This window comes from Psychroserpens citreus (assembly GCF_055686305.1).
The window spans coordinates 2,949,188-3,064,530 of the sequence record NZ_CM145999.1 but is presented as its reverse complement, the minus strand read 5'-3'; the positions used below and the strand labels follow the sequence as shown (position 1 = coordinate 3,064,530).

At 33.3% G+C, this 115,343-nt stretch carries 101 protein-coding genes and 1 other RNA gene (2 of these 102 running past the window's edge); 44 read left to right on the top strand and 58 right to left on the bottom strand.

All coding sequences use genetic code 11. From position 1 onward, the window contains the following. The 3 genes in view from ACTU6T_RS13685 to ACTU6T_RS13675 are tightly spaced (at most 37 nt apart) and all read left to right on the top strand, a layout consistent with a single transcriptional unit that may run on beyond the window. Positions 1 to 435 carry the 3' portion of a hypothetical protein gene (locus ACTU6T_RS13685; RefSeq protein ID WP_460218758.1) on the top strand. Its footprint begins 129 nt before the window's first position, so the window shows 435 of its 564 coding nt (coding positions 130-564); its start codon lies off the left edge, out of view; its stop codon occupies positions 433 to 435. A 4-nt stretch (positions 436 to 439) separates the two neighbouring features. After that, positions 440 to 1,021 (top strand): MiaE family protein, encoded by a 582-nt coding sequence (locus ACTU6T_RS13680; RefSeq protein WP_460218757.1) that lies wholly within the window; start codon positions 440 to 442, stop codon positions 1,019 to 1,021. Positions 1,022 to 1,058: 37 nt separating this feature from the next. Continuing rightward, positions 1,059 to 2,177 (top strand): META domain-containing protein, encoded by a 1,119-nt coding sequence (locus ACTU6T_RS13675; protein WP_460218756.1) that lies wholly within the window; start codon positions 1,059 to 1,061, stop codon positions 2,175 to 2,177. 59 nt (positions 2,178 to 2,236) lie between these two features. Here the strand turns inward: ACTU6T_RS13675 and ACTU6T_RS13670 are convergent, their stop codons facing one another. From ACTU6T_RS13670 to ACTU6T_RS13655, 4 genes are all read right to left on the bottom strand, one after another. Next, entirely contained in the window at positions 2,237 to 2,767 is a 531-nt protein-coding gene (locus ACTU6T_RS13670; protein WP_460218755.1) for a porin family protein, read from the bottom strand. Between the two features lie 161 nt (positions 2,768 to 2,928). Beyond that, on the bottom strand, positions 2,929 to 3,834 hold the full coding sequence (locus tag ACTU6T_RS13665; RefSeq protein ID WP_460218754.1) for a Ppx/GppA phosphatase family protein: 906 nt from the start codon (positions 3,832 to 3,834) through the stop codon (positions 2,929 to 2,931). Between the two features lies 1 nt (position 3,835). Beyond that, positions 3,836 to 5,887: a polyphosphate kinase 1 gene (gene ppk1 / locus ACTU6T_RS13660; RefSeq protein WP_460218753.1), complete on the bottom strand. Its 2,052-nt coding sequence runs from the start codon at positions 5,885 to 5,887 to the stop codon at positions 3,836 to 3,838. Next, on the bottom strand, positions 5,888 to 6,373 hold the full coding sequence (locus tag ACTU6T_RS13655; protein WP_460218752.1) for a SixA phosphatase family protein: 486 nt from the start codon (positions 6,371 to 6,373) through the stop codon (positions 5,888 to 5,890). Between the two features lie 302 nt (positions 6,374 to 6,675). On the opposite strand from ACTU6T_RS13655, the gene ACTU6T_RS13650 reads away from it, so the two are divergent. The 4 genes from ACTU6T_RS13650 to ACTU6T_RS13635 are packed head-to-tail and all read left to right on the top strand — an operon-like array spanning position 6,676 to position 21,036. Further along, a complete protein-coding gene (locus ACTU6T_RS13650; protein WP_460218751.1) occupies positions 6,676 to 7,125 on the top strand; it encodes a hypothetical protein in 450 nt (149 codons plus the stop codon). Between the two features lie 34 nt (positions 7,126 to 7,159). After that, positions 7,160 to 18,160 carry an HYR-like domain-containing protein gene (locus tag ACTU6T_RS13645; protein WP_460218750.1) on the top strand — a complete coding sequence of 3,667 codons (11,001 nt, stop codon included), beginning with the start codon at positions 7,160 to 7,162 and terminating at the stop codon, positions 18,158 to 18,160. 12 nt (positions 18,161 to 18,172) lie between these two features. Continuing rightward, on the top strand, positions 18,173 to 19,090 hold the full coding sequence (locus ACTU6T_RS13640; RefSeq protein WP_460218749.1) for a PorP/SprF family type IX secretion system membrane protein: 918 nt from the start codon (positions 18,173 to 18,175) through the stop codon (positions 19,088 to 19,090). A 14-nt stretch (positions 19,091 to 19,104) separates the two neighbouring features. Beyond that, positions 19,105 to 21,036 carry an OmpA family protein gene (locus tag ACTU6T_RS13635; RefSeq protein ID WP_472534015.1) on the top strand — a complete coding sequence of 644 codons (1,932 nt, stop codon included), beginning with the start codon at positions 19,105 to 19,107 and terminating at the stop codon, positions 21,034 to 21,036. A gap of 60 nt (positions 21,037 to 21,096) precedes the next feature. Here the strand turns inward: ACTU6T_RS13635 and ACTU6T_RS13630 are convergent, their stop codons facing one another. From ACTU6T_RS13630 to pdxH, 3 genes are all read right to left on the bottom strand, one after another. After that, positions 21,097 to 21,519, bottom strand: coding sequence for a hypothetical protein (locus ACTU6T_RS13630; RefSeq protein WP_460218747.1), 423 nt, complete (start codon positions 21,517 to 21,519; stop codon positions 21,097 to 21,099). 95 nt (positions 21,520 to 21,614) lie between these two features. Then, positions 21,615 to 22,109: a CAP domain-containing protein gene (locus ACTU6T_RS13625; RefSeq protein ID WP_460218746.1), complete on the bottom strand. Its 495-nt coding sequence runs from the start codon at positions 22,107 to 22,109 to the stop codon at positions 21,615 to 21,617. A gap of 230 nt (positions 22,110 to 22,339) precedes the next feature. After that, positions 22,340 to 22,987: a pyridoxamine 5'-phosphate oxidase gene (gene pdxH, locus ACTU6T_RS13620; protein WP_460218745.1), complete on the bottom strand. Its 648-nt coding sequence runs from the start codon at positions 22,985 to 22,987 to the stop codon at positions 22,340 to 22,342. 83 nt (positions 22,988 to 23,070) lie between these two features. On the opposite strand from pdxH, the gene ACTU6T_RS13615 reads away from it, so the two are divergent. Together ACTU6T_RS13615 and ACTU6T_RS13610 are read left to right on the top strand one after the other, a co-directional pair. Next, the gene (locus tag ACTU6T_RS13615; protein WP_460218744.1) at positions 23,071 to 23,502 is read left to right on the top strand and encodes a hypothetical protein; all 432 of its coding nucleotides are present in this window, start codon (positions 23,071 to 23,073) and stop codon (positions 23,500 to 23,502) included. Between the two features lie 7 nt (positions 23,503 to 23,509). Continuing rightward, the gene (locus ACTU6T_RS13610) at positions 23,510 to 23,938 is read left to right on the top strand and encodes an SRPBCC family protein (RefSeq protein WP_460218743.1); all 429 of its coding nucleotides are present in this window, start codon (positions 23,510 to 23,512) and stop codon (positions 23,936 to 23,938) included. Between the two features lie 2 nt (positions 23,939 to 23,940). On the opposite strand, the gene ACTU6T_RS13605 is transcribed toward ACTU6T_RS13610, so the two are convergent. From ACTU6T_RS13605 to rpsA, 5 genes are all read right to left on the bottom strand, one after another. Beyond that, on the bottom strand, positions 23,941 to 24,846 hold the full coding sequence (locus ACTU6T_RS13605) for a ribonuclease Z (RefSeq protein WP_460218742.1): 906 nt from the start codon (positions 24,844 to 24,846) through the stop codon (positions 23,941 to 23,943). 6 nt (positions 24,847 to 24,852) lie between these two features. Further along, positions 24,853 to 25,185, bottom strand: coding sequence for a ribonuclease Z (locus ACTU6T_RS13600; RefSeq protein ID WP_460218741.1), 333 nt, complete (start codon positions 25,183 to 25,185; stop codon positions 24,853 to 24,855). Positions 25,186 to 25,189: 4 nt separating this feature from the next. Continuing rightward, positions 25,190 to 26,119 (bottom strand): aspartate carbamoyltransferase catalytic subunit, encoded by a 930-nt coding sequence (locus ACTU6T_RS13595; RefSeq protein ID WP_460218740.1) that lies wholly within the window; start codon positions 26,117 to 26,119, stop codon positions 25,190 to 25,192. Positions 26,120 to 26,124: 5 nt separating this feature from the next. Then, entirely contained in the window at positions 26,125 to 26,664 is a 540-nt protein-coding gene (pyrR, locus tag ACTU6T_RS13590) for a bifunctional pyr operon transcriptional regulator/uracil phosphoribosyltransferase PyrR (RefSeq protein ID WP_460218739.1), read from the bottom strand. A 124-nt stretch (positions 26,665 to 26,788) separates the two neighbouring features. After that, a complete protein-coding gene (rpsA, locus tag ACTU6T_RS13585) occupies positions 26,789 to 28,624 on the bottom strand; it encodes a 30S ribosomal protein S1 (RefSeq protein ID WP_460218738.1) in 1,836 nt (611 codons plus the stop codon). A gap of 288 nt (positions 28,625 to 28,912) precedes the next feature. Here rpsA and ACTU6T_RS13580 point away from each other — a divergent pair, with 288 nt between their 5' ends. After that, positions 28,913 to 29,290 carry a LysM peptidoglycan-binding domain-containing protein gene (locus tag ACTU6T_RS13580; RefSeq protein ID WP_460218737.1) on the top strand — a complete coding sequence of 126 codons (378 nt, stop codon included), beginning with the start codon at positions 28,913 to 28,915 and terminating at the stop codon, positions 29,288 to 29,290. 31 nt (positions 29,291 to 29,321) lie between these two features. On the opposite strand, the gene cmk is transcribed toward ACTU6T_RS13580, so the two are convergent. The 4 genes from cmk to lon all read right to left on the bottom strand — a co-directional run bounded on the left by cmk (position 29,322) and on the right by lon (position 34,356). Continuing rightward, entirely contained in the window at positions 29,322 to 30,035 is a 714-nt protein-coding gene (gene cmk, locus ACTU6T_RS13575) for a (d)CMP kinase (RefSeq protein WP_460218736.1), read from the bottom strand. Then, positions 30,032 to 31,054, bottom strand: a complete 1,023-nt coding sequence (gene porQ / locus ACTU6T_RS13570) for a type IX secretion system protein PorQ (RefSeq protein WP_460218735.1) — start codon at positions 31,052 to 31,054, stop codon at positions 30,032 to 30,034. The genes cmk and porQ overlap by 4 nt, the downstream gene beginning before the upstream one ends. Positions 31,055 to 31,127: 73 nt before the next feature. Beyond that, on the bottom strand, positions 31,128 to 31,919 hold the full coding sequence (locus ACTU6T_RS13565; protein WP_460218734.1) for a LysM peptidoglycan-binding domain-containing protein: 792 nt from the start codon (positions 31,917 to 31,919) through the stop codon (positions 31,128 to 31,130). Further along, positions 31,903 to 34,356: an endopeptidase La gene (gene lon / locus ACTU6T_RS13560; protein ID WP_460218733.1), complete on the bottom strand. Its 2,454-nt coding sequence runs from the start codon at positions 34,354 to 34,356 to the stop codon at positions 31,903 to 31,905. Before lon ends, ACTU6T_RS13565 begins: the two co-directional genes overlap by 17 nt. A gap of 229 nt (positions 34,357 to 34,585) precedes the next feature. On the opposite strand from lon, the gene ACTU6T_RS13555 reads away from it, so the two are divergent. From ACTU6T_RS13555 to ACTU6T_RS13540, 4 genes are read left to right on the top strand one after another with little or no spacing between them, the layout of a single operon-like run. Next, complete coding sequence (locus ACTU6T_RS13555; RefSeq protein WP_460218732.1) at positions 34,586 to 35,146, top strand: RNA polymerase sigma factor; 561 nt, start codon at positions 34,586 to 34,588, stop codon at positions 35,144 to 35,146. A 5-nt stretch (positions 35,147 to 35,151) separates the two neighbouring features. Further along, positions 35,152 to 35,718 (top strand): hypothetical protein, encoded by a 567-nt coding sequence (locus ACTU6T_RS13550; protein ID WP_460218731.1) that lies wholly within the window; start codon positions 35,152 to 35,154, stop codon positions 35,716 to 35,718. Next, positions 35,696 to 36,790, top strand: coding sequence for a hypothetical protein (locus tag ACTU6T_RS13545; protein WP_460218730.1), 1,095 nt, complete (start codon positions 35,696 to 35,698; stop codon positions 36,788 to 36,790). Before ACTU6T_RS13550 ends, ACTU6T_RS13545 begins: the two co-directional genes overlap by 23 nt. Before the next feature lie 26 nt (positions 36,791 to 36,816). Next, the gene (locus tag ACTU6T_RS13540; RefSeq protein ID WP_460218729.1) at positions 36,817 to 37,536 is read left to right on the top strand and encodes a head GIN domain-containing protein; all 720 of its coding nucleotides are present in this window, start codon (positions 36,817 to 36,819) and stop codon (positions 37,534 to 37,536) included. A gap of 67 nt (positions 37,537 to 37,603) precedes the next feature. On the opposite strand, the gene ACTU6T_RS13535 is transcribed toward ACTU6T_RS13540, so the two are convergent. The 7 genes from ACTU6T_RS13535 to ACTU6T_RS13505 form a co-directional block, all read right to left on the bottom strand. Then, entirely contained in the window at positions 37,604 to 38,335 is a 732-nt protein-coding gene (locus ACTU6T_RS13535) for a hypothetical protein (RefSeq protein ID WP_460218728.1), read from the bottom strand. Between the two features lie 35 nt (positions 38,336 to 38,370). After that, the gene (locus tag ACTU6T_RS13530) at positions 38,371 to 39,753 is read right to left on the bottom strand and encodes an MFS transporter (protein ID WP_460218727.1); all 1,383 of its coding nucleotides are present in this window, start codon (positions 39,751 to 39,753) and stop codon (positions 38,371 to 38,373) included. A 68-nt stretch (positions 39,754 to 39,821) separates the two neighbouring features. Beyond that, positions 39,822 to 40,652 carry a M48 family metallopeptidase gene (locus ACTU6T_RS13525; protein ID WP_460218726.1) on the bottom strand — a complete coding sequence of 277 codons (831 nt, stop codon included), beginning with the start codon at positions 40,650 to 40,652 and terminating at the stop codon, positions 39,822 to 39,824. A 94-nt stretch (positions 40,653 to 40,746) separates the two neighbouring features. Further along, positions 40,747 to 43,152, bottom strand: a complete 2,406-nt coding sequence (locus ACTU6T_RS13520) for a glycoside hydrolase family 31 protein (RefSeq protein WP_460218725.1) — start codon at positions 43,150 to 43,152, stop codon at positions 40,747 to 40,749. Between the two features lie 154 nt (positions 43,153 to 43,306). Then, positions 43,307 to 45,214 (bottom strand): 1,4-alpha-glucan branching protein GlgB, encoded by a 1,908-nt coding sequence (gene glgB / locus ACTU6T_RS13515; RefSeq protein WP_460218724.1) that lies wholly within the window; start codon positions 45,212 to 45,214, stop codon positions 43,307 to 43,309. 3 nt (positions 45,215 to 45,217) lie between these two features. After that, positions 45,218 to 46,849 (bottom strand): maltokinase N-terminal cap-like domain-containing protein, encoded by a 1,632-nt coding sequence (locus ACTU6T_RS13510; protein WP_460218723.1) that lies wholly within the window; start codon positions 46,847 to 46,849, stop codon positions 45,218 to 45,220. Position 46,850: 1 nt separating this feature from the next. Next, a complete protein-coding gene (locus ACTU6T_RS13505; RefSeq protein WP_460218722.1) occupies positions 46,851 to 48,788 on the bottom strand; it encodes an alpha-1,4-glucan--maltose-1-phosphate maltosyltransferase in 1,938 nt (645 codons plus the stop codon). 153 nt (positions 48,789 to 48,941) lie between these two features. Between ACTU6T_RS13505 and msrB the strand changes: the two genes are divergently transcribed. The 3 genes from msrB to lpdA all read left to right on the top strand — a co-directional run bounded on the left by msrB (position 48,942) and on the right by lpdA (position 51,513). After that, positions 48,942 to 49,424 (top strand): peptide-methionine (R)-S-oxide reductase MsrB, encoded by a 483-nt coding sequence (gene msrB / locus ACTU6T_RS13500; RefSeq protein ID WP_460218721.1) that lies wholly within the window; start codon positions 48,942 to 48,944, stop codon positions 49,422 to 49,424. A gap of 101 nt (positions 49,425 to 49,525) precedes the next feature. Further along, positions 49,526 to 50,080: a DUF1572 family protein gene (locus ACTU6T_RS13495; RefSeq protein ID WP_460218720.1), complete on the top strand. Its 555-nt coding sequence runs from the start codon at positions 49,526 to 49,528 to the stop codon at positions 50,078 to 50,080. A 56-nt stretch (positions 50,081 to 50,136) separates the two neighbouring features. Next, positions 50,137 to 51,513 (top strand): dihydrolipoyl dehydrogenase, encoded by a 1,377-nt coding sequence (gene lpdA, locus ACTU6T_RS13490; RefSeq protein ID WP_460218719.1) that lies wholly within the window; start codon positions 50,137 to 50,139, stop codon positions 51,511 to 51,513. A gap of 55 nt (positions 51,514 to 51,568) precedes the next feature. Here the strand turns inward: lpdA and ACTU6T_RS13485 are convergent, their stop codons facing one another. The 6 genes from ACTU6T_RS13485 to ACTU6T_RS13460 all read right to left on the bottom strand — a co-directional run bounded on the left by ACTU6T_RS13485 (position 51,569) and on the right by ACTU6T_RS13460 (position 54,958). Further along, positions 51,569 to 51,982, bottom strand: coding sequence for a hypothetical protein (locus ACTU6T_RS13485; RefSeq protein ID WP_460218718.1), 414 nt, complete (start codon positions 51,980 to 51,982; stop codon positions 51,569 to 51,571). A 50-nt stretch (positions 51,983 to 52,032) separates the two neighbouring features. Continuing rightward, a complete protein-coding gene (locus ACTU6T_RS13480; RefSeq protein ID WP_460218717.1) occupies positions 52,033 to 52,554 on the bottom strand; it encodes an outer membrane beta-barrel protein in 522 nt (173 codons plus the stop codon). Positions 52,555 to 52,694: 140 nt separating this feature from the next. Then, positions 52,695 to 53,171, bottom strand: a complete 477-nt coding sequence (locus tag ACTU6T_RS13475; protein ID WP_460218716.1) for a porin family protein — start codon at positions 53,169 to 53,171, stop codon at positions 52,695 to 52,697. Between the two features lie 19 nt (positions 53,172 to 53,190). Next, positions 53,191 to 53,610, bottom strand: a complete 420-nt coding sequence (gene aroQ / locus ACTU6T_RS13470; protein ID WP_460218715.1) for a type II 3-dehydroquinate dehydratase — start codon at positions 53,608 to 53,610, stop codon at positions 53,191 to 53,193. Between the two features lie 81 nt (positions 53,611 to 53,691). Next, positions 53,692 to 54,279, bottom strand: a complete 588-nt coding sequence (locus tag ACTU6T_RS13465; protein WP_460218714.1) for an outer membrane beta-barrel protein — start codon at positions 54,277 to 54,279, stop codon at positions 53,692 to 53,694. Positions 54,280 to 54,478: 199 nt separating this feature from the next. After that, complete coding sequence (locus tag ACTU6T_RS13460) at positions 54,479 to 54,958, bottom strand: outer membrane beta-barrel protein (protein ID WP_460218713.1); 480 nt, start codon at positions 54,956 to 54,958, stop codon at positions 54,479 to 54,481. Between the two features lie 250 nt (positions 54,959 to 55,208). On the opposite strand from ACTU6T_RS13460, the gene xerA reads away from it, so the two are divergent. After that, on the top strand, positions 55,209 to 56,117 hold the full coding sequence (gene xerA / locus ACTU6T_RS13455) for a site-specific tyrosine recombinase/integron integrase (protein ID WP_460218712.1): 909 nt from the start codon (positions 55,209 to 55,211) through the stop codon (positions 56,115 to 56,117). A gap of 71 nt (positions 56,118 to 56,188) precedes the next feature. Beyond that, positions 56,189 to 57,361, top strand: coding sequence for a sensor histidine kinase (locus ACTU6T_RS13450; protein WP_460218711.1), 1,173 nt, complete (start codon positions 56,189 to 56,191; stop codon positions 57,359 to 57,361). A 37-nt stretch (positions 57,362 to 57,398) separates the two neighbouring features. On the opposite strand, the gene rny is transcribed toward ACTU6T_RS13450, so the two are convergent. From rny to ACTU6T_RS13430, 4 genes are all read right to left on the bottom strand, one after another. Next, positions 57,399 to 58,976, bottom strand: coding sequence for a ribonuclease Y (gene rny / locus ACTU6T_RS13445; RefSeq protein ID WP_460218710.1), 1,578 nt, complete (start codon positions 58,974 to 58,976; stop codon positions 57,399 to 57,401). A gap of 56 nt (positions 58,977 to 59,032) precedes the next feature. Then, positions 59,033 to 59,151: non-coding RNA, 6S RNA (gene ssrS / locus ACTU6T_RS13440), on the bottom strand. A 56-nt stretch (positions 59,152 to 59,207) separates the two neighbouring features. After that, complete coding sequence (locus ACTU6T_RS13435; RefSeq protein WP_460218709.1) at positions 59,208 to 59,501, bottom strand: cell division protein ZapA; 294 nt, start codon at positions 59,499 to 59,501, stop codon at positions 59,208 to 59,210. A 15-nt stretch (positions 59,502 to 59,516) separates the two neighbouring features. After that, positions 59,517 to 59,807: a hypothetical protein gene (locus tag ACTU6T_RS13430; protein WP_460218708.1), complete on the bottom strand. Its 291-nt coding sequence runs from the start codon at positions 59,805 to 59,807 to the stop codon at positions 59,517 to 59,519. A 285-nt stretch (positions 59,808 to 60,092) separates the two neighbouring features. Here ACTU6T_RS13430 and ACTU6T_RS13425 point away from each other — a divergent pair, with 285 nt between their 5' ends. The 3 genes from ACTU6T_RS13425 to ACTU6T_RS13415 are packed head-to-tail and all read left to right on the top strand — an operon-like array spanning position 60,093 to position 64,925. Beyond that, entirely contained in the window at positions 60,093 to 61,778 is a 1,686-nt protein-coding gene (locus ACTU6T_RS13425; RefSeq protein ID WP_460218707.1) for a M23 family metallopeptidase, read from the top strand. A gap of 12 nt (positions 61,779 to 61,790) precedes the next feature. Beyond that, positions 61,791 to 64,271, top strand: coding sequence for a TonB-dependent receptor (locus tag ACTU6T_RS13420; protein ID WP_460218706.1), 2,481 nt, complete (start codon positions 61,791 to 61,793; stop codon positions 64,269 to 64,271). After that, positions 64,272 to 64,925 (top strand): hypothetical protein, encoded by a 654-nt coding sequence (locus tag ACTU6T_RS13415; protein ID WP_460218705.1) that lies wholly within the window; start codon positions 64,272 to 64,274, stop codon positions 64,923 to 64,925. A gap of 29 nt (positions 64,926 to 64,954) precedes the next feature. Here the strand turns inward: ACTU6T_RS13415 and ACTU6T_RS13410 are convergent, their stop codons facing one another. After that, positions 64,955 to 66,094: a cysteine desulfurase family protein gene (locus tag ACTU6T_RS13410; RefSeq protein ID WP_460218704.1), complete on the bottom strand. Its 1,140-nt coding sequence runs from the start codon at positions 66,092 to 66,094 to the stop codon at positions 64,955 to 64,957. A gap of 136 nt (positions 66,095 to 66,230) precedes the next feature. Here ACTU6T_RS13410 and ACTU6T_RS13405 point away from each other — a divergent pair, with 136 nt between their 5' ends. Continuing rightward, positions 66,231 to 67,157 (top strand): hypothetical protein, encoded by a 927-nt coding sequence (locus ACTU6T_RS13405; RefSeq protein ID WP_460218703.1) that lies wholly within the window; start codon positions 66,231 to 66,233, stop codon positions 67,155 to 67,157. Here ACTU6T_RS13405 and ACTU6T_RS13400 read toward each other — a convergent pair whose 3' ends face one another. Next, entirely contained in the window at positions 67,158 to 67,709 is a 552-nt protein-coding gene (locus tag ACTU6T_RS13400) for a Smr/MutS family protein (protein ID WP_460218702.1), read from the bottom strand. Continuing rightward, entirely contained in the window at positions 67,709 to 67,897 is a 189-nt protein-coding gene (locus ACTU6T_RS13395; protein ID WP_460218701.1) for a hypothetical protein, read from the bottom strand. Before ACTU6T_RS13395 ends, ACTU6T_RS13400 begins: the two co-directional genes overlap by 1 nt. Positions 67,898 to 68,043: 146 nt before the next feature. Here ACTU6T_RS13395 and ACTU6T_RS13390 point away from each other — a divergent pair, with 146 nt between their 5' ends. Genes ACTU6T_RS13390 through ACTU6T_RS13380 form a run of 3 tightly spaced genes read left to right on the top strand, consistent with a single transcriptional unit; the run spans position 68,044 to position 70,559 of the window. Further along, on the top strand, positions 68,044 to 69,870 hold the full coding sequence (locus ACTU6T_RS13390) for a T9SS type A sorting domain-containing protein (protein WP_460218700.1): 1,827 nt from the start codon (positions 68,044 to 68,046) through the stop codon (positions 69,868 to 69,870). A gap of 46 nt (positions 69,871 to 69,916) precedes the next feature. Next, positions 69,917 to 70,204 carry a DUF2752 domain-containing protein gene (locus tag ACTU6T_RS13385; RefSeq protein ID WP_460218699.1) on the top strand — a complete coding sequence of 96 codons (288 nt, stop codon included), beginning with the start codon at positions 69,917 to 69,919 and terminating at the stop codon, positions 70,202 to 70,204. A 10-nt stretch (positions 70,205 to 70,214) separates the two neighbouring features. Continuing rightward, positions 70,215 to 70,559, top strand: a complete 345-nt coding sequence (locus ACTU6T_RS13380; protein WP_460218698.1) for a CCC motif membrane protein — start codon at positions 70,215 to 70,217, stop codon at positions 70,557 to 70,559. A 76-nt stretch (positions 70,560 to 70,635) separates the two neighbouring features. On the opposite strand, the gene rocD is transcribed toward ACTU6T_RS13380, so the two are convergent. The 4 genes from rocD to ACTU6T_RS13360 form a co-directional block, all read right to left on the bottom strand. Next, positions 70,636 to 71,880, bottom strand: coding sequence for an ornithine--oxo-acid transaminase (gene rocD, locus ACTU6T_RS13375; protein ID WP_460218697.1), 1,245 nt, complete (start codon positions 71,878 to 71,880; stop codon positions 70,636 to 70,638). 141 nt (positions 71,881 to 72,021) lie between these two features. After that, positions 72,022 to 72,408, bottom strand: coding sequence for a DUF6768 family protein (locus tag ACTU6T_RS13370; protein WP_460218696.1), 387 nt, complete (start codon positions 72,406 to 72,408; stop codon positions 72,022 to 72,024). 43 nt (positions 72,409 to 72,451) lie between these two features. After that, positions 72,452 to 73,003, bottom strand: a complete 552-nt coding sequence (locus ACTU6T_RS13365; RefSeq protein WP_460218695.1) for an RNA polymerase sigma factor — start codon at positions 73,001 to 73,003, stop codon at positions 72,452 to 72,454. Further along, on the bottom strand, positions 73,000 to 73,512 hold the full coding sequence (locus ACTU6T_RS13360; RefSeq protein ID WP_460218694.1) for a hypothetical protein: 513 nt from the start codon (positions 73,510 to 73,512) through the stop codon (positions 73,000 to 73,002). Before ACTU6T_RS13360 ends, ACTU6T_RS13365 begins: the two co-directional genes overlap by 4 nt. 149 nt (positions 73,513 to 73,661) lie before the next feature. Here ACTU6T_RS13360 and rlmD point away from each other — a divergent pair, with 149 nt between their 5' ends. The 5 genes from rlmD (at position 73,662) to ACTU6T_RS13335 (ending at position 77,504) form a co-directional block, all read left to right on the top strand. Then, positions 73,662 to 75,074, top strand: a complete 1,413-nt coding sequence (gene rlmD / locus ACTU6T_RS13355) for a 23S rRNA (uracil(1939)-C(5))-methyltransferase RlmD (protein WP_460218693.1) — start codon at positions 73,662 to 73,664, stop codon at positions 75,072 to 75,074. Positions 75,075 to 75,088: 14 nt separating this feature from the next. Beyond that, positions 75,089 to 75,634: a DUF6452 family protein gene (locus tag ACTU6T_RS13350; RefSeq protein ID WP_460218692.1), complete on the top strand. Its 546-nt coding sequence runs from the start codon at positions 75,089 to 75,091 to the stop codon at positions 75,632 to 75,634. Next, positions 75,600 to 76,346, top strand: a complete 747-nt coding sequence (locus ACTU6T_RS13345) for a DUF6048 family protein (protein WP_460218691.1) — start codon at positions 75,600 to 75,602, stop codon at positions 76,344 to 76,346. Before ACTU6T_RS13350 ends, ACTU6T_RS13345 begins: the two co-directional genes overlap by 35 nt. Positions 76,347 to 76,360: 14 nt before the next feature. Continuing rightward, positions 76,361 to 76,834 carry a hypothetical protein gene (locus ACTU6T_RS13340; RefSeq protein ID WP_460218690.1) on the top strand — a complete coding sequence of 158 codons (474 nt, stop codon included), beginning with the start codon at positions 76,361 to 76,363 and terminating at the stop codon, positions 76,832 to 76,834. Positions 76,835 to 76,955: 121 nt separating this feature from the next. After that, entirely contained in the window at positions 76,956 to 77,504 is a 549-nt protein-coding gene (locus ACTU6T_RS13335; protein WP_460218689.1) for a DUF4136 domain-containing protein, read from the top strand. Here the strand turns inward: ACTU6T_RS13335 and ACTU6T_RS13330 are convergent. Continuing rightward, the gene (locus tag ACTU6T_RS13330; RefSeq protein WP_460218688.1) at positions 77,501 to 78,661 is read right to left on the bottom strand and encodes a THUMP domain-containing class I SAM-dependent RNA methyltransferase; all 1,161 of its coding nucleotides are present in this window, start codon (positions 78,659 to 78,661) and stop codon (positions 77,501 to 77,503) included. The genes ACTU6T_RS13335 and ACTU6T_RS13330 overlap by 4 nt on opposite strands. A 90-nt stretch (positions 78,662 to 78,751) precedes the next feature. Here ACTU6T_RS13330 and ACTU6T_RS13325 point away from each other — a divergent pair, with 90 nt between their 5' ends. The 4 genes from ACTU6T_RS13325 to ACTU6T_RS13310 are packed head-to-tail and all read left to right on the top strand — an operon-like array spanning position 78,752 to position 80,953. Then, positions 78,752 to 79,483: a class I SAM-dependent methyltransferase gene (locus ACTU6T_RS13325; RefSeq protein ID WP_460218687.1), complete on the top strand. Its 732-nt coding sequence runs from the start codon at positions 78,752 to 78,754 to the stop codon at positions 79,481 to 79,483. A gap of 29 nt (positions 79,484 to 79,512) precedes the next feature. Beyond that, complete coding sequence (locus tag ACTU6T_RS13320) at positions 79,513 to 80,187, top strand: ZIP family metal transporter (protein ID WP_460218686.1); 675 nt, start codon at positions 79,513 to 79,515, stop codon at positions 80,185 to 80,187. 1 nt (position 80,188) lies between these two features. Beyond that, entirely contained in the window at positions 80,189 to 80,617 is a 429-nt protein-coding gene (locus ACTU6T_RS13315) for a DUF4268 domain-containing protein (RefSeq protein WP_460218685.1), read from the top strand. Positions 80,618 to 80,674: 57 nt separating this feature from the next. Continuing rightward, a complete protein-coding gene (locus ACTU6T_RS13310; RefSeq protein WP_460218684.1) occupies positions 80,675 to 80,953 on the top strand; it encodes a hypothetical protein in 279 nt (92 codons plus the stop codon). Between the two features lie 2 nt (positions 80,954 to 80,955). On the opposite strand, the gene ACTU6T_RS13305 is transcribed toward ACTU6T_RS13310, so the two are convergent. The 5 genes from ACTU6T_RS13305 to ACTU6T_RS13285 form a co-directional block, all read right to left on the bottom strand. Next, entirely contained in the window at positions 80,956 to 82,023 is a 1,068-nt protein-coding gene (locus ACTU6T_RS13305) for a hypothetical protein (protein ID WP_460218683.1), read from the bottom strand. Beyond that, positions 81,957 to 82,583, bottom strand: a complete 627-nt coding sequence (trhA, locus tag ACTU6T_RS13300) for a PAQR family membrane homeostasis protein TrhA (protein WP_460218682.1) — start codon at positions 82,581 to 82,583, stop codon at positions 81,957 to 81,959. The genes ACTU6T_RS13305 and trhA overlap by 67 nt, the downstream gene beginning before the upstream one ends. Beyond that, complete coding sequence (locus ACTU6T_RS13295) at positions 82,583 to 83,272, bottom strand: DUF4294 domain-containing protein (protein ID WP_460218681.1); 690 nt, start codon at positions 83,270 to 83,272, stop codon at positions 82,583 to 82,585. The genes trhA and ACTU6T_RS13295 overlap by 1 nt, the downstream gene beginning before the upstream one ends. 173 nt (positions 83,273 to 83,445) lie before the next feature. Then, complete coding sequence (locus ACTU6T_RS13290; RefSeq protein WP_460218680.1) at positions 83,446 to 87,096, bottom strand: ABC transporter permease/M1 family aminopeptidase; 3,651 nt, start codon at positions 87,094 to 87,096, stop codon at positions 83,446 to 83,448. Positions 87,097 to 87,128: 32 nt separating this feature from the next. Then, entirely contained in the window at positions 87,129 to 88,016 is an 888-nt protein-coding gene (locus ACTU6T_RS13285) for an ABC transporter ATP-binding protein (RefSeq protein WP_460218679.1), read from the bottom strand. A gap of 138 nt (positions 88,017 to 88,154) precedes the next feature. Between ACTU6T_RS13285 and ACTU6T_RS13280 the strand changes: the two genes are divergently transcribed. The 7 genes from ACTU6T_RS13280 to ACTU6T_RS13250 all read left to right on the top strand — a co-directional run bounded on the left by ACTU6T_RS13280 (position 88,155) and on the right by ACTU6T_RS13250 (position 95,448). Then, positions 88,155 to 89,243 carry a M42 family metallopeptidase gene (locus ACTU6T_RS13280; RefSeq protein ID WP_460218678.1) on the top strand — a complete coding sequence of 363 codons (1,089 nt, stop codon included), beginning with the start codon at positions 88,155 to 88,157 and terminating at the stop codon, positions 89,241 to 89,243. A gap of 79 nt (positions 89,244 to 89,322) precedes the next feature. Next, positions 89,323 to 90,474: an aminotransferase class V-fold PLP-dependent enzyme gene (locus ACTU6T_RS13275; RefSeq protein ID WP_460218677.1), complete on the top strand. Its 1,152-nt coding sequence runs from the start codon at positions 89,323 to 89,325 to the stop codon at positions 90,472 to 90,474. Positions 90,475 to 90,483: 9 nt separating this feature from the next. After that, complete coding sequence (locus ACTU6T_RS13270) at positions 90,484 to 91,035, top strand: NUDIX hydrolase (protein WP_460218676.1); 552 nt, start codon at positions 90,484 to 90,486, stop codon at positions 91,033 to 91,035. A 25-nt stretch (positions 91,036 to 91,060) separates the two neighbouring features. Further along, complete coding sequence (locus ACTU6T_RS13265; protein ID WP_460220772.1) at positions 91,061 to 91,747, top strand: PrsW family intramembrane metalloprotease; 687 nt, start codon at positions 91,061 to 91,063, stop codon at positions 91,745 to 91,747. Between the two features lie 94 nt (positions 91,748 to 91,841). Next, positions 91,842 to 92,330, top strand: coding sequence for an acyl-CoA carboxylase biotin carboxyl carrier protein subunit (locus ACTU6T_RS13260; protein WP_460218675.1), 489 nt, complete (start codon positions 91,842 to 91,844; stop codon positions 92,328 to 92,330). Positions 92,331 to 92,365: 35 nt separating this feature from the next. After that, positions 92,366 to 93,805 (top strand): acetyl-CoA carboxylase biotin carboxylase subunit, encoded by a 1,440-nt coding sequence (locus ACTU6T_RS13255; protein WP_460218674.1) that lies wholly within the window; start codon positions 92,366 to 92,368, stop codon positions 93,803 to 93,805. Between the two features lie 101 nt (positions 93,806 to 93,906). After that, complete coding sequence (locus ACTU6T_RS13250) at positions 93,907 to 95,448, top strand: acyl-CoA carboxylase subunit beta (RefSeq protein WP_460218673.1); 1,542 nt, start codon at positions 93,907 to 93,909, stop codon at positions 95,446 to 95,448. On the opposite strand, the gene ACTU6T_RS13245 is transcribed toward ACTU6T_RS13250, so the two are convergent. From ACTU6T_RS13245 to ACTU6T_RS13235, 3 genes are all read right to left on the bottom strand, one after another. Further along, positions 95,449 to 96,537, bottom strand: a complete 1,089-nt coding sequence (locus tag ACTU6T_RS13245) for an amidohydrolase family protein (protein ID WP_460218672.1) — start codon at positions 96,535 to 96,537, stop codon at positions 95,449 to 95,451. Positions 96,538 to 96,615: 78 nt separating this feature from the next. Beyond that, complete coding sequence (locus ACTU6T_RS13240) at positions 96,616 to 97,146, bottom strand: GNAT family N-acetyltransferase (protein ID WP_460218671.1); 531 nt, start codon at positions 97,144 to 97,146, stop codon at positions 96,616 to 96,618. Positions 97,147 to 97,150: 4 nt separating this feature from the next. Next, positions 97,151 to 97,597 carry a DUF1572 family protein gene (locus ACTU6T_RS13235; RefSeq protein WP_460218670.1) on the bottom strand — a complete coding sequence of 149 codons (447 nt, stop codon included), beginning with the start codon at positions 97,595 to 97,597 and terminating at the stop codon, positions 97,151 to 97,153. Between the two features lie 72 nt (positions 97,598 to 97,669). On the opposite strand from ACTU6T_RS13235, the gene ACTU6T_RS13230 reads away from it, so the two are divergent. Continuing rightward, positions 97,670 to 98,875, top strand: coding sequence for a multidrug effflux MFS transporter (locus ACTU6T_RS13230; protein ID WP_460218669.1), 1,206 nt, complete (start codon positions 97,670 to 97,672; stop codon positions 98,873 to 98,875). On the opposite strand, the gene ACTU6T_RS13225 is transcribed toward ACTU6T_RS13230, so the two are convergent. From ACTU6T_RS13225 to ACTU6T_RS13190, 8 genes are all read right to left on the bottom strand, one after another. Beyond that, the gene (locus tag ACTU6T_RS13225) at positions 98,872 to 99,342 is read right to left on the bottom strand and encodes a phage tail protein (protein ID WP_460218668.1); all 471 of its coding nucleotides are present in this window, start codon (positions 99,340 to 99,342) and stop codon (positions 98,872 to 98,874) included. The two genes, ACTU6T_RS13230 and ACTU6T_RS13225, sit on opposite strands and share 4 nt — an antisense overlap. A gap of 121 nt (positions 99,343 to 99,463) precedes the next feature. Beyond that, a complete protein-coding gene (locus tag ACTU6T_RS13220; RefSeq protein WP_460218667.1) occupies positions 99,464 to 100,537 on the bottom strand; it encodes a proline iminopeptidase-family hydrolase in 1,074 nt (357 codons plus the stop codon). Positions 100,538 to 100,623: 86 nt separating this feature from the next. Further along, entirely contained in the window at positions 100,624 to 102,879 is a 2,256-nt protein-coding gene (locus ACTU6T_RS13215; protein ID WP_460218666.1) for a KAP family P-loop NTPase fold protein, read from the bottom strand. A 1-nt stretch (position 102,880) separates the two neighbouring features. Next, positions 102,881 to 108,184: a DUF7379 domain-containing protein gene (locus ACTU6T_RS13210; RefSeq protein ID WP_460218665.1), complete on the bottom strand. Its 5,304-nt coding sequence runs from the start codon at positions 108,182 to 108,184 to the stop codon at positions 102,881 to 102,883. A 198-nt stretch (positions 108,185 to 108,382) separates the two neighbouring features. Then, positions 108,383 to 110,290, bottom strand: a complete 1,908-nt coding sequence (gene acs, locus ACTU6T_RS13205; RefSeq protein ID WP_460218664.1) for an acetate--CoA ligase — start codon at positions 110,288 to 110,290, stop codon at positions 108,383 to 108,385. Between the two features lie 5 nt (positions 110,291 to 110,295). After that, positions 110,296 to 111,996, bottom strand: coding sequence for a sodium:solute symporter family protein (locus ACTU6T_RS13200; RefSeq protein ID WP_460220771.1), 1,701 nt, complete (start codon positions 111,994 to 111,996; stop codon positions 110,296 to 110,298). 19 nt (positions 111,997 to 112,015) lie between these two features. Next, positions 112,016 to 112,297 carry a DUF4212 domain-containing protein gene (locus tag ACTU6T_RS13195; protein ID WP_460218663.1) on the bottom strand — a complete coding sequence of 94 codons (282 nt, stop codon included), beginning with the start codon at positions 112,295 to 112,297 and terminating at the stop codon, positions 112,016 to 112,018. Continuing rightward, positions 112,284 to 113,663, bottom strand: coding sequence for an alanine/glycine:cation symporter family protein (locus ACTU6T_RS13190; protein ID WP_460218662.1), 1,380 nt, complete (start codon positions 113,661 to 113,663; stop codon positions 112,284 to 112,286). Before ACTU6T_RS13190 ends, ACTU6T_RS13195 begins: the two co-directional genes overlap by 14 nt. 89 nt (positions 113,664 to 113,752) lie before the next feature. Here ACTU6T_RS13190 and ACTU6T_RS13185 point away from each other — a divergent pair, with 89 nt between their 5' ends. Continuing rightward, positions 113,753 to 114,862: a heparan-alpha-glucosaminide N-acetyltransferase domain-containing protein gene (locus ACTU6T_RS13185; RefSeq protein WP_460218661.1), complete on the top strand. Its 1,110-nt coding sequence runs from the start codon at positions 113,753 to 113,755 to the stop codon at positions 114,860 to 114,862. Between the two features lie 129 nt (positions 114,863 to 114,991). On the opposite strand, the gene ACTU6T_RS13180 is transcribed toward ACTU6T_RS13185, so the two are convergent. Beyond that, positions 114,992 to 115,343 carry the 3' portion of a hypothetical protein gene (locus ACTU6T_RS13180; RefSeq protein WP_460218660.1) on the bottom strand. Its footprint extends 155 nt past the window's final position, so the window shows 352 of its 507 coding nt (coding positions 156-507); its start codon lies beyond the right edge, outside the window; its stop codon occupies positions 114,992 to 114,994.

Genomic DNA, 115,343 nt, shown 5'->3' with positions numbered 1-115,343 from the left:
AATATAAAATCTTATTTTCCAAAAGATTACATAGAAATAAAAACAGATTCAATAGTATCTCATACTTTTAAAGTTAACATTCGCAATTACACTTCTAATCATAAAGAAATCTTATTAAAAACATCTATAAAAAATCATCAGACTATTTCAGAATACCATCGTAGTTTTGAATCTGAGGTAATAGTATCAGTTAAAGATAAAATCATTTTTAAGCAGCTTATTTCCGCTGAAAAATTTAGAGATTTTGCACCTTCTTTATTTTGGAATACCGCAACACTAGAGCATGTTTGGGTGAATCAGTATAAATCGACTGCTGAAAAATTATCCTTAGGTATATCATTTATTAATCCAATTAATGACTCTTTCAAACTATATGAGATGCAAATTGATAGTCATGGAAATCAACGTTTAACACTAATTGAGGAACAAAGTTAATAGCATGTTAGGATTAAAACTACCAACAGATCCACGTTGGGTAAATATTGTTGAAAAAAACATAGAAGAAATTCTTACAGATCATGCCTATTGTGAGCAAAAAGCTGCCAGTACTGCTATTTCATTGATTGTAAGTTTTCCTGAATACACAGAGCTTGTAACAGAAATGACTGCTCTTGTTAAAGAAGAAATTAGTCACTTCAAAATGGTTCACGACCGTATCATTGCAAATGGTTGGGTGTTAGGACGCGATAGAAAAGATGATTATGTATTACAATTACTAAAATTCTTTCCCAAGGGAGGAAGTAGAACCGACCAACTCGTCCATAGATTACTATATGCAGCTTTAATAGAGGCAAGAAGTTGCGAGCGATTTAGGTTGTTATCTGAAGAATTAGAAGATAAAGAACTGGCTGCATTTTATAGAAATTTAATGGTAAGTGAAGCTAACCATTATACCATGTTCTTGGGTTTTGCAAGACAATATGGTAATAGAGAGGTTGTAGACAAAAAATGGCAAGAACTTCTTGATTTTGAAGCTAATATTATGAAAGACTTAGGAAAAAGTGAAACCATTCACGGATAATTTTCTTACATTGTATATAATTTCAAATCTATAGTCTATGAGATACCTCTACTCTATCATTCTACTTTTATTTACTTTCAATCTATCTAGCGCTCAAGAAGAATTACTTTTAGGGCAATGGTATGTAGATCATCTTGTTGTAGATAATATGCAGCACAACAACTATTACAATGAAGCCTATATTTTTGATGTTACATTTACTTCAAATATTGGTTCTTCAAACAGTTATTTATCCTATGAAGGCAAAGGATCATGTAATTCGTTCTCTGGTGATTATACAGTAGATGATTCTACAATAACAATACACAGTATGAACATAACATTAGTTGACTGTGTTCCTACACCTCGTGGACTCTATGAGCAAATGTACATCGATGTTTTAGGTGGAAATATAGCATTACCAAATACTCTTAATTATACTATCTCCAATGAAAACAATCAGGAGGTATTAACCGTCACAAATCCAAACACAGGAGATTATGTTGTTTATGGCAAAGTTCCTCGAGAAGCAATTTTAGTTCAAACGTGGTATTTATCACATATTGAAACACCTGGAAATCCTACTATTTATGTTCCTACAAATGAAGTGCCAACCTTAGTTCTAACTAATGATGTTGATCCGATTTCGTTTAGAAACTTAGCTGATGGTTATGGTGGAGAATGTAATAGTTTTTCTTCAGAATATGATTGGAGTCTTAACTCAAGTGGCGATTATATACAATTGATTGGATTTAGTCAAACCCTTGCAGATTGTGGAGCAACAGATTATGAAGACATTTATTTTGAAATACTTGGTAATATCACTAATAACTATTCAGCTTTTGAAATTTCTGAAGATGGCTCTACCTTAACCTTAACCGATTTGTTGGGTGCTCAGTTAATTTTTGGTGATGTTGCTTTATCTATTGATGAAAATAAGATAAGGTCAGAAATTAGCTTAAAAAAGAATCCAATAACAACTTCAATTGAGCTAAATACCACAAATGAATTACATAATGCCAAATTTGAAATCATTTCTATTCAAGGCCAAATTGTAAAATCGGGTAAGCTAAAGTCAAATAACATCTCTACAGATGAATTGAATTCTGGTTTATATTTCTTATCGATAAAGTCTGAAGGATTCATATCTAAAAACATCAAATTCATTAAAAAGTAAATAAAAAAAGCTTCAGTATAAACTGAAGCTTTTTTTATATTTTATTTTAACCTTTAGATTTAAATTTTAATTCCAAACCCAAATTGAAACGTTGTGTTTTGTGCTTCTAAACCTGCAACATCTTCATCTAATATATTACTTAACCCATAATGTACACGAGCGTCAATAAATAACTCATCGTTTATCATGTATTCAATACCTCCAATACCAGAGAACGTGAATGTTGAAAATGCATCTTGATCTTTCCAAGTTTTCAAACTTACCATTGGGCCAACGCCTAAAGTAAATTTTTCCCCAATTGCAAAACGAGCCATAATTGGCATTTGCAAATAATCTGCTCTTAAATCGTCAGCTTTAGCTCCTTCAGCAGAATATTGAAGCTCAAGATAAGTAGAAAAATTCTCAGTAATACCATAATCTAAAAATCCGCCAAAAGCAAATCCGTTTCTATGTTGGTTACTAAATGTAGCGTCTGGGTCAAAATCTAAATTAGAGATATTAACACCCGCTCTAACACCATAACTTACCTCTTGAGAAAAAGACAAGGTAGTAATGGAAAGGAATAAAAAGGTAAGTACTATTGATTTCATTTGCATAAATATTTAATTAAGGTTCTCTCAATACATGAGATTAATATCAAAATTATGCTAGTTCGTAGCAAAGATTTGAGGAGGCTAATATATAATGAAAATTAAAAAAACAAAACAAATATTGGCTATTACACCTAAAAAGACGCTAAACTGACTAATTATTAGAGGCTTATACTAGAAACAGTATTATAATAAACACTTTTAATAATTCCATCAGATAATCCTATTTTAGGCACATAAATATCTTTGGCGCCACTCCATTTCATAGCAGACAAGTATATTCTGGTTGCAGGAATAATTACATCTGCACGATCTTGATTAAGTTCAAGTTCTGTTATTCGCTCTTCATATGAATAGGTTCGTAATTTATTGTAATAAGAAGTTAAATAAAAATAAGTCAATGGTTTCCCCATTGATTTCCCAGAGATCTTAAATATTTTATTAATATTTCCACCAGAACCTATCAGTTCTATACGATCAAAGGGTTTTGTTTGTGTCTTAATCCAATCTTCGAGCTCCAGCCATGTTTCTTTATTTACAATATTATTTAGTAGCCTAACGGTTCCTATTTTAAATGATTTTGAAGCTTTTGTTTTTCCGAGGTGAATCACAGTAAATTCTGTGCTTCCTCCACCAACATCAACATACAAATACGTCTTATCTTCCTTCATATAGGAATGTAAATCTGTAGCTGCTATAATTGCTGCCTCCTCTTCACCATTAATAATATCAATATTGATATCTGCTTGTGTTGCAATTAACTCCACCATCTCCTTACCATTATTAGCCTCTCTCATAGCTGATGTAGCACAGGCTTTATAAGTTACTACCTTATGAGATTTCATTAATAGCTTAAACGCAGTCATTGTATCTAACATGCGTTTCTTGTTATCGTCGGAAATTTCACCATTTAAAAACACGTCAGCTCCAAGTCTGATAGGTACTCGAACAAGCGAAGTTTTTTTAAACTTTACAGGTTGTCCTTCTTGCTCAATAATACTTGAAATTAATAAACGTACAGCGTTAGATCCTATATCTATTGCTGCGTATTTTTTTATGGCTAACATATTAGGAATTCAATTGGTCTTTAAAATATTCGTAAAGAGCAAACTGTGCTCTTACCTTGGGCTTATCATTTTGGCGATAGGCATTGCTTTGAGTTTCATCAATGACTCTAGCTTTTACATTATCACTCCAGCAAATATCGAAAATATCTAGCAATTGTTGCTTAATATCCTCTTGATAGATTGGACAACTAACTTCTACTCTATTTTCAATATTGCGTGTCATCCAATCTGCAGAAGATATATATACTTTAGTATCATCATTATTACAAAACACATATAATCTAGTATGTTCTAAAAATTTATCAATAATACTAATGACTTCTATATTCTCACTCATTCCTTTTACACCAGGAATTAAGCAACAAATCCCACGCACTATCATTTGTATTTTTACTCCAGCACGACTAGCCTCATATAACTTGTCTATCATTTTATAGCTGGAAATACTATTTAATTTTAACTTAATAAATGCAGGTTTTCCTTGTCTTACATTTTCAATCTCCGTATCAATTAAAGCAAAAAGTTTAGACTTAGTATAATGAGGTGATGTAATGATATGCTTATAGCGGTGAATTCGATAATTAGTATCAAAGAAATTAAAGACTTTATTAATATCCTTTAATACCTTTTGATTGGATGTAAATAAAGTAAAATCTGTATAAATTTTAGCTGTAGATTCATTGAAATTACCAGTACTAATGAACCCGTAACGCTTTAAGTTATTATTTTCTTCTCGCTCTAAAACACAAATCTTACTATGAACTTTAAGTCCAGATACACCAAACAACAAGTTAACACCTTCATCCTGCATTTGTTCTGCGTAATCTATATTGGCTTGTTCATCAAATCGAGCTCTCAATTCTATTACAACTGTAACTTTTTTACCATTTTTAGCAGCATTTATTAATGAACTTGCTATGTGTGAGATTTGAGCTAATCTATAAATAGTAATTTTTATAGTCTTTACTTGAGGATCAAGAGCTGCTTCTCGCAAAAACTTTACAACATAAGAAAACGTCTGATAAGGCGTATGTAGCAAATAATCTTTATCTGATATTGTACTAAATATACTATGTTGTAAGCTAAGTCCTTTTACTTTTAAAGGATCTATTTTTTTATATAGTAAATCTTTACGGCCGAGACTTGGGAATCCCATATAATCTCTTCTATTGTGATATCTTCCACCAGGAATAACACTATCTTTAGAATCTATACCCATTTTGGACATTAAATACTCTAGTGTTTCTTTATCAATTTTTTTATCGTAAACAAATCGAACAGGATCACCTATTTGTCTGTCTTTTACACTATCTGATATTTTCTCAATAAAACTTTTACTTAAATCACTATCAAAATCTAACTCACCATCTCGAGTGATTTTAATCATATTCGCAGAAATTTTACTATAGCTAAAAATATTAAAAATATCATTTAGACAATATCTCAATAAGTCATCTAAAATCATAATAAAACACTTATCGCCTTTACTAGGTAAAACAACAAAGCGTTCCATGGATTTCGATATTTCGATCAATGCAAATTGATTTTTCTGATTATGCAATTCCATTTTTACAGCTAAGTATGCTGCACTATCTTGTAAATGAGGAAGTTCAACCATGTCATTTAAGATGATGGTAACCAAAGCAGGGCTCACTTGCTGAATAAAATAATTTTTTATGAATGCATGCTGTTCTTCATCAACCTGAGTTTCATCAATGATAAAGATGTTCTCGTTTTCCAGCTTGTTTTGAATGTCATTTAAAATATCTAGGCTTTTACTCTGCTGCTTAATCACAACTTGAGTGATAATATCTAATAAATCTGCAGCCTTAATACCCAATTGGCTTTTACCAGCTTTACCTGCTTCATCAATTCGTTTGACGGTTGCATAACGTACTTTGAAAAATTCATCAAGATTATTTGAAAATATTCCTAAAAACCGAAAACGTTCAATCAAAGGAACATTTTCATCTCTCGCTTCTTGCAAAACGCGTTCATTAAATTGAAGCCAGCTCAATTCTCTATTTATATAAGTGTTTTTATCTTTTGTCATTTATTTAAGATCTCTAGGAAAAATCATTAATTGTGTTACTCCTTTATTTAATTCTGTCCACGAATTTATTTCAAATTCAAGAACAACCAAGCCGCTTGTAGGCAAATTATCAATAAAAGTATCACCAAATATATTGCAAATCGACGTGAATGCATGATTATGACCAAAAATCATAACATTTTGATAATTTTCATTTAAATCTTTCAAAAATCGAATAACATTTTCCCCTCCGAAATCGTATAAATCTTCAATAATTTTCAGATTTCCAGTATTGAACCCCAAATTTTTAATAAAAATCTTACAGGTTGTCAAAGCTCTATTTGCAGGGCTAGAAAAAACAATATCTGGCATTAATAACTTGTTTTTAAAAGCTTTAGAAACGAGCATAGCATCGTTAAATCCTCGCTTTTTCAATGGTCTTTCTCTATCAGAAACATTATGTTTCCATGAGGATTTTGCGTGTCGTACTAGTATAATTCTTTTCATTTATATTCGATTAAATGCAATTTTTACCGATAAAATGTTGCATATTTCCGTTTTAACGAGTATTTTGCCCTCTTTAACATTTAAATTTGTCAAAGGTATTTGTTATCAGTTCATTTGTTTAGTTAAATTAATGTTTAATGACCCCAAATCAAAAATATATTAATATATCCATTTACCACACATTGGTTACCAATGTTCTTCCCTCAAAAAATTGGACATCTGATAAAGGTCAAAAGACTTAAAGCAGTTACAATTATTTTAAATTAAAATCGCTAAGCGAAGTTATAGTTAAATATATTACTATGAAAAAAATTACGACGATAATACTAGTTTGTGTTGCAACGCTATTTACGTATGGACAACAAACTCTTGAGTTAAAGGTAAAAAAGTCATCAGATGCACCAAATACAGCTTCTGAGCACTTATACCTTATAGAGGTTATTAACTCATCTGGTAAAGATCAAAAATTTACTATTGTTTCAGAAAACAAAGCTTGCGAAAACATTCAGCAATCAAAACAAGTACTTCTAAAAAATCAAGTATTAAATGCTCAAAACAATGGAACGTTTAACTCTGGAATTGTCGAAGGAAAAAGTTCAAAAGATTTTTATATTAAAGTTTCACGAAATTCAGACACTGCATTAGGAACATGGAATTGTATTGAAATTCGGGCTATTTCTAGTAATGCAAAAACAATCAGCAATACGCTCACTATAAAATCCCAAATCCCAGATCCAAAAAATTTCAACTAGTCTTATTGACTAGTTAATTAACAAACTGTTACTTATGAAAAATGCTATTAATCATAATACGTTAAAAAAAGCCTTTCTGGTATTTATTACCATGTTAGGTTGTTTTGTTAATGCTCAAGTTCTAGATCCATTTACTCCAAGGTTTAATCAAACCTTAAATGGAGACTACACTATGATCGCCAACAACATGTTGTCTAGAACTGCTACACAAAACTATAATGGTTCTGAAGGAAACCATAACTTTAGTAATAATGTCTATGTCGATATCGATGGTGTTTATGATGCCAATAACGATTCAGTTGATGACACTTTTAATTCGAGTAGTGCAAATTACACAAATCCTCAACCGCAATTAGCTTGTCTTACAACATATAGAGCCTATTTATATTGGGCAGCTGCAGATAGAGAGCCTACTACGGATCCAAATTCTGAAAATCAGCCTAACTGGAACTACAATGATATAATGCTAATGCTTCCAGGACAAACACAATATGCAACACTTACAGCTGATGATATCATTTATAGAGGTAGAAATTTTCATTTAAACAATGACCCATATATTTGCTTTAAAGACATTACAAGTTTAGTAGCTGGTCTAGATAATCCTTATGGAACATATCAAGTTGCAAATGTTGAAGCTAAAGTAGGATCACTAACTGGACATGGTGGTGGAAACATTGGTACTTCTGGTGGATGGCAAATAGTTTTCGTTTATGAAAGTCCAAAGCTATCTGCAAAAAACATTAGTATTTTTGACGGTTATGCCAATGTTACAAGTGCTGTTAATAATTTTGACATCACATTTGGTGGATTTCAAACTGTACCAACTGGTAATGTAAATGCAAATGTTCTTATTGGGTCGTTAGAAGGTGATCAAGATTTAAGTGGTGATCAATTACAAATTCTTGATACCTCAGGTGATTTTATGCCAATTAGTGCACCACAAAGAAATAGTAATAACTTCTTTAATAGTAGAATTACAATAGGCAATTCTAATTTCTTAGATAGAAATCCTGCCAGTCAAAACACATTAGGTTTTGATGCAGCAGTATTTAATCTTGATAATACAGGAAATTCACTTATTGGAAATAATCAAACGTCTGCTACATTAAGACTGGCTTCTAATCAAGAAACATACGGATTATACCTTGTTGGGCTTTCAGTTGATGTTTGGGCACCAGATTTAGATCCAATTGAAATTGTAATGGATTCTGGAGCGTCTCCAGCAAATCCTGGATCATCACTTGGATTTACATTTAATGTCATAAATAAAGGTAACGATAATGCAGTTAATTTATCTATTTCTTCTACGTTGCCTCCGCAAATTGGTGGTGTAAATATGGTGAATTTACCAGCTGGTGTAACGTACGATTATAATCCAGTAACCAACTTTTTAGAATTTTTTATTGAAGATGGATATACCGATGTTGGTGATCCTGCTTTAGAAATAGATTTTGATGTCGTAATTAAAGACGAATGTTATTTTTTAGAAGATAATTGTGATTTAACTTTTGACCTTCAGTTTACGGCTAATTATAATGGTATTCAAAACCCAAATGGTCAAAGTACATTGAGTTCTGCTGCCTTAGATGATTGTAACATTGGTAATAAACTTCCACTTATGGTTGAAATTAATCAACCTGTAGTTGCATGGGCTACTGCTCCTCAAGAGTTAGATCGAACTGTTGAATGTGATGATCCTTCGGCTTTAACTGCAGCTCAAAGCTTAGAGCCAGAAACTGATAAATGTGATTTTACGTATACTAAAACATCAGGTTCCTTAGTTGTTGACCCAAATTGTCCAACTAATGGATCTTATACAAATACTTGGACATTCACAGATGCCTGTGGTGTTACTATTCAAGAATATGTGCAAACAATTTATGTTGTAGATTCAACACCTCCAACATTGACAGTTCCAGATGATGAAACTGTACAGTGTACAGAAGGTACAGATCCATCAGAAACTGGTAATGCTACTGGTACAGATAACTGTGGAAATGTAACCATAACATTTTCTGATACCTCTGTTGCTGGTTGTGGAAACACTGAAATAATTACTAGAACTTGGACTGCAACTGACGATTGTGGAAATTCCACTTCTGATACTCAGACTATTACCGTTGTTGATACTACTGATCCAACTATAACAATTCCACCAAATAAAATTGTAGAATGTGGTGAAAGTACATCTCCTCCAAATACTGGAGAGGCAACGGCTACAGATACATGTGGAACTGTGACTATAGATTATTCAGATACTTCAGTTTCTGGATGTGGAAATACTGAAACTATTACAAGAACATGGACAGCTACGGATGACTGTGGTAATGTAGCAACTGCTGTACAAACCATTGAAGTAGTAGATACTGGAGTGCCAACGATAATTGTACCAGGGAACGAAACTGTAGAGTGTGGACAAAGTACTGACCCTTCCAACACTGGAAACGCTACAGGTTCTGATACCTGTGGAAATGTCACTATTTCATTCTCTGATGCTTCAGCTTCAGCTTGCGGAAATACCGAAACTATTACTAGAACTTGGACAGCTACAGACGACTGTGGTAATTCAGTATCTGATACACAAACAATTGCTGTTGTTGATACAACGCCACCAACTTTAACGCTACCTGCAGATGCAACTGTAGAATGTACCGAAAGTACTGACCCAGCTGATACTGGTAATGCTACTGCTACTGATACCTGTGGAAATGTCACTATTTCATTCTCTGATGCTTCAGCTTCTGCCTGCGGAAATACAGAGACTATTACTAGAACTTGGACAGCTACAGATGACTGTGGTAATTCAGTATCTGATACACAAACAATTGCTGTTGTTGATACAACGCCTCCAACTTTAACGCTACCTGCAGATGCAACTGTAGAATGTACCGAAAGTACTGACCCAGCTGATACTGGTAATGCTACTGCTACTGATACTTGTGGAAATGTCACTATTTCATTCTCTGATGCTTCAGCTTCAGCTTGCGGAAATACCGAAACTATTACTAGAACTTGGACAGCTACAGACGACTGTGGTAATTCAGTATCTGATACACAAACAATTGCTGTTGTTGATACAACGCCTCCAACTTTAACGCTACCTGCAGATGCAACTGTAGAATGTACCGAAAGTACTGACCCAGCTGATACTGGTAATGCTACTGCTACTGATACTTGTGGTACTGTGACTGTAACGTTCTCTGACGCATCAGTTTCTGCCTGCGGAAATACAGAGACTATTACTAGAACTTGGACAGCTACAGATGACTGTGGTAATTCAGTATCTGATACACAAACAATTGCTGTTGTTGATACAACGCCTCCAACTTTAACGCTACCTGCAGATGCAACTGTAGAATGTACCGAAAGTACTGACCCAGCTGATACTGGTAATGCTACTGCTACTGATACCTGTGGAAATGTCACTATTTCATTCTCTGATGCTTCAGCTTCAGCTTGCGGAAATACCGAAACTATTACTAGAACTTGGACAGCTACAGACGACTGTGGTAATTCAGTATCTGATACACAAACAATTGCTGTTGTTGATACAACGCCACCAACTTTAACGCTACCTGCAGATGCAACTGTAGAATGTACCGAAAGTACTGACCCAGCTGATACTGGTAATGCTACTGCTACTGATACCTGTGGAAATGTCACTATTTCATTCTCTGATGCTTCAGCTTCTGCCTGCGGAAATACAGAGACTATTACTAGAACTTGGACAGCTACAGATGACTGTGGTAATTCAGTATCTGATACACAAACAATTGCTGTTGTTGATACAACGCCTCCAACTTTAACGCTACCTGCAGATGCAACTGTAGAATGTACCGAAAGTACTGACCCAGCTGATACTGGTAATGCTACTGCTACTGATACTTGTGGAAATGTCACTATTTCATTCTCTGATGCTTCAGCTTCAGCTTGCGGAAATACCGAAACTATTACTAGAACTTGGACAGCTACAGACGACTGTGGTAATTCAGTATCTGATACACAAACAATTGCTGTTGTTGATACAACGCCTCCAACTTTAACGCTACCTGCAGATGCAACTGTAGAATGTACCGAAAGTACTGACCCAGCTGATACTGGTAATGCTACTGCTACTGATACTTGTGGTACTGTGACTGTAACGTTCTCTGACGCATCAGTTTCTGCCTGCGGAAATACAGAGACTATTACTAGAACTTGGACAGCTACAGATGACTGTGGTAATTCAGTATCTGATACACAAACAATTGCTGTTGTTGATACAACGCCTCCAAACCTTTTAGCATGTACTATAGAAAACACAGTGTTAGAATGTACTGATACTAATAATGAATCATTGGCTGATGCATGGAATGCTGCAAATATTGCTGCTCTAGAAGCTTGTGCTGCCGATGCTTGTGATACAGATTTTACTGGTCAAGTAACATCTGATTACGACTTTAATAACTTAAACACAACATGTGGGCCTTGTGGTACACTCAATGTAACTTACACAATTACGGATGATTGTGGGAATGAAACAACGCTTATCGCTACATTAACTTTTGATGATGGTACTATTCCTGATTTATCTAATTGTACAGTAACAGATACAACCATCGAATGTTCTGGTGATGACAATGAAACTTTAGCTAATGATTGGAATACTGCTAATATTACTGCACTTGAAAATTGTGCTGATGATTTAGGTATCACAGTAACTTCTGACTATGTATTTACTAATCTTGTATCTACTTGTGGGCAAGGTGGTACTATTGATGTGATCTATACCATTACTGATGATTGTGGTAATGCGACAACATTAAATGCAACTTTAACGCTTGAAGATTCAACGCCTCCTAATCTTGATAATTGCGCTGTAACTGATGCGACTATCGAATGTTCTGGTACCGATAACGAAACACTTGCTAACAACTGGAATACGGCAAACATTGCTGCTCTAGAAACTTGTGTGGCTGATACTTGTGATACAGACTTCACTGGTCAAGTTACTTCAAACTATACATTTACAAACCTTGTGTCTACTTGTGGGCAAGGTGGTACTATTGATGTGATCTATACTATTACTGATGATTGTGGTAATGAAACAACATTAAATGCAACTTTAACGCTTGAAGATTCAACGCCTCCTAATCTTGATAATTGCGCTGTAACTGATGCGACTATCGAATGTTCTGGTACCGATAACGAAACACTTGCTAACAACTGGAATGCGGCAAACATTGCTGCTCTAGAAACTTGTGTGGCTGATACTTGTGATACAGACTTCACTGGTCAAGTTACTTCAAACTATACATTTACAAACCTTGTGTCTACTTGTGGGCAAGGTGGTACTATTGATGTGATCTATACTATTACTGATGATTGTGGTAATGAAACAACATTAAATGCAACATTAACGCTTGAAGATTCAACGCCTCCTAGCCTTGATAATTGCGCTGTAACTGATGCGACTATCGAATGCTCTGGTACCGATAACGAAACACTTGCTAACGATTGGAATGCGGCAAACATTGCTGCACTAGAAACTTGTGCGGCTGATTCATGTGATACAGATTTCTCTGGTCAAGTTACTTCTAACTATGTATTTACTAATCTTGTGTCTACTTGTGGTCAAGGTGGTACTATTGATGTAATTTATACCATTACTGATGATTGTGGGAATGAAGCAACTTTAAATGCTACTTTAACTTTAGAAGATACTACAATACCTGATTTAACTGGATGCACAGTAGAAAACACAGTGTTAGAATGTACTGATACTAATAATGAATCATTGGCTGATGCATGGAATGCTGCAAATATTGCTGCTCTAGAAGCTTGTGCTGCCGATGCTTGTGATACAGATTTTACTGGTCAAGTAACATCTGATTACGACTTTAATAACTTAAACACAACATGTGGGCCTTGTGGTACACTCAATGTAACTTACACAATTACGGATGATTGTGGGAATGAAACAACGCTTATCGCTACATTAACTTTTGATGATGGTACTATTCCTGATTTATCTAATTGTACAGTAACAGATACAACCATCGAATGTTCTGGTGATGACAATGAAACTTTAGCTAATGATTGGAATACTGCTAATATTACTGCACTTGAAAATTGTGCTGATGATTTAGGTATCACAGTAACTTCTGACTATGTATTTACTAATCTTGTATCTACTTGTGGGCAAGGTGGTACTATTGATGTGATCTATACCATTACTGATGATTGTGGTAATGCGACAACATTAAATGCAACTTTAACGCTTGAAGATTCAACGCCTCCTAATCTTGATAATTGCGCTGTAACTGATGCGACTATCGAATGCTCTGGTACCGATAACGAAACACTTGCTAACAACTGGAATACGGCAAACATTGCTGCTCTAGAAACTTGTGTGGCTGATACTTGTGATACAGACTTCACTGGTCAAGTTACTTCAAACTATACATTTACAAACCTTGTGTCTACTTGTGGGCAAGGTGGTACTATTGATGTGATCTATACTATTACTGATGATTGTGGTAATGAAACAACATTAAATGCAACTTTAACGCTTGAAGATTCAACGCCTCCTAATCTTGATAATTGCGCTGTAACTGATGCGACTATCGAATGTTCTGGTACCGATAACGAAACACTTGCTAACAACTGGAATGCGGCAAACATTGCTGCTCTAGAAACTTGTGTGGCTGATACTTGTGATACAGACTTCACTGGTCAAGTTACTTCAAACTATACATTTACAAACCTTGTGTCTACTTGTGGGCAAGGTGGTACTATTGATGTGATCTATACTATTACTGATGATTGTGGTAATGAAACAACATTAAATGCAACATTAACGCTTGAAGATTCAACGCCTCCTAGCCTTGATAATTGCGCTGTAACTGATGCGACTATCGAATGCTCTGGTACCGATAACGAAACACTTGCTAACGATTGGAATGCGGCAAACATTGCTGCACTAGAAACTTGTGCGGCTGATTCATGTGATACAGATTTCTCTGGTCAAGTTACTTCTAACTATGTATTTACTAATCTTGTGTCTACTTGTGGTCAAGGTGGTACTATTGATGTAATTTATACCATTACTGATGATTGTGGGAATGAAGCAACTTTAAATGCTACTTTAACTTTAGAAGATACTACAATACCTGATTTAACTGGATGCACAGTAGAAAACACAGTGTTAGAATGTACTGATACTAATAATGAATCATTGGCTGATGCATGGAATGCTGCAAATATTGCTGCTCTAGAAGCTTGTGCTGCCGATGCTTGTGATACAGATTTTACTGGTCAAGTAACATCTGATTACGACTTTAATAACTTAAATACAACATGTGGGCCTTGCGGCAATCTTACAGTAAATTATACAATTACTGATGATTGTGGTAATGAAACAACGCTTTCTGCTACATTGTCATTTGATGATGGTACAATTCCTGATTTGTCGAATTGTACAGTCGAAGATACTACAATCGAATGCTTTGGAGATGAAAATGAAACATTAGCTAACGATTGGAACGACAACAATATCGTTGCACTTCAAAATTGTGCAGATGATATTGCAATAACGGTAACTTCAAATTATGACTTTACTAATTTAGTATCTACTTGTGGACAAGCTGGAACTATTAATGTTATATATACGGTTACTGATGATTGTGGGAATTCTGCAACTATCGATGCAACATTAACTATTGAAGATACTACACCTCCAACATTTACGGTTCCTGAAAGCATCTCTATAGAATGTGACCAAGATCCTAGTGATTTGTCATTAACTGGAGATGTAACCGATGAAACAGATTTATGTTCTGGTACTCTTGATGCTACATTTACAGATACTGTTGCTGATGGTGCTTGTGCAAACGAATCTGTTATTACAAGAACTTGGACATTAACTGACGATTGTGATAATACAACTACGCTTGTACAAACAATTACTGTTCAAGATACTACGGCTCCAACGTTTACGGCCCCGGAAAGTATTACTATTGAATGTGATGCTGACATAAATGATCTGTCTTTAACTGGTGATGTAACTGATGAAGCAGATAACTGTTCTACAGATCTTGATGCTACATTTACAGATACTCTTGCTGAAGGTGCTTGTGCAAACGAATCTGTTATTACAAGAACTTGGACATTAACTGACGATTGTGATAATACAACTACGCTTGTACAAACGATTACAGTTCAAGATACTACGGCTCCAACATTTACGGTTCCGGAAAGTATTACTATTGAATGTGATCAAGACCCTAGCGATCTATCTTTAACTGGTGATGTAACTGATGAAGCTGATAACTGTTCTACAGATCTTGACGCTACATTTACAGATACTGTTGCTGATGGTGCTTGTCCAAACGAATCTGTTATTACAAGAACTTGGACATTAACTGACGATTGTGATAATACAACTACGCTTGTACAAACAATTACAGTTGAAGATACTACGGCTCCAACATTTACGGTTCCGGAAAATATTACTATTGAATGTGATCAAGACCCTAGTGATCTATCTTTAACTGGTGATGTAACTGATGAAGCTGATAACTGTTCTACAGATCTTGACGCTACATTTACAGATACTGTTGCTGATGGTGCTTGTGCAAACGAATCTGTTATTACAAGAACTTGGACATTAACTGACGATTGTGATAATACAACTACGCTTGTACAAACGATTACAGTTCAAGATACTACGGCTCCAACATTTACGGTTCCGGAAAGTATTACTATTGAATGTGATCAAGACCCTAGCGATCTATCTTTAACTGGTGATGTAACTGATGAAGCTGATAACTGTTCTACAGATCTTGATGCTACATTTACAGATACTCTTGCTGATGGTGCTTGTGCAAACGAATCTGTTATTACAAGAACTTGGACATTAACTGACGATTGTGATAATACAACTACGCTTGTACAAACAATTACAGTTCAAGATACTACGGCTCCAACATTTACGGTTCCGGAAAGTATTACTATTGAATGTGATCAAGACCCTAGTGATCTATCTTTAACTGGTGATGTAACTGATGAAGCAGATAACTGTTCTACAGATCTTGATGCTACATTTACAGATACTCTTGCTGAAGGTGCTTGTGCAAACGAATCTGTTATTACAAGAACTTGGACATTAACTGACGATTGTGATAATACAACTACGCTTGTACAAACGATTACAGTTCAAGATACTACGGCTCCAACATTTACGGTTCCGGAAAGTATTACTATTGAATGTGATCAAGACCCTAGCGATCTATCTTTAACTGGTGATGTAACTGATGAAGCTGATAACTGTTCTACAGATCTTGATGCTACATTTACAGATACTCTTGCTGAAGGTGCTTGTGCAAACGAATCTGTTATTACAAGAACTTGGACATTAACTGACGATTGTGATAATACAACTACGCTTGTACAAACGATTACAGTTCAAGATACTACGGCTCCAACATTTACGGTTCCTGCAAATGTTACTCTAGAATGTGATGCTGACATAAATGATCTGTCTTTAACTGGAGATGTAACTGATGAAGCTGATAACTGTTCTACAGATCTTGACGCTACATTTACAGATACTGTTACTGATGGTGACTGTCCGAATGCATTTGTAATTTCAAGAACTTGGACTTTAACTGACGATTGTGATAATACAACAACATTAGTACAAACAATAACTGTTGATGATACAACTACACCTACATTTACTGTTCCAGCAGATATTACTATTGAATGTAGTGAAGATGCATCCGATTTATCATTAACAGGTGATGTGACTGATGAGGCAGATAATTGTTCTACTGGTTTAGACGCTACCTTTGAAGATGAAATTGCTGAAGGTGATTGTGCTAGCGAATCAATAATAACTCGAGTTTGGACTGTAACAGATGATTGTGGAAATGCAACTGCATTAGTACAAACCATTACAATTCAAGACACTACGGCACCAACATTTACGGTTCCTGAAAGTATTACAATTGAATGTAGCGAAGATCCAAACGACCTTACCATAACTGGTGACGTCACTGATGAAGCAGATAATTGCTCTACTGATTTAGAAGCAACATTTGTTGATACCATAACCGAAGGTGATTGTCCAAATGAATCTACAATAACTAGAACATGGACATTAACAGATGATTGTGAAAACACAACAACTCTTGTACAGACCATAAGTATTGTTGATACTACTGCTCCAACCTTAGTAGGTGAATTAGAGGAGATTATCAATATTGTTTGTAGTGATATTCCTGAAATTCCAGAACTAGTATTTGAAGATGCTTGCTCTACAAACATGACGGTTGAATTTAATGAAACTTCTACGTCAGATGGAACAGATTCAGATTATTCAATAATTAGAGATTGGTTTGTAAGTGATGAATGTGGTAACGAATCTATATTTACACAAACTATAAATGTTACTGTTCTAACAGAAGTTACTACAACAGAAGCCACATTATGTATTATTGAGGATGTTGATTTTGATCTTTTTGATTTATTAAGCGGAGATTATGATGCCGATGGTGTTTGGACTGTAACCTCTGGTAATGCTACATTAGATGGAAGTATTTTTAACCCATCAGAATTATTAGATTTTAATGGGGATTATACTGATGATCAATTAGGTGAATATGAGTTTACTTATACTTATGAAGGTGATTGTCCAGGCGTAGTGACTGTAACGATTACACTTGATGAGGAATGTGTTGTTTTCCCTTGTGGTGAAGACGATGTTATTATCTCAAAAGCAGTTACAGCTAACTTTGATGGCATCAACGAGTTCTTTACTATTACTGGTGTAGAAGATTGTGATTTCGTTTACGAATTACAAATTTTCAACCGTTGGGGAGCAAAAATTTATGACAACTCTAATTATCAAAATGATTGGAATGGAACATCATCTAGTGCTTCTATTGGTAACTCAGATTTTGTGCCAACGGGAACATATTATTACGTACTAAACTTAAAGAATAGTGGACTAAAACCTTTTACAGGCCCAATCTACGTTTCAACAAAATAAATCTTAACCTATATGAAATTAGTCAAGTTTAACATAATAGCATTTATACTATTCAGTAGCTGGATGGGTGTTGCACAGCAGCTTCCGCAGTTTACTCAGTATATGTACAATACGATTTCAATAAATCCAGCTTATGCCGGAAGTAGAGAAACACTAAGTGTTGTAGGTTTACATAGAAGTCAATGGGTTGGTCTCGAAGGAGGTCCACAAACTCAAACACTTTCTGTGCATGCACCAATGAGAAATGAGCGCGTAGGTCTTGGTGTATCTTTTATTAATGATGAATTGGGATATCAAAATTTTTCCTACCTATATGGTGATTTTTCATATACAATTCCAACAGGTGATAACAGTAAATTAGCGTTCGGTTTGAAGGCTGGTTTTACAAGTTATAGTTTGGATGCTGATTTTCAGCAATCACAAGCTAATGACCCAGTAATTTTCGGATTTGAAAATAGATGGAAACCGAATATAGGTACAGGTGTATATTGGCATAGTCAAAAATGGTATTTAGGGCTTTCTGCTCCAAGAATATTAAATACAGATTATACTGGCGATGCAGAATTTCAAGCCCTCGAGCGAATTAGTTACTATTTTACAGGTGGTTATGTATTTGAATTAAGTGAAAACACAAAACTAAAACCTGCAATGCTCTTAAAAGCAACAAATGGAGCACCGCTATCTTTTGATCTTACAGCCAACTTTTTATTTCATGAGAAATTTTGGGTAGGTGCTGGTTATAGAGTTAACGAACGAGCTGCTGCTATTGGTGGTATTGCCGATTTCCAAGTATCGAAACAATTGCGAATTGGATATGCCTATGAATATCCTATTTCGGACTTAAGACCTTATACAAGTGGTACGCATGAAGTATTACTGATGTTTGAAATATTTAAAAGCAAACGTATTAAATCACCTAGATACTTCTAAAAAACATGTCAATGATGAAATCAAAGTTTTTAATCTTAATATTTGCGCTTAGTAGCACAATTATGATAGCCCAAGAGAAACTTGCTGATAAGTTTTTTAGCAATTTTGGGTATGTAAAAGCCACTGAACTTTATGAAGAAGTTCTAAAAAAAGGCGATACGAGTTTACACGTCTTAACCCGATTAGGAGATTGTTATTATAACAATTCAAAATCAGAAAAAGCTGCATTTTGGTATGGTAAAGCCTTAGATAAATACGGTAAAGATAAAATCAATCCAGAGTATATCTATAAACATATTCAATCGTTACGCAGTTTAGGTCAGTATGAGAATGCCGATTCTTGGATGAAAACATTCATGGAGATTCAAAATAACGACTCACGAATTAAGGGATATAATCCTGAGAACATTGCGAAATATAACGAATTAGCTAGTTCTGAAAAGAACAAGGTTGTAAAAATTCAAAATTTACCCTTTAATACAAAATATTCAGATTTTGGATCTTACGTTCATAATGGGCAACTTTATTTTGCATCAGCTAGAAATACAGATGATAAAGATTTATATAGTTGGAATCAAGAACCATTCTTAGATATATACCAAATTGAAGTTGATAAAGATGTTGACACAGTAACTTATGGAACTCCTGATTTTATTACTGCTGAAAAAGTGAATTCAAATTTCCATGAAGCATCTGTAGCTATTACTAACGATGGAAAAACAATGTATTTCACAAGAGACAATGTAAGTAAGAGTAATAAAAAGGTAAAGTATGATAAAAAAGGTACTACCCATCTTAAATTATATAAAGCCACTCTTGTTGATGATCAATGGACAAATATTGTTGAATTGCCATTTAATGATGAGATATTCTCTACTGGACATCCAACCTTAAGTCCTGATAATAAACAATTATATTTTGTTTCTGATCGTGAAGGTGGTATTGGAGGTACAGATATTTATGTAGTAGATATTCAAGGCGGAAATAACTATTCAGAACCAAGAAACCTAGGAGAACAAATAAACACTGAAGGACGTGAAATGTTTCCGTTTATTGCAAAAGACAGTACGTTTTACTTTTCTTCGGATGGACATTTAAATTTAGGTTTGCTAGATATTTTTAAATCTAATATTCTTAAAGATGAGACCTCAGAACCAGAAAATTTAGGCGCGCCTTACAATAGTGGTTATGATGATTTTGCATATTTCAAGAATGTTTCAGAAGCTGAAAACGAACATACAGGTTACTTCTCCTCTAACCGTCCTAATGGTCAGGGTGGAGATGATATATATAGTTTTGATGCCTCTATTTGTGTTCAAATGATTAAAGGAATTGCCCGAGATTTAAATACAAGTGATGTTTTATCTGGTGTTACCGTAAAATTGATTAATGAAGTTGGTAAAGTCATTGCTGAAGTTGAAACTGATACAGAAGGAGCTTATGAGTTTACTGCAGATTGTAATTCGACATATACCGTTGTTGGTAATAAAGAAGATTACAAAGATGATCAAAAGAAAGTGACTACAGATAATGAGCATGAAAAAGAAACTGAAGCCGATTTATATTTAGAACCTTTAATTACAGATAGTCAAATTGTTATCAATCCTATATTCTTTGATTTTGATAAGTGGAACATCAGAACTGATGCTCAATATGAATTAGAAAATATTGTAGATGTAATGCGTGCCCACCCAACTATGATTATTAAAATTGAATCTCATACAGATAGTCGTGGACGTGATAAGTATAATGAAAAGTTATCTGATAGAAGAGCGAAATCTACTATGGAATATATTATTTCAAGAGGAATAGCACCAGAACGTATAGAAAGCGCCATTGGCTACGGAGAATACCAATTATTGAACAAATGTTCAAATGGTGTAAAATGTACCGAAGAAGAACATCAATTAAATAGACGTTCATACTTCTATATCTTAAAAGAGTAAATTATTACCCTCTATACTAAACTGAAAAAAGCAGATCATTTAAAATTGTATCTGCTTTTTTTATTTAAAATTGCCCTTATACATATAATACGACAACATAACGCTAATTATATAAGGAACTGTCAATATTAAAATAAAAATAGTACCATCATTTGTATAAAACCTAGTATTAGTTTCATAACTAAAATGCTCAAAAAGAATAATACCTAAATAAATTATAGGAAAGAAAAACCAAGAAATAATGCTATAAAGTTTAGAATTATGTATTACAGACTTTTGATGAAGCATAATTGGTAATGACAAAATCAGCATTATAAGAACATGCAACACAGTAAATAAGATTCCTAATTCTATTATTGCATCCTTACTTATAAAATCACTTATATAATTTCTATTACTAACAATAGAGAATAATATTCCAGATAAGCATACAAGAATAGAAGGATATAATACAGCAACTTTATAATATTTAAAAATTGACATCAAAATAGTTTTAAATGATGATATAAAAAAACCACAATTAAACTAATAATCGTGGCTTCAAAAATAATTATTTGCTATTAATCAATTTTTAGTCATTATCGTTTTATGAAAATATTGGTAAAATACCATCTCCCTTCTTCGTTTTGTTCGGCAGAAATATCAAAGTCAGTATAATCACCTTCAATATTTGCTCTATGGCCTTCACTATCCAACCAAGCATTTACAACAGACTGTGCAGAACTAAAAGCATAGGCTACATTCTCTGATACTTTTACAGCATCGGCATTATCTATTAAACTGTTTTTACGTTGAAAAAAATTATCATGACCAACATTATTTGACTCAACCATATAATCAGTATGCGTATAGGCAACCGCCTTTATTGTATTATGATTATTTAATGGTTGAAGTCCATTAGTAATTCTATGAGCATTAATAAGCTCTAAAATTTCAATTTCAATGGTTTTTGCAGCTGGAGGGACAGGTAAAGACATACTATCTATCGTCTCTTCAGGAAAGTCTTCAGTAGAACACGAAAACGTTAACAAAGCAACTAATGCCAATATCGGCAAGTATTTAGTAAGTTTCATAAGTAGGTATTTTACTTTTAAATAATTTAGACTTGGGGTCTTAAAAATTATTTCTGTTAATACAAATGATTATTCAAACTTGGGGATATTTAAATAATCGCTTATTTCTACCGACAATATACAGATTTATACGTTTTTTGACGTTTATAGACACAATATTTCGATAAAAAGTAAAATTTATAAAGTTTTTTCCTACTTTTTATGTAGTTCATCGATGTTTATAAAAAGGATTAAGGAGACAATCGATTTATTCTCCAATTATAATCATCATCCAATTGATAGCGTAATCTATCATGAAGTCTATTAGGACGACCTTGCCAAAATTCAATTTCAACAGGTTTAACAATAAAACCACCCCAAAATTCGGGACGTTGAATCTCTTTACCCTCATATTTTTGCTCTAAAATTTTGAGCCGTTCTTCTAAAATAGTTCTACTTTCTATAGGAGTACTTTGTTGAGACGCCAAAGCTCCTAATTGACTTCCTCTAGGGCGAGATTCAAAATAACCATCACTTAAGTTTTCAGCAATCTTCTCTGCCTCACCCTTAATAATGACCTGACGTTCGGCAGCTGGCCAAAAAAAAGATAAACACACATTGGGATTATTGAGTATGGCTTTACCTTTTTCACTTTCATAATTAGTATAAAAAATAAATCCTTCATAAGTAAACTTTTTGAGTAATACTACTCTACTCTTTGGAAAACCATCTAAACCTAAAGTACTTAGCGTCATTGCATTAGTTTCTCCTACATCAAAGTTATGATCCACTTCATGAAACCATTTTTGGAATACTTCCATGGGATTATCACTCACATTACTTTCTAGTAATTCTTGCTTTTCGTATGATTTTCTGTAATTGCCTAAGTCTGTATTCATTAGATTTAAATTATACTATTTATTGTGGCTTTTACTTTCTTAGCTCACATATTTGCTATAAATTTAAGCAATAATCCCCTCTAATGAAATTTGAAAACAGTAAATATTCTAAACAAATAGGATATAAAAAAGTCGTTTTTCCTTTTGGAAATCTATATATAACAAAGCATTTTGTGATTTCTGAACTGAATGAAGGCATTCATGTAGATTACTCTATAGCTAGTGAACTAATAGGAAAATTCTCTGAAGATATTAGAAAAGGTCTAAAAATTGGATACATTGCTAATAGGATGAACTCCTACTCTTTTGAGCCTCAATTATGGCTAGATTTTAATAATGAATATGACTTTTTAGTAGCCTCTGCAATTGTGTCTTATAATGATTTTAGCTATTTAAACTCGTCATTGGAAAAGCACTTCTTTCAAAAAAGTTTAAAGCGTTGCCACAGTTTGGATGAAGCTATTGAATGGATGTTGTCTCTAGATGAATTCCAAAAAGTGATTAAGCCTAAATAGAAGAATCATGAAGTTTAGTTGTGAAATTAATATTAATGCTCCATTACAAAAGGTGGTTGATATTTATAAAAATCCCAACAACTTAAAACATTTTCAAGATGGGTTTATTTCAAAAGAAGTAATATCGGGGCAAGAAGGTACAAAAGGCGCTATTTCAAAAATAATTTATGAAAAACTCGAATTAAAAGAAACCATATTAGTTAGTAATCTTCCTGAGGAATTCAAAGGATTGTATGAACACAAGCACATGATTAATACTATGAAAGTGACATTCAAGGCGCTTTCAGAACATCAAACTCTATATATTTCTGAAATTGAATACACTAAGTTTAATGGGCTTTTTATAAAACTAATTGCATTGCTCTTTCCAAGCATGTTTAAAAAGCAAGTCTATAAGTGGATGCAACAATTCAAGGCTTTTACTGAGGCGCAATAGATTTAAAATTCGAATACTTTACCGTCTTTAGCTAAATCCGCATTGGGGAATATAGGAGTCGCTTCTAATTTAAATTCTTCTATACTATCATAACGCGTAGAATAATGTCCTAAAATTAACTTCCCAACATTGGCTTTCTTAGCAATAGTTGCTGCTTGTTTGGCTGTAGAATGCTTAGTAGGTTTAGCCAAAGCTTCATTTTTTTCAAGAAAAGTAGATTCGTGATACAATACATTTGCATCTTTTATAATCGGAATAATAGACTCATTATAGGCAGTATCACTACAAAACGCATAACTCTTTGGGGGCTTAGGATCTAAGGTAACCGTTTCATTTTTGACAATATTCCCATTATTATCTGGAACATCTGCACCTTGTTTTAATTTTCTGAAATATGCCATGTCTATATCTGCATTCAACACAGCATTCATATCTAATTTACGATCACCAAGTTTTTCTTTAAAAAGAAATCCATTAGTATAAATTCGATGGTCCAAAGGGATAGTATGCACTTCAACCTTATCGTCCTCAAAAATTAATTCTGATGAATTAGATGATAGTTCATGAAAAATAAGTTGATAATTAGTCCATGATTCAGACAATTTCATCTGAAGTGTAATGACTTCTTTTAACCCTTTTGGTGCATAAATGTGTAGGTCTGCTTCACGGGTTAGTAAGCGAAAAGTTGAAATTAATCCAGCAAGTCCAAAGCAATGATCACCATGTAAGTGTGATATAAAAATATGTTTAATTCTACTAAACTTGACTTTATGTCGTCGCAATTCAACTTGAGTGCCTTCTCCACAATCAATTAAAAAATGATGATTATTTATCTCAAGAACTTGAGCTGTTGGGTTTGTATGAACTTGTGGCGTTGCACTATAACAACCAAGAATTGTTAATTTCATAGTATATTAAAAACCTAAATCACGTTCAATCTCTTCCATTTCAATAATATCATAGGCTTCCTGAATAGTTGGCACAACAATAATTTCATCTGGTATTTCATTAAGATTGGTTTTACTTGTAACAATTACAAACGAATGATTTGCATTTCGGTGTTTATTTGACAATTGTAAAAACTCAACAATATCTTGTAAGCTTACCTTATCGAGTGTTGTTAAGCAAACAATGATATTATCATTTTTAAAACGTTCATATAATATGTCAATTTTCTTTACAAGTTCGACTATAGATGCTTTTTCTTGCGTAATTATAGAAGTGTTGCCATTTTTATCAAAAATCATAAGTCTAATGTTTTATTTTAGATGCCAATAAATAAATAACTGCCATTCGTATTGCTACTCCATTTTGAACTTGGTCAAGAATAATAGCTTGATCAGAATCGGCCACATCACTCGTTATTTCCACACCACGATTAATTGGTCCAGGATGCATTATTGTAATCTCTTTATCTAAAGAATTTAAAATTAATTTATTTACACCATACTGTTGTGTGTATTCTCTCGTAGAAGGAAAATAACTAATATCCATGCGCTCATTTTGCACACGTAGCATATTAGCAACATCACACCAGTTAAGTGCTTTTCGCAAGTTAGTTTCAACTTTTACACCCAATTCATTAATGTATTTTGGAATTAAAGTTTTTGGTCCACAAACCATCACATTTGCGCCTTGCAATTGTAATGCATAAATGTTTGATAAGGCCACTCTACTATGCAAAATATCACCAACGATTACTACATTTTTCCCTTTAACATCACCCAAACGTTCACGTATAGAATAACTATCTAACAATGCTTGAGTAGGGTGTTCATGAGCTCCATCACCAGCATTGATAATACTGGCATCAATGTGTTGAGACAAAAACACACCTGCTCCAGGATTTGGATGCCTCATAACTACCATATCAACTTTCATAGATAAGATATTATTTACTGTATCTATAAGTGTTTCTCCCTTTTTCACTGAAGATTGTGATGCAGAAAAATTAATAACATCTGCTGATAAACGTTTCTCAGCGAGTTCAAAAGATAGTTTTGTACGAGTAGAATTTTCAAAAAATAAATTGGCGATGGTAATATCTCGAAGTGACGGTACTTTTTTGATAGGTCTATTAATCACTTCTTTGAAATGATCTGCAGTTTCAAAAATCAATTGAATATCTTTTTCATTCAGATATTTAATTCCTAATAAGTGATTCACACTTAATTCACTCATAATTATTAACTATTTATCAAATATACCGAGTCTTCACCTTCATTCTCTACCCAGTTCACTTTCACTTTCTCTTCATTAATTGCATCTACCTGACGTCCTCTATAATTAGGTTGTATAGGCAAATGCCTGCTAAACCGTCTATCAATCAAGGTTAGTAATTCTATTTCATTAGGTCTACCAAACGATTGTATTGCTGTTAATGCAGCTCTAATACTTCGACCTGTATATAAGACATCATCAATAAAGACAATGTTTTTATTCTCTACAATAAAATTAATGTCGGTTGTATTGGCTTCCAATATTTTTTCTCCTCTTCGGAAATCGTCTCTAAAAAAAGTAATGTCTAAATGTCCCAATTGTATGTTCTTAATCTTATAATCGGTTTTGAGCATTTCTGCTAAACGATTCGCTAGAAATTTACCTCTTGGTTGTAATCCAATAAGAACAGTATTCGAAAAATCGTTGTGATTTTCAATAAGTTGACAAGCCAATCGATGAAGAATGATGTTTACCTCTTTTGCATTAAGTAACACTTTTTGACTCATAGGGTTTCCAAACGTATTTGGTGGACAAAGTTAAGTTAAAAATTTAGGGTTTGCAATGCTTTTATACATCAATAAAAAAGCCTCTCAGAAATGAGAGGCTTTCAATATTTAAAATATCAAGGAATTATTTCTTCCCATCTAATTTATCTTTAAGCGCTTGTAAAGCTTCATTAGCATCACCTAAAGTTGGTTTTGCTTCTGCAGCTTGAGCTTCTTGCTTCTTCACAGCAGCTTTAACATTTGCCATTTCTTCTTCTTTGAAGATAGCTGTATGAGATGCTACAACTCTCTTGAATTCTTTATTAAATTCAATGATTTTAAAGTCGGTAGACTCACCTTTTTTAAGCTTGCTTCCATCCTCTTTCTCTAAGTGACGAGATGGTACAAATGCAACGATATCATCATTAAAGTTGATAGTAGCACCTTTGTCTACGATTTCAGCAATCTCAGCAGTATGTGTTGTTCCTAAAGCGAACTCAGTTTCATACTTATCCCAAGGATTATCTGTAGTTTGTTTGTGACCTAAAGATAATTTACGTCCTTCAACATCTAATTCTAATACTACAACTTCAAGTTTATCACCTACATTAGTAAACTCACTTGGATGCTTTATTTTCTTAGTCCAAGATAAATCTGAAATATAAATTAACCCATCAATACCTTCTTCTAATTCAACAAAAACACCAAAGTTTGTAAAGTTACGTACGATACCTGAATGCTTAGAACCAACAGGATATTTGTTTGTAATATCTGTCCATGGATCTGGCGTTAATTGCTTGATACCAAGTGACATTTTACGATCTTCTCTATCAAGAGTTAAGATTACTGCTTCGATTTCATCTCCTACAGATACAAAATCTTGAGCAGAACGTAAATGTGTTGACCAAGACATTTCACTAACGTGAACTAATCCTTCAACTCCTTCTTCAACCTCAACAAATGCACCATAATCAGCAATAACTACAACTTTTCCTTTTACTTTATCTCCTACCTTTACAGTTTCACCTAAAGCTTCCCAAGGATGTTTACTTAATTGTTTAAGACCTAATTGGATTCTTGACTTATCTTCATCGAAGTCTAAGATTACAACGTTTAGTTTCTGGTCTAATTCAACAATTTCATTAGGATGATTAATTCTAGACCATGATAAATCTGTGATATGAACTAATCCGTCAACACCTCCAAGATCAATAAATACACCATAAGATGTAATGTTTTTCACAACACCTTCTAATACTTGACCTTTTTCTAATTGACTAATAATTTCTTTTTTCTGTTCCTCAATATCAGCTTCGATAAGTGCTTTGTGAGAAACAACAATGTTTTTAAATTCGTGGTTAATTTTCACAACTTTAAATTCCATTGTTTTATTTACATACTGGTCGTAATCTCTAATTGGCTTAACATCAATTTGAGAACCTGGTAAGAAAGCTTCAATACCAAATACGTCAACGATCATACCTCCTTTAGTTCTACATTTAACGAAACCATTTACAATTTCACCAGTTTCATGTGCATTATTTACACGGTCCCATGCTTTGATTACACGAGCTTTTCTGTGAGATAATACTAATTGTCCTGTTGCATCTTCACGAACATCAATTAATACTTCTACTTTATCACCAACTTTTAAATCTGGATTGTAACGAAACTCGTTAAGAGAGATTACACCTTCAGACTTTGCATTGATATCAATGATAGCATCACGATCTGTAATATGAATTACTTCTCCTTCTACAACTTCATCATCTAAAGTGTCAACGAAATTTTCTGATACTAATTTTTCAAACTCTTCTAATTGTTTGTCATCAACTGGATCAATTCCTTCTTCGTAATTGTGCCAATTGAATTCTTTTAAGAATTTTTCTGGATTTGCCTGAGCCTCCGAAGTTTGAGGAGCCTCAACTTGTACAGCTTCAGTAGTTGCTACTTCAGCTTGTTTTGTTTCTTTTTCAGACATGTGCTGAATTAAAATTTGTATTCTGTATGTTTAGAAAGATTAATGCGATAACACACAGAAGCGTTATTGTTTGTTATAGTTTGTTCCTTTTATCTTTCTAAGTTTCGCTAAAAGGAGTGCAAAAATACACTTTATTTACTATAAAACAAAATAAAACAGTAATTGTCTAACCGATTGAATTTCAGAATAAAAAAATATAAAAATTTCGTGTAAAACGGTTTTCAATTTTGGCACATAAATTGGTATATTTACAATAGTATTAACACTAAATTAAAAACACAATTTATTATGGTTAGAGCAAAATACCAAAGTGTATTAGACCTAGGAGAAAAATTAAGCATCGAAAATGGAGATGTATCAGAAGACAATGGCGTATTAAAAGTTAAAGGAACAGCAAAAACACAATACGAAAAAAACTTGTTATGGGACGCAATTAAAGCAGCAGGTGGAGAAAATCCAGCAGACATAGTTGCAGATATTGAAGTAGCAGATACATCTGTCTATGCAAGACATACTGTACAAAGTGGTGAAACTTTAGGAAAAATTGCAAAGCATTATTTTGGAGATGCAATGAAGTATAAAGAAATTTTCGCTGCTAATTCTGATATTCTTAAAAATCCAGATCTAATTTATCCTGATCAAGAATTAATTATACCAAACTTATAAGATTGGTGTTCTTAAAAATTTAAAAAGCGGCTTAATGTCGCTTTTTTTTATGTTCAACAAGTTTGATTTTTTCCTTGGAAAGTTCTAAAACAACTTCAAATTGTTCATCTAGAGACATATTTGAATTATCAACTTTAATTGCATCTTCTGCCATTATTAATGGAGAATCTTTTCGTGTTGAATCGATGTGATCTCGAGTTTGTACATTATTGAGTACATCCTCATAACATATATCATCTCCTCTCTCTATGAGTTCATCATAACGTCGCTGTGCCCTTTTCTCAGCAGAAGCTGTCATAAACACTTTTAGCTCTGCTTCTGGAAACACAACAGTACCTATGTCACGACCGTCCATCACTACACCTTTGTCTTTACCAAAATTTTGTTGCTGTTTCACTAGTTGCTCTCTCACCTCCGAAACAGTAGCCACCTGACTTACAAATTGAGAAACGTCTAAAGTTCTAATGTCTTTTTCTACATTTTTATCATTTAGATATACCTCGGCAAAACCTACGTCTTCATTAAATTTAAAACTAATATGAATATTATCTAATTGCGAAATGAGTGCGTCAACATCAAAACAATCGGTTTCAATATAACCATGTTGCATAGCATATAGTGTCATTGCACGATACATTGCACCAGAGTCAACATATACATAACCGAGTGCTTTAGCAATACGTTTAGCGACAGTACTTTTTCCTGTGGATGAAAATCCATCAATAGCTATTGTAATTTTGGTCATTTTCTCAAATCAATTTGCAATCCAAAGAAATTAGCATTTGAAGCACCAGAATATCGAGCATGCGTATAGCTAAATCTCATTTTATTAAGTCTAATTCCGAGACCAACAGACAATCCTGAAAAATTTCTTTGATCTAAGATACGTAATTCTTCTGCTCTTCTAAAGTTATATCCCATTCTAATACTAAATCCACGCTCTGGGAATAATTCAGCAGCTATAATGGTATGTCTCAACAACTCATTAAAAAAATTCACTTCTTCCTGTGACTGATTTCCATCTAAGTCAGTTGTAGCTCTAGCAGGATTTGAAAATCCTATTGGCCAAGCCTGTAAATTTTCAAACGTTAGATGCCAACGCAGTGGCATATTTTCTAATGTTTGTGATAATCCTAAATTGACTTCTAAAGGGAGTTTTTCATTCAAGCCAGCATAGGTTGTAATTTGAGTTCCTAAGTTTCTAACAGTTAATGCTGCTCTAAAGTCTAGTTTTTCATTGATATACATAGCACCAAAATCAGCAGCAACACCAATAGAATTATATTGTTCTAATTTAGACGTAATCAATTTTAGGTTGGCACCTAAATAAAAATCGGTAAAAGGAATTTGATAAGCATATCCAGCTGATAATGCAGCTTCGTTACCTGTGAATGTTCCAGTAGGAACACCATTAAGATCATAACCATCAAAGCTTCCATAATTAATATAGGTCATTCCAATATGCAAGGTTTGCACATGTCTATCCCAAGTATATGCATAAGCAGCTGTTCCATAGCTAATACCACCAAGGTAACTCGAATAGTTTAGCGCTAATTGATTATCCATATCAGCATTGATTGTAGCTGGATTGAATAAACCGCCAGTGACATCATAATCATAATTGGTAATGACTTTACCACCAAGTGCTGCTTGCCTTGGAGAGGCTATAAGGTTGAGAAATTGATACGTGGATTCACCACCAACTTGGGCGTGAAAAGACGTTGTCATTAATAGACAAATAATCGTAATAATTCTCTTTGACATATAAGTTTGCAAAGTAACTAAATCTATCTTAAAACGAATGTATGTCTATTTTATTTTTTGAAAAGATTGAATTCTATTTTAGCAGAAGCTTTTGTCCTGGTACAATCAAATTACTAGTTAAACCATTCAGTGTTTTTAAAGCGCTAACTGAAGTATTATTTTTTCTTGCAATACTATAAAGTGTATCTCCCTTTGAAACTAACCAAACATCAGATTTGGCTGAATCTTCAAAGTTAGCAATACGCAAAGTTTGTCCCACTCTAATAAGAGTAGTTTCTAAATTATTAGCATATTTCAATTCATTTAAAGTTGTATTATATAACTTCGCCAGAGAGAACAATGTTTCTCCTTTTTGTACAATATGGAAATTTGTTGCACTCTTTGTGTAAGCTACATTATTTACCGAATGTGAATCTATAGTTGTGTCATAAACCATAGCTGTAGCTTTTTCTACTTTTTCAGGAGTTATAAGTATAACATCATTGGTAACATCTTCTTTTACCGTTTCAGTGTTCTTAGATAAATTTACACTTGTAGTTTGAGATGCTTTAGCATGTAAATTCTTGTAATATTGTACAAGAGTATCAGGCTTACTAGTTACAATAGCTTTTAGACTATCGCTTTTTTTAGAAACGTAAGTTTCTTTAATAAGATTTTCTTGGATTTCAGTTTTCTGCTTAGTAGAATCTTGAATTTTTCTCCAAGCGTCAGTATTTATTCTAATAATTTCTCCAGTCCTAACATTGAGTTTTGCTGGTTCACCATCAAGGATTACATCCTTATAAACTTCTGTTTGAGCAACAGCTCCCACACAAGAAGCTGCTACTACAAAAACAGTAACTATTAATCTAAAGTTTTTTAGCATTTTTTACTTTTTGAGTTGTTAATGCGAGTTTCAAGACATCACTCATGTCTTTCACATAATGAAAGGTCAACCCTTTTAAATATTCAGGTTTAATCTCATCAATATCCCGCTTATTATCTTCACAAAGTAATATCTCTTTAATTCTAGCCCTTTTGGCTGCAAGTATTTTTTCTTTGATACCTCCAACAGGCAAAACTTTGCCTCTTAAAGTAATCTCTCCAGTCATGGCTAAACTATTTTTGACCTTACGTTGTGTAAACAAAGATACTAAAGAAGTTAACATTGTCACACCTGCACTCGGACCATCTTTTGGAGTTGCACCTTCAGGCACATGAATATGGACATTATATTTCTCAAATATTTCAACATCTATACCAAATTCTTCGGCATTAGCTTTGATATATTCCATGGCTATTGTAGCCGACTCTTTCATTACTTTCCCTAAGTTACCGGTAATAGTTAAGTTACCTTTTCCTTTAGATAAGATCGATTCTATAAACAAAATATCGCCACCAACTCTAGTCCATGCTAGTCCAGTAACCACACCAGCTACGCTATTATTTTCATATTTGTCGCGCTCTAATCTCGGTGCTCCAAGAACATCAATCACATCCTCGTTAGTGACCTTAAGGTTATAGGTTTCTTCCATAGCAATATTTTTTGCAGCATGCCTTACCATTTTCGCAATTTGCTTTTCTAAACCACGTACACCTGATTCTCTAGTATAGCCTTCTACAATTTTTTCTAATTGAGGTTTCGCTATTTTTAGATGCTCCTCAGATAGGCCATGCTCTTTTAATTGCTTAGGCAATAAATGACGCTTACCAATCTCTACTTTTTCTTCAATGGTGTATCCAGTAACATTGATAATTTCCATACGGTCTCTCAATGCAGGTTGAATAGTATTTAAACTATTAGATGTTGCAATAAACATGACCTTAGATAAATCAAAGCCCATTTCTAAGAAATTATCATGAAACTCACTATTTTGCTCAGGGTCTAAAACTTCTAATAATGCAGATGATGGGTCCCCTTGATGTGAGTTTGATAACTTATCTATTTCATCCAAAACAAATACAGGGTTTGATGTACCAGCCTTTTTCAAATTTTGAATAATACGACCAGGCATGGCTCCAATATAAGTCTTACGATGACCTCTAATTTCTGCTTCATCTCGTAAACCACCTAATGACATACGCACATACTCTCTACCCAAAGCTTCAGCAATAGATTTTCCTAATGACGTTTTTCCAACACCTGGAGGTCCGTATAAACATAAAATTGGCGATTTCATATCATTGCGCAATTTTAACACTGCTAAATACTCTATAATACGTTTTTTAACGTCATCTAAACCGTAATGATCACGATCTAAGATTTTCATTGCGCGTTTTAAATCAAACTTATCTTCACTAAATTCATCCCACGGTAAATCTAAAAATAAGTCTAAATAATTACGCTGAATAGAATACTCGGCAACTTGCGGATTCATACGCTGCATTTTTGACAATTCTTTATCAAAATGTTCGGCAACTTTAGTATTCCATTGTTTGGTTTTTGCACGTTGGCGCATATCTTCTATTTCTTCTCCAGATGAGACACCACCGCCAAGTTCCTCTTGAATGGTTTTCATTTGTTGATGTAAGAAGTATTCACGCTGTTGTTGGTTCATATCACTCTGAACCTTAGATTGTATATCGTTTTTAAGCTCCAATTTTTGAAGCTCAACATTCATTAGTTTAAGGGTTGCTAATGCACGTTCTTTTAAGTCATTGATTTCTAATAATTCTTGCTTTTCTTTTACAGAAAGATTCATATTAGATGACACAAAATTTACAAGAAACGAATTACTCTCAATGTTTTTAATAGCGAAAGATGCTTCTGTAGGAATGCTTGGACTGTCTTTAATGATTTGCAAAGACATGTCTTTTATAGAATCAATGATTGCAGAAAACTCTTCATTATCTATCGCAGGTTTGGCCTCAGGAACATCTTTAACTGTAGCTGTTAAATACGGATCTTCAGAAACAACATCTTGAATTTCAAAGCGTTTCTTACCTTGAATTATAATCGTTGTATTACCATCAGGCATTTTTAAGACCTTCAAGATTCTAGCCACTGTTCCTTTTTTAAAGATATCCTTTGCTGTTGGATCTTCAACAACTTCATCCTTTTGAGATACAACACCAATAACTTTACTTCCGTTATTAGCATCTTTAATCAGTTTTATTGATTTATCACGTCCAGCCGTAATAGGAATAACAACACCAGGAAATAACACTGTATTTCGCAATGGTAAAATTGGAAGTGACTCTGGTAATACTTCATTATTTATTTCTGCTTCATCTTCAGGAGTCATTAAAGGAATTAATTCTGAATTTTCATCAAAATCCTGTAATGACAAACTGTCAAGCTTTATGAAATTAGACTTTGCCATATTATTTTTTTAGTCATTCTGTCATTAAAACGACAAAACTATAGGTTTATATTTGATTCAAAAAATATTCTACACACTGAAAAACAACAACTTAGCATGTAAAGGTAATTATATACCTTTATATAAATTCAATAGTTATGCCATTACCTTTTAGTATATCAAAAACTTTTTTATCTAAAAGTGTAACAAATAAAGAGACACTCCATCTCTATAATAAAGCATTTGTTTTTTGACACTAACCAATCAAAATATAGAGCAGTTATTACAGCTTTGTAAATCGGGCAACCAACACGCGCAAATGGAAGTCTACAATAGATATTACAAAGCAATGTATAACACAGCCCTCAGAATTGTAAAAGACAGTTTTGAAGCTGAGGACATTATGCAAGATTCATTTTTAACCGCTTTTACAAAGTTGGATAATCTTAAAGAGATTAAAACTTTTGGATCATGGTTAAAACGAATTGTAATAAACAACAGTATACATCACTACAAAAAAAGTAACAAATATCAAGATGTGCCTTTAGAAGATGTGATATATAAAGTTGAAAATGACTCAAGTATAACTGAAGATTATGAGTTTAAAAATCTAAAAGCAAAACAAGTTCTGGAGACTATGGGAATGCTTAAAGATAATTATAGAACGAGTTTAACGCTTCACTTAATCGAAGGTTATGATTATGATGAGATTTGTGAGATTATGAATATTTCTTCTGCGAATTGTAGGACTATGATCTCTCGTGCAAAAGATAGTTTACGAAAAAAATTGCAGCCTCTGGCTCAATATTAATACTTATGAAAAAAGATACTATTAACAAATTGTTCAATAACTTAGATGGTAATTTCGATACTGAAACACCAAATCTAGGACATGAAAATCGGTTTTTAGAAAAGCTTAAACAACACAACAATACTGTTGCACAGCATACCACTAAAACAAGTAATTATTGGAAACCGTTTCTGGCAGTTGCAGCCTCTATCGTATTATGCTTTAGTGTATTTACTGTGATGCAACAACAAGATTCTGAATTAATGGATTTGGCGAGTATATCTCCAGAATTATCTCAAACCCAATCCTTTTTTACTTCAGCAATTGAAGATGAATTAGCTGCTTTAGAAGCACAACGATCTCCAGAGACTGAAGAGATGATATATCGTGCTTTGAGATCAATTAAAACTCTTGAAAACGAATATCAAACCCTACAAATAGATTTAACTGAAAGCGGCAATGATAAACGTGTAATCTATGCGATGATTGCTAATTTCCAAAATCGAATAGACGTATTAAAAACCGTCTTAGAACATATTGAAGAAGTCAAAAATTTAAAAAATAACCAAAATGAAAACACAACTACTATATAAGCTATTATTTGCTTTTATCTTAATACCATCTCTTGCATTCGCTACAAGTCATGGTAAAATGAAAGGGAAGCACACCAAAGAAAAAACAATTAAAAAGGAGTTTGATGTAAGTACGAATGCAACACTCAAAGTAGATAACAGTTATGGCAATATTAACATAACAACCTACGAAGGTTCAACAATTTCATTTGAGGTTTATATTAAAGTTAATGGTAATGATTTAGACAAAGTACAAGACAAATTAAATGATATAAATGTTGAATTTGATGCCTCTAGCACAAATGTTTCGGCAAAAACACTCTTCAGTAAAAACAAATCAAATTCTTGGTGGAATTGGGGAAAAAACAACAAAGTGAATATGGAAATCAATTACATGATTAAAATGCCTATTACTAACAATGTTGATTTATCAAATGATTATGGAAGTATTGATTTAGATAAACTTGAAGGTCATGCAAAAATTAATTGTGACTATGGAAAAATTACAACTAAAGAGCTAATGGCAGATAACAACAAAATCACTTTTGATTATACAAATAACAGCTATTTTGAGTACATCGAAAGTGGAAGTATAAATGCTGATTATAGCGGTTATACTGTTGGAAAGACTAAAACCTTAGACATCAATGCCGATTATACGAAATCTGAAATTGAAGTAGCCGAAGACATCAACTATAACTGCGATTATGGGTCATTAAAAATCAAAAATGCAAATTCTATTACTGGCAATGGAGATTACCTAACACTAAGACTTGGTACCATATATAAAAGTGTGGGCATTAAGGCAGATTATGGATCTATAAAAATTGAAAATATGGCTGCTAATGCTAACGATATAGAAATCGAATCTGATTATAACGGCATAACAATTGGTTACGACCCAGCTTATAATTTCAATTTTGATATCGATTTAGAATATGCTTCTTTGAGAGATGCTGACAATTTTGAATTCACAACCAGACGCATCAAATCATCAGACAAGTATTACCAAGGTTACCATGGAAATCCAAATAGTGGAAATATGATTAGAATAAAATCTGAATACGGTAGCGTTACATTTAAAAGAAACTAAAAACAACATATACAAATAGAAACATCATGAAAAAGTCAACATTATTAATAGCAATAGCTTTATTAAGCTTTACTGTGTCGCAAGCACAATGGAAAAAAATAAAAGGTAATGGTAACATTACAAAAGAAAATAGATCAACGTCTGATTATGACACTGTAAAATGTGCAGGAAGCTTTGATTACATTTTAGTAGCAGGAACTGAGGGACAAATCACATTAGAAGGAGAATCAAATCTCTTACAATATGTTATAACAGAAGTTAAAGGAGGTAGCCTTATTATCAAAACTGAAAAAGGGAAGAATATTAGTCCGAGTAGAAATAAAACCATCAAAGTCACTATTCCGTTTAAAGATTTAGACAAGGTTTCTCTTTCTGGGTCTGGAGACTTATGGAATGAAGACACAATTACATCTAATGACTTAACAGTATCTTTATCTGGATCTGGTGATATTGTATTAGACATTCAAACTAAAAGTGTTTCAGGAAAGGTAACAGGATCTGGTGATGTAACTCTAAAAGGGTCAACAACAGATTTGAAAGCTGGTGTAACTGGTTCTGGGGATTTTCACGGATTTAATCTTCAAGCAACAAATACTGAAGTCTCTGTAACTGGATCAGGTGATGCTGCTGTAGTTTGCAATGGCGTATTAAAAGCTAGAGTTACCGGTTCAGGAGACATTGAGTATAGAGGTAATCCTACATCACGTGACACCAAAGTTTCAGGCTCAGGTAGTATTGATAACTAAATTAATTATCATATAAAAAAAGCCGCTAGTAAAACTCTAGTGGCTTTTTTTATAGTATTTAGTTAAATTATTCTTGCTTTGTATACACAAACGTTAAATCTTGAATAATAGTTACTGTAGCATCTTCACTAACAGATGTGAATCCTTCAGGGACAGTAAATGATAATTGATTACCTAATAATGTCCAATCTGTAGTTCCAAAATCATCTGTAATTGATACAGTATTATCAGTTTGAGTCCAAGTGATATCTGTATTTTCAATTTCATCTATACAGTCAATAGTAAAACTATATTCATCTGTAGTACCTATAACAAGTTCAACTGAAATATCTGCATAAGATGTGCTCATTACTAATCCTGTACCATTGCTTGAAAACACGATAGTTTCATTATTATAGCAATCCATTTCTTCAAGAAAATTGATGTTTTCGGTTCCATCATTATTTAAGTCGATAGGCTCCTCACCTATCCAAGCTGTTAATAACCATGTCCCTTCAATTCCACTAGCTTGTTGATTGTTATCACAATCCCCTAAAGCATCAACTGCAGCTTGAAGCGTACCATCTTCATCTCCACAAGCTTGAATTTGAGCTTGTAAAGCATTGCTATAAGCCGTACACAATTGGGTGTAAGTATCTGCATTTACAGACGCAAAATTAAGAGCTGCTTCGGCTGTATTTAATACTGCTTGTTCACAAGTGGTATTTCCTGTAACAAAGTCGCCTTCTAATGGTTCATCATCACATCCAACAAATGATAAAACAAATGAACAAACTAATAGTGTTAAGATCTTTTTCATAATAAAATAAAATGGGTTTGTACAAACATACTAATTTATTTGTTTTCCTTCGGAACGCGATAAAGCAAAATAATTCCAACCAAGAAGAAAATAAACAAGAATAGAATTGCATTTCTCATGCTTCCAGTAATCTGGTCTATTGTTGCAAAAATGACCATGCCGATAACGATACCTATTTTTTCAGCTACATCAAAAAAACTAAAATACGACGTTGTATCTTCTGTATCGGGTAAAAACTTAGAATAAGTTGAACGTGCCAATGATTGAATACCTCCCATTACAAGTCCGACAAGAGATGCTGCTATATAGAACTCTGTTGGTGTTTCCATAAAATAGGCATAAACACACAAGGCCATCCAGATACAATTAATGACAATGAGTGTTTTTATATTTCCGTATCTTGAAGATGCCGCAGACGTTAAATATGCACCAGCAATAGCAACTATTTGTATTACTAAAATACTAACAATTAATCCTAATGTTTTGGCATCTGCTCCACCCCAAGAAATCTCTTCTTCTCCAAAATAGACTGCAACCAACATAATAGTTTGAACTGCCATACTGAACACAAAAAAGGCAATTAAATAGCTTTTTAAGCGTAAGTTTTGTTGCATCTGTTTCCAAACTTGCTTGAGTTCTTTTAAACCATTAAAAACAACTGCCTTTGTGACTTTATGGCCACTTGATGCTCCTTTGGGAAGTACATAAAAGGAATACTGACTAAATAATATCCACCATAACCCTACTGTAACAAATGACACACGCATAGCTTTAAATGAAGCCTTATCTTTAGCTTCTTGCAAAGCTTCTGTAATTTGTAATTCTGTTCCTGTATCTAGTATATGTTCAGAAATACTAACATCAAAACCAAATAGGTTTGGATACATTACCATACCTAAATTTAAAAGCAATAGAATTACACTTCCAATATATCCTAAGGAAAAACCTTTAGCACTAATACTATCTTGCTGTTCAGGATAAGCAATATCTGGAAGATAAGAATTATAAAATACTAAACTACCCCAATACCCAATTAAACCCATAAAATAAAAGAGTAAGCTTAAATGAATATTTTCGAGACTAAAGAAATACAGTCCTATACAACCTGCTCCTCCTACATAGCAGAAAAACTTCATAAAGTTTTTCTTATTACCTACATAATCAGCAATACCAGATAGTATAGGAGATGTAAAGGCTACAACCAAGAATGTAAATGCTGTAACATAAGTAATTAAAGCTGTGCTTTTAAAAACCATACCAAACGCAGGAACCGTTTTTTCAACTTGTCCAATAAATAGTGCTGAATAAAATATTGGGAATATAGATGAGGCTATTGTAAGCGTGTAAACAGAATTGGCCCAATCGTAAAATGCCCAGGCATTAAGCAGTTTTTTATTTCCTTTTTCTAGGTGTTCCATAGTATCAATTAAAAAAGCTGCCCTTAGTTGGACAGCTTCTAAATTACTATAATTTTTAATTTTTACAATTAAAAGTTACCTAAAGGTCTAAAAGAATCGATACCAAATTTTTTAGCTTCTGCTTTAGCTTTAGGAGCCCAATTTTGTAAATTACTTATTCTTGTATCATTAGATGGGTGTGTACTCAAGAATTCAGGTGGCGCTTGTCCTCCACTGTTTGCTTTCATACGTTTCCATAATTCGGCAGCTTCATCTGGATTGTATCCTGCTATTGCCATAAGGTATAATCCTATTTCATCTGACTGAGTTTCATGACTTCTACTAAATGGCAGCATTACACCTACAGTACTTCCAATACCATACGCTTGGTTGAACAAGTTTCTTGATTTCTCATCTTTAATTGCAATATTTCCAGCTACAGCTCCAATTTGTTGCAACATTCCGGCACTCATACGTTGTTGACCATGGTTAGCTAATGCATGCGCTACTTCATGTCCCATAATTGCAGCAATACCTGTTTCATTTTGAGCAATAGGTAAAATCCCTGTATAAAATACAATCTTCCCTCCTGGCATACACCAAGCATTAACGGTTTTGTCATTAACAAGATTATACTCCCATTTGTAATCATCTAAATATCCTTGATGTCCATTAGCATTTAACCAACGTTCTGCGGCAACTGCAATGCGCTGACCAACACGTTTAATCATATCTGCATCTGCAGTTCCAGTGACCACTTTATTTTCAGTTAAAAACTGATCATATTGAGCAAATGCTGTTGGGAATAATTGTGCATTTGACACTAATGCCAATGTTTTGTTTCCAGTGAATGGATTTGTAGTACATGATAAAAACAGTGCAATGATACCGGTAGCTACAATTTTATTTTTAATACTCATAGTTAATAGTTTTTGTGTAAGCTAAATTTACAAAATGAATCTTTATAAATTCGACACAACTCATAATTATTTGTCACATTTTAGATTAATAAAATTATTTCCCTATAAGATGAAGCTCAGTAAACTCTTTATCTATAGTCATTATAGAGATTCCATTAGATTTTACATGCTCTACTGGAATTATAACATTATCTAACTGAATTTCTTTAATTTCAAATGGCAAACCATGAATTCTTAACTCAAATGTTTTATATTCTGCATCAAACTTACCTTGTTTATGCTGTTGAATTATCAGTTCGTTAGTCTTTCCAAGTAATTTGAATGTGCGATAACTATAGCGTCCTTTTGTATAATCATATCCATCATGTGCATCATCAAACAATTGAGAACGTTCTTTACCTAATTTAAAATAGGCATCTAAAATTACCGATTCAATCTTCTTTTCACCAACATACTGTTGTATCGGATATTTAGGAATAATAGCACCTTCTTTTACATAAATTGGCATACTATCGATATCTGCATCTACCCACATTTCCTTACCTCCAATTGTAAGTTCATCAGTCCAAAAATTGTACCAATTCCCTCGTGGCACATACATTCGACGTCCTTTAGCATTTGGTTCAAGAACAGGACATGCCAATATTTGATTACCAAACACAAACTCATCTGTTCTATAATGGGTATGCACATCTTCTTGGTCATATAACACCAATGATTTTAATAATGGGGTTCCATTTTCAACATAATTCCAAAATGCTGTGTATAGATAAGGTAATAATTCATAGCGAATTTCAATGAATTTACGTACAATATCTGTAACATCTGAATCAAAAGCCCAAGGCTCCTGATCGCCATGATCTCCCGAAGAGTGTACCCTAAAAAATGGGTGGAAAATTCCTAATTGTACCCAGCGTGTAAACAATTCTCCTTGCGGTTGCTCTGCAAAGCCTCCAATATCACTTCCTGCAAAGCTAAAACCCGACATAGCCATACGCTGTGCTTGTACATTGGCAATCCATAAATGTTCCCATGTTGCAACATTATCGCCTGTCCATGTTGAGGTATAACGCTGTGTTCCTGAATATGCTGCTCTGGTAATTACAAATGGTCTTTTAGGGTAAGCAAATTTTTTGAGACCTTGATAGGTAGCTCTAGCCATTTGCATTCCGTAAATATTATGAGCTTTTCTATGGCTACAAGGGTTTCCATCATAGTCATGACGAACATCATTAGGAAAAGTTTTATTTGGAACTTCCATAACTGCCGGTTCATTCATGTCATTCCAAACCCCTTTTACACCAATCTCTTCAATAAGTTCTTTAAATAATCCAGACCACCAATCGCGAACTTCTGGTCTCGTAAAATCTGGGAAATAACATTCGCCGGGCCAAACTTTACCTTTCATATAAGGTCCGTCTGCACGTTTACAGAAATAATCTTTATCTAAAGCTTCTTTAAACACAGAATATTCTTTATCAATTTTTATTCCTGGATCGATAATTACCACAGTTTTAAAGCCCTCTTCCGCTAATTCTTTCACCATACGTTTTGGCTCAGGGAAGTACTCTTTGCTCCAAGTGAAGCAGCGAAACCCTTCCATATAATCAATATCAAGATAAATGGCGTCACAAGGTATTTTTAAATCTCTAAACTTCGACGTAATTTCTTTTACCTTACTTTCTGGATAGTAACTCCATTTACATTGATGAAAGCCAAGAGCCCATAATGGCGGTAATACATGTGGTTTTCCTGTTAAATCTGAATAACTTTCAACCACTTCAGTCATTTCTGGACCGTAGATAAAATAATAGTTCATTTCACCACCTTGAGCCCAAAAACTAGTTACATTTCGTCGTTCATGTGCAAAATCAAAAAACGAACGAAATGAATTGTCAAAAAAGATACCATAAGCTCTATTATGATGTAAACCAGTATAAAATGGAATGGCCTTATATATGGGATCAGTATCCTTTCCGTAAGCATAAGAGTCTGTAACCCAATTCTCATAGCGTTTTCCCTTCAAGTTTAAATGATTAGGCTTATCTCCTAAACCAAAGTAACTTTCACCATCATTTGAAACCTTACTCATTTTCACAATATCACCACCAAACTCATAACTTTCTTCCCAATGAAAACCAATCTCATCTTGATTTATAATCAGGCCATCTGTAGCATCAAATAATTGTACTTTTAATGTATCCTTATCAATATGACATATCAATTTAGAGGTAGTGATTTTATAATGCATTTTTAAATCTTCTATCTCAAGTTTATTATAGCCTCGACTAGCATATTTGGTTATAGCATATGAAAAATCTTTTTCAAATTTTCCAGAGGTGGTATATCTAAAACGCAACACACTATCTCTAACAACGGTTAGCTGTAAAATCACATCATTTGCTGTCGTAAAATATAGGGTGTCTACATCTTTTTTGAAGTGTACTATTTTTGAAGGAAATAAATTCCCCTTAGATTCTAATTCGGTATTTACAATCATATACAGTTATTTGCAATATAGACGTAAAAAAAAGGAAAAAACAGGAGGTATAAAAGTATTACAAATAGTAATTACAATGAGTTGTTAACTACAACGATTTCGAACAATCACAATTATGAAAACTACAATATTGCTAAAGCTTTTTTACCAAATATTAAATGTATTTAAAGGCAACCATTCCTAACGGTGGTATAGTTACTTCTACAGAATAATCTCTAAATTGCCATGCGATCTTTTGAGAAGTTAATTCTTTGTTTTTAAACTCACCGCTTCCAAAATATTCTTTTTTGTCACTGTTAAAAACTTCTTTGAGTTTCCCATTCTTAGGAAGTCCAATACGATAATTCTCTCTTGCCATTGGCGTCATATTGCAAGCGACAATCACATTGTCTTTGGGTTTATCTCCTTTTCTGATATAGACTAAAACCGAATTTTCTGCATCGTTATAATCAATCCATTCAAAGCCTTCAGACGAAAATTGTTTTTCGTGCAAAGCGGGTTCTGTTTTATAAAACACATTCAAATCCATTATAAGTTGTTGGACACCTTTATGTGGCGCATATTGTAATAAATGCCAATCTAAACTTTCTTGAAAATTCCATTCCTCACTTTGCCCAAATTCACCTCCTTGAAACAACAGGTTTGTTCCAGGATGGGTAAACATATAACTATAAAGCAATCTTAAATTCGCAAATCGTTGCCATTCGTCACCTGGCATTCGTCCTAAAATAGAATGTTTTCCATAAACGACTTCATCATGACTCAAAGGCAACATAAAATTCTCTGTAAAGGCATAGGTCATTGAGAAAGTTAAATCATTTTGATGGTGCTTTCTATAAATAGGCTCTTTAGCAAAATACTGTAATGTATCGTGCATCCAACCCATCATCCATTTCATCCCAAATCCTAGACCACCTAAAAAAGTAGGCTTAGACACCATTGGAAATGATGTAGACTCCTCTGCAATCGTTTGCACATCTGGAAACATACTGTAAACGGCTTCATTCATTTCTCTTAGAAATGCCATAGCTTCAAGATTTTCTCGTCCACCATATATATTTGGCTCCCATTCTCCTTCATTTCTACTATAATCTAAAAACAACATCGAAGCAACAGCATCAACTCTTAAGCCATCGGCATGATATTGATCGAGCCAAAAAATAGCATTACTAATTAAAAAGGATTTCACCTCATTTCTTCCATAATTAAAAATAAGGCTTTTCCAATCTGGATGATACCCCTTTCGTCTATCTGGATGTTCATATAAATTAGACCCATCAAAAAATCCTAGTCCATGAGCATCTTCAGGAAAATGAGACGGCACCCAATCTAATATAATACCTATATCGTTTTGATGAAGTTTATCTACTAATAATTTAAACTCTTCTGGATAACCAAAACGTGATGATGGTGCAAAATACCCTGTTAATTGATATCCCCAACTTGGATCATATGGAAATTCCATTATCGGCATTAGCTCTACATGGGTAAAATTCATCTCTTTGACATAATTCACTAAATCATCAGCTAATTCAACATAAGACATAAACCGATTATCTTCAATCTGTTTTTTCCATGATCCTAAATGGACTTCATAGACAGAGAAAGGTGCATTTAAAGCGTTATGTTTATTGCGCTTTTTCATCCATTTGTCATCTTTCCAGTTATAAGGATCATCCCAAACAATAGAAGCCGTTTTTGGAGGATGTTCAGTACGACGCGCATAAGGATCTGCTTTTTCTGTCTTTATATCGCTGTTATGACTTTGTATTTTATATTTATAAGTACTGCCTTTTCCTACATTTGGAATAAAGCCTTCCCAGATACCACTTTCATCCCAACGTACATTCAGTTTATGTTCTCCTTCAATCCAATAATTAAAATCTCCAATGACCGAAACCATTTTTGCGCTTGGTGCCCAAACGGCAAAATAAGTACCATCCACACCATTAAGCGTCATGATATGAGATCCCATTTTCTCATATAGTTTGTAGTGCCTTCCCGATTTAAAAAGGTTGATATCAAAATCAGAAAAAAGGCTGTGTGCAATTACTTCTGCCATAAATTAATTATTAATAATGTTTGAAATTCCTTTTAAAGGAATCACCGCCCAACGCGGACGAGAATTTAGTTCATAGCCTAATTCATAGACTGCTTTTTCGAGCATCGCATATTTTAGTAAAAAAATGCGTTCCTGATTATACCCAATATTTAAATTTGCTTCTTGTATTTTCACAACATAAGTCCCTAAAAACAAGCCTTTAAGGTATTGATAAAGGATTTCGCCAGCTTCAAACAAATCAGATTGTTCATGCACATAAGACTCTATATTATTAAAGATCGTTGCATAGATGGCATAATGAAATGATCGAAACAAACCTGCGACATCTTTTAATGGAGGCTGTTTAACTTTACGGTCACGAATGGTACTTTCTGGCTCACCCTCAAAATCCAATATGTAAAAGTCATCATCTTTAACCAGAACTTGACCTAGATGGTAATCGCCATGTACACGAATGCGCTCTCCTTTTAATTTAGTCCAATCAAAATTGACAAAACGTTTACGTATCTCATTCTTTTTATCTAAAAATTCATTTGCTAATTCTAGTGCCAATCCGTCTAACTTATGAAGGCTATTTTCAATAGTATTTAATCGATTTTGAAATTGATAGAGCAAACGATTTTTTAGCCAAACCGTATAATCACCATTGAAATGTGTTGGTGTAAAGGCTGTATCTTCAAATTCACTTCCCAAAGCGATATGCATTTCTGCTGTACGCTGTGCAAGTTTTTGAATTTTAGTAAAAACATTAAGCCCTATCCAATCAATAATTTCTGGTGGTACATCTGTAATTTGTAAACGCCCAAAATCTTCTGTTTTTGGAAGTTTAGAAATAGTAATGTTTTTATATTCTAAATTGATAAATACTTTATGAAACTCTTTGAGCATATATTCCCAAGCATCACCTTGATTCTCTACCATTTCTTGCATTAAACCAATAGTAATGTTTGTATTCTCTTGATCTTTAATTTGTATACTTCCAAGATATGCTGGTGTGTTTTTAAAATCTTTTTTATCAGATAGGAAACGGCTCATCTCATAATCGGGATTGCGATCGGCATATATACGTCTAAAGAATTTTAGAACATAACTTTCATTATATATTATAGATGTATTACTCTGCTCCATACCCATGAATCTTGATGATTCATATTGACAATCCTTAAACAACTCACTTTTATGATAACTAACTCTTGTTTTATCTTTTGGAAGAGCAGTGAGTATACGTTCGAATACAACTTTCCTAAAGGCTTCAAGGTTTATAGCGTCTATTATAAACCCCTCTTGGTCTTGGATACTTATTGGTAAAATTCTATCATCTTTAGCAAAATTTTCATCAGACACAAAAGCAATAGGTAAAAAATAGTGTTGGTAAAAAGCTTCAGTAAAATTTACTTCTAAAATTAGTCCATAATACACTTCTCCATGCTGTTGTATTCTAAAATATTCAGCAAGTTCAATATATTTAAGTTTACTAGCTTTACCACCATACCATCGTTGTTTTACAATGTAATCTTCCAAAACATCAGATAAAAACACTTTGATAAACTCCTCATTCTCAAGAAGCGTTTCCCATGCATTATTAAAATTATAAGGCGGTTGCAATGTTGATGATATACTTTCTTTTTTAGCCATTTTACTTGTTAATCTTGAATATATGAAATGGAAGTGTTGGATGTAATTCTACAAAATTCCATTCATTATACCAGTTATAGCTACTACCAGTAATTAAATCTTCGACACTTAAGTGGTGCCCATGATTAATTCCTAAATCATGCAATGGCACTTGCAAATTCCCCTGTTGGGAATAGTACTGGTCTAAACTTATAATAATAAGCAACTCATTTGTTCGGTCTTGATTCCATTTATAAAATGCAATTAAATTATCATTCTGAACTTCGCAAAACTTAATATTATTAGTTTGTTGCAAGGCTTCATGTTGATGACGCAATGCATTTATTTTTGAAATTAACAATGTAAGCTTATTCTCCTTATTCCAATCATAATGCTTTATTTGAAATTTTTCAGACATATAATATTCCTCTTTTCCAGGAATAGCTTCATTAATCATTTGTTCAAACACTGGTCCGTAAATTCCAATACTTGAGCTTAGTGTTGCTGCTAAAGCATAACGCTGAAGATGTTTTGACTCATTAGCACCTTGTAAATGAAATGGGTTAATATCTGGAGTATTAGGCCAAAAATTTGGCTGCATATATTCTCGTTGATCAGATTGTGTTAATTCATTCATATACTCAATCAACTCCTGTTTATTATCTCTCCATGTAAAATAGGTATACGATTGTGAATAGCCCTCTTTTGCTAAACGTTGCATAACTTTTGGTTTAGTAAAGGCTTCAGCTAAAAATATCACATCAGGATGCTTTTTCTTAACTTCGGAAATAAGCCAGTTCCAAAAATAATAAGGCTTAGTATGTGGGTTATCTACTCTAAATACATTGATACCACAATCAATCCAAATGAGCATAGACTCTAAACATTCTTTCCATAGATTTTTATAGTCTTTAGTTTCCCAAAAAATAGGCAAAATATCTTGATATTTTTTTGGTGGGTTTTCTGCATATTGAACCGTTCCATCTGGACGCCATTTAAACCAATCTGGGTGCTCTTTTACCCAAGGGTGATCTGGCGCAGCCTGTAAGGCATAATCCATTGCGATTTCAATATTGAGTTTTTTAGCTTTTTTAATTAAACTCTTAAAATCATCAAAATTTCCCAATTGCGGATGTAAAGCTTTATGTCCTCCATGTTTTGAACCAATTCCCCAGGCAGAACCTACATCATCATCTTCGGCTTCTGTGGTATTATTTTTCCCTTTTCGATTCACCTCTCCAATAGGATGAACAGGTGGAAAATATAAAGTATCAAATCCCATTTCTGCAATTCTAGGGAGCAAACGCTCACAGTCTTTAAACGTACCATGCTGGCCTTCAACTTCTGACGATGACCGCGGAAAAAACTCATACCAAGTACTAAATCGTGCCTTTTTTCTATCGACATAAACCTTCAAAATTTCAGTTTCATTGGCTAAAAGCTTTTCTGGGTATTTCATAAAAATATGATGAAGTGCCTTACTTTTAGCATCTTGAACAGCGTCATCATATTTTGACTCATCTTTGAAATTATCAATGCAACGCTTTAAAAATACTTGTTCTTCTTTTGATGCTTTCTTTAATAAGGGTTTTAGAAGTTCTATTCCTTCAAGTAGTTCAGATTTAACGTGTTGATTATCATCAATCTTTCGTTCAATACCATGTTGCCAATTTAATGCATAATCGACCCAACCTTGCACTTTGTATGAATAGAAGCCTTGTTTTTTAACACTAAAAGAAGCTTTCCATTCATCATTTTCTGAATGATGCATTCGAGCTTCACTCCAAATTCGTTCTTTTTCATGCTTAAATAAAACAGAAGCAGCAATGACATCATGACCATCAACAAGTACATGTGCATCTATATTTACAATTTCATTTACAATTCGCTTGATGAAAAATTCTCCGCAGTTAATCTGTGGCGAAACTGCGTCAATAACTACCCGGTTTTGTCTCTGCATTTTATTGGTTAATTATGTATTAGAATGTGAAATTAATAAAATAACTGTCAACTCACACGAATCTCATATGATATTTGAATTTACAACGTTTGCGTAAGTTCTACTTTCCATTTTCGACTAAAAAAAACATCAAAAAAACCTTATTTTTATAAAATGAAAAAGATTATCACTCTACTTACAGTTGCATTGTTTTTTAGTTGCAATTCGTCAGCACAAAAAAAAGCTACCAAAGTGCAAAACGTTTACCCAGTAACCAAAACAAAAGCAGAATGGAAAGCACAATTAACACCAGAACAATATTATGTATTGAGAGAAGCTGGTACTGAACGGCCGTTTTCTAGTGAACTCAATAAAGAATATCGCAAAGGCACATTTCATTGTGCTGCTTGTAACACACCGTTATTTAAAAGCGAACATAAATTTGATTCAGGAACTGGGTGGCCAAGTTTCGATAGAGAGATTAAAGGTAACGTAGCCTATGGCACTGACAATAATTTGGGATACACTAGAGATGAAGAACATTGCGCTACATGTGGAGGGCATTTAGGTCATGTGTTTAATGATGGGCCACGACAAACTACGGGGAAACGCCATTGCATTAATGGTGTAGCGCTTAAGTTTGTTCCAGAAAACTAGAAGTTAACATACATTATAAATAGCGATATAACATCTAACTATAATATATTATACATTATTAGATGTTATATCGCTAATTTTATAGCACTAAATAAAACGTTATGGAAAATTCATATCTATCAAGTGCAATTAAACAGTTTGAGTATTATAAAAATCTTGGTGACAAAACTCTTAATCAACTATCCTTTGAAGAACTTAAACGTGAATTGGTAACCGACTCAAATTCTATCGCAATCATTGTCAAACATATTGTAGGTAATATGTTAAGTCGTTGGACTAATTTTTTAACCGAAGATGGTGAAAAGCCTTGGAGACATCGTGATAATGAATTTATAGATACATTTAAAAATAAAAACGACTTACAATCTCATTGGAATAAAGGTTGGGACTGCCTATTTGAAGCTATAACCCCTTTAAAGGAACATGACTTAGAACGTATTATTTATATCAGAAATCAAGGGCATACAGTAACTGAAGCTATTCATCGTCAACTTGCACATTATGCATATCACTTAGGACAAATTGTGTTTTTAGGAAAACTCATAAAAGGAAAAGAATGGATCTCCTTATCTATTCCTAAGGGAAAATCAGTGTCTTACAATACAGAAAAGTTTAGTAAAGAAAAAGGTCGTAGACATTTTACAGATGACCTTTAATATTACAATTTGGTTTTGTACCTTCGTATCCTTAAAAATTAGACAAAAATAAACACATGAGTAAATACGATATTATAGTACTTGGAAGTGGTCCTGGAGGCTACGTTACAGCAATTAGAGCGTCGCAATTAGGCTTTAAAACTGCTATTGTAGAAAAAGAAAATTTAGGCGGTGTTTGTTTAAATTGGGGATGTATCCCAACAAAAGCATTGCTTAAGTCTGCTCAAGTTTTTGAATATTTAAAGCATGCAGAAGATTACGGACTTAATGTCAAAGATGCTAGTCATGATTTTGATGCTGTTGTAAAGCGCAGTCGTGGCGTTGCTGATGGTATGAGTAAAGGTGTTCAGTTTTTAATGAAAAAGAATAAAATTGATGTCATAGAAGGTTTTGGAACACTCAAAACTGGTAAAAAAGTTGAGGTTGACGGAAAAGAATATAGTGCAGATCATATCATTATCGCAACTGGAGCTCGCTCTCGTGAATTACCAAGTTTACCTCAAGATGGAAAAAAAGTAATAGGATATAGACAAGCAATGACTTTAGAGAAACAACCAAAGAAAATGATTGTTGTTGGTTCTGGAGCTATTGGTGTTGAATTTGCTTACTTCTATAATTCGATGGGGACTGAAGTGACTATTGTAGAATATCTCCCAAATATTGTTCCAGTTGAAGATGAGGATGTATCTAAACAGTTAGAACGCTCTTTTAAGAAAAGTGGCATTAAAATTATGACGTCTTCTGAAGTTACAAATGTTGATACTTCTGGTAAAGGTGTTAAAGCTACTGTAAAAACCAAAAAAGGAGAAGAGATATTAGAGGCTGATGTAGTATTGTCTGCTGTTGGAATTAAATCAAATATTGAAAACATCGGATTAGAAGATGTAGGTATTGCCGTAGATCGTGATAAGATTCTAGTAAATGACTATTATCAAACTAATATCCCTGGATATTATGCGATTGGTGATGTTACTCCAGGTCAAGCTTTAGCTCATGTTGCTTCTGCTGAAGGTATTTTATGTGTAGAAAAAATTGCTGGACAGCATGTCGAAGCTTTAGACTACGGAAATGTGCCTGGCTGTACGTATTGTTCTCCTGAAATTGCAAGTGTTGGTTTAACTGAAAAACAAGCTAAAGATCAAGGTATTGATATTAAAGTTGGTAAATTCCCATTCTCAGCGTCTGGAAAAGCAAGTGCAGGTGGAAATAAAGATGGATTTGTAAAAGTAATCTTTGATGCTAAATATGGTGAATGGCTAGGATGCCATATGATTGGTGCTGGTGTAACTGATATGATTGCAGAAGCTGTCTTAGGCCGCAAACTTGAAACTACAGGTCATGAAGTACTAAAAGCAATTCACCCACATCCAACCATGAGTGAAGCAGTTATGGAAGCTGTTGCAGATGCCTATGATGAAGTCATTCACCTGTAATAAGTTTAAAAAAATTAAATTAAAATGCGATTCATTTTGAATCGCATTTTTTTTATTAAAACTTAAATCCTGACCGAATTGTAAAACTTGATGGTGAAAACGCTTTATAATTATATGGATTATCTGTATTTATAATTTGATAGTTAAAAAGACCTTGTATATAGGTATCATCATTAATTTCATACTGAATGCCAAAAGTGGCTGAAGCATCTATTTGATTAGTCATACTACCTTGAATTTCAAAAAAATCGATGGTCATACCTCCCAAAACACTTAAGTTATCTGTGATATCAACTTTAAGTAACACTGGAGTTTCTAATATTCTCTTACCATCAAATTGATATTCATATATCCCTAATGTAAGACCTTTAGTGCTCCCTAATCGCAAGCCTTGAAAACGCAATGACCACTTACTTAAATCTAATTCATTATTCGTTGCATCTTGTGAATATCCATAAAATGTTAACATCACTAATACAGTTAAGAAAGTGAACTTGAAATTATGAAAGACCACCATATTTAAAATTTATAGCCTATCCCAAGTCTAAAGCTGCTTCGTGTCCCAGATTCAAAAGCGCTAACTCGAACTTGATTTTCTGAAGCAAGACTATAACTACCTTCAAGAAAAAAATGATTTGAAAAATTGTATTGCACACCAATTTCTGCAGCTACTGAAAAGCTATTGGCAACATCATTATCATCAATTAGAAAATCTAACCTTGGGCCAAAAAACATATTGAATTTTTCGTTGAAATAATATTTCAACAACAAAGGAGCTTCAATAAATTCTGCTGTACTATATTCAGAATACCGCAATTCATACTGAATACCAAAGCGTTTAGATAATCGCGTTTCTGCAAATAAACTGCCCCATAAACCAATCTCATTTTTATCGTCGGAAATACTTAGCAACGACGTATAATTTAAGCCACCTTTGACTCCAAAAGTTGTTGGGTTACCTTTAAATGCATTTTCATCTTGTGCGAAAGATACTTGTGTAATTCCTATAATAAATAGGATAAATAGAAATGATTGTTTCATAATAATTGATTGTTTGATTAATTGGAAACAAATCTATTTCTCTTGAGTGTTAAATATTCACAACTAAATCACAATCAATTCCAAAGTTGAGGTTAATACTTTGTGAAAAGTCTTAATTTTTTTAGCAATTGAAAGTAATACTAAAAACGATAACCAGCTCCAAGAAATAATCCATTTGGAGAAATCACCTCAAACCCAAGTGTATACTTTATATGAATATCAAAGGTTTTAGACAAATGCAAAGCTGTACTAATATCACCTCTTACTTTAAATCTATTGGAAAAGAAGTCAAAAAAATAATTCAAACTAGGTCCTACTAGCACATCTAAGTTTTTAGCAACTTGATACTTTGCATAAATTGGAGCATTAATAAATCTGAAGTCACCTAGTCCAATGTATAATACTTCGGGTTGCAAAGCAAAGGCTTCATCAATATGAAACTCTGTAAACATACCACCATAATAACTAACTTGAGTTTTTGCTCTAGGTCCAAAATTTCCTTGCTCAACGTTGAAAAACGTAAAGTTTACTCCGCCTTTAATTCCAAAATCAATATTGGATTGTCCTTGAGACAAGAAAGTCATCAAAAAGATGATAATAAAAACTGATTGTCTCATGAGTATACTAGGCTCTTATTTAATTCATAAAACTTTGTAAGGCTAAATTATAACTCTGTAAGCCAAATCCCAATATAACACCTTTTGCATTTCCTGAAATATAGGATTGGTGTCTAAAGGACTCTCTACCAAAAGTATTAGAAATATGCACTTCTATAACTGGCGTTTCAATAGCTTTAACGGCATCACCTATACCAATAGATGTATGCGTATATGCTGCAGCATTTAAAATAATTCCATCATAACTATAGCCTACCTCTTGAATCTTATCTATAAGTTCTCCTTCTACATTAGATTGATAATATTCTAAATCAAAATCTTCATACGCATTGACTAAAGTTTCAAAATAATCTTCAAAGGAAACATTTCCGTAGATTGAAGTCTCACGTTTACCAAGCAAATTGATATTAGGACCATTAATAATGATGAGTTTTTTCATAGAGTAAATATATTAAAAAAAGGGTATAAAAAAAGCCGAAGCTATTTGCTTCGGCTTTACTAAAATTTTATGATTTGTAACTTAGAACTTATAAACAATACCTAAGTTAATATCTGTCAAATCTAAATTTAATGCAAATGTATTTGCTGCTTCAGCTCCATCAGTATCTTCCTTAGCGCTTGAATATGACAATGCTCCAATAGAAGCTCTTAATGCTAAACAGTCTGAAACAAAATAGTTAACACCTGGTGCAACAGCTATTGCAAATGAATTGATCTTAGTTTCATCTCCACCATTAGGCTCAAATTTAGTATTAGTATACGCCACTCCAGCACCTACTGTAAAAGAGAATTGTGAAGCTGGGGTAAAAAAGTAAGTTGCACCTAAACCAGCACCAAATGTAGATGATTTATCTTCACTAAAATCTTCACCAGAGGCAATGATTAAATTTGCTTCTAATGCAATGTTGTCACTAATAAAGTAACCAACAGCTGGCATAAAAGTAAATTCGTTTGATTTGAAATCAGCAACTTTAGTATTACTGAACCCAACAGTTCCAGAAGCATAAACATCGTCTTTTGCAAAACCTCCAGTAGTGTTATCATCTTGTGCATTTACATTTGTAAATCCGAAAACTGCTACTGCAGCCATAAGTAATAATTTTTTCATAATAATTAAGTTTAAAAAATTTGGTTTCTATTTTAAATTGGAGGGCAAATATATGTTTCGCCATTATACTAAACAAGAAAAAACACATAAATTTATGTGTTTCGTCGATAAAATCATGTATTTCAACGATTTAAAATAGTGTAAAGTGCAAAAAAAGAAGCACTTTGAAGTGCTTCTTTTTTTATTTTCTTACTTGTAATTAGAATCTATAACCAACTCCAATTGTAATTGTATTAACATCAACATCATCTAAATCTCTAACTACGCCAAGACCATAACGACCTTCTGCATAAAATTCTTCTGTAATGTTGTAACCAAGTCCGAAAGCTAAATCTAAACCAAACGCACCGTCATCAAAACCATCTTCTAAAATATAGTTTACTTGAGGGCCAGCTTGAATACTAAAATCTTCACTTACATTATACTTAGCCATTACTGGTACATAAAGAGAGCTTAAATCCGAAACAGAGCTATAAAGAACAGCAGGCTCTACGTCAAAATCTTCACTTACTTCAAATTGGTAACCCGCTCCAATGTAGAAACCGCTTTCCGAAACTGAAACACCAGCAAATTCAAACGATACTGAATTAAATCCAGCTTTTGCACTAAAGCCTTCTTGTGCAGTTACATTAGTTAATCCAAAAACTGCAACTGCAGCTAATAACATTAATTTTTTCATAATAAAAGTTTTAAAATTGATTAAGTCAAATTAAATACTTTTTTTTGAGATTATGAACATTTTTTCTCTACTTATTAACAATTTTATAAACACAACATCATAAACTACTGTTTATGAATAACTTAAAATTGAAACTTATTAACATAAAAACAAAAAATACGACATATGTCGTATGCAAAAATCACTATTCATACCGAATAATTATAGTATTTTTAGCTTTAAAACTTAAATATTTCTCTCTGTTCAAATTATGAAATGGCAAAACGCTCTAAACGATTTTAAATATTACCTCAAAATTGAGAGAGGGTTATCTTCTAATTCTATAACTAATTATGAATTAGATGTTGAGAAGCTTATTGATTACCTTGAGACACATAATCAAATAGTGTCTCCAATAGACATTGATTATGAACACATTCAATCCTTCATTTATAACGCTTCAAAATCACTCAACTCTAGGTCACAATCAAGACTCATTTCTGGTTTAAGAAGTTTTTTTAGTTATTTAGTTTTTGAAGATTACAGAAAAACAAATCCATTAGATCATATTGAATCTCCAAAAATTGGAAGGAAACTACCTGACACCTTAGCTATTGAAGAGATAGATGCATTAATTCAAGCCATTGACTTAGGAAAAGAATACAATGGAATTAGAATAGGTGAACGCAATAGAGCAATACTAGAAACACTTTATAGTTGTGGACTGCGAGTAAGCGAATTAATTAATTTAAAGATTTCTGATTTGTTTTTTGAAGAGGGATTTATCAAAGTTACCGGAAAAGGTGATAAACAACGTTTTGTTCCAATTGGTATTAATACTCAAAAATATATTCGAATTTGGAAAGCAGAAAGAGCACATATTGATGTGTTTTCAGAACACAAGGATATTTTATTTCTAAATAATAGAGGAAAACAGCTCACAAGGGCAATGATTTTTACTATAATTAAGAATCTAGCAAAAGCTATAAATCTTAATAAAACTATTTCTCCACATACCTTTCGCCACTCCTTTGCAACTCACCTACTTGAAAATGGTGCTGACCTTAGAGCAATTCAGCTTATGCTAGGTCATGAAAGTATCACTACCACAGAAATATATATGCATGTAGATCGTTCTCATTTAAAAGATATACTAACGGCTTATCACCCAAGAAAATAATATATAATTTGTAGGGTTCTAGTGACAAAAGAATAAAAAAAGGGTCATAAAATAAAAGTGCACCTATGAAAATGCCATGGAAAATTTTAAAAAACTACAAATCAAGTACTTACAATGATCTTGATAACAATAAACGTCTTGACGAACTAAAATGGCAAATCGCATTAGAAAATTCTCAAGTTGGAATTTGGGATTATAATGTAAAAACTGAAAAAGTATTTTACTCTAAAGAGTCGAAATTTATATTAGGTTATAAAGATCATGAATTAACCAATTCTGCGATGGAATGGAACAGACGCGTTCATCCAGATGATTTAGATGCATATTTCAAAGACTTTAACGATCATATCAATGGCCATTTAGACAACTACCGAAATGAACACCGTATTCTTTGTAAAGACGGTAATTATAAATGGATTCTTGATAAAGGCAAAGTAGTTGAACGAGATTCTAATGGCAATCCAACTAGAATTATTGGTACACATACAGATATTACATATAGAAAACAAAAAGATAATCAATCTGAAAAACATCTTCAGTTGATTACTAGCCAGAATAAACGACTTCATAATTTCACACATATAGTATCTCATAATCTAAAAACACATATTGGGAATTTCAAAAATATTCTAGAGTTTTATGAGGAAGCAAATTCTGAAGATGAAAAAACCGAACTCATCGATCATTTAAAGACGATTTCTGAAGCATTGACAACAACTATAGTTGATTTAGACGACATCATAAGTATTAAAGCCAAGTCTAATACTAAAGAGCTTAATGAACGTGTTAATATTTTTACCTGCGCCGAAAAGGTCATAGATAGTTTAGAAATTGATATTGCACATAATGAAATTGCTATTTATAATTCTATTAGAAAAGATGATTTTCTAACAGCCAATCGATCTTATCTTGAGAGCGTATTATACAATTTAATTTCCAATGCTATAAAATATAGAGCTGAAGATCGCAAAGCTAAGGTTATCCTTCAATCTGTTCACACTAAACATGAGCTAAAAATATTAATAGCCGATAATGGCATTGGCATTGATACTGATAAATTTAAAAATCAATTATTTGAGATGTATCAAACCTTTCATGGAACCAATAGAGAAGACTCTAGAGGCGTTGGACTCTACATTACCAAAACACAAGTAGAAGCAATTGGAGGCACTATAGGTATCGAAAGTAAACTCAATGAAGGCACTACATTTACGTTATCATTTAAAAAACGAAAAGCACTCTAATTAGAGTGCTTTTATAATTTTATTAGAAATTAGAATTTTATTTTGCAATATTCACTGCTCGGGTTTCCCTAATAACAGTCACTTTAACTTGCCCAGGGTAAGTCATATCGGTTTGGATTTTTTGTGAAATTTCAAAAGATAAATTTGCCGCTTGTTCATCAGACACCTTTTCACTTTCTACCATTACTCTTAATTCACGTCCAGCTTGTATAGCATAAGCCTTATTAACACCATTAAAACCAAAAGCTACATCCTCAAGATCTTTAAGACGCTGAATATAAGAATCTAGTACTTGACGTCGTGCTCCAGGTCGTGCTCCTGAAATAGCATCACAAACCTGAACGATTGGTGATAACAAAGTCGTCATTTCTATTTCGTCATGGTGCGCTCCTATAGCATTACATACTTCGGCTTTTTCACCGTGCTTTTCAGCCCATTGCATTCCTAGGATAGCATGAGGTGTTTCCATATCGGCTTCAGAGGATGGTACTTTTCCAATATCATGGAGTAAACCTGCACGCTTAGCTAATTTAGGGTTTAGTCCAAGTTCGGCAGCCATTACACCACAAAGTTTTGCGACTTCACGTGAATGCTGCAATAAATTTTGTCCGTAAGACGAACGGTATTTCATACGACCAACCATCTTAATAAGTTCAGGATGAAGACCATGTATTCCAAGATCAATAACAGTACGTTTACCAACTTCAGCTATTTCTTGCTCAATTTGTTTTTGCGTTTTTCTTACAATTTCTTCGATTCTGGCTGGATGAATTCGTCCATCAGTCACCAATTTATGCAGAGATAAGCGAGCTACTTCACGTCGTACAGAATCAAAACATGACAAGATTATAGCTTCTGGTGTATCATCAACAATAATTTCTACGCCAGTAGCAGCTTCAATAGCACGTATGTTTCTACCTTCACGTCCAATAATACGTCCTTTAACATCATCAGACTCGATGTTGAATACCGAAACACAGTTGTCAATAGCCTCCTCCGTACCAATACGTTGAATTGTATTAATGATAATTTTCTTTGCATCCTGCTGTGCCGTAAGTTTTGCTTCTTCCAAGGTATCCTGAATGTAACTCATAGCGTCGGTCTTCGCTTCTCCTTTTAAAGATTCAACCAACTGTGCTTTAGCGTCTTCAGCAGACAAACCTGAAATCACTTCTAGTTGTTTAATTTGGCTTTTATGCGCTTTGTCGAGTTCGTCTTTTTTCTTTTCTAAAAATTCTAGACGAAAATCATAATCCTTAATTTTACTATCTAAAGATTGATTAGCCTTTTTATTTTTTGATAATTCATTTGAAATTTGAGACTCTTTATCTCTTGTACGTTTTTCAGCCTCAGCCATTTTTTTATCACGAGATAAAATGACCTTTTCATGTTCGGCTTTAAGTTCAATAAATTTTTCTTTTGCCTGAAGAATCTTGTCCTTTTTAATTGATTCTCCTTCGCTTTTTGCAGCCTTTAAAATTGTATTAGCTTCGTTCTTAGCGTCTTTTATAAGTTTTGATGCATTATTTTTCTCTAATGTCTTTGCGATAATGTATCCGAGTACTATTCCTAGTACCACGCCTCCAACAATCATAAAAATTGTGTTCGTGTCCATATGTTTAGTTAGTGTTTATATATAAAAAAAGCCTACATCAGTTTTGGATTCTGTATAAACTCCTTAAAAACAAGTTTAGGGCTAACAAGCTGATCAAAAATCTGCCCAAGTACAATGTACTAGCAGCACGGTTTTACAACTTAAACTCACCCTTTTTAAAGAATTAACGTTGAGTTTATCAAAAAATAATAACTAATGTAGGCAGTAACCTATTGTTTATTTTAAAGAACGTTATGCGCTTATGTGCTCTTTAAGCAATTGATCTAAAGCATATAGCTTTTTTTCAACTTCTTCACTCACACTGGCTTTATCTATTGTTTTCTGTTCTACTTGAGAAGCAAACTGTAAAGCGCACATAGCTAAAACGTCTTGCTTATCTCTTACAGAATAGTTTTGCTCAAACTGATTTATCATGGCTTCAATCTTCTTTGCGGCTTTACGCAAACCCTCTTCTTGGCTCGGCGCAATAGTTAGAGGATATACTCTGTTTGCTATAGATAGCTTTATTTTAAGCTGTTCTGCCATTAAATGTCTTTTACATTATTCAGATAATTGCGCAATACAATGATCAATATCTCTAATTAATGTGTTTATTTTGAGCTTTGTTTCTCTGTTATTCTCGTCACTGCCCAGTAATGAATTTGCAACTTTGAGTGTTTCGTACTTTTCTACCCAAGAACTTATTTCTTCTTGTAGCTGAATGTTTTTCTGTTGCTGCATTGTTAATTCTTCAGAAATCTTTGCATTAGTATGTTTTAACACTTCAAGTTTGTGTAAAACTTTACTTATTTTATTCTCTAAAGAATCTACAACATCTTCAATTTTACTCATTTACAAATTTCAATACTGATGTAACAAAGTTAACATACTCACTGAAAAATAACAATTGTTTTTACATTAATTTTTAAATAAACAAGACTTCCTCAATGATAATCACATATAGCAAACTAGTTCGTGTTTTTCGTTATCTCGTTTTTCTAAGTTTTTGTTTGTTATTTATTCTTTTTTACTGATATTGACTTCTGAATTACAAATAACACATATATAGATTATTTTCTATATTGAATTAAAATCAATATTTTTACGTTAATAACCATAACGTAGTACATCATGAATATGAAATATTTTATTCTAGCCCTGCTTTTCACTATATTTAGCTTTGGCCAATCTCCTTACCCACAAGACTATTTTAGAAGCCCTCTTGATATTACTTTAGTTTTATCTGGAACTTTTGCCGAATTACGTTCAAATCATTTTCATTCTGGTTTAGACATCAAGACACAACAACGTACAGGCTTAAATGTTTATGCTGTAGCTCAAGGTTATGTAAGTAGAATAAAAGTGTCTCATTATGGTTACGGAAAAGCACTTTACATTACGCACCCAAATGGCTATGTAAGTGTGTATGCACATCTTAAAAAGTTCTCCCCTGAAATTGAGAAATATGTAAAAGCATGTCAATACGAAAAAGAAAGCTATGAGGTCGAAATGTTTCCCTCTGTCAATGAATTACCAGTTTCTTCAGGTGAAATTGTAGCACTTTCCGGAAATAGTGGTAGTTCTGGAGGCCCACATTTGCATTTTGAAATTCGCGATAATGAAGAACGTCCTATTAATCCTATGCTTTTTGGAATAGACATCAAAGATTCAAAGCGTCCATTTCTGTCTGCAGTATATGCATATCCAAAAAACAGAACCTCTCACGTAGACAACTCTAAACAACGAAAAGAACTTAGATTAATTCCTCATAAAAATGGGGATTATAGTACCGAACCTATAGAAGCACTCGGTAATATAGGGTTTGGAATCGTAAGTTATGACCAGCAGGATTTAGCCAATAATAAAAACGGATTGAGCAATATTCAATCCTTTTATAATGGCAACAAAAACTATGAAATGGATTTTAAACGGTTTAGTTTTGACGAAACAAGACATCTTAACCGTTACATCGATTTTGAAATATATAAAGAGAAGAAATCTAGAGTCCAAAAGCTCTTTGTTCAATCTGGCAATATCTTAAGCATGCTTAAAGATGTCGTTGATGATGGTTTTGTTAGAGTTGAAGATAGCACAAACAATGTATACAAAGTAAGATTGCGTGATTTTAAAGGTAACGAATCTTGGTTGTCAATTCCTATCAAAGGAAAACCTAAAAAAGAAGTGCTTGAAGCGCCAGAAGTTAAACCAAACACTTTTATTTTAGCTAATCAAGTTAATGAATTAGAAAAAGACAATGTAAAAGTCTATTTTCCAAAAAATGCGTTCTACGATGATTTTCACATAGATTTTAGTATAAGAAATGACACCTTAAAATTACACAGAGATGTCATTCCTCTTACCAAGAGTTATACCATTACTTATGATGTCTCTAATTATGCTGATGACGAAAAAGATAAATTATTTATTGCTAGTTTATACGGATTTTATCAAAAACCGAGTTATGTTAGGACAAAACGTCTTGGCAACGTATTATCAGCACGAACAAAATCACTAGGAACATTTACATTAGCTCGAGATACGGTAAGCCCGACAATTAAAGCAATAAACTTTAAAGAAGGACAATGGTTAAGTAAACAAAACTATTTGAAAGTGAAAATTGATGATGACTTGTCTGGTATAAGCAATTACAGAGCAACTATTAATGGACAATGGATTTTAATGGAGTACGATTATAAAAAAGACACGCTTACCTATGATTTTGAAGATGGAATAAGCACATCATCTGAAAATAATCTAAAAATAATAGTTACTGATAATGTTGGAAATAGTACTACATTTGAAACAACCTTTTATAGAAAATAAAAATACAACCTTTTGAAGCTAAACATTTCACTACTTATTGCCTTGATTGGCTTTTCCTTCTTTGGATCATCACAAAGTGCAACGATTAGAGGTGTCATATTAGATGACACTCAGTCACCTATTTCGGGTGTCAATATTAAAGCTGGAAACGACGGTACGACGTCTAATGCTAATGGGTTTTTTATTATTAAAATCCCTTCTGACACCGAAGTAACTCTTGAATTTACTCATATAGGTCATAAAAGCGTAACTGCAAAATTCAATTTAAAGAATGGACAAGAGATTGAATTCAATCCTGTAATGAGTATTGACATCGAACAAATTGCAACTGTTGTCATAAACACCAATACTCGACAAAAAGTGGATGGAGTCACCACCATTACTCCAGAAGTCTTAAGAACAATTAAAGGTGCTCAACCTGGTGTTGAGAATATTTTAAAAACACTTCCTGGTGTTAATATTTCTAATGAATTGAGTACCCAATACTCTGTTCGTGGAGGAAATTTTGATGAAAACCTTGTGTATGTTAACGAAATTGAAGTCTATCGTCCGTTTTTAATTCGCTCAGGGCAACAAGAGGGTTTGAGTTTTGTCAATACAGATTTAGTACAGAATGTTGATTTTTCAGCTGGAGGGTTTCAAGCTAAATATGGAGATAAGTTATCATCAGTATTAGATATTACCTATCGTAATCCTGTACGTTTTGGTGTTCGTGCCGATGCAAGTTTACTCGGCGGAAGTCTTGCTATAGAAACCGCAAGTAAAGATTCTAAATTTTCAGGAATTACAGGTTTGCGTTATAGAGACAATAGTTTATTAATTAATTCTCTAGAAACAGAAACCAATGTAAGACCTGTATTTGCTGATGCTCAAACCTATTTAACTTATAAGTTTTCCGATAAATTTCATTTAAATTTCCTCGGAAATGTTTCTCTTAACAAATACACGTTTAGACCAAAAAATAGACAAACCAATTTTGGAACTTTAGATGAACCTGTGGCTCTTTTGGTGTTTTATGACGGACAAGAAAAAGATCAATACCTTACCACTTTTGGGGCTTTTAAAGGCAACTACTTTGTAAATGATGACTTGACATTGAAACTCATTGCTTCAGCCTATCACACTACAGAAGAAGAATATTTTGATATTTTGGCTCAATACAGGTTAGGTGAGGTTAACAGTAATATTGGAGATGAAGATTTGGGAGAAGTCGAATTTTCTGAAGGCATTGGCTCTCAACTCACTCATGCTAGAAATGACCTAGACGCATTAATTTTTAATGTAGAGCATAAAGGAGATTATAAACTCGATGAAGAGAGTACTTTAGAATGGTCTGTAAAATATACACACGAAGATATTAGAGATCGCTTGGTTGAATGGGAAGTCATTGATAGTGCAGGTTTTTCTGTAAGACCTCCGATTTTTGATATTCCAAATAACCAACCTTACGAGCCTTTTGAGGGACCACTTGTTGCGTTTCAAAATGTAAGAGCTACTAATGCCGTTCAAATAGATAGATTACAAGCTTATGCACAATGGAGCAAACGAACCTCTTGGGCAAACAATGCAGAAGTATTTTATAATGCTGGTGTAAGAGTTCATAATTGGACTGTTAATAGTGAGGTTCCAAATCAAGATGATGTCTCCTCCTCTACTCAGACAGTGTTTAGTCCGAGAGCACAATTCGCCATAAAACCAGATTGGGAAAAAGACATGTTGTTCCGAATTGCTGGAGGTGTCTATTATCAACCGCCTTTCTATAGAGAGTTAAGAGATTCTTCAGGAGTTGTACAACCTGATGTTAAAGCTCAAAAGTCGTTTCATATTGTCCTCGGAAATGAATATAGTTTTAGACTATGGGATCGTCCATTCAAGCTCGTTTCCGAAGCGTATTATAAAAACTTATCTGATGTGAATCCATACACCCTAGAAAATGTTAGAATACGTTACAGAGCTAAAAATAATGCAACAGCCTATGCCTACGGTTTAGATTTACGTTTAAATGGCGAATTTGTTCCTGGCACTGAAAGTTGGTTTAGTTTTGGATATCTAAAAACTGAAGAAAATATTGATAATCGTGGATTTATTGCAAGACCTACCGATCAGCGCCTAAAATTTGGTGTGCTTTTTCAAGATTATGTGCCTAACATTCCAGATTTAAAAATGTATTTGAATTTGGTATATAACACTGGCGTTCCTGGTGGATCTCCAAGTTATGCCGATCCTTATGATTTCCAAACTAGGTTGCGAGATTATAGACGAGCTGACTTGGGAATATCATATGTTCTAGTTGATCCCAATAAGACTTATTCATCACGTTGGAAACAAAAATTAAAAGAACTTTCTGTTGGAGTTGAAATTTTTAACATGTTCAACGCTCAAAACACCATTACAAACACATGGGTAAGAGATGTGTATAGTAAACGACAGTTTGCCATCCCTAACTTTCTCACACCTCGAGTGTTTAATGTAAGAGTGTCTACACGCTTTTAGATGAAAACGATAGCTTATTTTATTTTTCTTCTTTCAAGTTACACTTGTTTTAGTCAAAATGAAACAAAGCCAGTATATTATTATGATGTTGATGGTCGAGAAATTTCAAAAGAAGCATATTCAAAAAAATCATCCAGATACAATTCTCTTGAGGAACGCTGTTTATCATTAGTTTTCGATAAAGACACAGCCTATATAGGTATTTTAAAAAAGCGCAAGAATCTAGGAAAGCTTACCAGTACACAATTAACTGCGCTTTTTTATAATATTAACAACAATAATACGCCTATAGAAAAATATAGTATTATTCAATACCATCCAGGAAGAGACAAATGTAATAATGGTCGCTTTAGGTCAAATGGTTTTGAGAACAACATATATGATAAACGATATTTAAAAAAACTAAAAACTCACTTTAATCACAAAGTGTTTTGGATTCATAAAAAAGACAACAGCATCAAGTTCAATAGAGTCAAATACATTGATTGGCAGGAAGATTACAATCAATACATTGAACATCTATTTTTCGAGTACCACTATTTATGTAATAGTTTTGTGATTATTGACAATACAACTGGAAACTTTATTTCTATTTTAGGAGAATCTGGAGGAAATACAGTAACTGAAATTGCACAAGAAATTAGCAAACTATAAATTAGCTTTAATCTTTCTATTGTGTATTACTATACAAACTCCTTTAAGACTTCTATCACATAATCTACTTCCTCTTTAGTATTATAGCGACTAAAAGAAAAACGCACAGAAGGTCGTTTTAAATGTTCGTCATCTAAAATTTCAGTAAGTACATGAGAACTTTGATTGCTTCCACTTTGACAAGCACTTCCTTTAGAGCAAGCTATGCCTTTTAAGTCGAGTTGAAATTGCAACATGCCTGCTTTTTCAGGTGCAATAGGCAAACAAACATTAACAACAGTATACGTGCTTTTTTCAAAGTCATCGCATAGTCCGTTAAAGGTTACATCAGAAAATGTCGCTTTTAACTGTTCTATAAAATACGCTTTGATACCTTGAATATGGGAACGTTCTTCTTCAAGATTTTCATAAGCCAAATGAAGCGCTTCATCCATTCCAACAATATTGTGAATAGACTCTGTTCCAGCTCGAAGACCTCGCTCCTGCTCACCTCCAAAAATTAAAGCTCTTAATCCACTATTTTTTCTTAAAAATGCAAAACCAACACCTTTAGGACCATGAAACTTATGTGCACTGGCAGCTAAATAGTCAATTGGAATGTTTTGTAAGTCAAGTTTATAATGTCCAACCGATTGAACTGTATCACTATGAAATAGCGCATTTTTAGACTGACATAATTCTGCAACACGTTTAATATCTAATTTATTTCCAATTTCATTATTAATATGCATGAGCGACACCAATTGTTTAGTGTCTAAACTCAATAAAGCTTCTAAGTGCTCCAAATCAACTTCACCAGTTCTACTCAAATTCACATATTGCACCTTGATATTATATTCAGCAACAAGTTGATCAATAGTATGCAAAATGGCGTGGTGCTCAATTTTAGAGGTAATAATTTCGGTAACACCTAAATCTCTAACTGCACTTCTAAGCACTAAATTATCAGCTTCAGTACCTCCAGAAGTAAATACAATTTCAGCAGCAGACACATTAAAATGAGATGCTATACGCTTTCTTGAATTTTCAATTAATGCTTTAGATTGTCTACCATAACCATGTGTAGAAGAAGCGTTTCCGAAGTTATTTTTCATAACAAGACTCATTCGGTCTATAACTTCATCACGAACAGGCGTAGTTGCGGCATTATCAAAATAAACTGTTTTCACTTTGCTAGATTTCTTAATTGCAAAGATGCAACTTTATTAGGGTTTTTAAAACTCTTTAAATACCTCATAAAAATAATTTGTTAAAGCAAGACGTTAAACAATCAAATCTTTTATTTTTGTTTTAAAATTGATATCAATGCGACAATTTATTTACATCTGTTTAATAGGACTTTTAGTCTTTTCTTGTGATGATGGTGATGTGTTTGAAGTAGACTTGACTTTTAATGAAGTTTTAGAGCGCTGTGGTGATGATGACAGTGATAGCTATGTTTTATTTGAAACAAAAACAAATCCAAACGAATCATTGAGCCTCACATTTCCTGTTAACGATATTACCAGAGCTATTTTTAATCCAGAATTTAGTGGTGATATAGTAACTCTAGGTATTAACGAATCTAATACAAGATTCAACTATCGTACTTACGATAATGATCCTGAAGATTTGTTTTGTCAAGCGATTCAAACTCCAGGTATTTCTATCACTAATGATTATGAGGCTTCTGCTGGTGCTGAAGCAGTATTTGTATCAACTTTTGAGGATGATGACAATGATGGAATCCCTTCAGAGTTTGAAGGCAGAGGTGCTCAAGCCGAAGATGGCACTTATCCTGATGCTATCGACACAGATGGTGATGGCTTAGCAAATTACATAGATGAAGATGATGACAATGACAATATATTAACTTCAGCTGAAAATCCTAATTATGATGATATTAATGGACTAACGAATGCATTAAATACGGATGGCGATGAATTTCCTAATTATTTAGACAATGATGATGATAACGATGGTGTTTTAACACGTAATGAAGACACAGACGACGAAGGCATTTCACCGCTTAATGATTTTGATGAGTCTGGCGGAGTCAATAACGTCCCAAGATATCTTGACGCCATGGCTACAGATGAATTTATTCAAACCGAATCGCTACAAACAGAGTACACAAGAATAGTCTCAGTCTTTGTTACCATTCTAAATCCTAGTATAGAAATATTAAGCACTGATGAAATCGTTTTAGGTACATATACAGTTCCAACGATAACTTTCCCTTTAGATAATTAATCAAGACTTAATATTCTGATAAATATACACTTCAGTAGCACCTAAACCATACTTTTGATAGTCTGCTGGATAAAATTTGACATTTTCATATCTTCCAAAAAGATACTCCAATTCAGTTTTTAAAACACCCTCACCTACACCATGAATAAATACAACTTTTTGAATACGCTTTTTTATAGCAAATTCTAACTTATACCTTGCAGTATCCAACTGTAAGTTAAGCATATCAAAATTACTCATATGTTTATTTGAAGTTGTGATCTGATGGATATGCAAATCAACTTCCATTGCAGGTAAACTTCGCTCTTTAGGCTTTACTTTTACAGATTTTCTCTTATGAGTTTGCTCTTTTTCGTTGATAACTGTTGAAGCGTTGGTATTAGAGAATACATTTACCTGTAGAGGTTTGGCTTTAATAACTTCAGATACAGAAAACTCCATTTCAAAACCATCATCAGTTTCAATACTTAAAGTCTCATTTGAAATTTTAGTGATAACACCAATAATATCCTCATCTAAGACAGAAACAATATCTCTAATTTTGAATTGCATTATAATTCACTATCATTTTCTTCTTGTTCATTTTTGCTCGGAATATTTCTTGAAATACTATAGATACCAAGCATTAAAAGTACAATTCCAACAATTAAAACATATTGGCTTTGGTTTTCTTGCGCTTGAGCATAAATTGCTATAGCTCCACCTATTAGGATAAATACATAACTAATTGATCTAGGCATAGGTAAGTTGATTATCGGTTATAATTTATATTCATCGAAAATACAATTTTATAAACTCATTAATACTAAGAAATATTATTTTTTATCTATATTTGGGTTTCCCTACACTTTTTAATCAAAATATTTAATTTTTAATACAAATGGTTATGATAAATCGTGTATTATTTCTGCTTTTTGCTTTACTCTCTATAAATGCATTTGCTCAACTTACCGTTAGAAATGCGTCTTATATTTTTGTTGACGGTTCTGGTTTTACAGATACTGTTGGAGTTGCTCCTCTTTTTGTTACAGACAATGTAAACTTAACTGAAGCTAATAGTCGTATTTATCTAAGAAACGAAGCACAACTAATCCAAGGCTCAGGTACAACAGGAAATTCAGGATTAGGAGTACTTAGTATTCAGCAAACTGGAACAGCTAACACTTATGCTTACAACTATTGGTGTTCTCCTATCGGAAATCACTCTGCTACATCTGGCAATGAAAGCTTCAGTGCCACATTAATAGATGACTCCACTGGTCTTATCACAAGTAATGATGCCGTTTTTATTGGTGGATACGATGGTACATCTTCACCTTTACAAATTCCTAGACGTTGGTTTTACTCTTTTGTTGTTTCCGATGAATATGCTGAATGGATTGATTTAGATGAAAACTCATCCATAGCACCTGGATTAGGATTTACTATGAAAGGTATTGAAGCTGGTGGACAACTTTATGATTTTAGAGGCAAGCCTAATAATGGAACAATAACCAACAGCATTGCTGCAGACCAATTTACCTTAATTGGTAACCCATATCCCTCAGCAATAGATGCTTTAGCCTTTATCCATGATGTAGACAACACAAACATTGATGTTGCTACTGCTCCATTTATACCAACCACAACTGGTGTTTTGTATTATTGGGAGCAACAACCTACAGATCACTTTACGGCAAATTATATTGGTGGCTATGCAACTTATACCATTTCATCTGGTGGTGTTGAATCTTTTACTCCAGCTACATTTTTTGCTTATGACTCGGCAGGAAATGAAATCCCATTACCTCCACCAGGAGCTACTGGAAGTAAAACTGCACAGCGTTATATTCCCGTTGGACAGGGATTTATGGTTGAAGGAAGTCCAAGCACAACTACGGGCTCGCTTGTATATATGAAAAATTCGCATCGTGTATTTGAAAAAGAATCTAGTGGAAATAGCTATTTCTTTAGAACTGATGGCACCACTGATTCAAATGTATCATCTGAAGACACCGTAGAATTTAACGAATATGGTTTAAATATTGTTCCAAATGATTTTAAACGATTTCGACTAAACATTCTTTTTAATCAAGATTTCACAAGACAATTGTTGCATAATTTTCATGATACTGCAAGCGACGGATTTGATTATGGTTTAGAAGCTCCAACATCAGATGATTCTAATACTGATGCCTCATGGCTTAGAGATAATGAAACATATAATATTCAGGCACTAAATTTTGATATAGAAAAAAGAATCCCAATACGCATAAAAGTTGAAAACCAACAGCCTTTGAAATTTAGTGTTTTTGATGTACAAAATTTCGACTCATCACAACCTATTTTTCTACATGATATTGAAGCGGATTTGTATATCAATTTGAGAAACCAAAATTACAGTATCAATATTCCTGCTGGTGTTTATGATGATCGTTTTGAAATCACTTTCGAATCTGAAGTCTTAAATACTGAAACTATCATAAATCGAGATTTAGAAATTTTCCAAAACACTACAACAGCAGAATTAACCATTCTAAACCCAAATGGAATTGACTTACAATCCATTTCTTTATTTGATAGTACTGGAAAGCGTGTTCTTGATGCTAATGATCTTAGTGTTCTGAATGAGTATCGCTATTCAACAAAAGATTTCAGTGATGGAGTATATATAGCTACAATTACTACTAATCGTAAACAAACAATTTCAAAAAAGGTAATTATCAAAAACTAATTTAATCTTAGTTCAATTTTATTATTTTTGGGGCAAAGACTAATTTATGATATCCCCAGAAGATTACATGTTGCCTTGTCTTAACAAAAAAATTTTTGGATTAGATTGTATGGGTTGTGGAATGCAACGATCCCTAGCTTTAATTCTCAATGGCGATTTTGTTGCAGCTTTTTACATGTATCCCGCAATCTATAGCCTAATCGCTTTATTAGGGGTTATCTTTATAAATTACTTTAAAAAATTTAAACATGCTTATAAAATTATCGTTATTTTGGCAGTCATAAACGTCATTTTAATACTAGGTAATTTCATTTACAAAACCTTTATCAACTAAAACACATCACATGGAACAAAATCAAACTCAAGAACAACTACAAAATTCAACGCTCATTTTAATATTAGGTATTCTATCTATAGTGACCTGCTGCTGTTATGGAGTCGTTGGTTTAGTTTTAGGTATCGTAACATTAATACTTGCAAAAAAAGCTACAGCAATTTATGCGGAGAATCCTGATTTATATTTAGGATTTCAAAATGTAAAAATTGGTAGAATCCTAGCTATTATAGGTCTAGTATTAAGCGCATTATATATGCTTTTTACTATTTGGGCAATTATGACATTTGGTTGGGAAGCCATGCAAGACCAAGAATTAATGCAAGAAAAAATGCGTGAAATGATGGGACAATAAAAACCAAATAATTCTTCATAAATAAAAAAACCTCAATATTTATTGAGGTTTTTTTATTTATACAACTTTAAAGTTTTTACACTTCAAATTGTTTTAAGGTCTTAATAATTATAGACACACAATCTAATAACTGCTCTTCGTCCATTACCAATGGTGGAGCGAAACGTATAATATTTCCGTGAGTTGGCTTTGCTAATAATCCATTATCACGTAATGCTAAACAAATATTCCATGCAGTATCGCTATCCTCGTCATCATTAATTACGATAGCATTGAGTAATCCTTTACCTCTAACAAGATTTACTATAGAACTAGTCTCAATATATTTGTTTAATTCACTTCTGAATAACACACCTAACTGATGAGCATTTTCAGCCAATTCTTCATCTCTAACCACTTCTAAAGCAGCAATAGCAACAGCTGCAGCAATTGGGTTTCCTCCAAACGTACTCCCATGATTTCCAGGTTTAATGACATTCATAATTGCATCATCGGCTAGCACAGCACTTACAGGATAAGCGCCTCCAGATAATGCTTTTCCAAGAATTAAAATATCTGGCTTTATATTTTCGTGATTTACAGCTAATAATTTTCCTGTTCTAGCAATACCAGTTTGAACTTCATCTGCAATAAACAACACATTATACTTTTCACACAATGCTTTAGCTTTAGCAAGATACCCTTCACTAGGCACATAAACCCCAGCCTCACCTTGAATAGGTTCAACTAAGAACCCAGCAATATTCTTATTATTAACTAAAGCTGCTTCTAACGCCTGAAGATTATCATATTCAATTTTGATAAATCCATCAGTATAAGGTCCAAAATTTTCCCTAGCCACAGGATCATTACTAAACGAAATTATTGTTGTTGTTCGTCCGTGAAAATTATTCTCACATACGATAATTTCAGCTTCATTTTCATTAATACCTTTGACTTCATAAGCCCATTTTCTACAGAGTTTTAAAGCTGTCTCAACAGCTTCAGCTCCTGTGTTCATTGGTAATAATTTGTCAAAATGAAAATACTCAGAAGCGAATTTCTCATATTTCCCAAGCATATCGTTATAAAATGCTCGTGATGTTAATGTCAAAGTTTGAGCTTGTTGTGTCATTGCATTGACAATTTTGGGGTGACAATGTCCTTGATTAACTGCCGAGTATGCAGATAGAAAATCGTAATACTTTTTTCCTTCTACATCCCAAACATACACACCTTCTCCTCTACTCAATACTACTGGTAACGGATGGTAATTATGTGCACCATACTTGTTTTCTAAATCGATCGCTTGTTGCGAAGTTAATTGGTCTAAAACTGCCATTTTAAAAATAATTTAATAAATGAATATACTATCCATTCCTTATCTACCTTTATCCTTTCGAAGATTACGAAAATTCAGCGTGGGAAAGAAATCATCCCTAGAGACTTGCAAAATAATGATTTTAAATTGTGAATTAAAATCTTATTCTGAAATTTTTCCAGATAACGATGATACTTGTAGTTCAAGACGTTTCATTTCTCTTAAGATGGCATTCTTGTCCATTTGCATCCAAGCAAAGACTTTTAACATGCTAACTCCTATTAAAAAGACCAAACTGCCCAACCCCCATTTCAATAACTCCTTTTGCTCGGTAGCATCAAAAAAGTTGATGACGCAATAAATAAATAATCCAAAGAATATTAATGTCATAATATTCATTAAAATGATAATCCATTTATTTTTCCCAGTAAATAGACCTCCTAACATTCCTAGAACACTCTGTTCTTCTAATTCATCATAAAACTTTGCTTCTTCCTGAGACAATGTCTCTTTTATCAATTGATCGATATCTTCCATATTTGTTTTCATATTTTTATGTATTACAGTTTCTATATTTCAGGAAACTTGATTTTTATTTACTTTTATTTTTTAATATTAATTTAAGCTTTTCTCTTGCATGAAATAATCTTGACTTTGTAGTTCCTACAGAAATTTCAAGCATTTTACTAATCTCTTTAAGTGAGTATTCTTGTGTATAAAACAACCTAACTACAAGTTGTTGATGCTCGGGCAAACCCTGTATCGCTTTCAAAAGTGCTTCTTTTAACTGCGAATTATCTTGAATGTTATCGTCAACAACAATATCCTGTTCTTGCTTTAACTCATTTTCCTTTAAACGCTGTCTGCGTTGTTTACGTAGCGCATCCATAGATTTTGAATACACAATTCGCAATGCCCAAGACCTGAAACTTGATGGTTTTTCTAAAGCATGTAACTTTTCAATGATTATTCTCCAACTTTCCTGCGCTATATCTTTAGATAAATCGACATCTTTAACCAACCAATAGGCTTTTTTACAAAATTCTAAATGCCATCGCTCTACAAGAGACGTAAGAGCTTTTTTATCTCCATTTTGAAAAGCTTGAATCAATTTAACATCAATATGTTGCTGGTTAGTGTTCAATTAAGCATGTTTATTTTAAAATATTGTCGTTTGTACGCTCCTCTCAAAACCCCAACCCACATACTGTATTTACGGCTTTTCTTATGGACAGTAAATTGATTCTCAACTACATCAAAAGCATCTTCAATCAATGCATCATGCAACCATCTAATAATGAATACCCAAAGAAGTGTCGCTTTTAAAGTTGTCGTAATCATATTGATTTCATGCACAATTTCGGTAGTGCTCTCAGAAGCTCTTCTAATGCATAATTGGTGTATCCCTTCAAATCCATCAGGTTTTGAAAACTGAAACCTAATATGTTGTCCTTCTACAAATTCTATTATAGTGTAACGAACACGTCCATGACCTCCTTTACTACCTATATGCAATCCCATTTTAAATCGCATAGCCGGCCAGTTGTCTTTTGGCCATATCTTATCTTCAGAAGTTGCTAAAGTTTGAAATAATTGTGACACCTCTGATAATGGCTGAGGAATTAATCGCTTATGAACATTAATAACTTTCATCGAGAGATATGTATTTGCTATTGGTTATATGATTAATGCATTATACTCTAAAGACGATGAAGAAAGCAAAAGGTTCATTTTATTTTGAAATTTTTAAAGATAATTCTATTTCCTCATAGTTTATTTATTACGATTATTATTTTTGCAGCATGGCAAGACGAAAAAATAAGAGACAAATTTTCGAGAACATAGAGGTTATTGATGCTGGTGCTAAAGGAAAAACTGTGGCTAAAGCTCCTGATGGACGCATAATTTTTTTACCAAACGCCGTGCCTGGTGATATCGTAGATGTACAAACTTTCAAAAAACGCAAAGCTTATTTTGAAGGGAAAGCTATAAAGTTCCATAATTTATCAAATAAGCGTACTACTCCAAAATGTGAGCATTTTGGCGTTTGTGGTGGCTGCAAGTGGCAGGATATGGGTTATAAATTTCAGTTAGAATACAAACAAAAGGAAGTCACTAATAATTTGGTTCGCCTTGGCCATTTAGAACTGCCTGAAGTTACTCCTATTCTTGGTTCTGCAGAACAGTACTTCTATCGGAACAAAATGGAATTTTCGTTTAGCGATAGCCGATGGCTAACCCTAGAGGAAATTCAATCTGATGAAGATTTAGGCGATAAAAACGCTTTAGGGTTTCATATACCAGGTATGTGGGATAAGATTCTAAATGTTAACAAATGTTGGTTGCAAGAAGCCCCTTCTAATGCTATTAGGAATGCAGTCAGAGACTTTTCAGTAGAACATGGTTTAGAATTTTTCAATACAAGAAATCAAACTGGTTTACTTCGTACAATGATGATTCGCACCTCTTCAACTGGAGATTTAATGGTGCTTATCCAGTTTTTTAAAGAGGATAAGGAGAAACGAGAATTATTACTTGACTTTATCGCGAGCACATTTCCGCAGATTACATCATTACAATATGTAATTAATACAAAAGCTAATGATACCATTTATGATCAGGACGTCATTTGTTATAAGGGTAAGGATCATATTTTTGAAGAGATGGAAGGTTTGCGTTTCAAGATTAATGCAAAATCGTTCTACCAAACTAATTCTGCTCAAGCATACGAATTATATAAAATCACACGTGATTTTGCTAATTTAAAAGGTGATGAATTGGTTTATGATCTATACACAGGCACTGGAACTATTGCTCAATTTATAGCAAAAAAAGCTAAACATGTAGTGGGCGTTGAAGCTGTTCCCGATGCCATAATCGCTGCAAAAGAGAATGCACAATTAAACGAGATTCATAACGTTGACTTTTATGTTGGCGATATGAAAAATGTGTTTAACACCCAATTTATTACAGAAAATGGACAACCTGATGTCATAATAACCGACCCTCCTCGTGATGGCATGCATAAAGACGTTGTTAATCAAATATTAAATATTGCGCCAAAAAAAATAGTTTACGTAAGTTGTAACAGTGCAACACAAGCAAGGGATTTAGCACTAATGAAAGACCTTTATAAGATTACTAAAACTCAAGCTGTAGATATGTTTCCACAAACACATCATGTCGAAAATGTTGTACTTTTAGAAAAACGATAATTAAAGCGATTAACTTGAAACGAATAATAATATTTTTCAGCCTAGCCTCACTAATTACACTTATTACTTGGAGTTGTGAGCGTGACGATATATGTGCTGAAACTACAGCAACAACACCTCAATTAATTATTAGGTTTTATGACATCAATGACCAAGATGAAACTAAGCAAGTACGACAATTAGAAATAAAAGGCCTTCAAGATGATGGAACTCCAATTGAAGGCGAACCAATTCTAAATAGAACAAATACAGATTCTATTGTATTACCATTGCGATTTCAAATGGAAGAGGAAACTACTACTCGTTTTCAACTAGAAAAAGATGCCGATTTTAACAATGATGATCCAGAAACAGAATCTAATATTGATATCATTTCTGTCACATACACACCAGAGTTTGTATATGTCTCAAGAGCTTGTGGCAACAAAAGTATTTTTAACTTCGGTACCACAGGTGGAATAACAAGAATAACAGATACTGACAATTGGATTGTAAATACCGAAATTTTAACTGAAACTATAGATAATGAAAACGAAGCACACATTATTATTTATCATTAGCATGATAATTGTGATGTTGCTTCCAATGACATCGCAATCTCAAGAAAACAACGAAACTTCATCAGACACACTTGTCTACAAGCAAAAATATGGCATTAGATTAGGTGCTGACATTGGTAAACTTATAAGGATGGCTGTAGATGAAGATTATACTGGATTTGAAATTATTGGAGATTATAGGCTTACTAAAAAATTATATCTCGCTGGTGAATTAGGAACTGAAGAACGACGCATAGCAAATGACTTCTTAGATATTACTGCAAAAGGAAGTTATTTTAAGGCTGGAATAGATTACAACACCTATACCAATTGGTTAGATATGCAAAATATGATTTATACTGGTTTTCGAATTGGCGTTAGCAGCTTTAGTCAAACCATAAACAGTTTTACAGTTTATAACACAAATCAATACTGGAATGAACCAGCTACTGAAACTCCTAATGAAGAGTTTAAAGGACTTTCTGGAATTTGGGCTGAACTTATAATTGGATTTAAAGCTGAACTCTTGCCCAACTTATATGGAGGTCTTAACGTGCAAATAAAATCGATGGTAAGCCAAGACCAACCTGTAGGTTATGAAAACTTATATGTACCTGGTTTTAATCGCACCTATGACAGTGGCCGTTTTGGCATTGGATTTGGATATACTGTATCATATTCGATTCCAATTTATAAAAAAGACAAAAAAGTTGTTATTGAAAACGAACAATAAAATAACGTAACGCCATGAAATTATTCTATTCAATTGTATTATTTATCCTCTTCCAAACTCAAACTCATGCCCAATATAAAAATGTATGGAAAGACGGAAAATTAACGTTCATAACAAAAACTGCTGTTGATAGTGAAGGTGATGAAAATGAAACCGATTATGATGCTGGAAACGATGATGTAGGTATTAATATAGAAATCATTGATTATGCAGATGAAAATGAAGCTTACCTCAGTAGCATTGAATATGCCTCTAGTATTGGATGTGAGGACATGCAAATAGAATTTAAATATAAAGGTGGAGCCTTCTTAGAAATACATCGAAGTTATTATTCGGTTTGTTACGATAACGAGGAAAAAGAATATATTATTAATGCAGTAATACAACGTGATGATATAGAAAAAATATATGATATTGCTTTTTATTGCTATACGATTTCCGTTGAGGAAGGCCTCGACGTTCTTAAATCAATTGAGTTTGTAGATTAAAAATCAATGACTTGCTCAAGTTTTTGAATTTGAAACAATTAATTTATAACTGACAAATATCATAGTAATTCTCTTAACTATTCAAGATTTTTATTAGACATTAATCAAATAAAGATCAATCATGAAAACGTATCAAATCCCCTATTTGTTTATCCTTCTTTTAATGTTTAACTGTGCTACAACATCGTCAGTCATTTTCGATTATGATATTGATGAAGACTTTAATCAGCATAATACATTTGTCATTTGCGAAGATGATTTAATTGCAAAAAACACCCGCTTCCCACAGCAAGACAATTCAAAAATAAGAGACTTGCTCTCAGAAGAAGTAACTTTAAAACTTGAATCATTCGGTTTACATGTAGACATGAATAATCCTGACTTACAGGCTGGTTTCAGGTTAGTCATAACAGAAGAAACAACTGATTTTCGTGATTGTACAGATGAAGGTGAATTTCTGTATTGGGAAAAATGCACTATAAAAACAATTAGCCACACCACCGAAACATTAATATTATATGTGTCAAACCTGAAAAAGAATCAAATCATTTGGCAAGCATCAATACCTTGTGACATGAATAAATCAAAATCTCGTTTAAAATCACATATTAATGAGCTTGTAAACACATTATATGAAACCTATCCAAATACGATTAAACCTATAGATTAGTCTTTCATATACTTACCCTTCTTACTGCCTTCATACATCACATATTTGACTAATCGAGATTCTAACTTAGCATTAAATAAGTGTATTTTTCGGGATGGACGCAACCCTACATGTTTTAAAGCATCCATATTAGAAGTAATAAACCACGCATCTGTTCCTGGATATCCTTGTTTTAAAGTATCACCAATCTCTTTGTAAAAGGTTTCCATATTAATATCTAGCCGTTCTCCATAAGGAGGATTAAATAACATATGTAATTTTTCTTGTCCCGCTTTCTGAGTCTTAAAAAAATCTTCATGTTGGATGGAAATAAAATCGTCTAAATGTGCATTCTTGATATTAGCTTTTGCTTTAGATACAGCGCTTGGCGATTTATCATATCCAATCATCTTATGATGAAAATCTCTGGTTTTTTTAAGCAATGATTCTTCAATCTTTTCAAATAAATCTACATCCCAATCTTCCCAACGTTCGAATGCAAACTCCTTTCGCATTAGATTTGGAGGAATATTGCAAGCAATCATAGCTGCTTCTACTAAAATAGTACCACTTCCACACATAGGGTCCATAAAATCCGATTGCCCATCCCAACCAGAGAGCATCACCAACCCTGCAGCTAAAACTTCATTGATAGGTGCAATATTTGTCGCTGTCTTATATCCTCGTTTATGCAACGATTCTCCAGAAGTATCTAAAGAAATCGTACATACTTGTCTGTCGATATGTACATTAATCTTTAAATCAGGAAATCTCAAATCAATATTTGGTCGTTGACCATCTGTTGCTCTAAATTTATCAACAATCGCATCTTTGGTTTTAAGAGCCACATACTTAGAATGTGTAAATACCTTGGAATGTACGGTTGCATCAATAGCAAGACTCCCTGTAGGTTTTATGTAGGTATTCCATGGCATTTTATAAACACGATCATACAAATCTTGTTCATTAACTACACGAAATGTTTTTATCGGTTTTAAGATTTTTATTGCAGTTCTCAAGCCCAAATTAGCCTTATACATAAAGCCTTTATCCCCAACAAAACTCACATTTCTTACTCCTTTCTTAACCTCCATTGCTCCTAACTGAATGAGTTCTCTTTCTAATAAATCTTCAAAACCATATAAGGTTTTTGCTACCATTTTATAATTATTCTCCATGTTGTACGACTAATAGGTTGCAAAAATAAAGTATTTTTGTGGCAACTAAACTATAATTCAACAAAGAGCTTATACCGAAGGAAAACGTATATGACTAAAGACACAACACAATGGTACACTTCATGGTTTGATACACCATTTTATCATATTTTGTATAAAGACAGAGATCACAATGAAGCACAGCTATTTATGGATAACCTCACCGAATATCTCAATATTCCAGAAGGTGGCAGTATCTTAGATTTGGCTTGTGGAAAAGGGAGACATTCTGTATATCTCAATAGTTTAGGTTATAATGTCACAGGAGTAGACCTCTCTGAAAACAGTATTGCGCATGCCAAGCAGTTTGAAAATGAAACCCTTCATTTTGATGTTCATGATATGTGCAAACCGTATTCGAAACAGTTTGATGCAGTATTTAACTTATTTACCAGCTTTGGCTATTTTGAAAATGAAGAAGCTAATCTTAAAACCATAAAAGCCATTAAATCTAATCTAAATACATATGGTTTTGGAGTCATTGATTTTATGAATAGTAATTTTGTAATAAATCATTTAGTTCCTGAAGACACCAAAACAGTCGAAGGTATTGAATTTCATTTAAAACGTTATCTCAAAGATGGATATATCATTAAAGATATTGCGTTTTCTATAGAAAATGAAGATTATCATTTTCAAGAGCGTGTTAAAGCTTTTACACTTGAAGATTTCAAAATACTTTTTGAAAAAGCTGGAGTATTTTTACTTGACGTTTTTGGCGACTATAAACTCAATAAATTTCACAAAGATACTTCAGAGCGATTAGTAATGATTATTAAATAACTAAATTGTTTAAACAGCAATTGTAATATATGAATTCGTACCTATTTCCCATTTTTGCAGTTATTATTGGTGTTATTATTGCACTTGTTGTTAAACAAAAACGCAATACATCTATAAAATTGCTGCTTTCATTTAGTGGTGCTTTTTTATTAGCCCTAACGCTTTTTGATTTGTTACCTGAAGTCTATGAACACCTCGAAGCAAAAACTACAGGTCTATTTATCATGTGTGGTATTTTGCTCCAAGTTATTTTAGAATTTTTTTCGAAAGGTGCTGAGCATGGTCATGTTCATATCCATAAAAGTGAAACTAATTTTCCGTGGTTACTCTTTTTAAGTTTATGCTTACATAGTTTTTTAGAAGGCTTTCCAATACATGAACATAATGATATGGTTTATGGAGTTTTAATACATAAAATTCCTATTGCGACTTTATTATCGGCATTTCTAATTCAATCTAGTTTTAGTAAAACTCAAATCATAAGTTTTTTAATTGTATTCGCCCTTATGACCCCTTTAGGCACTTATATTTCAAATGCAACGACAATACATCCAGACTATCTTAATCGAATTAATGCCATTGTAATTGGAATCTTTTTTCATATATCAACTACCATTTTATTTGAAACTGGAGAAGGTCATAAATTTAACTTATCCAAACTATTAGCCATCATACTTGGTGTAGGAATCGCATTTTTTATCTGATATGTTTTCAAAAGAAGAGAGTCGGCAACTCCGACAAGAATTCTGGACAAGTTTTGGAAAGTCATTTCCAAGAAAATGGATCCTTTACAACACCAAAATTAAAGGGTTTTCGTTTAAATTTCATTTTGACACTAAAATAGCATTAGTTGCTTTAGATTTAGAAGATGACTTAGAAAATAGAATCAAATATTGGGAAAAATTACAATCATTGGAGACTATTCTTAAAGAGGACTACCTATCAGAAGTAATTTATGAAGAAGAATATTATCTAGGTAACGGCAAAGAGATTTCAAGAATCTATTTACTTTTAGATAAAAAAGCATCCATTCATAACAAAAATACGTGGCAGGATGTGATGATATTTTTCAATGAAACTATGCACCAATTTGAAGCCTTTTTTGAAGAATATAGAGATATTTTAGACGCTTAACTATTTTTTGTAACATTTATAGGCTATAACAGACTAATACAATATAAGTATTTTAGCATGAATGGAAGTTTAAGTCAATTTAAGGCCACTCAAAGAAGAAGAGCCGATCGTCAAGAGAAAAATAACGGAAAATTCAATAAAAAGAATCTCAATTACAAAGATACTCTCATCAAACCTGAATATAACTTCCCTACATTAGACAGCAATGAATTGGAAGATCTTAAAATCAATATTAGAACTAAATTAAGAACCAAAAAAAGGAGAGATTTCATTGTTGTTTTGTCAACTTCTATTGTTTTAGCAACTCTTATCTATTTTTTTGTACTAAAAAAATAAGTTCAATCACATTTATCTACACTTTGCTTTAGCTTTTTAATCGCATGTTTTAAATTAATTTCTGTATCATAAAGCATCTCATAATAAGCGTTCTTTGTGAATACTTTACTTATGGCTTCGGTATAATGTAGTGGTAATAGACCTATCGACTTATAATTGGACTCTTCTTGATCATGGAAATAGTTAGAATATTTATAATATAAGACACCTTTATAAAGTTTATACTCAAAATTATAACTAATCATACCTATATAGTCGTTAGAATCATTAATGCGATATGGAAATTGCCATTGGCCTTTGATATAAGATGCTGATGAATAATCTGAAACCAACTTGGTCTCTTCAATTCCATATAGCATCAAGTCATCTATTAGGCATTGAAATACTTCTGCATCGTTCTTTGATGATTGTATAGACATAGAACCCATAGATTCTAAATTTCCGTTAACATCTGCTGAAAGGGTAACATTGTTAAGGAAATCACGTTCAGAATATTTATTAACTTCAGTAATATCAACTCTTGGGTCAACGATATAATACTTGTTTTTATAGCCAATCATACCGAAAGAAAAGTATTTAAACTTGGAATGATTTACAGTTCCGAAAACTCTTACGACACCTAATTCTTTATCAAATCGATTATAATCATCTAACAGCTCATACTCGACAGTATCAAAATTTAATTTAAAGGTTTGTGTTTTTGTGACCATTAGTGAAAATTTGGTCATAAAATCATTTTCTACAGTCGATTTATAATTTTCAGGTAACTCGAGATAAACTTGTTTCTCTTCCTCTTTTGTCCATTCTGAGGCATACATTTTTTTTAGATTTAACCATACTGCATCTTCAGGAATAATTAAAGACTTAAACAATGTTGCATCATTGGTTTCTACAGATTTCAGTATTGCATTACCTAAAGCCACATAGGGCTTCTCTTGAGTTAAGCCTGCATATGAGACAAATGAAATTACCGTAAAAAGCAGGAAAGATTTAAAGTTCATATCTAAATCACAAAGTAATAAATCATAAAAAAATGACATATTGCGCCTCCCAAAACGAAGAGATGCCATATGACATGATTGAACGGAATTTTTTCAATTGCATAAAAAATAATACCTATAGTATAGAATGCACCACCAGCAAATAGCAGATACAATCCATTAGTATTCATCCTTTCAGCTAAGGTAGAAAAATCAAAAACAATTAACCAGCCCATAATTAGGTATAGCAATGTAGAAAATATTTCAAATTTCCCTGTAAAAAATAGTTTAAGGACAACTCCAAATGCCGCAATTCCCCAAACTACCCAAAACAAGGTCCAACCCAAACTATCTGGGAGCATAATGAGTAATACTGGTGTATAGGTACCAGCAATGAGCAAATAAATACTTATATGATCTACAATTCTAAAATAATGCTTTCGCTTCTCCCCAGAAACAGCATGATAACATGTAGACGCTAAGAATAAAATGATAATTGACATTCCATAAATTACAACACTAAATAAGGCATACGGAATGTCCTTTTGCAAGAACATAATTAAAAGAGCCAGACCAACAACACCAAGAGCAACTCCTATTCCATGACTCCAGGCATTTAAACGTTCTTCTAATACAGATTGAATACGCATTAATTTTTGGTATCTACAGTTGCTTTATTTTTTAACCATTTGTCGGATAGATCATAATAATCAAATTCTACTGCAGGTTCCTGTCGAATCAATTGTCTATTTTGAAAAGCACGTTCTAAAATATCTTCGATTAGAAAATCTTCTTTAACATCGATAGGATTAAATTCGCGCTTAAGCGAAATATCAAAAAGATTGGCCGTACTATTAAACCAAAATGCTCTCCAACCATTACGCAATTCTTTAATAAGCTGAAATGTAGTTTTACCCGTTTGACGATGAATGAGTTTGACAAGAATCTGACCTTCTGTTTTTGTCAATTTTTTTAGTTCAGCCGAAAATTCGTCTTCAATATACTTTTGAATTTTCTTTGCATATTTTTTCTTTTTACGCTTGCTTTCTAAAGTAGCTAAACGTTCATTTAAACTAGTTAAACGTTCTGCTGCTAGTTTTGCATAAGGGTAGACTTTTAGTGTTTTTCGCTTAAGTATTAAATATTTTACCCGCTCTTCTCTACTTGAAAATTTCAGTTTATTGAGAAGCAAAACTTCATTTAAATCAATAGCAGTTTTTGGTATAGAGTCCCCTTCAACATAAATATATTGCACATGAGTAGTGTCTTGTTCTACAGGTTCTTTCTGAGCAAAAGCCAACATTGGTAAACATAGTATGAGATATATAATTGATTTCATATTTAGGATATATCCAAAATCATTCCAATAACACAGTTACTAAAATTCAAAATTAAGTATTTACTACTTTTAAAACCTTTATTTCGTGTTAATATTATCATTAGATTTCAATTTGAAAAATAAAAACCCACAAAGCATATCGTTTGTGGGTTTTCAAATAGAAAATACTATGCTTACAATTTCTGTCGATTATCATCAGACTGTGTATCAATCAACTTATTGTATGGATCTACTCCAACTTCGGTTGGCTTTTCATCAACAATAATAGAAATTGAATTATTTATCTCCGTAATTTTATGTTTTTTTAGATACAGTATACGTTCTTTTTTATCTCCATCATTATCGTCTTCTGTAAAAATCCCAATATCAATATAATCCTCCAATTTTACTGATAATATTGGCTTCTTTTTTCCTTCAGCTAAATAGGAAATAGAATCTCTTCCGTCTTCCGAATAGTAACGCTTTCCTTTTTCATCATTTCGATATTTACTCACATTAAATTTAATATCTACTTTATACTTACCATTATCCATTTCAGTATAAGAAGCGTCTTCTATACGATTATCATACAAGGTTATGGTTTCAAACATATCTTTTATCACATATTGCAAACTATCTGGGGTTACTGCTTTGATATGATTAACCATATCAATTGACGTAGTGTAAGGAGGCTCTTGAAATTTCACTTTTTCAACATAGGTTTTCAAAGCATTATTAAGAACTTCTTCTCCAATATAATCGCTCAAAGCATATAATACTAATGATCCTTTTTGATAGCGGATGTAACCTTGCCCATCATTATACATGAGCGCATTTTCACGCTTATTTTCAAAGGTTCTTGCTGTTAGATAATCATCTAAAGCTTTCTTCAAAAATTTGCGCATTTGAGACTTACCCAATTCTTTTTCAAGAACTTTAAGAGATACATATTCTGATAAACTTTCTGACAACATCGTAGCTCCTAATACATCTGCTCCAATAACCTGATGCGCCCACCATTGATGTGCGACTTCATGTACTGTAACAGCGTAGGTGTAATCTACACCACCTTCAGAACTATCATCAACATCGGCAATAAATCCGGCATCACCTGCAAAAGGAATCGTATTAGGAAAAGACTGTGCAAAGCTACCGCTAGGGAACTCAACAATACGCAATTGCTTATGTTGATACGGACTGAAATTCTCGCTATTATAATCTAATGAGGCTTTCATCCCAGCCATCATACGATCGAGGTTATATTCGTGCCCCTTATGATGGTAAATTTCTAAGTTAACGTCATTCCATTTATCTCTCTTAACTTCATATTCAGCAGAATTATAAGCATAGAAATTTAAAATCTTACTATCCATCTTATAGTGAAAATAACGTCTTCCATCTTCTACCCATTCTTTTTGTAGATACCCAGGAGCAATCGCAATTTGATCTTCACTAGTACTTACAGTTGTTTCAAAATCGATCCAATCACTATCTTTAGAAATATACGTATTTCCCAACGCTGAAGAATCTGATGGATGCGGTCTTAGTTCATTGGGAGGTAAATCGTATTTCTTACGCGTCTTATTATCCCTGAGTTCTCTACCTGGACTATAGCCTAAACTTGGAAATAATTGCATGTTATTGATAAAAGTTCCATTCTCTCGAATTGGAGAATTTCTAGTCAGTAAAGTATTAGGCTCATTTTTAACTGTAAACTTCAAAATTAATGAGTCTCCAGGCAACAAAGGTGCTTTCAGCTTATAAATATCAAATTCATATAAGGTATCCTCTAACACTAAAGCATTAGCCTTATCAAACACAAATGTACTTATGTAATCGTTATGATTGAGAAATAGACTATCAATAGCTTGGTTTGTTTTATTCACCATAAGATACTCACCTGAAGCCTCAAAATCCCTAGACTTTGGAAATAAATTAACATCAGCTTTAACAGCTACAATTCTAGGTTGTAACGCGTCTTCATATTTTTTATAAGTTTTCTCCCAATCAACACGTAATTTTTCGCGTTCTTTAGAAGAATATGCCTCATTTTCAATATTAGTTTCATGGAAAATTCTGAAACCCAAGGTTAGAAAAGCAATAAGTAAAACAGTACTTGTAACAATTACAGGCATTTTAAATCGAGATTTTGCGATTGACAAACGTTCCTTGAACGAATGCGGTAAACCTCGCACCCAAAACAATCCAGCAAGAACCATTAATATTAATCCAGCAAGAACCCAATAAAGTTTGTAAAGCACATAGCGCCCTAAAGAATCCCCATAACCATTCATGTCATTATAACCAAATCCAGGTCCTTCATTATATTTAAATAAATCTTGTTCAACACCTGCAAGGCTTAAAAATGGGATTCCTATCCAAATAACAAGTAATACAAATAATCCTAAGTACGGATTTCTGATAAGCGTATGCAAGCATAAAGCTAAAAACGCCCAAACCATATAATTTAATAAACGAAGTCCAAATAATTCCTTGATATACAATCCAAGTTCAATATCATAATAGCCTTTATATAATTGAAACAATATTCCAGCAAACATTGCGACTAAAAGCAATAATATTTGCATTTTAATTATTGCAATAAATTTTGACAAAAACAAGGTCCAATTTGGGATTGGAGTTGCATCTTCGATTTCATTCATTCGTCTTATCTTGCTCCTATTAACTAGCAATCCTGCATATAAAAAGGTGCAAATATTAATTGAAAAAGCAAAAGCGGTTGCACCTCTTAGCATTTTCCATGTCATCGGATAAGTACGTGTACCGAAAGGGTTACCGACATCGGCTATAATAATTAAAACGAAAATGAGTCCAAATAAAACAATGGCATAGAATGGAATATTTTTATAGATATAATTAAACTCTACATTAGAAATCTTCCATGAGGTTTTTAAATTTTGAAGAAACGAATAATCAAAATTAACTTTTGGCAGATTAATTCTGGTTATACCTCCAAAATTACTTTTTGTAACACGCTCTCCTTGCTTCTTTTTAAACCAAGAAAATGAAATTGCGTTTTGACTAAAAGAGAAAAACTTATAGACAAAACCAAAAATCAAACTCGCTACTCCTAGCCAGATCATACGATTATATAAAATCAACTCTTTAATTGGAATATGAAATTCATTCTGTTCAGAAATAGTCCAATATCTTGTATAATACTGAGTAGCTGCAGCACCATAAGGATCAACAAGAGCAGCTAAATAGCGATGTTCTGGATCTGATAAAAAACTTTCGGTTAAGCCTTGGACAAACAATAATATCAAGACAGTTATAAACCCTGCTGCGATACTTCTTGTAAAAGTCACAACGGCAAATACGATAGCTCCAAACAATAAAATATTAGGCAAAATAAATAACCAATATGCATCAAAATAGGATTTAAAATCAAATGAAGTAACCAAATCTGAATTAGTTCCAGGCATTCTAAATCCGATAAACATTCCAATGCCGATTGCTAAAACAATACACGTCACAATCACGATTGAACTAAAGAACTTCGCAAATAGATAATTAGCTTTTGTAAATGGATACGAATATAAAATGGTATGCATTTCACTCTTATAATCGCGATACACAGACACTCCTATAATTGATGGGAATAAGAAAAAAATTAAGATGGTTAAACCATTAAACAAATTACTAATTCCAAATGGTGAATTCACAATCCGAGATGAGCCTGTTGTAGCCGTAATACTATCAAATATACCAGCCGAAGTCGCAGCCATAAACAATGCCAATGCAAAGAAAATGGACATATAAATATAGAAAGCTGGTTTCTTAAACCAATGCTTCAATTCATGAAAAAATATAGTAGAAAACATAATGTACTTTTAAATGTGATTAGAGAATTAAATTAGCTTAATACAGGCTCATCCTGTTTTAAAGCTATAAAGTACACGTCATCCAATTGAGGTTCAACCTGAGTAAAATCTGAATCAGGCAACTCATCAGAAAAGACTCTAATATTTAACGAATTATCCTCATTATAATTTGAAGACAAGATGTTATATGTAACCTCATTAGCTTCTAAATCATCTCTATCAATAACCTTAGACCAAATCTTTCCTTTCAATTCTTCTCTAGCTTTTGATGGTGTAGAATGCTTTAAAATTCGTCCTCCATTCAATATGGCCATTTCGTTACACAATTCTTTGACATCTTCAACGATATGTGTCGAAAAAATCACAGTACAGTTGGTTCCAACTTCACGAAGCACATTTAAAAAACGGTGACGTTCTGCTGGATCTAATCCAGCTGTTGGCTCATCAACAATAATAAGTTTTGGGTTATTTAGAAGTAATTGTGCAATTCCAAAACGTTGTTTCATACCACCAGAATATCCAGCAACATGCTTCTTTCTAACATCATATAAATTAGTAATCTCCAATACTTCTTTAACCAAAGCTTGTCTATCAGATTTTGAACTTACACCTTTAAGCGTTGCGAAGTAATCTAATAGTGCTTCAGCTGACATCTTAGGATATACACCAAATGATTGTGGCAAATACCCCAAAATTTTTCTAAGCGCCATTTTATCTTCTAAAATATTGATATCTCCAAAGGTTATACTGCCAGAGTCTGGGCTTTGCAAAGTGGCTATGGTTCTCATAAGAGACGATTTTCCTGCACCATTTGGACCAAGTAATCCAAACATTCCTGTCCCTATTTCAAGACTTAAATTATCGATGGCTTTTACACCATTTTTATACGTTTTTGTTAAACCATTAATGACTAGCTTCATTATATATTAATTTAGATGATTAGGTTATTGTGGGTATTAGTGTAAAAATACTGCATTTTGTTACAAATTTTAGCGTGGTAAGATTTTAATACTGAAGAAATCCTTTTATTTTTACGGAAATTGAAACAATACATCTCTATGGCAAAAAAAAGTATACTTAATAAAAAATCATTAGATTTTCTTGAAAAATATCTAAACAACGCCGCTCCAACTGGTTATGAATGGAATGGGCAAAAAGTATGGATGGACTACCTAAAACCTTATGTTGATGAATTCATTACTGACACTTATGGAACAGCTGTTGGAGTCATTAATCCTAAAGCAAAATACAAAGTTGTAATCGAAGGACATGCTGATGAAATCTCTTGGTATGTTAATTATATTTCGGATAATGGATTAATTTATGTTATAAGAAATGGCGGAAGTGATCATCAAATTGCACCAAGTAAAATTGTAGATATTCACACAAAAAAAGGTATTATAAAAGGCGTTTTTGGATGGCCAGCTATTCACACTAGAAATAGAGCTAAAGAAGAGTCACCAAAACCAAATAACATATTTATAGATTGTGGTTGCTCTAATAAAGAAGAGGTTGAAAAGTTAGGGATTCATGTAGGCTGTGTCATAACTTATCCAGATACGTTTCATATTCTAAATAAGGATAAGTTTGTCTGTCGTGCTTTAGATAATAGAATGGGTGGATTTATGATTGCAGAAGTAGCACGTTTACTAAAAGAAAATAAAAAAACCTTACCGTTCGGATTATACGTCACCAACTCTGTACAAGAAGAAATTGGATTACGAGGTGCTCAGATGATTACAGAAACCATCAAACCTAATGTGGCCATTGTAACCGATGTTACCCATGATACAACTACACCAATGATCGACAAGAAAAAAGAAGGTCATTTAGAACTAGGAAAAGGTCCAGTGGTTGCCTATGCTCCTGCTGTACAACAAAAATTAAGAGATTTAATCACAGATACTGCGGAGTCTAAGAAAATTCCATTTCAAAGGTCTGCACTTTCTAGAGCCACTGGAACAGATACTGATGCCTTTGCTTACAGTAATGGAGGCGTTGCATCTGCTTTAATTTCATTACCACTGCGTTATATGCACACAACTGTGGAAATGGTACACCGTGAAGATGTGGAAAATGTAATTAGAATGATTTACGAAACATTACTCAAAATTAAGGATGGTGATACCTTTTCTTATTTTGATTAAATAATTTATTTATCTGTTCGAGAGCAATCAAAATTTATTTTAGATTTTGATTGTGCTCGGCATGATAAAATATAAAACAATGAAAGACCAAAAAGATGTATTCAGTATTCCTGAAAACGTGACCTATTTAAATATAGCTAGTCTCTCGCCTTCTTTTAAAGCTGTTGAACAAGCTGGTCTTGAGGCTGTACTTCAAAAAAGTAAGCCTTATACCATTCCAACATCAGATTTTTTTGATCCAGTAATAGAACTAAAATCTTTATTTGCAAAACTTATAGATACAGATGAATCTGAACGCATCGCAAGTATTCCTTCGGTATCGTATGGAATGGCTACAGTTGCTAACAATATAAAATTAAATTCAAGTGATGAAATTTTAGTTATAGAAGAACAGTTTCCAAGCAATATTTATGTTTGGAAGAAACTTGCTAAAAAATATAATGCTAAAATTATAACTATTGCTAGTCCAAACTTAACACATAATAATGGAAAGCAATGGAATAAACTTATTCTGGAGTCCATTAACTCGAATACTGCTATTGTTGCGTTAGGAAATATCCATTGGTCAAATGGCACCATTTTCAACTTAAAATCAATTAGAGAAAAATCTAGACAACACAATGCTTTACTCATTGTAGATGGTAGTCAAACGATTGGTGCCTATCCGTTTTCGATTAAAGACATTCAACCAGATGCATTAGTATGCGCAGGTTATAAATGGTTATTCGGTCCCTATGGCTGCGGCTACGCCTACTATGGTGATTTTTTTGATCATGGTGAGCCTATAGAAAACAATTGGGCAAATCGATTACACAGCGAAAAACTGTCAGATTTAACCAATTATCAGGACACATATAAACCCTTTGCCAACCGTTATACTGTTGGAGAAAGCGGAAGCTTTATATATGTCAAAATGCAAATAGAAGCCTTAAAACAAGTCATTGAGTGGACACCAAAAGCTATTCAAGACTATTGTCGTTCCATTTCAATTGAAGCTTCAGAAGAGCTTATGGCATTAGGATGTCTCATTGAGCACCCAGATTATAGAACACATCATTTGTTTGGCATAAAACTTCCGCAACAATTGAATATTAATGCTTTAAAAAGCGCACTCCTCAAAGCACATATATTTGTGTCATTTAGAGGTCAATACATTCGTGTTTCATGCCATTTATTTAATACAAAAGCCGACTTTAATGCTTTAGTGAAGTGTATAAAGTCAGTATTATAATGTTTAGTCATGGAGGAATATATTGACATTGTTGATGCAAATGGCCAACCAACAGGAATATCAGCACTTAAATCTGAAATTCACTCTAAAGGTCATTTACATAATACCGCTCATGTATGGTTTTATACTTCGGAAGGTTATATTCTATTGCAACAACGCGCAGCCACAAAGGTGATTTGCCCACTACTATGGGACGTCTCTGTTGCTGGTCATATTGATGCTGGTGAAACACCAGAACAAGCTGCTGTAAGAGAAGCAAAAGAAGAAATTGGTATAACTATTTCTGAGGCTCAACTAATCAAAATTGGAGTTTTTCCTTGCTTTCAATCCTATGACAATGGCATTATTGATAATGAATTTCACAATACATTCATCGCAGAAGTGAATGTAGCTATTATAGACCTAACTCCTCAAAAAGAAGAGGTAGAATCTTTAAAGTTTGTTGATATTACTGAATTTCAGCACCTCTTAAAATTTTCAGAAGAGAATATGCACTTTGTTCCAAGCAACAAAAGTTATTATGAATTTGTGTTGAATGCTATCAAATCAAAACTATCTTAATAATTTTCGTTATTTTTCATATATGATAAATTTACTCTTGTTAGCTGTAGCTCCTATTTTCATTATTATACTTTATGTTTATTTTAAAGATAAGTATGATAAAGAGCCAAAAGGACTATTATTAGCATGTTTTTTACTTGGAGCCATTGGTAGCATTATTATTACCACTATAATCTATGTTGGCTTTGATATTGTATTGCCCTTAAAAGATGAATTTAGTGTCCCACAACAATTCGTAAAAGCCTTTTTAGTTGTTGGCCTAACTGAAGAATTTAGTAAATATATTATTGTACGCTTTTTTGCACAGCCAAAAAAATCATTCGATGAACCCTTTGATGGCATCATGTATGCCGTAATGGTTTCTATGGGTTTTGCTGCTACAGAGAATGTACTTTATGTTTTAGAAGGTGGATATATCACTGGCATTCTTAGAGCCTTTACAGCAGTCCCTGCGCACGCAACCTTTGGTATTTTAATGGGTTATTATATGGGTAAAGCGAAATTTTCTAAAAATAGAATCAAGCTAAATCTTTTAGGACTCTTGCTTGCGATAATCTTCCACGGATTTTATGACTTTTTCTTATTTATAGATTTTATTCCAGGCATTTGGATTGGTGCTTTTGTTTCTCTAATTCTTGGCATTATTCTATCTCACAAAGCGATAAAGAAACATCAAGAAAACTCCAATTTCAAACCAGAAAACAACTTATAATTATTGTAATAATTTTTAATTATTTTGCAAGTAATTATGGTTTACGAAAACGTTATATTTCGTTACCTTTACACAAAATTTAAAACACGTTTCTATGAGTAAATCCTTCAAAGTAAATGTCAACTCATCATTTGATTTTGATATTACTGAAACAGAAATATCTCAACTAAATAGCATTCAAACTTCTGATTATAAATATCATATTCTACAAGAGAATACTTCCTATAAAACTGAAATTACTGATTCAGATTTTTACAAAAAAACATATGAAGTAAAAGTTAACAACAATATATATAAGACAAACATAAACAATACATTAGACTCATTAATAAAAGATATGGGATTTGAGGCTGGAAGCTCCAAAACGGTGAATAATGTAAAAGCTCCAATGCCTGGACTTATTCTAGAAGTTAACGTTGAAGAAGGTCAAGATATCAATGAAAATGACACCCTTTTAATCTTAGAAGCAATGAAAATGGAAAACGTTTTAACCTCCCCAAGAACTGGAGTTATAAAATCTATTTCAGTAGGAAAAGGCGATGCTGTTGAAAAAAACCAATTACTCATAGAATTTGAAGCCTAATACACTTTCATTTTCATAACAAGACTAACATTCATATGAAGAAAATATTAGTAGCAAATCGAGGAGAAATAGCTATTCGCGTAATGCGAACTGCAAAAAAAATGGGAATAAAAACTGTTGCAGTATACTCTTCCATAGATAGACACTCTCCACATGTAAAGTATGCAGATGAAGCTGTTCTCATTGGGGAGGCACCATCAAATCAATCCTATTTATTAGGTGACAAAATCATAGAGGTTGCCAAAAGTCTAAATGTAGATGGCATTCATCCAGGCTATGGGTTTTTAAGTGAAAATGCAGATTTCGCCGAACGTTGTGAGGCTAATAATATTATTTTTATTGGTCCGAAATCACATGCCATTCGGGTGATGGGAAGTAAATTAGCAGCCAAAGAAGCTGTAAAAGCATATGATATCCCAATGGTTCCTGGAACAGACAAAGCCATTACAGACATAGCTGAAGCGAAAACAATTGCCGCATCTATTGGCTTTCCTATTTTAATCAAGGCCTCAGCTGGAGGTGGTGGAAAAGGCATGCGTATAGTTGAAAAAGAATCAGAATTTGAATCTCAGATGGATCGAGCCATTAGCGAGGCTGTTAATGCCTTTGGAGACGGATCTGTATTTATTGAAAAATATGTGACTTCACCCAGACACATTGAAATTCAAGTTATGGCTGATACTCACGGCAATGTTATTCATTTGTTTGAACGTGAATGTAGTATTCAGCGTCGCCACCAAAAGGTAGTCGAAGAAGCACCTTCTAGTGTACTAACACCTGAGCGTCGTGCTGAAATGGGAGCAGCTGCTATAAGAGTAGCCAAAGCCTGTGATTATGTAGGCGCTGGAACTGTTGAGTTTTTACTTGATGATGAGCATAACTTCTATTTCTTAGAAATGAACACGCGATTACAAGTTGAGCATCCTGTTTCAGAAATCATAACAAACACCGATTTAGTTGAACTCCAAATTAGAGTAGCTCGTGGCGAAGTATTGCCATATTCACAAGAGAATATAAAAATTCATGGTCATGCTTTAGAATTACGTGTCTATGCCGAAGATCCATTAAATGACTTCCTGCCTAGCGTTGGAACTTTAGACACCTATAAATTACCTAAAGGTGATGGAATTAGAGTCGATAACGGATTTGAAGAAGGCATGGAAATCCCTATTTATTACGACCCAATGATCTCTAAATTAATCACTTATGGAAACACTAGAGACGAAGCCATATCATTAATGCTAAAAGCTATCGAAGAGTATCAAATTGAAGGCATACAAACTACACTCCCTTTTGGAACTTATGTATGTGAGCATGAGGCTTTCCAAAGCGGTAATTTTGACACACACTTTGTTAAGCGCTATTATTCTCCTGAAGCGTTAATTGATCAACAAAAAACTGAGGCAAAAATTGCAGCAATGATTGCTTTAAAACGTTATCTAGAAGAGCAAAAGTTATTACGTATTCCAAGTTAAATATGTAGACGCAATTAGGTTTCGACTGCGCTCAACCTGACAAAGCAATAACTTAAAAAATATCATATAAAGATTTCAAATTCTGTGATAAAATAAAACATATGGATTCAAAAATAAAAACCCTTAATGACAAACTTCAACTAGCCTATTTAGGTGGTGGACAAGCTAGAATTGACAAACAGCACCAAAAGAAAAAACTTACAGCAAGAGAACGTGTCATGTACTTTTTAGATGAAGGGTCATTTGAAGAAATTGGAGCTTTAGTAACACACCGTACTAAAGATTTCGGAATGGAACATCAGAAATTTTATGGCGATGGTGTAGTCACTGGTTACGGCACTGTAGACGGAAGACTTGTGTATATATTTGCGCAAGACTTTACAGTATTTGGAGGCTCTTTATCTGAAACCCATGCCGAGAAAATATGCAAAATAATGGATTTAGCTGTTAAGGTAGGAGCTCCTGTTATAGGTCTTAATGATTCTGGAGGTGCAAGAATTCAAGAGGGTGTACGCTCTTTAGGAGGTTATGCAGATATCTTTTATAGAAATGTACAGGCATCTGGAGTAATACCGCAAATTTCAGCGATCATGGGACCATGTGCTGGTGGCGCAGTATATTCTCCTGCGATGACTGATTTCACGATTATGGTTGAAGATACCAGCTATATGTTCGTTACAGGACCAAATGTAGTTAAAACAGTTACCAACGAAGAAGTTAGTAGTGAAGAATTAGGAGGTGCAAGTACACACTCAACCAAATCTGGCGTTGCGCACAAAACCTCTTCTAATGATGTGGAGTGTTTAGAAGATGTAAAATCACTTCTTAGCTATTTACCACAAAATAACACTGAAACTCCTGATCACTTACCTTACACATTGAGTGATGAAATTAGAGATAGTTTGTCGACTATTGTTCCTGATAATGCTAATAAACCCTACGACATGCACGAGGTTATTGAAGGTATTATTGATGAAGATACATTTTATGAAATTCATAAAGATCATGCAGAAAACATCATTGTTGGATTTGCGCGCTTAGGCGGACGAAGCATTGGTGTTATTGCAAATCAACCTATGTTTTTAGCTGGAGTACTTGATGTAAACAGTTCAAAGAAGGCAGCTCGTTTTGTTCGTTTTTGTGATTGTTTCAACATTCCATTATTAACATTAGAAGATGTTCCTGGCTTCCTGCCTGGGACCGATCAAGAATGGAATGGTATCATTGTTCATGGTGCAAAATTACTCTATGCATTTAGCGAAGCAACAGTGCCTAGAATTACTGTAATTACTCGGAAAGCTTATGGAGGCGCCTATGATGTGATGAATTCAAAGCATATTGGTAGTGATATGAATTTTGCTTGGCCAAGTGCAGAAATTGCAGTCATGGGAGCTAAAGGAGCTGCGGAAATTATCTTTAAAAAGGATATTAATGCTGCAGAAGATAAAGAAGCTAAGTGGAAAGAAAAAGAAGCTGAATACGCCGAACTCTTCGCAAATCCATATAGCGCAGCGGAACGTGGATTTATAGATGAAGTAATATTGCCAAAGCATACCAGACGAAAACTAATAAAAGCTTTTGCTATGTTAGAAGATAAACAGGTAGATAGACCAAAACGTAAGCATGGAAATATTCCGTTGTAATTAATCTGGAAATTTACTTTTATCTAAACCTGGAACTATACGCAAGGCATTTTTATAATATACCTTTTTAAGCACATCATCTGGTAAGTCTAGGCCATACATTGGCCAAAACGCATGGTATTTTTTATGGTACTTAAAATATTCATCGGCACTTTCTAAAACCCTGAAATAGGTGGGGAATTCATCTGGTTTCCAACTATCTTTTCCGAAGAGAATACGATCTTGATATTTAATAAAAAAAGCCTTTGCAAAACGTGGCTGTCGACCTAATTCTGCAATTATTGCTCCAATCCCAACATTCATATTTGGCATCTCATCAAGTAATTTACCAAGTTTATCTAAATCGTTAGCAAACCAGCCCATATGGGCATTAATAAATGTCGTATTGGGATTCGCTTTAAACATATTATGCTGTTCTTGGATAATTTGCTCCCAAGGCGCTGGATTATTTGGACCACGTTTACGACGCGGTCGTGTTTTTAATTCTAACCATCGCTCGTTGTCACCATCAAAATCATCCCAAAACGGTTTAGGATCTGCTGCATGAATTAATACTGGAATTCCTAATTCTCCGCAAGTTCTCCATATAGGATTTAACCTTGGATCATCAATCGCTAAACGTTTACCATCCACATCTTTATTACGCAAACCAAGACTTTTGTAAACTTTAAGTCCGCGAGCGCCATGCTTTACATCGGCTTTAAGTTGAGCTACCTTCTCTTCTATCCAGCCTTCTGCCCCTGCTCCTTCAAAATTAATATTGCAAAACACAACAAAACGGTTTGGAAAATTAGAGTCAATATTTGCCACAGATTTAATTAAATCATTTCCTGTACGGCCACTCAGATTAACCATAATAGCCATATTTAACGTGTCCATAGCAGCAACCACATCTGTTAAATCCTGAGTAGGCATTTGATATTGATGTCCGTGTACATCAATAAATGGGAACTTGGCTTTGTTAATAACCTGTCCCGGAACTACTAATGTTGATTTTGGATTATAATCCTCAAAAGACATGTCTTGAGAAAAGGAATTAAAAGACAAGCATAATGTAATAGTAGCAACAATGACGTATCTAATTTTCATAAAATTGGAATTATTAATTAAAGTTACACATCACCAACGGATTGTAGTAGTTATTTGGCAAGTGTTTAACAGAATAACTTAAAAAACGCGACCATAATAATTCAAGTCAACTATCTCACCTTTAGTAGTTCTATAGTCATTTCTAATGGTCCCTTCGAGTTCAAAACCATTCTTGAGAATTACAGCAACGCTTCCCTTGTTTCTTGTACTAGCACGACATAACAGTTTTATAAATTTATAGGTGTCTACAATATAATCGATAACCAAATTTGTTGCTTTTGTGGTCACTCCTTGACCTTCATGTTTAGAATCAATAAACGACCCTAATTCTGCTTTTGGAACATTCCAATCAATATTCTTAACATCTACCAAACCAACAAATGTATTGGTCCTAATATCTGTAATCATAAAAGGCAAATAGCTTTTCTCTTTGATACGCTTTTGAATTTCTTCACAATAGCTTATAGTATCTTCTAAGGTCAAAGTCTTAGATACGGTTCCAGCAAAAAAATCTTCTAATCTAGGTCTATTATAATCTATCAATTCAAAAAACATTTGCCCTTCATTTGGCTGTAAAAGTTGAATCTTATAATTATCAAAAGTGATCATAATATTAGTTATCTAATAAGCGTCTGTGATAATTTATTTGTCCTAGGTGATAAGACAAATGCATCGTTAAATGAATTAGAAAGTATTCGGTCGTCATAAAATCTTCGTCGGCACGTCGCTTGTACTCTTTTTGCAAATCATCTTCAGTTAAATCAGATAACACCGAAGTCACTACTAATATAGTCTCATCAATCTGTTTTAACATATCTACACGAGGTACATCTTTAAGTGAAAATTCTAAGTCACGTTGTCTAATATAACCTGAATTCCCTAAAGTAGCTCCTATAAAATGATTAAGATTCCCAACAAGATGCAAGCTTAAGTTTCCAGCAGAATTTGAAATATGCTCAGATACAAGCCACAATTTGGATTCATCAGAATAAGATGTCACCTCTTGCTTTAAAGCCTCTAAATCTCTAGTAAATAGCTTAATAAGTGTTTTTGTAAGCATTATGAATTTTATTATTAATTATTACAATACAAGTACCATAAAAATAGACAATAATTGGCTTATTTTTGCAAGATGCAAAACAAACCAAACTTTAAAATTGAATTTATTGTACTCATGGCATCATTGATGTCTATTGTAGCACTATCTATTGATGCCTTACTACCAGCATTACCCGAAATTGGAGAAGCATTACAGGTTTCAAATCCTAATGACAACCAATTATTAATTACCATGATTTTTTTGGGCTTAGGATTTGGACAATTAATCTTCGGGCCTTTATCTGATAGCTTTGGGAGAAAATTAATGGTCTATATTGGATTTACAGTATTTGTTATTGCTAGTATTATTTGTGTGACTACTAATAATTTTGAAGTGATGATTATTGGTCGTATTCTACAGGGTATTGGTCTCTCCTCTCCTAGAACTATTGCCATTGCAATGACTAGAGATACATATAGTGGAGATTTCATGGCAAAGATCTTGTCCATCATAGTCATGTTTTTTATTCTAGTACCAATTGTAGCTCCAACATTTGGTCAATTACTTTTAGATTTTTTTGATTGGAAAGCCATTTTTAATGCCAATCTAGTTATTGGGTTATTAATTGTATTATGGTTTTGGAAACGCCAACCAGAAACCTTAAACTCAAGTAATCGCATTAAATTTTCACCAAAAATTTTTATTACTGGCACCATAGAATTTATAAAATATCGAGAAGCTATTGCTTTTACTATAGTCTCAGGGTTTATTACGGGGTCATTTATGGTGTATCTAAGTACATCGCAACAAATATTTCAAGAGCAATATCAATTGGGAGAGCTCTTTCCTTATATTTTTGCAAGCACGGCACTTTCAGTAGGACTAGCAACCTTTTCTAATAGTCGTCTTGTAATACAGTTTGGCTCCTTTAATATTGCTTATTATGCAACAATAGCCTATGCCATTATTTCATTATTATATGTAATACTATTTTACTCAGGAAATAATCCTAGCGTCCATGTTTTAATAACTTTTTTCCTAGTTCAATTTTTCGCCGTTGGGTTTCTCTTCGGAAATTTAAGGTCATTAGCAATGGAGCCTTTAGGACATATTGCGGGAATTGGTGCAGCTATCAACGGATTTGTATCTACCGTTATGGCAGTACCTATTGCAAATTACATTGGAAGCTTTGTTAAAACCTCCGTTCTTCCATTATTTATTGGGTTTTCAGTATTTGGTATATTATCTCTTCTCGTGTTTATTATTGTAAAACAAAGACGTAAACTAATAACCGATTAACGAATATTTCTATTAGTGATTATTAATTGCTCATGAGCTATTTCTAAAGTATCTACAGCAACTTCGTTTCCATCAGATTTTAAATCGGTACTCGTTATTTTTGTTGGCCAAGCATTATTGAGTTGCCACTGCATAGTTACTTTTCCTTGCTCATCTAAAAGTTTAATAAGGACTGTGCGTCTCTTTATAGTATTCATAGTAATTTGTTTATGCCAATCCCAAAAAACATTGTCGTTTATAAAAACCCCACGTTTCATGGTTACGTTTCCATATTTAACAATACCTGGCATTTTTTCAGTTGTAAATTGAGGGCTGTTACTTTTTCTATATTCAATAATTTGATTTTCAACATCCATACCTGAAACTTCTTGAAACGCAACGCTTTTCATTTCAATTCCTAAATCGACTTCAAATCTAAATTTTGGCATTGGCCATGTTGCACCTTCTTTACTTCCATCATCTACCATAACTATAAGCTTTTAATTAATTATTATTTTAATCTCCAAACAGGGTTTGTTCAAGTTCATATTTAACATATCAATAATGTTATATCTACGTGATTTCATCAAATTTCCCGTAACACTTTTCTTAATTAACTCCAAAACTTCCATCATCGACATCTTTTATAAAATCAATCAAACCAGCAAAGAATACTTTCTGATCGTCAAACTGAGAAAGATGACTTCCGTTAGGACATAAAAGAAATCTCCCATTTTGGACTTCAGCAGCTATCCATTTCATATGCTCAGGATCCATGGTATCATGAGTGGCTCCAATAGTCAACGTTGGTATAGAAATCTCTTTGAGTCTGTCTTTTACATCCCAATTAAGCAAAGTTGCATTCCCTTTAATTCCAAATTCACTTGGTCCTTGCATCGTTACATATACATCTGGATTTAGATGTTTAAATGCTCTGTTTATTGGGTCGGGCCAATTGTTAGTAGCCATTCTAATTACATGCTTAGGGTAATAATTTTCAACAATTAAGCTCAAATACTCTTCATTAGAATAATCTTGAGCGTCTTCATAAGCAAGAATTTTTTCTAATACCTCTTTAGGCAATTTAGGAGCTAAAACTTCAGCTGAATACTTGTTATAATCATCAATTGAAGCTACCATATTAGAAATGATTAACCCTTTTAAATTTTCTTGATACTTTAGCGCATACTGCATGCCTAATATTCCTCCCCAAGATTGTCCATAGAGATAAAAATTATATTTGTTAAGCCCTAGAGCAATTCTTACCTGTTCTACCTCCTCAACAAAACGATCTAAGTCCCAAAGTGATATATCTTTAGGTTGATCACTGTAATAAGACCCTAATTGATCGTAATAGTAATATTCAATATTCTCTTGCGGAAAATAACCATCAAAACATTCATAGATTTCGTGAGTCATTCCTGGTCCTCCATGTAATAACAGGACTTTCATAGTAGGGTTATTACCCACACGTTTCGTCCATACATTAAACTGACCTTTAGGAGTTGTGATTGGGATTAATCGAATGCCTCCCAAAAATTGGTCATTTTCATTTGGCGTCAAATAGTTCTCAGTAGTTCTTTCAGTTGGTGAATCTTCAACATTAGCTTCAGTTTTAACTTCTGTTTGACAGCCAAAACTCAACACAAGAGTTATGATAATTGATAATTTAAAAATTTTCATTGGAATATGATTTAGACACTAAGTTATGGAAAATTAGGTATTAGTATTAAACAAGCATGGTTAGAATATTAACTAAGATAGCAATATCAGTTTTGTTGACCAGTAAAAGTTCTAACATCTTCTGTAGTTAACGTCCCTCCCTTTAAATTGTTCTCATCCTGAACTAATGTTTTCCAAAGCAAATCATTTATCATATCTTTTTTCCATTGAGCTTCATCAATAATATCTCCAGATATTAGATGCAAATTGTGCTCTACCCAATCTGTAAAAACTGGGTACTTATTTTGCAGAATTATCCACCTAAACAATTTATCTCTACTAAATGATTTTCTTTCGGCTACTAAAGTATTTCTATAGATATTATACTGATTAGCAAGTCGTTTAATTCCTCGTGGGTTAGTATCTAACAAATCGAAATGCGCTTGTAAGATGTGATTGACATCCTTATTATCCATATCTAATATTTCTAATGTAATATCTGTAGCTTCTCCATCTTTTAAATTATATTTTTTCTTAAACCCTTGAACAACAGAAGGCGATGTATAATCATCTGTTTTATAATCTCTCTGTATATCATCTATAATTTCTTGCCTTCGTTCTCTATCTATATGTTTTTCTGAATGGTTTTCCTTAGCATTGACTTGTAAAATATATTCCCAATAACTTTTTTTTATATCACCAGATATATTTGGAAGCCTCAATGACAATTGAAATGCTTTCTCTAAAAACAAATACCCAAGTTTTTGAGTTGGTTCTTTTACAACATCATTATAATTCTTATAGTGATTTTCAAAACACGTACTAATCCAATGCTTGTCTCCAGCAACTACATACAATACTTGTTTATCTCTAAAAAGCGTTTGAATTCCTTCTAAAAGCTCTACAGTAAATTTATCATTACAACGGTCTAAATCATCAATAAATACTGCTGTTTTAAATCCACATGCTTCAATATCTGATATCAAAGACTGAAAGTGCTTTTTAACTTTTTGCATTGGATCAGCTGCTTTTTCTAAAAACGTTTTTGCAGCCTCTGGTGAGGATATGAAAAAAGGTTTGCTAATGAAACTTGCCAATGTATAGAAAAGACCTATCACAGAACTAATGGCTACTATAGTATCAAAAATAGTTTTTAAACTCGCATTATTTTTTGAATCAGAAAAAAGCCCGAGTCGCATTAAAAAATTAAAGATTTCTGTTTGAAATAATAAAACGCAAATGGAAAACAAAATGACCAAAAAAATGATAATAACTCTCGAAAAACCACGATACTTAATTAATCGTCGCATTCGTTCTTTGCCCCATAAATATGGTTTTTTATGCAAAGGAAAGCTGCAAATAGATTGCCTATAAATTTGATCTAAAAATGGCCACCATGGTGGAGAAATATGCTGATTTTGCCAAGCATTAAAATGGATTACTTTCCAGGAATTGCTTTTTGAGTTTAAGTTCTTTTCTATTAGATTTAAAAATGTTGATTTCCCATCTCCCCAAGCTCCTTGCAAATGTACCATAAATGCAACATTTGACTTTTCCTGATCTTCTTTATTTATTTTAGTTTTAAATATTTGATTATTTAGAAGACGAGTTAAAGATTTTGCTATTGGCTCTCGATTTAAGCGATCAACATCTTCAACCAAATCTAAATGAAAAGGGATTTTATCTGAATTAACAGGCTCTTTTTTGGGTTCTGGCTTGGCTTTAGGTCTTTCTGGCTTTCTTTTTGAGAACAAATCATTAAATCCTTTTTTCTGAGGTTCGGTAAACATGTTTTCGATTGCACTCTCATAGGATGCTGATTCAGATTTCTGACCTTTAATAGCACTTTGCTCAATTGATGTATTAGTATCCGATTGCAAGGGCTCAAACTCTAATCTATTCGCTGTTTTCTCTTTTACAGGCTCGTAGTAAGGCCTTAAATCAATACGATACCGATTTGCCATATCAAGAATATCATTCTTATCGAATACATTTATTAAGATATATTTTGTGCTGGAAACATTATTATACTTTGATAGAAAAGATTTTCTAAAAGTTCTAGCAATATTATCATAAAAAACCGCAATATAAGTTATCTCTTGGCCTTTAAATTTGTTAATCAAAAACTGAAATTTTTGCTCAATATTTTCAAAATTCTCATCAACATCATTAAAGTTTGTCTCACTGTTTTCTGAAAAAACATCTATAAAATAAAGCTTCTCAGGATCTGCAAAGTCAACAAACTTAATCGAACCTCTATCTGGTCTATAGTTGCTGATTAAGTTTATACTATACTCTTTTTCTAATACAACCTTTATAAGGTTTTGATATTGCGGATAATCAAATTTAAGTTCTACTGCCATTTTAAATAATCAATTTCTGAATTTCTATCTTGATTTGCTCAAGTTGTTCTCGAATAACCTCATCTTCAATATATTCTAATAAGAAGTTAATTTGAATGATTTCATAATCAATGAATTTTGGGCTATATAACAACGAGAATACGTCTTCAAATTTTTCAATAATTTGCAACTCTATATCTGGCTTGAAATTGCTTTTCAATAGCATTAAACCATAACTGGCTTCGGCCATTCCTATTAACACTGAAATATCTAAATCTGTTTTATCATACTCTTCGAGTTCATTATAGAAATCTAACAGATAACTTTCTACATCTACAACATTTTCAAAAGCTTTACTTTTATTCATTCTATCTAAAAGCTTTCCTTGTCCCTGTAATTCCAGAATATGACCAATAAAAATTAAATTAGAAATTGCATCTAAGCAACTACCTTGATAGTGGTTAACAGAAGCCTTATAGGAATCTTCATAAAGGTCATAGGCTTTTTCTAAATATTTTACTTTATCAATTTTCTTATCAAAATAGGTAGATGCCAACTTGTATGCATTTGCAACAATGTTTAATCTGGTTGGATTTCTACCAATTAAAGTCAAGAATTCAATTTCTCTTAGGTCCTCTTCAATACTTTCACTTGTTAAATGATTGGTTTTTATAATGCAATATTGCTCTAGTGCTTCTATTGAAAAATTCCCACTTGTATAGAGAAATAAGTCTTTAAACTTTTGAAGTGCTATCTCGCTTTTACCAAGTTCATTATACACCAAGGCCTCTTTTTCTAAAACTTTGGCATCTAAAAGATTGGCTTCTTCGACCTTTACCATATAATCTTCAAGTTTTTTTATAGCCTTGTTCGTATTATATTTTCGATCTCTTATGCCAATCAATAAATTATCTAAATCTGTGTACACTTGTGACGGAATAATGTATTCCAAATCTTCCTTCATAGATTTTTTTCTGTTATTAAATCTATAATATTGATTTCCATAGCATTGATATGCTCCCCAGGTACTTGTTTTTTGGTGATTTTGATAACATGCAAGTCTGGCTTTTTGTACAGATGTTCCGAAGTCATAACCATCAAACATTCTTTCATAGAATACTTCAGAGAAGGTTTTTGCAGCGTCATCGTCAACTGCCCATCCAGAAATAATAATTGCCTTAACTCCCATTTCTATGAGTTGTGTTCCCACATTGGCTGCTAATAAATATCTATCTTTAGTATATCTTTCATCTTCGATTTTAATCGTTCCTGAATAACAACAATTAATAAATACAAATTCTGGCACGTAGCCCAATTGTTTTATCATTGCTGGATCAATACATATACCGCTTCCAATAGCAATTCCAACCTCATCATTTTCGATATCATAGAGACCATGTCCAGAGAAATGTAAAATCTTATATCGCCTATTAAACATTTCAGATAAAATAGATCTTGCATCACTATTTATTAATGAATAAGGTGAAAAACCATTATGATTTAGCTGATTAGACACCCATTCAGCTTCAGCTTTCGCTCCAGCTAATTGTGGTAAACTTTCACTTTGATAATTAGGATCACCTACAACAAAAGCATTGACATTATTAAGTTCTATCTGATCATAATTATCTGCATTTTCAATAACCAGTTGTCTAATAAAGCTTGAAGTTACAGATGCTGGAGTTTCATCAGTATCTGAATCATGAAGTAATTCCCATGGAATTTGAGCTGCCGCTTTATCTAATTTGATTACCATATTGGTTTGGTTTCTGAAGACATCTTTAAAGTCATTTGGAATTAACATTTCAAAAAGTGTCTTAGATAAGCGTTTATCCCAAAAGGATTGATAATGGTTTTCCTGTAACATAAATTGAATTTTATGCATCCCTATACCAACCTTCTCTTGTTCTACTCTAGCCAAACCATTGGAAGCAAAATATTTAAATCCATCAATTTGCTGTAAAGCCTTTAAATCGTTTTGTGTTTTGATGACGCTACTAATATGCAAATTATACCACCAATTGTATACATCGTCAATGAACATTCTTTTTTTCTTAGCTCCAGCTCGTGGAACTATTCCTTTGTTTAAATTAAAAGAAATGCGATTGTCATTTCCTTTTATTCTATTTAAACTAAAATATGCCTGGCTAGCAACCGATTCATAGTAGTTAACAATCTCTAAGTTTTGAATTGGTTTAAGTCCTTCACCTCGCTCATTAATGTAAGAATTAGCTGCAGATATCCCAAGTAATATCCCTTTTAGAGAGTCTTCAATTGGTAATTTTCCATAGCCAATACCTATTAATATAGCAGAAATACCATTTGCATAACGCTTAGCTTGAGGTAATGTATAATTATCCCTCATAAACATGGCATACTTCAATGTTGCCAGTTTAACAGTTTTAGCTAATAAGAATGTAGTGAGTTCATTGTTGTTTCCTAAGCCACAAACTATAGCGCCTTTAGGTTGTGTTTTTAAATTAAAAAACACTTCGCTCTCACCAATTTTACCTGGATAATAACCAATATCCATACGTTGTGACAAACGATTATTAAGATAGCCATCTAGTGCTTTTTCAGCACTTAATATCAAATCCATAAAAAAGTGTCCAACAATCACGGGGTAAGATGATACTTTTAAATCACCATTAACAACGGTAACGTTAATTCGTTCTGTTTCAATTTTTGAAGATTCTTCACAACCAAAAATTGAATTTAAAACACGATCTTCATCATAAAGTGGTTCGGCATATTCATACGATTCCCCTATAATTTCTCCACCTCTAGATTTAGGCTCATTAGTATTTAGTTTATTAGTACTTCCTGTTTTAATAATATCTTTAAGGCCTTCAAAAATATAAGCTTCATTAGCTAAATCTCCATGAGATGTATTGGTGTAATATAAGTTCTTACTACCTTTTAATTGTTTAGGAATTCCAGTTTGCCAAGTAACACTTCCATCTCCATTAGACGTCGTTTTATACACAAGTCTATCAAATTTTGAAAATAGTTTCTTTTTAAATGTATAATCAAATACTGTTTTATCTGCCTTACCACAGATATAGAAAATGTTTTTAAAAAGTGATTTGTCGTTTTCAATACGCTCCAAAAACTTAATGACATCATTTCTATAAGCATTGAATCCACTTAGTGCTTTCTTATTATTCTTGGTTGGTGGCATGTGTTTTAAATTAGATTCCTCATCTAATTTGTCCCAAAATTCGGCTTCCCAAAACTCTCTTTTTCCATTTGTTTCAATAGGAAGTAATTCAAAGACACCAGGATATTTCCAAAATATTTTTAATAAATCTTTTCTGTCATTTTTAAAATCAATTGCAGCTAGTTGTTTCACACGTTTGCTATGTCCAGTTAAAACTTCCATAATTAGATATGAACCCAGCCATGGTGTACCGAGCATCAAAAATTTATTATTATCATTTTTTAAAAATTTCTTCCAAGTATTAAATTGATGCATCATATAATGTCGAACGACTAAACCTCCCATGGAATGTGCAACTATATTAATATTGACATTTTCACTTAGTAAGGTATTTATTAAATCATCTAATTGCTTAACAGCATTTGTAAGAGATTTTCTCCAATCATACTCTAAGGTGATAACGTCATAGTCTGTGGCAAAGTAATTGGCAATTTTTAAATAGAATTTTTTGATAATTCCAGAAGCTTCTACAGAGCCAGAACTGATATTCAAATCTTTGGGAATAGCCCCTTTATTAAGGTTTCGCATATTTACCCACTGTTCTTCACCATTTGTTGAAAGACTAGATCCCATAATTCCTGGAATTATGATAACAACATCTCTTGTAACATTTTTAGGTTTCAACGAAAACCCATCCATAGAGAACAAATCTAAAACGACACCACGATCGCTATTTGAATACACTATCTTTTTATAATTTACAACAGGATTATCTTCGCTAGCTTTTAGTGCCTCAGATATTGCGTGCTGAGAACTGAGATTAGAGAAATACTTAAAATGATTAGTATTTCCTCCTTTAGACCTATATTCGAAAGCGCCATTTTTTCTTAGAAAACCATGAGACATTCGTTTAGTATCTACAACTAAGTCATTTGGTGCTCTATAAAATAAATTAGCTAGAATAACTTTTAAAGAATTAAAGTTGACTCCTGAAATGTCTGAATCACCAGAAATAACATACAAATCACTCATCACAAAAGTATCACCAGAATTCATCATTTTTTGAAAAAGTGATTCTGGCATCATACTATTTAAACCTGGAAGAACTTCAGGGTCTTCCTTTTGTGAGATTAGCTCTAAAAGAAATGATTTCACAACTCCATACATAGGATTACGAACACCAAAAGCAAGTGACACCGCATTTAATAGTAAGTTAAAAAAATGATCAATTCGTCTAGATAATATGGTTGTTCCACTCGCTGGCGCAGCAACTCTTATGATTTTTCCAATTTTTAATCGCTTTACTGTGGCGACTTCATTAATTTTTAACATCAAACCATAAGAGACCTTGTCCTCTTTTTTTAGAATATCTAGTTCATTTTCGCTAAAACCAATTTGAGATGTAAAATTTCTATAATCGCATTTTGCAAGAATATCAGCCACTAAGCCTCCTCTTGAATGACTAATAATATCTATGCTACAATCTTTTGGACAACTATTAAGAAAATCTAATGCATTTTGTAATGGACTTACGGCTAAGGTATGATGCTCTAAAGCAATGATATTATCACTATAACAATCTAAAATTTCTTGCCAACTATCGCTAGTTTTAATGTCACCAAAAGCATCAATGGTTGTAGATAAAGTACCATGTATAAAGAGAAGATATTTCTTATCAACCATTAGCTTAATTGGTGATAATTTAAATGCACTATCTATATGATATAATCCTGGATATTGCTGGGTTTTATTATCGTAAGTTTTAGCAATAGTACTAATTGCAACTTTCGCAACTGGTTTAGGTTTAAAGACACTGAACAATTTAACAATAGCTCTACTTATTAATCCTCGTGACACATCTTCGCTTGAAATTTGTGTTTCAAATAAATAATCACAGTTATTTATTGATCTTTTTTCAAGTGTATCCGGATCATAAATATCTTGCAAATCGTCAGGGTAGCCAATCCATTCTGTATCATCTGAGAATTGAATAGACAATATTTCATCATCTTCAATGTCAATGGTTATGGCTTTATTTTCAGATCTTGTCGAAGAGACTTCAAACACTCTTTTTAGCTCAAACTTTGATTGCAATGCTGGTGGTAAGATAACATCAGTATTATCAAGTTTTATTACATTTCCGTAAAGCTTTGCTTTTTTCATCATCCTATTTAATTTAAATGTTCCAATTAGTATAGAATATTAGGTAACAGAAATCTGCTGTTACTTTAAACAGTCTAATACTATATATTAATTAAATAGGGAGAAATTGGGTTTGAACAAACCTAGATAAAGATAGTGAATTTATTTTAAACAACACATTTAGAGTTATTTACACCAAAATAACTTATAAATAAAATCGAATTACAAGGAGTTATCTATAATATCCTTTACAACTTCTGGATTTAACAAGGTACTTATATCTCCTAAGTTACTCGCTTCGTTATGGGCAATTTTCCGAAGTATTCGCCTCATGATTTTACCGCTTCTCGTTTTTGGAAGTCCGTTTGTAAACTGAATTTTATCCAATTTAGCAATTGGTCCAATTTGCTCGGTAATAATCTGATTGATTTCTCGTCTTACATTGTCATGATTACGTCCTTCTCCTGAATCTTTAAGTGTGACATAACCATAAAGTGCATTTCCTTTAATATCATGTGGAAACCCAACAATTGCACTTTCTGCAACTGCAGGGTGTTCGTTAATCGCATCTTCAATAGGAGCTGTTCCTAGATTATGACCAGAAACAATAATGACATCATCAACACGACCTGTAATTCTATAATAGCCGACCTCGTCTCTTAATGCACCATCTCCTGTAAAGTACTTGTTCTCAAATGCCGAAAAATAGGTGTCTTTATAACGTTTGTGATTACCCCAAATAGTTCTAGCCATACTTGGCCATGGATATTTTATGCATAATCTTCCATCCACTTGATTTCCTTTAACCTCATTCCCTTTTTCATCCATTAAAGCTGGTTGAATTCCTGGAAACGGTAAAGTTGCATATGTTGGTTTTGTTGGTGTAGCAAACGGAATTGGTGTAATCATAATACCACCTGTTTCAGTTTGCCACCAAGTATCAACAATAGGTGCCTTTTTCTTTCCAACATTATCATCATACCAATGCCAAGCTTCTTCATTTATTGGTTCTCCAACGGTTCCCAAAACTTTTATAGAACTCAAATCGTGCCTTTCTAAATGATCAATTCCTTCTTTTGCTAATGCTCTAATTGCAGTAGGTGCAGTATAAAACTGTGTCACCTTATGCTTCTCAACAATATCCCAGAAGCGCCCAAAATCAGGATAACTTGGCACACCTTCAAACATTAAAGTTGTCGCTCCATTAGCTAATGGCCCATATACAATATAGCTATGACCAGTAATCCATCCAATATCTGCAGTACACCAATACACATCATCTTCGGTGTATTGAAATACATTTTTAAAGGTATAAGCACTATAAATCATATAGCCCGCTGTAGAGTGAACCATTCCTTTTGGCTGTCCAGTAGATCCAGAAGTATATAAAATAAATAATGGATCTTCAGCATCCATAACTTCAGGAGAAAAATCAGTGTAAGCCTCATCCAAAAGAGGTTGTAACCATTCATCACGTCCGTCTTTCATTTTTATTTCTGAATGAATTCGTTTTACAACTAATACATTGTCCACACAAGGGCAATTTTCTAAAGCATCATCAACAATTCCTTTGAGGTCAATTGTTTTAGCACCACGATAAGACCCATCACTAGTTATGACCATTTTACAGTCGGAATCATTTATTCTGGTAGCTAAAGCGTTTGCTGAAAAACCAGCAAATACAACGGAATGAATAGCACCAATTCTAGCACATGCCAATACAGAAATAGCCAGTTCAGGAATCATAGGAAGATAAATACAAACTCTATCACCTTTGTTAATGCCTTTATCTTTTAATACATTAGCAAACCTACAGACACGTTCATGTAATTGTTTATAAGAAATATGTTCAGCTGCTTCATCCGGACTGTTAGGCTCAAATAAAATTGCTGTTTTATCTCCTCTAGTATAAAGGTGTCTATCAATGCAATTTTCGGTAATATTAAGTTTAGCACCTTCAAACCATTTCACTTCAGGCTTAGTAAAATCCCAGCTAAGAACATTAGTCCATTTTTTACGCCACATAAAATGTTCTTCGGCAATTTCCTCCCAAAACAATTCTGGATTACGTACTGATTTTCTGTAGACCTGAAAATACTCTTCTAAGTGTTTTATATGATAATTACTCATAAATTTTAATGATTTATAGCATCTCCTGCTCCTAATGGTATTCTAATATCTTCAACAATAGTTTGCACGTCTTGAGGAGGTGCTTTTGTAAAGTTCATAACAATTATTGACACTATAAAATTAATTAACATGGCGATACTACCAAAACCTTCAGGGGAAATTCCAAACCACCATTCACTTTTATCTGGCAATACTTCATCAAACCACCCCAATTTATATTTCATCATGTACAGCAACATTACTATAATACCAACTACCATTCCAGCTACGGCACCTTCTTTATTCATTCGTTTATAAAAAATACCCAAGATTATAGCAGGAAAAAAGGAAGCTGCTGCTAACCCAAAAGCTAAAGCTACTACTGCAGCAACAAATCCTGGTGGATTTATTCCGAAATATCCAGCCACACATACTGCAGCAACTGCAGACAAACGAGCAGCTGTCAACTCTCCTTTCTCTGAGATTTTTGGATTGATTACTTTTTTAATTAAATCGTGAGATACCGATGACGAGATCACTAATAATAATCCAGCTGCTGTAGATAATGCTGCAGCTAATCCACCAGCAGCGACTAAAGCAATTACCCAATTTGGTAGTTTTGCAATCTCAGGATTTGCGAGTACCATTATGTCTCTATCAACCACCAATTCATTTTTATTTGCATCTGCTACATATTGAATTTTACCATCCTTATTTTTATCTGTATAGGTGATTAATCCCGTCGTTTCCCATTTTTTAAACCATTCTGGCACATCAGCATAAGATTGATTAGAAACAGTCTCGATCATATTCGTTCTTGCAAATACAGAAACGGCTGGTGCAGTACTATATAAAATCACAATAAGCAATAAAGCAATTCCGGCTGATTTCCGTGCATCTTTCACCTTTTTTACTGTAAAAAACCTAACAATTACATGAGGTAATCCAGCAGTACCAACCATTAAGGCTAAGGTAATTGCAAAGACATCAATTGTAGATTTAGTGCCTTCTGTATATTCTGAAAAACCAAGTTCAGTGCTTAAACCGTCAAGTTTATCTAGTAAATACATTCCAGAACCGTCGTTTAACTCACCTCCAAAACCCAATTGTGGTATCGGATTACCAGTCATTTGAATTGAAATAAAAATAGCTGGTACCATAAAAGCGAATATAAGTACACAATACTGAGCTACCTGCGTATATGTAATACCCTTCATTCCACCAAGCACAGCATAAAATAAGACAATGAGCATTCCTATTATAACACCAGTATTGATATCAACTTCCAAAAATCTTGAAAATACTATCCCAACCCCTCGCATTTGTCCTGCCACATAGGTAAACGAGACTAGTAAAGCACAAAGAACAGCAACGATACGTGCCGAATTAGAATAATAGCGATCACCTATAAAATCGGGTACAGTAAATTTCCCAAACTTTCTAAGATAAGGGGCTAATAGTAATGCTAGCAACACATAACCGCCTGTCCAACCCATCAAATATACTGCACCATCATATCCTGCAAAAGAAATAATTCCGGCCATAGAAATAAATGATGCTGCGCTCATCCAATCTGCGGCAGTAGCCATTCCGTTAGCTAAAGGTGATACGCCACCTCCAGCAACATAAAACTCTTTGGTTGAACCTGCTCTTGACCAAATAGCAATTCCTATGTATAAAGCGAAGGTAATTCCAACAAGAATGTACGTCCAGTTCTGAACATCCATAGCTAAAAACACTAATAATTTATTCATCAAAGCCATACTTTTTATCAAGTTTATTCATAAGTCTTACATAAACAAAAATTAGTATCACAAATACATACATAGCTCCTTGCTGAGCAAACCAAAAACCTAGTTTAAATCCGCCTAATCTAAATTCATTAAGCTCGTCTTTAAATACAATTCCAGCACCATAGGATACTATAGCCCATATTATTAATAAGATGCAAACGTACTTGATATTTTCTTTCCAGTAGGCTCTAGCATTAGCCTGTTTTTTTATAGTACTTTTCTTATTTTGATTCATTATCCTTTAAATTTTTAATATATCGATTTAACTCTTTTACCACTTTAGGAGCCAATAAAATAGTAGCTAACATGGTAGGTATAGCCATAAAAGCAAATATACCATCAATGAAATTAATCATGGTACTAAATGGTGTTGTTGCTGCCAAAATAATACTTAAAACATACAAGTAATTATAATAATGTTTCTTATCAGCACCTATGAGAAACGACATACATTTTGTTCCGTAATATGCATAAGAAAACAGTGATGAAATACTAAAGATAAAGACACATAGCATTAGTAAATATTGTCCATAAGGAATGGCATCTTGAAAGGCAGAAGCAGTTAAACTTACTCCATTATTTGATGTAGTTTCCCAAACTCCTGTAACCAAAATAGCCATAGCTGTGAGTGTACAAACAATTAAAGTATCAATTACAGGTCCAAGCATTGCCACTAGTCCCTCACGGACAGGTTCATCTGTTCTCGCAGCTCCATGAGCCATAGGTGCAGTTCCAATTCCAGCCTCATTAGAGAATGCACCTCGTTTAACACCTAATAACACTAAGGCACCAAGCATACCTCCAAAGACAGCATCTTTTTTAATATAATTGGCTTCAAAAGCATCTGTAAATATCATCATAAAATACTTTGGAACTTCAGTATAATTCAACCCCAGAATAATTAACACTAACATAAAATACAGTAACACCATAGTAGGTACCATTTTAGACGCTATTGCACTAATTCGTTTAAGTCCGCCAAGAATAACAATTGTAGTGATAATAACTAAAACTGCAGCAATAATTAAATTAGTATTAAAACTAACTTCAACACCATTTGGAATTAAAATAATGTCATTTATAGCTTGTTTTAATTGATTGACATTAACAACAGGCAAGGCTCCTAACATGCCAAAAACAGAAAACAATACTGCTAAAAAGGTCCAGTTCTTCCCTAACCCTTCCCTTATAAAATACATTGGCCCACCTTGCAATTTACCACGACTATCTTTTCCTCGATACATAATGGCTAAAGTCGAAGTAAAAAACTTAGTACTCATGCCAACAATGGCCGAGACCCACATCCAAAACATAGCTCCAGGACCTCCTGTTGAGATAGCTAAAGCTACACCTGCAATATTACCCATTCCAATCGTTGAAGACAATGCCGTAGTTAGGGCTTTAAAATGACTAATATCACCTGGATCATTAGGATCATCATATTTACCTCTTAAAATTTGAATAGCATGACGGAAAAAGCGAAATGGAAGAAACCGAGATATAACCAGCAAATATAATCCCCCACCAATTAGTAATACCAATAGTGGAATTCCCCAAGCCAAAGAGGAAAATTTTTCGGAAATCACATTAAGTTGGTCCATTGACATTTGCTAATTTGCCTTCTAAGATATTACTTTCAATTTATGCAGCCTGAAAAATTAAAAGTATATTTATGGGAAATCACTAATATTTGAAAACCAACCGCCTTTTTTTCATTGATGCAGTGCGCGCTTTTGCCATCTTAATGATGCTGCAAGGACATTTTATAGACACCTTGCTTAATCCAATATATCGTGACACATCAAATCTTGCCTATCAAATATGGCACTACTTTAGAGGTATCACAGCTCCAACATTTTTTAGTATATCTGGGCTTGTATTTTTATTTCTATTACTAAGAGCTAGAGATAAAGGCGAAGACTATTATAGAGTGAAAAAAGGAATCTATAGAGGCTTATTACTTATTGGTATTGGTTATTTATTAAGAATAGATTTTTTTGGATGGTTTCGAGGAGAATTTAACAGCTATTTTTTTGTCATTGATGTTCTACAATGCATTGGTGTATCTATTATCCTTTTAATAGGTTGTTATGTTTTACTTCGGAAACATCTAAAACTATTATCTGCAATGTTACTTTTTTTAGGGTGTCTTTGTTTTTTAAGCGAACCCATGTATCGTTCATTAGAGTTAAATCATATTCCGAAGATATTTGCAAATTACATGACTAAAAGTAATGGTTCTGTATTTACTATTTTACCTTGGTTTGGATATACTGCTTTTGGAGGTTTTCTGGCTACAGTATTTTTTTCTCATGCACATAGAAACCGCTTTCGATTCATCACAATTATTTCATTTTTTGTTTTTGGACTCTTACTCATTGATTGTTCGGGATGGATTTTAATGAAACTATACTATTGGTTTGATATACAAATTTTTAAGGAAGTTGCCTATTACAACTATCTTTTTCCTCGCTTCGGAAACGTGCTATTATTATTTGGTGTTTTTTATGCTGCTGAGCCCTATTTAAAAGGATCTCTTATTGGTAAAATCGGACAAAAGACCTTATCCATTTATGTGATACATTTTGTAATTATCTTTGGAAGTTTTACAGGGCTTGGACTAAAACATTTTTACTTAAAAGCTTTAAATCCAACTCAAGCCATATTAGGAGCTTTAATATTTATTGTGATTGTTTGTCTCATTTCGTTCTATTATGTGAAGACCAATGCTTTTATTTATAATTGTGTTCGAATGATTGTACGAACCATTAAAAACAAAAAAAACACCCATGAAAATTAATGTTATCATGTTGTAGCTCTCACATAATAATTTTATGATAATAAAAACAGAAAGCCGTTCCCTACAAACGGCTTTCTGTTTCAACACAACATCATTAGGCCGATATTATGTCTTTGACTAACTTAAGTTTTAATCGCCAATAGCTGGGTTAAAAGGTGCAAAAATGCCATCTGGATTTTCCAAAACTGTCCATACATGCAATTGCCACTGTCCAACCATTTCATTAAAATGCCATACATCTTGATCGCCTGTAAAACCTTCTGGCGGATTTCCAGGATTGTCAGGATTGTCAGGTATAATAGAATATTCGACAGCTACCATTTGCATAACACCATTACTATCTGGAACATATAAAATGATCTCGGGTTTATTAATTTCAAAAACACCATCTGCTAAGGCAGGATTTAAATAATGATGTCCCATATTGGGTACATAACCAGACACATCAATTCTCCCTTCATCTGTAGCTTGGTTAAAATCT

Coding starts and splice junctions, on each gene's coding strand:
- ACTU6T_RS13680 (WP_460218757.1), top strand. CDS start 440: ATGTTAGGATTAAAACTACCAACAGATCCACGTTGGGTAAATATTGTT.
- ACTU6T_RS13675 (WP_460218756.1), top strand. CDS start 1,059: ATGAGATACCTCTACTCTATCATTCTACTTTTATTTACTTTCAATCTA.
- ACTU6T_RS13670 (WP_460218755.1), bottom strand. CDS start 2,767: ATGAAATCAATAGTACTTACCTTTTTATTCCTTTCCATTACTACCTTG.
- ACTU6T_RS13665 (WP_460218754.1), bottom strand. CDS start 3,834: ATGTTAGCCATAAAAAAATACGCAGCAATAGATATAGGATCTAACGCT.
- ppk1 (WP_460218753.1), bottom strand. CDS start 5,887: ATGACAAAAGATAAAAACACTTATATAAATAGAGAATTGAGCTGGCTT.
- ACTU6T_RS13655 (WP_460218752.1), bottom strand. CDS start 6,373: ATGAAAAGAATTATACTAGTACGACACGCAAAATCCTCATGGAAACAT.
- ACTU6T_RS13650 (WP_460218751.1), top strand. CDS start 6,676: ATGAAAAAAATTACGACGATAATACTAGTTTGTGTTGCAACGCTATTT.
- ACTU6T_RS13645 (WP_460218750.1), top strand. CDS start 7,160: ATGAAAAATGCTATTAATCATAATACGTTAAAAAAAGCCTTTCTGGTA.
- ACTU6T_RS13640 (WP_460218749.1), top strand. CDS start 18,173: ATGAAATTAGTCAAGTTTAACATAATAGCATTTATACTATTCAGTAGC.
- ACTU6T_RS13635 (WP_472534015.1), top strand. CDS start 19,105: ATGAAATCAAAGTTTTTAATCTTAATATTTGCGCTTAGTAGCACAATT.
- ACTU6T_RS13630 (WP_460218747.1), bottom strand. CDS start 21,519: ATGTCAATTTTTAAATATTATAAAGTTGCTGTATTATATCCTTCTATT.
- ACTU6T_RS13625 (WP_460218746.1), bottom strand. CDS start 22,109: ATGAAACTTACTAAATACTTGCCGATATTGGCATTAGTTGCTTTGTTA.
- pdxH (WP_460218745.1), bottom strand. CDS start 22,987: ATGAATACAGACTTAGGCAATTACAGAAAATCATACGAAAAGCAAGAA.
- ACTU6T_RS13615 (WP_460218744.1), top strand. CDS start 23,071: ATGAAATTTGAAAACAGTAAATATTCTAAACAAATAGGATATAAAAAA.
- ACTU6T_RS13610 (WP_460218743.1), top strand. CDS start 23,510: ATGAAGTTTAGTTGTGAAATTAATATTAATGCTCCATTACAAAAGGTG.
- ACTU6T_RS13605 (WP_460218742.1), bottom strand. CDS start 24,846: ATGAAATTAACAATTCTTGGTTGTTATAGTGCAACGCCACAAGTTCAT.
- ACTU6T_RS13600 (WP_460218741.1), bottom strand. CDS start 25,185: ATGATTTTTGATAAAAATGGCAACACTTCTATAATTACGCAAGAAAAA.
- ACTU6T_RS13595 (WP_460218740.1), bottom strand. CDS start 26,119: ATGAGTGAATTAAGTGTGAATCACTTATTAGGAATTAAATATCTGAAT.
- pyrR (WP_460218739.1), bottom strand. CDS start 26,664: ATGAGTCAAAAAGTGTTACTTAATGCAAAAGAGGTAAACATCATTCTT.
- rpsA (WP_460218738.1), bottom strand. CDS start 28,624: ATGTCTGAAAAAGAAACAAAACAAGCTGAAGTAGCAACTACTGAAGCT.
- ACTU6T_RS13580 (WP_460218737.1), top strand. CDS start 28,913: ATGGTTAGAGCAAAATACCAAAGTGTATTAGACCTAGGAGAAAAATTA.
- cmk (WP_460218736.1), bottom strand. CDS start 30,035: ATGACCAAAATTACAATAGCTATTGATGGATTTTCATCCACAGGAAAA.
- porQ (WP_460218735.1), bottom strand. CDS start 31,054: ATGTCAAAGAGAATTATTACGATTATTTGTCTATTAATGACAACGTCT.
- ACTU6T_RS13565 (WP_460218734.1), bottom strand. CDS start 31,919: ATGCTAAAAAACTTTAGATTAATAGTTACTGTTTTTGTAGTAGCAGCT.
- lon (WP_460218733.1), bottom strand. CDS start 34,356: ATGGCAAAGTCTAATTTCATAAAGCTTGACAGTTTGTCATTACAGGAT.
- ACTU6T_RS13550 (WP_460218731.1), top strand. CDS start 35,152: ATGAAAAAAGATACTATTAACAAATTGTTCAATAACTTAGATGGTAAT.
- ACTU6T_RS13545 (WP_460218730.1), top strand. CDS start 35,696: ATGAAAACACAACTACTATATAAGCTATTATTTGCTTTTATCTTAATA.
- ACTU6T_RS13540 (WP_460218729.1), top strand. CDS start 36,817: ATGAAAAAGTCAACATTATTAATAGCAATAGCTTTATTAAGCTTTACT.
- ACTU6T_RS13535 (WP_460218728.1), bottom strand. CDS start 38,335: ATGAAAAAGATCTTAACACTATTAGTTTGTTCATTTGTTTTATCATTT.
- ACTU6T_RS13530 (WP_460218727.1), bottom strand. CDS start 39,753: ATGGAACACCTAGAAAAAGGAAATAAAAAACTGCTTAATGCCTGGGCA.
- ACTU6T_RS13525 (WP_460218726.1), bottom strand. CDS start 40,652: ATGAGTATTAAAAATAAAATTGTAGCTACCGGTATCATTGCACTGTTT.
- ACTU6T_RS13520 (WP_460218725.1), bottom strand. CDS start 43,152: ATGATTGTAAATACCGAATTAGAATCTAAGGGGAATTTATTTCCTTCA.
- glgB (WP_460218724.1), bottom strand. CDS start 45,214: ATGGCAGAAGTAATTGCACACAGCCTTTTTTCTGATTTTGATATCAAC.
- ACTU6T_RS13510 (WP_460218723.1), bottom strand. CDS start 46,849: ATGGCTAAAAAAGAAAGTATATCATCAACATTGCAACCGCCTTATAAT.
- ACTU6T_RS13505 (WP_460218722.1), bottom strand. CDS start 48,788: ATGCAGAGACAAAACCGGGTAGTTATTGACGCAGTTTCGCCACAGATT.
- msrB (WP_460218721.1), top strand. CDS start 48,942: ATGAAAAAGATTATCACTCTACTTACAGTTGCATTGTTTTTTAGTTGC.
- ACTU6T_RS13495 (WP_460218720.1), top strand. CDS start 49,526: ATGGAAAATTCATATCTATCAAGTGCAATTAAACAGTTTGAGTATTAT.
- lpdA (WP_460218719.1), top strand. CDS start 50,137: ATGAGTAAATACGATATTATAGTACTTGGAAGTGGTCCTGGAGGCTAC.
- ACTU6T_RS13485 (WP_460218718.1), bottom strand. CDS start 51,982: ATGTTAACATTTTATGGATATTCACAAGATGCAACGAATAATGAATTA.
- ACTU6T_RS13480 (WP_460218717.1), bottom strand. CDS start 52,554: ATGAAACAATCATTTCTATTTATCCTATTTATTATAGGAATTACACAA.
- ACTU6T_RS13475 (WP_460218716.1), bottom strand. CDS start 53,171: ATGAGACAATCAGTTTTTATTATCATCTTTTTGATGACTTTCTTGTCT.
- aroQ (WP_460218715.1), bottom strand. CDS start 53,610: ATGAAAAAACTCATCATTATTAATGGTCCTAATATCAATTTGCTTGGT.
- ACTU6T_RS13465 (WP_460218714.1), bottom strand. CDS start 54,279: ATGAAAAAATTATTACTTATGGCTGCAGTAGCAGTTTTCGGATTTACA.
- ACTU6T_RS13460 (WP_460218713.1), bottom strand. CDS start 54,958: ATGAAAAAATTAATGTTATTAGCTGCAGTTGCAGTTTTTGGATTAACT.
- xerA (WP_460218712.1), top strand. CDS start 55,209: ATGAAATGGCAAAACGCTCTAAACGATTTTAAATATTACCTCAAAATT.
- ACTU6T_RS13450 (WP_460218711.1), top strand. CDS start 56,189: ATGCCATGGAAAATTTTAAAAAACTACAAATCAAGTACTTACAATGAT.
- rny (WP_460218710.1), bottom strand. CDS start 58,976: ATGGACACGAACACAATTTTTATGATTGTTGGAGGCGTGGTACTAGGA.
- ACTU6T_RS13435 (WP_460218709.1), bottom strand. CDS start 59,501: ATGGCAGAACAGCTTAAAATAAAGCTATCTATAGCAAACAGAGTATAT.
- ACTU6T_RS13430 (WP_460218708.1), bottom strand. CDS start 59,807: ATGAGTAAAATTGAAGATGTTGTAGATTCTTTAGAGAATAAAATAAGT.
- ACTU6T_RS13425 (WP_460218707.1), top strand. CDS start 60,093: ATGAAATATTTTATTCTAGCCCTGCTTTTCACTATATTTAGCTTTGGC.
- ACTU6T_RS13415 (WP_460218705.1), top strand. CDS start 64,272: ATGAAAACGATAGCTTATTTTATTTTTCTTCTTTCAAGTTACACTTGT.
- ACTU6T_RS13405 (WP_460218703.1), top strand. CDS start 66,231: ATGCGACAATTTATTTACATCTGTTTAATAGGACTTTTAGTCTTTTCT.
- ACTU6T_RS13400 (WP_460218702.1), bottom strand. CDS start 67,709: ATGCAATTCAAAATTAGAGATATTGTTTCTGTCTTAGATGAGGATATT.
- ACTU6T_RS13395 (WP_460218701.1), bottom strand. CDS start 67,897: ATGCCTAGATCAATTAGTTATGTATTTATCCTAATAGGTGGAGCTATA.
- ACTU6T_RS13390 (WP_460218700.1), top strand. CDS start 68,044: ATGATAAATCGTGTATTATTTCTGCTTTTTGCTTTACTCTCTATAAAT.
- ACTU6T_RS13385 (WP_460218699.1), top strand. CDS start 69,917: ATGATATCCCCAGAAGATTACATGTTGCCTTGTCTTAACAAAAAAATT.
- ACTU6T_RS13380 (WP_460218698.1), top strand. CDS start 70,215: ATGGAACAAAATCAAACTCAAGAACAACTACAAAATTCAACGCTCATT.
- rocD (WP_460218697.1), bottom strand. CDS start 71,880: ATGGCAGTTTTAGACCAATTAACTTCGCAACAAGCGATCGATTTAGAA.
- ACTU6T_RS13370 (WP_460218696.1), bottom strand. CDS start 72,408: ATGAAAACAAATATGGAAGATATCGATCAATTGATAAAAGAGACATTG.
- ACTU6T_RS13360 (WP_460218694.1), bottom strand. CDS start 73,512: ATGAAAGTTATTAATGTTCATAAGCGATTAATTCCTCAGCCATTATCA.
- rlmD (WP_460218693.1), top strand. CDS start 73,662: ATGGCAAGACGAAAAAATAAGAGACAAATTTTCGAGAACATAGAGGTT.
- ACTU6T_RS13345 (WP_460218691.1), top strand. CDS start 75,600: ATGAAAACGAAGCACACATTATTATTTATCATTAGCATGATAATTGTG.
- ACTU6T_RS13340 (WP_460218690.1), top strand. CDS start 76,361: ATGAAATTATTCTATTCAATTGTATTATTTATCCTCTTCCAAACTCAA.
- ACTU6T_RS13335 (WP_460218689.1), top strand. CDS start 76,956: ATGAAAACGTATCAAATCCCCTATTTGTTTATCCTTCTTTTAATGTTT.
- ACTU6T_RS13330 (WP_460218688.1), bottom strand. CDS start 78,661: ATGGAGAATAATTATAAAATGGTAGCAAAAACCTTATATGGTTTTGAA.
- ACTU6T_RS13325 (WP_460218687.1), top strand. CDS start 78,752: ATGACTAAAGACACAACACAATGGTACACTTCATGGTTTGATACACCA.
- ACTU6T_RS13320 (WP_460218686.1), top strand. CDS start 79,513: ATGAATTCGTACCTATTTCCCATTTTTGCAGTTATTATTGGTGTTATT.
- ACTU6T_RS13315 (WP_460218685.1), top strand. CDS start 80,189: ATGTTTTCAAAAGAAGAGAGTCGGCAACTCCGACAAGAATTCTGGACA.
- ACTU6T_RS13310 (WP_460218684.1), top strand. CDS start 80,675: ATGAATGGAAGTTTAAGTCAATTTAAGGCCACTCAAAGAAGAAGAGCC.
- ACTU6T_RS13305 (WP_460218683.1), bottom strand. CDS start 82,023: ATGGCATCTCTTCGTTTTGGGAGGCGCAATATGTCATTTTTTTATGAT.
- trhA (WP_460218682.1), bottom strand. CDS start 82,583: ATGCGTATTCAATCTGTATTAGAAGAACGTTTAAATGCCTGGAGTCAT.
- ACTU6T_RS13295 (WP_460218681.1), bottom strand. CDS start 83,272: ATGAAATCAATTATATATCTCATACTATGTTTACCAATGTTGGCTTTT.
- ACTU6T_RS13290 (WP_460218680.1), bottom strand. CDS start 87,096: ATGTTTTCTACTATATTTTTTCATGAATTGAAGCATTGGTTTAAGAAA.
- ACTU6T_RS13285 (WP_460218679.1), bottom strand. CDS start 88,016: ATGAAGCTAGTCATTAATGGTTTAACAAAAACGTATAAAAATGGTGTA.
- ACTU6T_RS13280 (WP_460218678.1), top strand. CDS start 88,155: ATGGCAAAAAAAAGTATACTTAATAAAAAATCATTAGATTTTCTTGAA.
- ACTU6T_RS13275 (WP_460218677.1), top strand. CDS start 89,323: ATGAAAGACCAAAAAGATGTATTCAGTATTCCTGAAAACGTGACCTAT.
- ACTU6T_RS13270 (WP_460218676.1), top strand. CDS start 90,484: ATGGAGGAATATATTGACATTGTTGATGCAAATGGCCAACCAACAGGA.
- ACTU6T_RS13260 (WP_460218675.1), top strand. CDS start 91,842: ATGAGTAAATCCTTCAAAGTAAATGTCAACTCATCATTTGATTTTGAT.
- ACTU6T_RS13255 (WP_460218674.1), top strand. CDS start 92,366: ATGAAGAAAATATTAGTAGCAAATCGAGGAGAAATAGCTATTCGCGTA.
- ACTU6T_RS13250 (WP_460218673.1), top strand. CDS start 93,907: ATGGATTCAAAAATAAAAACCCTTAATGACAAACTTCAACTAGCCTAT.
- ACTU6T_RS13245 (WP_460218672.1), bottom strand. CDS start 96,537: ATGAAAATTAGATACGTCATTGTTGCTACTATTACATTATGCTTGTCT.
- ACTU6T_RS13240 (WP_460218671.1), bottom strand. CDS start 97,146: ATGATCACTTTTGATAATTATAAGATTCAACTTTTACAGCCAAATGAA.
- ACTU6T_RS13235 (WP_460218670.1), bottom strand. CDS start 97,597: ATGCTTACAAAAACACTTATTAAGCTATTTACTAGAGATTTAGAGGCT.
- ACTU6T_RS13230 (WP_460218669.1), top strand. CDS start 97,670: ATGCAAAACAAACCAAACTTTAAAATTGAATTTATTGTACTCATGGCA.
- ACTU6T_RS13225 (WP_460218668.1), bottom strand. CDS start 99,342: ATGGTAGATGATGGAAGTAAAGAAGGTGCAACATGGCCAATGCCAAAA.
- ACTU6T_RS13220 (WP_460218667.1), bottom strand. CDS start 100,537: ATGAAAATTTTTAAATTATCAATTATCATAACTCTTGTGTTGAGTTTT.
- ACTU6T_RS13215 (WP_460218666.1), bottom strand. CDS start 102,879: ATGGCAGTAGAACTTAAATTTGATTATCCGCAATATCAAAACCTTATA.
- ACTU6T_RS13210 (WP_460218665.1), bottom strand. CDS start 108,184: ATGATGAAAAAAGCAAAGCTTTACGGAAATGTAATAAAACTTGATAAT.
- acs (WP_460218664.1), bottom strand. CDS start 110,290: ATGAGTAATTATCATATAAAACACTTAGAAGAGTATTTTCAGGTCTAC.
- ACTU6T_RS13200 (WP_460220771.1), bottom strand. CDS start 111,996: ATGGATGTTCAGAACTGGACGTACATTCTTGTTGGAATTACCTTCGCT.
- ACTU6T_RS13195 (WP_460218663.1), bottom strand. CDS start 112,297: ATGAATCAAAATAAGAAAAGTACTATAAAAAAACAGGCTAATGCTAGA.
- ACTU6T_RS13190 (WP_460218662.1), bottom strand. CDS start 113,663: ATGGACCAACTTAATGTGATTTCCGAAAAATTTTCCTCTTTGGCTTGG.